Consider the following 112,269-nt stretch of genomic DNA (forward strand, 5'->3'; position numbering starts at 1 on the left):
CTATCAGGGCGTGAGCAAGCGCGCCGAGCATCGTGGCAGCACCACGAAGTGGCATGTGGCCATGAAGCGCGGCGCGCGCCGGGCGCTCGGCGACGATGAAACCGCTCAGGCCCGGGAAGCCTGCGAGCTCATCAAGGCGAAGATCCGTGCCTACGTCGAGCATCCGTTTCACGTCCTCAAGAACCGGTTCGGCCACCGCAAGGTGCGCTACCGCGGCATCGCGAAGAACGAGGCGCAGTTGTATGCGCTGTTCGGCCTGGCGAATCTGCTACTGGCTCGTCGACGATTGCCGGCCGTCCCAGGGGGAGGTGCGTGTTGAGACCGCAGAAAAGCGCTCCACATGAGCAATACGGCGGCATTTTGCCGGCGAGCAGCAACACAGGCCGCCTTGAACGGCCACCAATCGCGCCTTCTGGCGGCATTGGCCACGTCGAAATCGACGAAACCCGCATTAGTTCAGCGCTTCCTTAGTGGGCAGCCCATCAAGGTACGGCGAAACCCTTTTTAGGGCAGTGCTGGGATTCGTGGGCGGATACGTTTCAACGAGAGACACACCCGGAGTTTTTAGCAATCGGCTTGGTAGCAGAGCTATGAAAAGGGAGGCCTTGTCACCAGTTCTTGGATCGAACGCCACTTCGGCGTCTGTATCCAGTCGGTAAGAGACTAAATAGTCATTTTTATCGCGATCGAGCTGTCTGGCGTGAGGAAGCGAATCTAAATACGCTTCAATATCCGATCCTTTCATACTCGGTTTCCTCCTTGAAAATATAACGATAAAGCTCACGTGACGCTATGAAGCGTAGCGAAATAGCGGTCACGTGCAGCGCCTTGTTAGGCGCTAGTCGATAACGTTTTCGATGTTCGTCCAAAGCACAACCGCATTATCGCCCACATAAGCACGAACTTTGGCTTTCCCCGACCAAGTAGTATCTAAGACCGAGACCTGAATTCCGGACTTAGTGATGATGCACCCATGCTTCATCAAGTACTGCATTCCCCGCTTGTCTTTCTTCACTAATGCGGACGTAAATTGGTCGAATAAGCTTTCCGACACGCAGGCTGGATAGCCGCCCTTAAGTGTCTCCGCATTGGCAGATGACATCAACGCCCCGAAGAGAATAAGTGCTGACACCATTACTTTTAGCATGATCTTCCCCTTTGTTGTGAATGCCTAACGCCGAGCTTCAGCCGACGGCCGCGAGCGCAGCGAGTGGCCGGTCGGATGGAAGCACTGGTTGGACGTCACTTTTGGTCGGCCTTCAAAGCTGATTTGCAGAAGGGGCATATCTTTGCAGCTGGCAGAATGAACTCAGCACAATGCGGACATGGAACCCGCTGCGCCTCCAACTGTTGTTGTTTTTGAGCTGGCTTAGACCGATTGATTCCATCCGACACTTGCTTTGGGCCACGCCCCGCGACGGAATCGAAGGCCTTCAGAAAGAAGATGGCCAGACCAACCACAATTAGAAACCCGAGAAACTCCATTTATGACCTCCACATCATTGACGTCCAACAGTGATTAGATAGCGCGCACGGATATCCAATAAACGTGCGCGCACGATATTGCACTCTGCACGCTTGGGCCTTCCCATGTAACCCACTGATTTTATTTATCGTTAGTTTCCGCGCCGCCAGAGGCGCCGCAATATCGTGCTTGCAGTTTGCGTCCGCGCCGTTGGTACTGTATGTAGGCCCCGTATTCGACATGGGGGTGATGTCATACCCTCGGCGCGCGGCCCCGGCCGATGGACGAGTTCCGCCGGGCGGTTGCGGGTGAAGCGTTACGGCATCCGTAAAGAGGGGAGCTACTACTGCTACTGGATAGGAACAGTGATCGGGCTGCAAGCGCGGATATCCAGCGGCCGTATGCGCGCGACTGTTGGATGGCGATGCCACGATCGATCGGCGGAAAAATTGTGCTTTCAAAGGAAATGACACGCCCGAGCGTGAGAAGCGCCTGCGATATCGCGCGTACGGTGTGGCGTCCGGGAACTGGCCGCGGCGGGAGGATGTGTCCGTGAGCTTGCGGCAGGAGGGCATATTCCGCCGCTCGGACATTGAGCGTGCCCCGGTGTCCATACCCTCTCCCTCATTCCTTCGTATCCGTTCTGGGAATTAGCCTGCTACGGCGTGCAGGTAATTGTCCAGCCCTGCCGGTTATCGGCTTCCCCACCAGCGCGTGAGGTAGTGTCGCAGGGCGTCGGTGATTCCGGTCGATCCGGTTTCCGTGGCTTTGCCCCGCCCGGTTCCGATACCGCCGTTAGCGAAGTCTGCGGTGGTCAGTAACTCATTCGTGTTTTCATTCGCCCGCCAGTGGCCCGCGAATCCGTCGTCGTCCGCTACGGCGCGGCGGCCGAGTTCGCCGAGGCGTTCGACGAATTCGGCGAGGGGATAGGCGGCGTCGGAGAGGTTGCCGGTGTTCGTCAGGCGGATTTCGTGGAGGCGGAACGGCGGGCCGCCGTTGGCGGTACGGCAGGCGTCGAGCTCGAGGCTGAGGGTGGTGTTCTGCACGATCTCTTCCACCCGCTGGCGGATGGGACCATCGGATTCGGGGACGGTGTCGCCGTCCGGGGCGACGAGGCGCACGAGCACGATGTCGGTGCAGCCCTGGCGCAGCAGCGGCGTCAGGGGCGGATTGCGGGTGTAGTAGCCGTCCCAGTAGGCGCCGTCGCCGATGCGCACGGCGTCGAAGACCATGGGGTGTGCCATGGAGGCGAGCACGGCGCGGGCGGAGAGCGTGTGGGTGCGGTCGCGCCCGTCCGGCGTGTCAAGGAGGCGGCGGGTGCGGGGGTCGTTGCTGAACAGGTGCGCCAGCCCGGAGTGGACCTCGGTGGCGGCGACGGTGACGAAGGGGCGCCGGGCCGGCAGGGCCGCGGCGTCCGGGTCCTCCACCAGCGTGGGGGCCGCAGCGGCGGCGAGGTCGCGGATCATGTCCAGGGCGACGCCGCGGAAGTGGCTCATGGGCATGGCCTTGGGCACGCCCAGCGCCTCCAGGTGGCGGTGCAGGCCGATGAGCAGACCCAGGGCCTCGTCCGGGACGAAGCGCAGGGCGTGGTAGCGCTCGCGGAGGAGGTCCTCCATGCGGTTGAGCCGCCAGAAGGCGTCGAGGTAGGTATCCGGGGCGATGCCGTCATGGATGGCGCGGGCGAGCAGCGCGGCGTTGAGGGCGCCGCCGGAGGTGCCGGTGACGGCGTGTATGCGCCCGGGCGGGATGGGCCCCTCCGGCCGTATCAGGGCCGAGAGGACGCCGGCGGTGAACGCGGCGTAGGCCCCGCCGCCCTGGAGCGCCAGCCCGATGCGTCCATCCCCCATGACATCTCCCTATCGTCCTGCCCGCCCCACTGGTATCACATCCCCCGCAGGGGCGACAGCGCGGGATCAGCCCTGGACGATGCCCGCCTCCACCAGCCGGGCGATGGCGGCGTCGTCCAGGCCGAGCTCGTCGGCGAGCACGGCGCGGGTGTGCTCGCCGAGCTGCGGCGGTGCGGCGGCCGTGCGCGGCGGCGTGGCGCTCATGCGGATGGGGCAGCGCACGAGGTCCACGTGGCCGCCGGCCTCGTGGGGCACGCGGACCTGCATGCCGCGGTGGCGGACCTGGGGGTCGGCGAACACGGCGTCCATGGTGTTGATCGGCCCGCAGGGCACGCCCGCGGCCTGCAGCGCGCTCACCCACTCGGCGGTGGCGCCGCGGGCCAGGCGCTCGGCGATCACGGGCACCAGCTCGCCGCGGTGGGCGACCCGGGCGGTGTTGGTGGCGAAGGCCGGGTCGTCCGCGTAGCCCGCCAGCCCGGCGACGTCGCAGAAGCGGCGGAACTGGCCGTCATTGCCCACGGCGAGGACCATGTGCCCGTCCGCGGTGGCGAAGACCTGGTACGGCACGATGTTCGGGTGGGCGTTGCCGGCGCGCCGGGGGACGGTTTCGCCGACGAGGTAGTTGCTGGCCTGGTTGGCGAGCATGGAGACCTGCACGTCCAGCAGTGCCATGTCGATGTACTGGCCCTCGCCGGTGCGGTCGCGGTGGCGCAGCGCGGCGAGGATGGCGGTGCTGGCGTACACGCCGGTGAACAGGTCCGCCACGGCGACGCCGGTCTTCATGGGCTCGGCGCCGGGGCTGCCCTCGGGCTGGCCGGTGAGGCTCATCAGCCCGCCCATGGCCTGGATGAGCACGTCGTAGCCCGGGCGGCTGGCGTAGGGGCCGTCCTGGCCGAAGCCGGTGATCGAGCAGTAGACGATGCCCGGGCTGGTGGCCGCCAGGCTGTCGTAATCGAGCCCGTAGCGCGCCAGCCCGCCGACCTTGAAGTTCTCGATGACCACGTCCGAGCGGGCGGCGAGGTCGCGGACCAGCGCCTGGCCCTGCGGGTCCGCCAGGTCGACGGCGAGGGAGCGCTTGCCGCGGTTGGCGCAGAGGTAGTAGGCGGATTCGCGGGTGGGCGTGCCCGCGGCATCGGCGAGGAAGGGCGGGCCCCAGCCGCGGGTGTCGTCACCGGTGCCGGGGCGCTCGACCTTGATGACCTCCGCGCCCAGGTCCGCGAGCAGCTGGCCGCACCACGGGCCGGCGAGCACGCGGGAGAGGTCCAGCACGCGGATGCCGGTCAGTGCGCCTGTCACTTGCTCTGTCACCTGTTCACCCTCTTCGCTCCACGGGACCGGACCAGGGGATCGCGGGAGACTCGCCGCGACCGCGCCCGCCATGACCACCCGGGCACCGGGGACACGGCATCCGCCGTGCCACCGGCGCTCACCCGGTGAACGCCTGGATCCCCGTCTGCGCCCGGCCCAGGATCAGGGCGTGGACGTCGTGGGTGCCCTCGTAGGTGTTCACGGTCTCCAGGTTCGCCATGTGGCGCATCACATGGTACTCCTCGGAGATGCCGTTGCCGCCGTGCATGTCCCGCGACTGGCGGGCCACGTCCAGCGCCTTGCCGACGTTGTTGCGCTTGATCAGCGACACGCCCTCCGGCGCCCAGGTGCCCTCGTCCATCATCCGGCCGACACGCAGAGCGGCCTGCAGGCCCAGGGTAATCTCCGTCTGCATGTCGGCGAGCTTCTTCTGCACGAGCTGGGTCGCGGCCAGCGGCCGGCCGAACTGCCTGCGCTCCAGGGTGTACTCGCGGGCGGCGTGCCAGCAGAACTCCGCCGCGCCCATCGAGCCCCAGGCGATGCCGTAGCGCGCCTTGTTGAGACAGCCGAACGGCCCACCGAGGCCCTGGCCCTCCGGCAGCAGGTTCTCCTCGGGCACGAAGGCGTCGTCGAGCACGATCTCGCCGGTGATGGAGGCCCGCAGGCTCAGCTTGCCGTGGATGGCGGGGGTCTCGAAGCCGTCGGTGCCGCGCTCGACGATGAAGCCGCGGATCTTGCCGTCATGGGCCTCGGACTTCGCCCATACCACCGCGATGTCGGAGATCGGACTGTTGGTGATCCACATCTTCTGGCCGGTCAGCCGGTAGCCGCCGTCCACCGCCCGGGCCCGGGTCTTCATGCCGCCCGGGTCGGAGCCGTGGTCCGGCTCGGTGAGGCCGAAGCAGCCGACCATCTCGCCGGTGGCGAGCCGGGGCAGGTACTTCTGCTTCTGGGCCTCGCTGCCGTAGGCGTGGATCGGGTGCATCACCAGCGAGCTCTGCACGCTCATCGCCGAACGGTAGCCGGAGTCCACGCGCTCGACCTCGCGGGCGATGAGCCCGTAGGCCACGTGGCTGACGCCCGGACCGCCATACTCCTCCGGGACGGTCGGGCCCAGCAGGCCGAGCTCGCCCATCTCGGTGAGGATCTCCCGGTCGAAGCGCTCGTCGCGGTAGGCGCTGATCACGCGGGGCTGGAGCTGCTCCTGGCAGTACTCCCGCGCCGCCTCGCGGACCATGCGCTCTTCCTCGGTGAGCTGCTGGTCGAGCAGGAACGGATCGTCCCAGACAAACGCATTCATCGCTGTTCTCCTGCGGGTAGGCGTGCCGGTAGTGTGGCACCGGGCTGGTCATTTGAGAAAAATTGGTTACTACTGGTATCGATCACTTTTTGTTATCTCCGGTGGGTGACACACACATAGCCGGGTCGTGAAATACTTAGACATAAAATACTTCTCCGGGGTACCCTGTAGCGAACGAGTCAGGGAGGCACCGGAGACACCATGAAGGACGCGCCCGCCGACGACACCGATCCCCGTAACAAGAAGGTACTGCGGCTGTGGTTGCGGATGCTGCCGGCCGTCGGGCTGGTGGAGCAGCAGCTGCGCAGCCGCTTCCGCGAGCACTTCACCATCACCCTGCCGCAGTTCGACGTGCTCGCGGAGCTCGAGCGGGCGGATCGCCCCCAGACCATGTCGGAGCTCTCGCGGCTGCTGCTGGTTTCCAGCGGCAACGTCACCGGGCTGGTGGACCGCCTGGTGCGCAGCGGCTACGTCAACCGCCGCCCCTGCCCGGACGACCGGCGGGTGCAGTGGGTGGAGCTCAGCGACAAGGGGCGCGCGGAGTTCGACACCATGGCCCGGGCCCACGAGGCGTGGCTGGTGGAGCTGTTCGATGAGCTCTCCGATGCCGAGGTGGACGAGCTCAACCGCCTGATGGCGCGCATGAAGCTCGCGCTCAAGCACCGCCTCGACGTCGACGAGGTCGCCTGACGCCGACACGGTGAGGCGCTGGCGCGAGCAATCGCGAGCAGGCGCGGGAACCGACGTACGGTTCACCGCCCTATCCGAGAACGCGCATACTCCGACCTAGGGAAAGGGCGCATGCGCGGAATCCTTGCGGATTCCGGCCGGCGTAGCGGAGCGCCATGGAATGACCACCACACCGAACCCGGGCGTCTCCGGCCGCGGCGTCGCCTTATCGTATATCCGCTTTTTATCCGATAGTGCGACCGGCTACACCGTATTGCTGCTGCTGGGGCTCGCCGCGGCAACGGAAACCCCCGTTCTCGGGGTGGCCATCCCCGCCCTGCGATCCTGCCCTCCCATCGACGCGGAGGGCTCAGCCTCCACCTTCGGCTGCCTTAGCGCGGAGACCCTGGTGGGCCTTTATCTGCTCGCCTTTCTCCTGGCCACTCCCCTGGGGCTGACGCTCAACGCGGCCAGCTGGTTTCTGGTGGGCTGGCTGGAGAAGTAGTGGGCGGTCGGGTTCTCCTGGGGAAAACGCGCCAGTTTTCCGTTCGCCATGACGAACCACTCCTTCAATGTCGATCGGTGGCAGGAGATGCTGAAACTCGAGCGCAGTGACGTCTGGGCCACGGCCGAGAACCTGGAGAACGTGCTCATGGTCTTCTTCCCCGCGTTCCTTGCCTGCTATGAGCACGTCAATGGCATACGCCTGCTCACCCGCAACCTAGGCCTTATCTTCACCGTCGCGGCCGTCGTAGCGCTCTGTGGGGGTGAGTGCGTGGGGGCCGCCGTCTTCGCCGTAGCGGCCGGCAGCTCTCTCTCGCTGAATGCCATGATCGCGTTCCACTACAGCTGTGCCATTTTGAACGGCGCCTGTCTCATTTGCCTCGCCAATAATCCATATCTCGGATCCCATCTGGAGCGCGAATGTGGGGCCGAATCCCGCCTTCGCCTCATCGAGCGCACGCGCCTCGCCACGCCCCGTGGAGATGATCGCTAGCCCCAAGGAAGTTTGGCGTGGGTTCGTCACGGCGGGTCGGTCGGGCACGGCCACAGGCCGTGGGCGACGCCCCGAGCATTCCGGGCCAAGAACGTCGCACGCCCGCGGCGCGCGACCTACCCGAGCTGGACAGGTGGTTATCGCTGAATTGCGGCGCGCGCTTCGCGCTTGGCGATTCCCCGATCTCCCGTAGGTCGGCTGCGCCTGGCAGCCGACATTCCCCGTTCCAGCGCATCGGCCTCGACGCCTCAAGGGGGCGAGTCCACGTGATTACTGGAAAACCACACGGAAGCTTGGCGCAGGTGCGTCACAGGGGCAGACCACCCAGACTGGTGCCGCCGCAGACGTAGAGCGTCTGCCCGGTGATGAAGCCGTTCTCCGGCGCGGCCAGGAAGGCCACCGCCCGCGCCACGTCGGCCGGCTCCCCGAGCCGGCCGACGGGCACGCCCTCCGCCAGCCGCGTCTCGCGCTCGCTGCCCGCCGGCACCACGCCGTGGAACATGTCCGTGCTGCGCACCGGCCCCGGCGCGACCACGTTGACCGTGATCCCGTCCCCGGCGAGCTCCAGCGCCCAGGTCCGCGCCATGCCGATCATCCCGGCCTTGGTCGCGGAATAGCAGGTCCGCGTCTGCAACCCCTGCGCGGCCCGCGAGGACAGCAGCACCACGCGCCCGAAACCACGCTCGCGCATGGCCGGCAGGGCCGCCTGCACCAGGGTGATGGCGGCACCGAGGTGGAGGTGGGTCAGCGCGTCCAGGTCCTCGCCCGCGACCTCGTCCAGCAGCGCCGCGCGGATCACCCCGGCGTTGTGCACCACGGTGGTCACCGGATGGCGCGCCGCCACGTCCGCGGCGACCCGGGCCGTGGCCGCCGGGTCCATGAGGTCCACGGGAATGCTCTCCAGGCGCCCGTGATCGATATCGCTGGCGCGGCGGGCCAGCGACAGCACGCGGTAGCCGCGCTCCAGCAGGTCCTCGCAGATGGCCCGGCCGATGCCGGCGCTGCCGCCGGTCACGATGGCGACGGGTTCGCTCATTGGTCTGCCTCCCCCATTGCGGCGAGCTCGCGTTCGAGCGCCTTGGGCTCGTCACGCCACTTCGCCAGGATGTCCTCCGCCACCGGATCGGCGGCGCTCTCCTCCACGCCGGACGCCAGCGCCGTGACCACGCCGCGGGCGAGCCGCCCCGGCGGCGCCGCCGGCAGGGCGAGCCCGTCCGGGCCGCCGAACGGACCGGCGAACACGGTGAGCACGCGCACCCCGGCGGCATGGCCGCGGGCGCGCAGGCCCTCGGTGGCGGACAGGGCCGTCGCCTGGAGGGCCGATTCCAGGCCCATCGCCGGCAGGTGCGCCCGGGCGAACACGGAGACGAGCTGGACGACGGCGCCGCCGGCGGCGGCCAGTGGCTCGCGCAGTGCGTCGGCCAGCGCCAGCGGCACCGCCACCGCCCGCTCCATCGCCTCGCGGCCCGCCTCCCCGGGCAGCGCGGACAGCCCCGCCGCGCCGCCGGCCCCGAGCCCGGAGACCACGAGGGCGTCGACGGCCCCCGCCGCCGCACGCACCGCGACGGGGTCGTACGGATCGGCGACGGTAGCGTGCACCTCACCGGGCTCCGGCCCGGCCGCCCCGGGATCGGCGTCCAGCCGCACCACGGCGGCCGCGCCGGCGTCGCGCAGGGCGCGGCTGACGGCCCGGGCGAGGGACGGCGTCGCCGCGTACAGGGCAATGCGCCGCCCCGCCGGATCGAACGTGAATGCCTGCATGGCGCTCCGGACCTCCTCCGCTTCGTCGTTTCCCGTTGCCTGCGCGACCAGCACGCCCTCGCCGCCGCGGTCGAGCACGGCACGGACGTCCATCGTCTCCCCGGGCGCGGCCCGGCCGGCGAGGTAGGCCAGCGCCTGCGCGCCCTCGCCGAGGGAGACGGTGCCCAGGCGCAGCGGCAGCCGCGCGGCGAAGTACGGCTCGTTGCTGTGGTGCAGCCGGGTGACCGCGAGCAGCGTCCCGGCGCCGGCAACGGGCCGCCATGCCAGGGCCTCCGAGAGGCAGTGGCCGCAGACCTCCCGCGGCGGATACTGGATACGCCCGCAGTCGCCGCACACGGGCAGCTCCAGGCGCCCGCGCGCGGCCCCGGCGGTGAAGCGCCGGCCCAGCGGCCCGCGCTGGCGCGGCGGCAGTATGCTCATGGCCCGCCCTCCCCGAGGACGGCCGCGGCGGTGCACAGGCCACGGTCGTAGTTGATCATGCCGAAGCCGCTGACCAGCCCGTGGCGTGCGGCCTCGACCGGCGTGCCCGCGGCCTGACCGGTGAGCTGGCGCAGCGCCTCCACCAGGCCGATGTAGCCGCCGGCGGCGCCGGCCTGGCCCACGGAGAGCTGGCCGCCGCAGGTGTTGTGGGGGAAGTCGCCGCCGACGGTGAGGTCGTGGGCGCGCACGAACGCGGGGCCCTCGCCCTTGGCGCAGAAGCCGAGGTCCTCGATCTGCATCATCGAGATCACCGGGTAGTCGTCGTAGGTCTGGAGGAAGTCCATGTCCGCGGGCCCGATCCCGGCCTGGTCGTACAGGGCGTCGCGGTCGTAGAGCCAGCCGCCGCGGTACTGCACCGGGTCATCCGGGAAGGCGTTGTGGCGTTCGATCGCGCCGAGCACCCGCGCGTGGGGCAGGCCCAGGGCGCGGGCGCGCTCGGTGGACATCACCAGGAAGGCCTCCGCCCCCGCGCAGGGCATCACGCAGTCCAGCAGGTGGATGGGCTCGGCCACCGGGCGGGCGGCGAGGTAGTCGTCCAGGCTCATGGGCCGGCGCAGCAGGGCGTGGGGCACGGGACCGGCGTTGGCGCGCTGGCTCACCGCGATCCGCCCGAAGTCCTCCCGGCCCGCGCCGTAGGCGCGCATGTAGTGCTCGGCGATCAGCGCGAAGCTGGCATTGGGCCCGCCGGCGCCATGGGGATAGACGAAGTCACGGCTCATGCTGGAGAAGTTCTGCATCAGCCCGCGGAAGCTGCCGAAGTTGGCGGTGTCCCCGGCGAGGCAGGCGACCACGTCGGCGTCGCCGCACTGCACCGCCCTGGCCGCCCGGCGCAGGGCCACCACCCCGCAGGCCCCGCCGGTGGGGATGTGCTCCAGCCAGCGCGGCGACACGCCCGCGTACTGGGTGAAGCCCACCGCGGTATCCGGCGCCAGGGTAAAGCTCGAGACCGCCAGGCCGTCCACGGCCGCCTTGTCGAGGCCGCTGCGGGCCAGCAGCTCACGCAGCGCACCGGCGAGGAAGTACGCCGCCCCGTGGTGCGAACGTTTGGTGTAGCCCCAGCTCACCGGCACCGCCACGGCGACGCCGTCGTAGCCCGTGCTCATGCGCGCCTCCTCACCGCCGTTTCTTCAGGCCGCGGGTGTCCACGCAGCACGCCTGCCCCTGCAGCTCCCGCACCAGGGCCCGGAGCTCGCCGCGCTGGACCTTCTGGGTGGGCGTGAGCGGCAGCGCCTCGACGAAGGCGACGTACCCCGGCGCCTTGTAATAGGCCAGCTGCTCCAGGCAGTAGTCGACGATCGAGGCGGCGTGCGCCTCCCGCCGCTCCGCGGATACCGTCTCCGCGGGCACGACGCAGGCGATCACCTCGTCGCCGCGGATCTCGTCCGCCACCGCGCCCACCGCCACCTGGTGCACCAACGGGTGCTGCTGGAGCACGCTCTCCACCTCCACGGCGGAGATGTTCTCGCCGCTGCGGCGGATGACGTTCTTCTTGCGGTCGACGAAATGGAGCGAGCCGTCGGCACTGCGGCGGACCACGTCGCCGGTATGGAACCAGCCGCCGGCCCAGACCTCCGCCGTGGCCTCCGGGTTCTTGAGGTACTCGCGGAAGAAGCCGTGGGCCGGGTCATCGCCGGCGGCGCGCACCCAAAGCTCGCCGGGCTCGCCGTCGGGGACGTCGCCGCCGTCATCGCCGACCAGGCGCACTTCCACCGCGGGCTCCGGACGCCCGAAGCAGGACGTGCCCACGTGGCGGGGCTCGTGGTTGGCGATGACCGCCGCCCCGGGGCCGGTCTCGGTCATGGCCCAGGCCTCCAGCAGCGGGAACCCGAAACGCTCCTCGAACGCGGCATGGTGGCGCCGGTCCACCCCGGCGCCGAAGCCGAAACGCACGTGGTGATCGCGGTCCGCCTGCGAGGGTTCGGCGGCGAGGAGCATCGCCGGCATCACGCCCAGGTAGTGCACCACCGTGGCCCGGCTCTCGCGCACGCTCTCCCACCAGCTCCGCGGGTGGAAGCGGTCCAGCAGGATCAGGCAGCCCCCCGTGAGCACCATGGCCAGGGTGGAGAACGCCATGGCGTTCATGTGGTTCACCGGCAGCGGTGTCAGCATGCGCTCGCCCCCTTCCCGCAATGCGGCCAGGCCGCCGATGCCGGCGTACCACTCCCCCGCCCCGAGGAAGTACCGGTTCGGCAGCACGCAGCCCTTCGGCCGCCCCGTGGTCCCGGAGGTATAGAGCAGCGCGCACTCGCTGTCGCGGTCGAGCGCCGCGTCCACGGGCGGCCGCGGCGCCGGCGGCACCGCCTCGCCGGGGCTCATCACCGCGAGCCGGGTGCCGGCACGCTCCGCCGCGGCGCGGAGGTCGCCCGCACGCTCCGGCAGCGTCACCGCCAGCGCGATCTCGCTGTGCCCGCACAGGTACTCCAGCTCGGCGGCGCGCATCTCGGCGCTGATGGGCACCACGCTCACGCCGAGGCGGTTGAGCGCGAACCAGTGGGTGAGGAACGACGGCCGGTTCTCCAGCAGCAGCCCGGCGCGCAGCCCCGGGCCGTAGCCGGCGTCACGGAAGGCCCCGGCGAGGGCGTCGACCTCCGCCAGGACCGCCGCGTAGCGTCGCTCACCGGCGTCGATGCCGTAGATCGCCGCCGTCTCCGGCAGCACCTGGAGGCAGGGATGATCCGGGAACCGCGCCGCGGTGTCGCGGAACGCCTCCCAGACGGTATTGGCTCGGTTCACGGCGACCTCCGCCTATAGGTAGAGCTGGACGGCCGGGTGGTTGGCATCGCAGTTGAGCAGGTTGACCCGCTTCATGCGCATGCGCAGCTCCCCGCCGTCGGCGCTGAGGTGGTGATAGGCGGTGGCGGCGTAGCGCAGCACCTCGTCGCCCCGGGCCTCGGTGTAGTGGAAGTCCGTGCGCAGGACGTACTCGCCGGCCTCCGGGTCGCGGCGCTCGATGCGCGGCTGGGCGAGCAGGTGGTGGCCGCGCACCGTGGGCCGCAGCGAAAAGGCCCGCGGGCTGTTCATGCGGCCGATACGCACCTGCATGAGTAGCCGGTCGTCGTAGACCAGCGAGGTATGGTGCTCCGGGTCGGGCTGGTCGTGCTCCAGCGGGATCCAGTAGACCCCGTCCTCGGTGAACAGCGCCGACCACTCCTCGTAGCGCTTCTCGTCGAGCAGCCGTGCCTCGTGGTAGACGAAGTCCACGAGCGCCTCGTCGCTGGGTGTGTCGTGTTCGCTCATCGCCCTGCCCCCCTTCACTGGCCCCGGGACGCGCCGTCGGTCATGAACTTCCTCCAGGCGCGGAACTGGTTGCGCATGGAGATCTCGCTGGTGCCGTTATCCAGCCGCTCGGGCTCGTCGAGCTCCGCCGGGTCGAAGTCCCGGTGCAGGCTGATCCACTCGTTGCCGGAGGCGAGCAGCCCCGCCTGGATGGCCTCGTAGCAGTGGAGGTCGTCGTGCCCCACCACGGAGAACGGCGAGTTGATCAGCCGCGAGTAGGTCTGCGTGCGCTGCAGCAGCTCCTCCGGCGCGCCCTTTAGCCGGAAGGTCCAGCTCTCGATCAGGGTCCGGTTCGCGCTGATCGGCCGCGCGACGCGGATCGCCTGGATGGCGCACTTGGAGGTCATGGTCGGATACAGCACGGTGTTGTGCCGCACCGTGGTCAGGATCTCGCGGGCCCGCTCGGGGCCGTACGCGGCCTCCATCGCGCGGTCGTACTCGGGCAGCCCGGAGTAGTGTGAGTGGATGCTCACCTTCTCGCCGTCGTAGCTGTGGCCGTTGTCGAACACCCGCACGCCGCCGGCGTCGAAGAACTGGTAGTCGTTCACGAAGGGCAGCAGCTGCTGGATGATCATGGGCTTGGGCGCGTCCTCGGGCTGGTCCTTCCACAGCTCCCTGGCGGTACCCGCCGCGGACTCGTGCACGATCATCGGGTGCATGGTGTCGTTGAGGTTCTCGACGAACATCTTCCAGTTGCAGTCGTGCATGAACCGCAGGCAGCCGCCGGCGACCTCGATCTCGCCCTCCGGGGCCCGGTCGACCATGTTGTCCAGCGAGGTGATGACAGGGCCGAAGTACTCGTCGAAGTCCGGGCCCTCGTCGCTGATGCGCACGAAGATGAAGCCGCGGTAGTTGCGGACGTTATCGATGGTGACCAGGCCCTTGGCGGCCCGGCACTCGTTCAGCCGCGTGCCCTCGTAGCCCTTCTTGAACGGGATCGAGAGCAGCGAGCCGTCGGTCCTGAACGTCCAGGCGTGGTAGGGGCAGCGGAAGAACTTGCCGGTGTTGCCGCGCTCCTCGGGGGCGAGCTTCGCGCCCTTGTGCGCGCAGCGGTTCATCATCACCCGCACGCTGCCGTCGGTGTGGCGCACCGCCATCAGCGGCCGCCCGGCGATGGTGGCGGTGAAGTAGTCGCCCCGGTCGGGGATCTGGCTGTCGTGGCACAGGTAGTTCCAGGTCCGCGCGAAGAGGTAGTCCTGCTCCAGCTCGAAGAGCTCCTCGTCCAGGTACACGTCGCGGTGGACGCAGTCGTCGCCCACCAGCGACGCGATCGCTTCGGGGTTGTCGCGATACTTGCCCATTGCCTTCTCCTCCTCGTTCACAGATCCAGCACCAGCCGCTCGCCCCTGGCTCGGGAGATGCAGATCTGCATGACGCTGTTGCTCGCCTTCTCGTCGTCGCTCAGGTAGTGGTCCCGGTGGTCCACCTCGCCCTCGATGACCTCGGTGGAGCACACCCCGCACTCGCCGCGCTCGCAGTCGGACATCGGGTCCAGGCCCGCGGCCTCGGCCGCCTCGAGGATCGTCTGGTCGGCGGCCACCTGCAGGGTCACCCCGGAGGCACGGCACTCCACCTCGAAGGCGTGATCCCCGGCCTGCGGGGCGGCCGCGGTGAACAGCTCGAAGTGCACGTGCTCCGGCGGCCAGCCCCGGGCACGGGCGCCCGCGGTGAGCGCGTCGATCATGCCCCCGGGGCCGCAGACGTAGAGGTGGTCGGCCGGGCCGTAGCCCGCCAGCAGGGCGTCCAGGTCGAGGGCGGTGTCCGGCTCGTCGTCGGCGTGCACGCTCAGCCGCTCGCCGGCGAGGGCCCGGATCTCGTCGACGAAGACGAGCTGCCCGCGGCTGCGGCCGCTGTAGTGGAAGCGGTAGTCCCGGCCCGCGGCGGTCAGGGCCGCCGCCATGGACAGGATCGGCGTGACGCCGATGCCGCCGGCGATGAGCACGGCGCGCCCCCCGCCCTCGTGCAGCGGGAAATCGTTGACCGGCCCCTCGGCGGTGAGCCGGTCACCGGGCTGCAGGCGCTCGTGCATGTAGGCCGAGCCGCCGCGCCCGTCCGCCTCGCGCCGCACCGCGATGACGTAGCGCTCCGGCGCCGCCATCGCCGCCGCGTCGGCACGGGTGACGATCAGCGAGTACTGCCGCTGCCCGCTGCCGCCGTCCAGCGGCAGCTCGAAGCGCAGGTGGGCGCCGGGGGTGAACCCGGGCAGCGTCCCGCCGCCGGCACGCTGCAGCTCGATGCGCCGGATCTGCGGCGTGAGCCACTCGGCGGCACGGACTTCAAGTTCCAGCTTGGTCATGGCCTCTCTCCCTGCCCGCGAAAGGTCAGCGGCAATAAACATCCAAATGAATATATTCGGACGGTGGAACCCTCCCGGCTCCACCCGCCCCGCTACTCCGCGTTCAGCGCCTCGATCTGGTCGTGGAAATACGCCAGCGCCGCCTCGCCATCGACCCCACGCTCCGCCGCGGTCTCCACCCAGTCCGCGCGAACCGGCGCCAGGCGCTCGGCCAGCCGGTCGCGGGCGTCGCCGTCCAGCCGGACGAAACGCACGCCGGCGCCCCTGAGCGTCTCCCGCGCCTCGCGCGCCTTGCGGTCCCATACCCGGGCGAAGCGCCGCGCCATGGCCTCGCCGGAGAGCGCCTCGATGGCCTCGCGGTCCGCCTTGGAGATGGCGTTCCACTTGTCGCGGTTCATCACCAGGTACTGGCTGCTGTGGGCGAAGCCCCCGGGCACCGTGACCGCGGTGTCGACGTAGTCCTGCAGCCGGAAGCTGACGATGGAGTCGCTCTGGAAGAACGTGCCGTCGATCACGCCGCGGGAGAGCAGCTCGTAGCTCTGGGAGGCAGGCGCGGAGATCGGCGTCATACCCAGGCGCTGGGCGACCTCGCCGGTGGTCGCGCCGAGCACCCGGACCTTGCGCCCGGACAGATCGCCGACGCCGGCGACGTCGCCCCCGCGCAGGAAGATCTGCGCCGGGGTATTGGTCCACAGCGAGAGCAGCTTGACGCCCTCGTGCTCGTTGGCGGGCCGGAAGTAGCGCTGGTAGGTCCGCCAGTAGGCCACCGAGTTGGCCTCGGCGTCGTCGGCGAGCAGCGGCAGCTCCGCCATCCCGGTGAGCTTGAACCGCGCCGGCGTGTAGCCGTGCACGCCGAAGGCGAGGTCCGCGACGCCGTCGCGCACCAGGTCGAAGTGGGCCTCGGGCTTGGCCATCGCCTGCATGATCTCGACGGTCACGCGGCCGTCGGTGGCCTCGGCGACGTCCTCGGCCCAGGGCCGGATCATCTCCGTGACCACGTAGTGCTCCGGCGGCAGCCAGTTGGAGAAGCGCAGGGTCACGTTGCCCGCGGCGGCGGGCACGGCGGCGGCCAGCATCAGGGCGGCGGCGATCAGTCGGTTCAGCATGTTGTTCACTCCTTGCCCGCGCGGGGCTACATCATCGACGGCAGCCACAGGGTGATCGCGGGGATGAACGCGAGCACCAGCAGCCGGACGATGTCCATGAGCAGGAACGGCGTCACGCCGCGGAAGATCGTGCCCAGCCGGGTCTCCGGCAGCACGGTGTTGAGCACGAACACGTTGAGTCCGATGGGCGGGGTGATCAGGCTGATCTCGATGGCCACCACCACGACGATGCCGAACCAGATCGGATCGAAGCCGAGCCCCTGCACGATGGGGAAGAAGATCGGCACGGTGAGCAGCAGCATCGACAGGCTCTCCAGCACCGCCCCGAGCACCAGGTACAGGCCCAGTATGATGAGGATCACCGCCATCGGCGCGAGGTCCGCCGCGCTCACCCAGGCGGCGAGGTCGTCGGGCATCCCCGCGAGGTTGACGAAGTTGGAGAACACCACCGCGCCGATGAGGATCGCGAACATCATCGCCGTGGTGCGCGCGGTCTCCAGCAGCAGCCGGTAGAACGACGCCGGGGTCAGCGCCCGCCGCCACAGCGCCAGCACCAGCGCCCCGCTCGCGCCGATGCCGGCGGCCTCGGTGGCGGTGAACACGCCCAGGTAAATGCCGCCCATCACCAGCGCGAACAGCGAGAGCACGCCGCCGACGGCGCGCAGCGCACGCAGGCGCTCGCCGAACGCGAGCTTCGGGTACGGCTCGGTGGCGTCGCCGGTCCACCAGAAGTGCAGCCGCACCGCCGCCATGTAGCCGAGCACGCCGAGCAGCCCCGGCACCAGGCCGGCGATGAACAGCTTGCCGATGTTCTGCTGGGTGATGATCCCGTAGAGCACGAGGATCACGCTCGGGGGGATCAGCACGCCGAGGGTCCCGCCGGCGGCGATCACGCCGCTGGAGACCGCCTCGGAGTAGCCGTAGCGCCGCATCGACGGCATCGCCACCTTGGACATGGTCGCGGCGGTGGCGAGCGAGGAGCCGCACACCGAGCTGAAACCGCCGCAGGCGGCGACCGTGGCCATCGCCAGTCCGCCCTTGCGGTGGCCGAGCCAGGCGTTGCTGGCGGCGTAGAGGTCGTCGGCGAGCCGGGCATGCACGATGAGGTTGCCCATCAGCACGAACAGCGGCACCACCGTCAGGGTGTAGGACTTGCCGGTGTCGTAGCCCACCTGCCCGAGCAGGGACAGCGCCGGGTCCACGCCGAGGATGGCGGCGACCCCGACCACGCCCACCAGCATCATGGCGAAGGCGATGGGCAGGCCGAGCACGATCAGTCCGAGCACGGCGGCGAGCCCCGGGAGCCAGTATTCCATGCCGCGCCTCCTCAGCCGTCACCGGGGGCGCGCAGGCCCGTGGCGACGGCGAACGCGTTGCCCGCGAGGATCACCGCCGCCAGCCCCGTGAGCGCCGCCATGACCGCCGCCACCGGCCCCAGCGGGATGCCGAGGAACATGGTGGCGTCGCCGTAGGTGAACAGCCGCGCGGCGTGCGCGGCGAGCCGCCAGGCCAGCACGCCGGCGACCCCGGCGCCGACCAGGTGCACGACGCTCTCCTGCACCCGCCGTGCCGCCGGCCCCAGACGCTCGGTGAGCAGGGTCACGGAGACGTTGCCGCGCTCGAGACAGACCAGCGGCAGGCCCGCGTAGATCAGCAGCGCCATGGCCACCTCGCTGATCTCGAAGGCCCCGAGCAGCGGGGCATCGAAGAAGTAGCGCCCGACCACGTCCACGCTGGTCACCGCGAGCATGAGCACCAGCAGGCAGGCGGCGACGGCGCCGATGACGCCGCGCAACCCGCGCACGCCCCGGACGAGAGCGACGGCTGCCGGGGTCCGCATCACTCGGCCCCGGCGGCCTCGAGCTCGCGGTGCAGTGCGTCCAGGAACGCCTGCCCGTCGACCCCGTCCTCGGCGACCCGCTCGAGCACGCGCTCGCGCAGGCCGTCGGCCTGCTCGGCGATCGCCTCGATCATGGCGTCGTCGGCCTGCTCGATGCGCACGCCGGCGGCACGCAGGTCCTTGCGCCCCTGGCGGTCCGCCCGGTCCCAGGCCCGGCCGGCCAGGCGCGCGAGGTATTCGCCGGAGACACTGTCGATGGCGGCGCGCTCGTCATCGCTCAGGGACTGCCACTTCGCCTGGTTCATCACCACATAGAAGCTGACGGTGTAGAGCCCGCCGGGGACGACGGTGCCGTAGTCCACCGTGTCCTGGAGGTTGAAGAAGGTCACGCTCTCGTAGGGGAAGACGATGCCGTCGGCCACGCCCTGGGAGAGGAGCTCGTAGGACTGCGAGGAGGGCGCGTTGACCGGTACCACCCCGAGCTCCTCGCTGAGCTGGGCGGCCACGCCGCCGGGCACGCGCAGCTTCAGCCCGCTCAGGTCATCGAGGCTGTGCACCGGCCGCCGGCTGTTCCAGATATGCCCGGGCCCGTGGGTAAACAGGCCCAGCAGGTGGACGCCGCGGTGCTCGCCGGAATCCGCCATGGTCTCCTGGTAGGCGCGCCAGTAGGCCACCGACTTGACCTCGGCGGAGGGTGTCTGCAGCGGCAGCTCGGCGAGCTCGAAGACCGAGAAGCGCCCCGGCGTGTAGCCGTGCACGCTGAAGCCGACGTCCGCCAGGCCGTCGGCGACGAGGTCGTACTGCGCCGGCGGGGGGCCGAGCGGCGAGCTCATCACCTCCACCTGCACGCTGCCGCCGGTGGCCTTCTCCACCGCCTCACCCCAGGGCTTGAGCACGTCCGAGACCAGCAGGTGGCTCGGCGGCAGCCAGTTGGCGACGCGGAGCGTGGTCTGGGACAGCGCCAGCGGCGCCCAGGCAAGTAGCGCGATCGCGAGTAGTCCGGTCCAGCGCGTCATGATCGTGTCTCCTCCGTCATGGGCCGGGGTCACAGGGCCACGGTGTGTCTTTGATATTTATCAACCCTGTGGATTGAACCTAGCACAGGGTTAGATGCATTTGAATAGATTTGTAGATAAAAATTTAGTACATAAAAAATATACCGTTGGACCCGCCCCGTCGGGCCCACGACAATCGGCCGTGACGAACGCCCCGACACGCACAGACAGTGGAACCCTCAGACCATGCGAGAGCCGGTGCGCTACTTCACCGACGACTACCTCTCCTACCTGCTCGCCCGGGCGAGCACGCTCGTGAGCGAGCAGTTCCACGCCCGCGTGAGCGCGGCGGGGCTGCGCATCCCCGAGTGGCGCGTGCTCGCGACGCTCTACGACCGCGAGGCCATGACCATCGGCCACCTCGCCGAGATCACCCTGCTGACGCAGCCCACGCTCACGCGGGTGGTCGCGCGGCTGGAGGACTGCGGGCTGGTGCTCCGGCGCAACGAGCCGGAGGACCGGCGCATCACCCGGGTATCGATCACCCCGGCGGGGCGGGATAAGGTGCAGCCGCTGATCGAGCGGGCCAAGGCCCACGAGGCCCAGGTGCTCAGCGGCTACCCGGAGGCGGAGGTGGAGACGCTCAAGGCCGGCCTGCGCGAGATGATCGCGCGCCTGAGGGAGGGGCAGTAACGCCCCCGGGCGACGCCCGGGGGCACGGACATCAGGCCCCGACGCGCACGGGACGGGCCCGGGTGGTGGCCGCCTGCGGCGTCTCCCCGTCGTCGCCACCGTTCAGGGCGGCAACCGCGGCGGCAAGCTTCTCGCCCTGCTCGTCGGCCAGCGCCGCCTCGCGCAGGCGCCGGACCACCGCGGCGGGCTCCTCGTCGCCGTCATAGCCGTCGATGACGCCCATGATGGTGTTGAAGTTGCTCAGCCCGCGGGCGTGGGTGTCGCCATAGCCCTTGACCAGGCGCTGGCACCGGGCGATCTCCACCGCCAGCGCGTAGTCCGGAGCCACGGTCTGGTGGATGCGCCCGAGCCAGGCCTCGATACGCGCCATCTCCTCGCGGAAGCGCAGGGTCGAGCGCCGCCAGCGCCGCATCCGCGAGACGGTCCACAGGAGCATGAACCCCGACAGCGTCGCAGTGCGCACGTGCCGGCCCTTGCGGGTGAACGGCTCCAGCGGGCGCTGCAGGCGCGGCGAGTTCAGCAGCAGCCGGCCCAGCGGCGCGGGCAGGGTGTCGCAGATCTCCTCGATGCGCGGGTGCATGAACTCGGTGACGTAGACGAGCTGATCGTCGCCGGCGCGCACCTCCCGGCGAAAGCGCTCGAACCGGCTGGCCCGCGTCTTGAGGTCCGCCACCCGGATGGTGTCCTCGTAGGACATCCACAGCGCCAGGTACCGGGCCGCCTCGGTGGTGAGCAGGTAGTCCCGGGTCTCGCCGCCGTGGGCCTCGTCCAGCGCCAGCACCGCCTCCACGCGGTCGACGTAGTCCCGCGCGTAGGCCGGGTCCTGGTAGTCGGCGAGCCGGCGCATGCCCTCGACCACGTTGAAGTGGGCGACCTCGGGGAAGCGGCCGCGCACGCGCTCGAGCTGCTCGCGCAGCACGGGGTGCTGCGGGTCGGGCTCGGACGGCGCCGGGCCGCTGTGATCCGGCGCCTCGGGCTCGCCCTGGGCCCGTTCGAAGGCGTCGCCGAAGGCCGCCAGGCTCGCCTCCACGCCGATGCCCCCGCGGCGGATGGCCTCCTCGAACGCGGCCCGCTCGAAGGGCAGCCGCCCGGAGCCGGCCAGCGCCCCGAACAGCGTCGAGCTGATGACGCTGCCGTGGGACTCCGCCACCGCGGCCATGTCGAAGTAGATAAACGACTTCGCCGCCTGCTCCCCGGCCTCCAGGACCTTGCCGTCGTCGAGGATGCCATCGCCCATCGCGGTCTTCTCGCCGATGGCGTAGACGCGGTGGGTGGAGGCGATGAGCGTGGTGCGATCCGGGGTCACGATCCCGCGCTGTACCGCACGCCCGGCCTCCATGAACTCCGCGGCGATGACCACGTCCACGTCGCCGGGCATGGGCATGAGCGCCAGCACCGGGTCCCGGCCGGCCTTGCGGGCGGCGTGCTCGGGGAAGATCTCCACGTAGTACAGCGTCGCCCCGGTGCGCTGGGCGACGCCGGGCACGGAGGTGGTCTGGGCGAGGTAGCCCTGGGACTCGGCGAGGCTGACGATCCAGTCCGCCAGCACGCCGCCGCCCTGCCCGCCCATCGCCTGTATGGCGATGCTGATCGGTCTGATGGAACGGTCCACGAATGCCTCCTGTGCGCCGCTACATCGCGTAGCGTTCGATCCGCCGCGCCTCGCGGCGCTGGAAGAAACCGATCACCGCGTCGCGCACGCGCTTGGCGAACCGGTCCCAGGCGGTCGGGTTGTGGATGATCTCGGCCCGGTAGAACGACGGGCAGAGCACCGCGGCGTGCGCGACCTGCCCGCACAGCCCGCAGCCCACGCAGCTGTCCTCGACGTGGGCCACCGGGTCGCTGCGCAGCGGGTCCGGGTTGGGCTTGACCGACAGCGACGGACAGCCGGAGAGGCGGATGCAGGAGTGATCGCCGGTGCAGGTGTCACTATCCACGCCGAAGCGCTCGCGCACCACGCGCTTGCCGCCCTTGAGCAGGTTGCGGAATACCGGCTTCTCGCGGCGCTGGCGGTTGAGCATGCACTCGGACTCGGCGATCACCACCTTGGGCCCGGAGGACTCGGTCGTCAGCGCCTCGCGCAGGGTGTCGCGCATGGTGCCGACATCGTAGGTGTTGGTGATCCGCCGCACCCAGTTCACGCCGACGCCGCGCACCGCCTGCTCGATGGACTGTTTCGTGCTGCGGATCGGGTTCTCCGCCTTCGAGGAGAGGATGTCCTGGCCGCCGGTCGCCGCGGAGTAGCCGTTGTCCACGATCACCGTGACGTTGTCGCTCTGGTTGAACACCGCGTTGCCCACACTGCTCGCCAGGCCGTTGTGCCAGAACCCGCCGTCGCCGACGATGCTGATGCTGCGCCGCGCCCCCGGGGCGTTGAACGCCGCCGCGCCGGCACCGCCCAGACCGTAGCCCATGGTGGTGTTGCCGATGTTGAACGGCGGCAGGATCGAGAACAGGTGGCAGCCGATATCGCAGCTCACGTGGTGCTCGCCGAGCTCGCGCTCGACCAGCTTCATGGCGGTGAAGATCGGCCGCTCCGGGCAGCCGGTGCAGAAGCCCGGCGGGCGCGGCGGCACCACCTCGTCCAGCCCCTCCATGCCGGCGGCGGCGCTGGAGGCCGCGGCGCCGGGCAGGCGCGCGACGTCCGGGGCATGCTGTTCCAGGAACTGCCGGATGCCATCGGCGAGCACCGCGCCGGTGTACTCGCCGGCCTTGGGCAGCATGTCCTTGCCGTGGATGCGCGTCTGCAGGTCGGCGCGGCGGAGGATCGCGTGCAGGGCCTGCTCGATGTACTCCGGCTGGCCCTCCTCGATCATCAGCACCGCATCCTTGCCGGCGCAGAACGACTTCACCTCGTCGTCCACCAGCGGGTAGGTGACGTTGAGCACATACAGCGGGATGCGGGTATCGCCGAAGCTGTCCGCCAGCCCGAGGCGCTCCAGCGCGCGGATGACGCTGTTGTAGAGCCCGCCCTGGAGGATCAGGCCGATGTCGCCGCGCTCGCCCTCGAAGAACTCGTTGAGCCCGTGCTGCTGGATGAACGACACTGCCGCCGGCCAGCGGCGGTCGACCTTCTCGTGCTCGTGCAGGAAGCTCGAGGGCGGCAGCACGATGCGGCTCGGATCGCGCACCGGGTGCTCCATGGCGTCGCTGAGCGTGTACGCCGGGCGCACGTTGTCCTTGGCCTCGAAACGGCCGTGGACGTGGCAGGCGCGGATGCGCAGCTCCAGCATCACCGGCGTGTTGCTCGCCTCCGAGAGCTCGAACCCCTTCTCCACCGACTCGACGATGCTGCCCAGGTTGGGCCGCGGATCGAGGAGCCACATCTGCGACTTCATGGCGAAGGCGTGGGTACGCTCCTGCATGATGCTGGAGCCCTCGCCGTAGTCCTCGCCGACGATCACCAGCGAGCCGCCGGTGACGCCACCGGAGGCGAGCTGCGCGAGGGCATCGGAGGCGACGTTGGTGCCCACGGTGGACTTCCACGCCACCGCCCCGCGAATGGGATAGTTCACCGACGCGGCCAGGGTCGCCGCGGCGGTGGCCTCGGAGGCGGACGACTCGAAGTGGACGTCCAGCTCCTCGAGGATCTCGTTGGCGTCGGTGAGCACGTCCATCAGGTGGGAGATGGGCGCACCCTGGTAGCCGGCGACGTAACCGACCCCCGACTGCAGCAGCGCCTTGGTGACCGCGAGTATCCCCTCTCCGTGGAATTCCTCGCCGGCCCCCATGCGCAGCTTCTTGACTTCTTTCGCGAAAGAACGCTCCGCCATAGCTCTCTACTCCGTGCCCGCGGCGACCGCCAACGGCCGCCGCGGACGACAGCGGGTTCAGTCGCCGGTGACCAGGGCGACGACGCGGCAGGGGCTGCCCGAGCCGTCCTCGATCTTCAGCGGCGCGGCGATCACCACGGCCCCCGTGGGGGGCAGCCGGTCGAGGTTGGTGAGGCTCGCGAGCCCGAACTTGTTGGTGCCGTGCATGACGTTGTGGCAGGGGAACGGCGGGTCCATCTGCGGCGCCTGGCCGGCATCGGTGCCCACCGTCTCGGTGCCGAAGCCGAGCACGTCGCGCTCCTCGGCGAGGAACTTCACGACCTCGTGGCTGGGCCCGGGGGTATGGGCGCCGTCCTCGCGCATGTTGAGGAAGGCGTCCGGGTCGGTGCGCTCGGACCACTGCGTACGGAACAGCACCCAGTGGCCGGCGGGGATGCGTCCGTGCTCGCGCTCCCAGGCCTCGACATGCTCGCGGCCGAGCAGGAAGTCCTCGTCCGCGCTGGCGTAGGCGGTGCAGTCGATCACGCAGGCGGGGGCGATGAAATGCTGCGGATCGACGGTGTCGGTGGCGTTTTGCTCGAAGTCCTTGCCGGTGACCCAGTGGATCGGCGCATCGAAGTGGGTGCCGGTGTGCTCGCCGCAGGAGATGTTGTTCCAGTACCAGGCGGGACCGCGCTCGTCGTAGCGGGAGATCTCCTCCTTGCGGAAGGGCCAGCCCTGGTTGAACTGCTCCGGCAGCTGGAGCACCGGGGTGTCATTGGTCAGGGTGACGCTGAGATCGACGATGCGCACGTCGCCGCCGGCAATGGCGCCGGCAAGCTGGGTGACGAGGTTGCTGGACTGCATGATGCGCTCTCCTCCCGGATATGGCGTTTGGCGTTGGCGTGTTCTGAAGGGCCGGGAACGCCGGTAACTGTAGACGATTACCGCGGCGGCCCGGGACCGTGTCCGCTTATGTTGTTTACGTATAAAACATTTAACTGTCAGATATCAACCCGTCACGCGTACCGCTGCCGCTGGTATCATTGCGTGTCGATCCGCCGGCGTCCCGCCGCCGGCGGACGCAGTCGCGAACGAGGAGGAGCGAATGACACAGCCCGGCCGTGAGCACGGCGGCGCGACGCCGCTCGACGAGGCGACCATGCTGCCCCACAGCAAGCGCTCGCTGCGCGCGTGGCTGCACCTGATCAAGTGCTCCAAGCGCGTGGAGCAGGCCATCTCCGATCTCTTCCGCGACGATTTCGACAGCTCGCTGTCGCGCTTCGACGTGCTCGCGCACCTGGACTACGTCCACCCCGAGGCCCTGAGCACATCCGCGCTCGCCCAGCGGCTGCTCGCCTCCAAGGGCAACATCACCCGGCTGCTCGACCGCATGGAGGGCGACGGGCTGATCCATCGCCGCCCCTCCAGCCGCGACCGCCGGGTGAGCGACGTCTACCTCACCGACACCGGCACCCGGCTGTTCCATGCCATGGCCGACGCCCACGAGGCGTGGTCCGACGAGATCTTCGGCATCCTCAACGACGGCGAGCTCGACGAGCTCGTCGGCCTGCTCGACCGCGTGCGCCACCGCCTGGAGGCCCGCGGGGACCAGGACTGAGCCCCGGCGACACCGTCGTCGGCGCCGCCGGTACGACCGTACTCAGGCGGCCCGGCCCGCTCCCGGGCGCTCGGCCCCGGCACCGGAGTCGTCCGTGACCTCGTGGCTGCGCGGGCGCGTGCGCACCTGCAGGTCGGTGAGCTCCTCGCGGTCCTTCTCGGCCGTGCGGTAGGCCTGGAAACGGCCGGCACCGTAGACCCGGTGCCAGGCGACGTCCCGCTGCTGGTACCAGGCCCCGGCATGCAGGGTGAAGTACGGGTCGGAGAGGTGCGGCCGCGCCAGCGCGACCAGGTCCGCACGCTCCGCCATGAGGATGGTGTTCACCTGGTCGGCGGTGGTGATGTTGCCCACGGCCATGGTCGCGACGCCGCTCTCGTTGCGCACCTTGTCGGCGAACGGGGTCTGGAACATGCGCCCGTATACGGGCTTCTGGTCCGGCACCGTCTGCCCCGCGGAGACGTCGATGAGGTCGACCCCGGCGTCGCGGAAGGCCCGGGCGATGGCGCTCAGGTCGGCGTCCGAGAGGCCGCCCTCCTTCCAGTCGGTCGCCGAGATACGCACCGACATCGGCTTGTCCTGCGGCCAGACCGCGCGGACCGCCTCGAAGACCTCCAGGGGATAGCGCAGACGGTTCTCGATGCCGCCGCCGTACTCGTCGTCGCGGACGTTGGTCAGCGGCGAGAGGAAGCTCGCGAGCAGGTAGCCGTGGGCCATGTGGACCTCGAGCATGTCGAAGCCCGCCTCCTCGGCGAACCGCGCCGAGCGCACGAAGTCGTCCCGCACCCGGTCCATGTCGGCACGGCTCATCTCCACCGGCACTTGGCTCTCGCCCTCGAAATAGGGGATGGGCGAGGCGGAATAGACCGGCCAGTTGCCCTCCGGCAGGGGGTGGTCCATGCGCTCCCAGCCCACCTGGGTCGAGCCCTTGCGCCCGGCGTGACCGAGCTGCATGCAGATGCGCGTGTCCGACTGGGCGTGGACGAAATCCACGATCCGGCGGAAGGCGTCGCGCTGGGCCTCGTTCCACAGCCCGGTGCAGCCGGGGGTGATTCGGGCGTCCGGGGACACGCAGGTCATCTCCGTGTACATCAGCCCGGCGCCGCCGACGGCACGGCTGCCGTAGTGCACCAGGTGCCAGTCGTTGGGCACGCCCTCCTCGGCCATATACTGCGCCATCGGCGAGACCACCACGCGGTTGGGCACGGTCATACCGCGCAGGCGCAGCGGCGTGAACATCGGCGGCGTGCCGTCGGCGGCCTCGAAGCCGCGCTCGCGCTCGCGGCGCAGGAACCACGCGTTGCAGCGGTCGACGAAGGACTGGTCACGCAGCTGGAGGTTCTCGTAGGTCAGCTTCTTCGCCCGGGACATGAGCGCGAAGGCGAACGGCTCCGGGTCCATGCCCCAGTGCCGGTCGATGTTCTCGAACCAGGCGAGGGAGACGTCCGCGGCGTGCTGGGTGATCTCCACCTCGGTGCGGCGGCCCTCCTCGAAGTCCGCCAGGGCCGCGGCGACGTCGCCGGTGTGCGCCTTCACGGACTCGAACAGGGCGATGGCGCTCTCCATGGCGAGCTTGGTGCCCGAGCCGATGGAGTAGTGCGCGGTGTGCTGGGAGTCACCGAGCAGGACGATGTTGTCCTTGACCCAGCGTTCGTTGCGGATCATCGGGAACTGCCGCCAGATCGAGCGGTTGGCGATCAGCGGGTGGCCGTCGAGTTCCTGGTCGAAGACCTCCTCGAGCACCGGGATGAACTCGTCCTCGCCCATCCGGTCGAAACCCAGCCCCTGCCAGGTCTCCGGTGCCATCTCCACCACCCAGGTGCTGCGGCCCGGCTCGTACTGGTAGCAGTGGGCGACCACCACGCCGTACTCCGTCTCCTGGAAGAAGTACTTGAAGGCATCGAACTCGCGGCTCGAGCCCAGCCAGCAGAAGTAGTTCCGGCGCCAGTCGAAGCGCGGCCGGAACCAGTCGCGGTGATTCTCGCGGATGCGGCTGTTGATGCCGTCGGCGGCGACGATGATGTCGCTGTCGGCGAACTGTGACTCGTCCTCAACCTCGGTGTTGAAATGCATGGTCACGCCGAGCTCGCGGCAGCGCTGCTGGAGGATCTGCAGCAGGGTCAGCCGCGAGCAGCCGCAGAAGCCATTGCCGCCTGAAGTGAGCACGTGGCCCTGGTAGTGCACGTCCACGTCGCCCCAGTAGGCGAAGCTGCGGCGGATCGCCTCGTAGGAGGCGTTGTCGTAGTCGTCGAGGAATCCGAGGGTCTCGTCGGAGAACACCACGCCGAAGCCGAAGGTGCTGTCCGGCGCATTACGCTCGTAGACGCTGACCTCCCAGTCCGGCCACTGTTTCTTGGTCAGCAGCGCCATGTACAGCCCGCCCGGTCCGCCGCCGATGATGGTGATCTTCATCGCTCCTCCGCAGTCGTCGTTCTGTCTGCCCGATTGTCCGTATCCGGCCGCCAGCGGCCGTGGATAGAGGCAGTATAATCGCGTTATCTTACACGTCAACTTCTTACCTATAATGGATATGCCACAGTTCGATCATAGCTAAACATTTTATACTTGAATTAAATCGGGGCACCGCTTAGCCTGAGCGCACCAATACGGGGCATGCCGCCCCCGGGAGCGGAACGGATGCAGGAACTGATCACGTCACTGCCGGTCACCGGCGTCTGGTGCGACGCCACCGCGACGGTACACGGCTGGCGCTACCTGGAGGTGGTCAACCGCCTGATCGAGGACTGGTTCGAGCGGGTCGGGCATTCGTTTACCGACATGCACGTCAGCGCGGATACCGGCACCCCCACCACCCGGCTCACCCTCGACGTGGCCACGCCGGCACGGCTCGGCGAGACCCTGGAGGTGCGGCTGCGCCTGCTCCGGCTCGGCCGCAGCTCGCTGGGCTTCCGGGTTACCGGGACCTGTGACGGCGCGCCGCGGCTGGACGCCGAGGCCACGCTGGTGTGGGTGCACAACGAAAACGGCCGACTGGCCAGCCGCCCCATCCCGGAGGCGCTGCGCGGGCGCATGCGCACGTGGCTCGATGGATCCGGGGACAAGGAAACCGTACAACCGGGAGCCGAGGCATGAACGATAACGCCCCACGCCACGCCGTGATCACCGGCGGCGGCACCGGCATCGGTGCCGCCATCGCCCGGCGCCTCGCCGCCGAGGGTATGGACGTCACCCTGATGGGCCGCCGCGCCGATCCGCTGGAGGACACCGCCGCCCGCATCCCGGGGGCACGCGCGATCACGGCGGACGTCACCGATGCCGACGCCGTCGCCGCGGCGTTCACCGAGGCGCGCTCGGCACACGGCCCGGTGGACGTGCTGGTGAACAACGCCGGCGCCGCGCGCACCGCGCCGTTTCACCGGCTCTCTGCCGGGGACTGGCAGGCGATGCTCGACGTCAATCTCTCGGGGGTCTTCCACTGCATGCAGGCCGCCGTCGCCGACATGCGCGAGAGCGGCAGCGGGCGCGTGGTCAACATCGCCAGCACCGCCGCGCTCAAGGGCTACCCCTACGTGGCCGGCTACTGCGCCGCCAAGCACGGCGTCGTGGGGCTGACCCGGGCGGTGGCCCTGGAGCTCGCCCGCGAACGGATCACGGTCAACGCCGTGTGCCCCGGCTACACGGACACCGAGCTGGTGGCCAACGCCCTGGACACCATCACCGAGAAGACCGGGCGCTCCCGCGAGGAGGCGCTCCAGGAGTTCGTGAAGGTCAACCCGCAGCGGCGCCTCGTCCAGCCCGAGGAGGTCGCGGAGACGGTGGCCTGGCTGTGCCGCGCGAACGCCGCCGCGGTCACCGGCCAGGCGATCTCGGTCTCCGGCGGCGAGGTGATGTAGCCGCCGGCGCGCGCGCCGCGGAACCGCGGCCCCGACCCGGCGGAACGGACGACGCGAATCACAGGAGAGAACGAGCATGGACCCGAACACCTACCGCCCCGAGCACTTCCGCTGGGAGATGCGCGGCGAGACCGCGCTGGTCACCCTGGACCGGCCGGAGCGCAAGAACCCGCTGACCTTCGACTCCTACGCCGAGCTGCGCGACCTGTTCCGCTCGCTGGTGTACGTCGACGGGGTCAAGGCGGTCGTGATCCAGGGCGCCGGCGACAACTTCTGCTCCGGCGGCGACGTGCACGAGATCATCGGCCCGCTGACCGAGCGCGACATGAAAGGCCTGCTCGCCTTCACCCGCATGACCGGCGACCTGGTCAAGGCCATACGCGCCTGCCCGCAGCCGGTGATCGCCGCCATCGACGGCATCTGCGCCGGTGCCGGCGCGGCCATCGCCATGGCCGCGGACATCCGCTACGGCACCCCCCGGGCGAAGGTCGCCTACCTGTTCACCCGGGTGGGGCTCGCCGGCTGCGACATGGGCGCCTGCGCGATCCTGCCGCGCATCATCGGCCAGGGCCGCGCCTCGGAGCTGCTGTTCACCGGGCGCAGCATGCGCGCCGAGGAGGGCGAGCGCTGGGGCTTCTACAACCGCCTCTGCGAGCCCGAGACACTCGGCGACGACGCCCTCGCCATGGCGGAGCAGCTCGTGGCCGGGCCGAACTTCGCCCACGGCATCACCAAGACCATGCTCAACCAGGAGTGGAACATGGGACTGGACCAGGCCATCGAGTCGGAGGCCCAGGCCCAGGCGGTGTGCATGCAGACCGAGGACTTCCGCCGCGCCTACCGGGCCTTCGTCGCCCGTGAGCAGCCGGTGTTCGAGGGCGACTGACATGAGCGACCGCAGCTTCCTCGACTGGCCCTTCCTCGAGGCCCGGCACCGCGAGCACGCCGCGGACCTGGACGCCTGGGCGCGGGAGGCCGTGACCGGCCTGGACGAGTCGGACGTGGACGCCACCTGCCGCGAGCTCGTCCGCCGTCTCGGCGCCGGCGGCTGGCTCGCCCCCTGCGTGGCCCTGGACGCCGGCGACCGCCTGGACGTGCGCACCCTGTGCCTGACCCGCGAGACCCTCGCGCGGCACGACGGGCTCGCCGACTTCGCCTTCGCCATGCAGGGGCTCGGCACCGGTCCCATCTCGCTGTTCGGCACCCCGGAGCAGCGCGGGCGCTGGCTGCCGCCGGTGCGCGCCGGCGAGGCCGTCGCCGCGTTCGCCCTCTCCGAGCCGGAGGCGGGATCGGACGTCAGCGCCCTCGCCACCACGGCCCGGCGCGAGGGCGACGAGTACGTGCTCGACGGCACCAAGACGTGGATATCCAACGGCGGCATCGCCGACGTCTACACGGTGTTCGCCCGCACCGGCGAGGGTCCCGGTGCGAAGGGCCTCTCGGCGTTCGTCGTGCCCGCCGGTACCCCGGGCTTCTCGGTGCCCGGGCGTATCGAGCTGATGGCGCCGCACCCGCTCGGCACCCTGCGCTTCGAGGGCTGCCGCATCCCCGCCGCGAACCGGATCGGCGAGCCCGGCAAGGGCTTCCGCATCGCCATGGCCACTCTGGACGTGTTCCGGTCCACGGTGGGCGCGGCGGCCCTCGGCTTCGCCCGGCGCGCGCTGGACGAGGCCCTTGGCCACACCACCCGCCGCGAGCTCTTCGGCGCACCGCTCGCCGACATGCAGCTCACCCAGGCGAAGCTCGCGGACATGGCGCTGGACGTCGACGCCAGCGCGCTGCTGGTCTACCGCGCCGCCTGGGCGAAGGACTGCCACGCCGAGCGGGTCACCCGCGAGGCCTCGATGGCCAAGCTCCACGCCACCGAGCACGCCCAGCGGGTGATCGACGCGGCGGTGCAGATGCACGGCGGCCACGGCGTCACCTCCGGCGTGCCCGTGGAGCGGCTCTACCGCGACATCCGCGCGCTGCGGATCTACGAGGGTGCCTCGGAGATCCAGCAGCAGGTGATCGCCCGCCAGGTGCTCTCGGCCTTCCGCGACGGCGGGGGTAACGGGGCATGAGCACGCCGGTCCACCGCGCCACCCGCCAGGTGCGTTTCCAGCACTGCGACCCGGCGGGCATCGTGTTCTACCCCCGCTACTTCGAGCTCCTGGAGGAGATCGTGACCACCTGGCTCGCCTCGCTCACCGACGCCGGCAGCGAGGCCGCCCTGCTCGCTGCCCGCGGCGAAGCACCGAGGATCGAGCGGCTGGAGTGCCGGTTCTCCCGTCCGAGCCTGCTCGGCGAGCACATCGACTACACGCTCGAGGTGCGGGACGTCGACGCCGCCCGCGTGACCCTCGACTACCGCATCCAGCACGGCACGGAGGAGCGGGTCGCCGGCACGATCGTGCTGCGCTGGTACCGCTTCGCGCCCCGGCCCGAGGCCGCGGCGCTGCCGCCGACCCTGCGCACGCGGCTGGGCCCGCCGGCGCAACGAACCTGATCCAAGGAGAGTAACCGCTATGCAGACCGTCAATCCGGAAGGCTGGAAGCGCCCCAAGGGCTACTCCAACGGCACCACCGCCCGGGGCCGCATGGTCTTCACCGGCGGCCTGGTCGGCTGGGACGAGACCGAGAGCTTTCCCAGCAGCGACTTCATCGACCAGGTCCGCCAGGTGCTGAAGAACACCGTCGCCGTGCTCGGCGCCGCCGACGCCGGCCCGGAGCACGTCGTGCGCATGACCTGGTACATCACCGACAAGCACGAGTACCTGGCGCGGCTCAAGGAGATGGGTGAGGCCTACCGCGAGGTCATGGGCCGCACCTTCCCCGCCATGGCCATGGTGCAGGTCGCCGCCCTGATCGAGGACGACGCCAAGGTCGAGGTCGAGACCACCGCCGTGGTACCGGACTGAGCCGTCCCGCGGCGCGCCGCCGCGGGATGCGGCGGCGCGTCAACGAAAACACTTTGCATATAAAAAAGTAAAATCTAAACTTTTGTCCCGTAACGCGGCTGACCGCCGCTGACGGGACGGATAACGACAATGCGGCCGCCGGGCCGCCACCCCACGTGGAGACCACCGCCCACGTGCGGCCCCGGACGGCACGCGGACAAGGGGAGAGAGGAGCAATGACGCGCCCGCTGCGGGATACGTTCGCGGACGAGCACCTGCCGCCACCGTCGCAATGGCCGGTCCTCGACCTGTCGCACCCGGCCTATCACTTCCCGGACCGGCTCAACTGCGTGACCGAGCTGCTCGACCGCTGGATCGAGCGCGGCCATGGCGGGCACCGCTGCCTGCTCACGCCGGATGCCACCTGGTCCTATAACGACCTCCACGAGACGGTGAACCGCCTCGCCAACTACCTCGTCTCCGGGATGGGGATGGTGCCGGGCAACCGCGTACTGCTGCGCGCCCCCAACAATCCGATGATGGTGGCCGCCTACCTGGCGGTGATGAAGGCCGGAGGCATCGCCGTGGGCACCATGCCCATGCTGCGCGCCGGCGAGCTGGCGCCGATCGTGGAAAAGGCGCGGATCACTCACGCCCTGTGCGACATCCGCCTCGCCGACGAGCTGCGCGCCACTGCCGAGACCCACCCGGTGCTCGAGCACTGCGCCTTCTTCGGCGGCGGTCCCGGCACGCTGGACAATGCGCTAGAGGACCAGCCCACGACCTTCGAGGCGTGGGACAGTGCCGCCGACGAGACCTGCCTGATCGCGTTCACCTCGGGGACCACCGGCGCCCCCAAGGGCACCATGCACTTCCACCGGGACATGCTCGCGATCTGCGAGGGCTTCTCCCGGCAGATCCTGCGCCCCGATCCGGACGACCTGTTCACGGGCAGCCCGCCCATCGCCTTCACCTTCGGCCTCGGCGGGCTGGTGCTCTTTCCCCTGCACGCGGGCGCCGCCACCCTGCTGCTGGAGCGCGCCCCGCCCGCGGAACTGCTCGGCCACATCGAGCGCCATCGCGTGAGCGTGGTGTTCACCGCCCCCACGGCCTACCGCGCGATGGCCGCCGAGGCGGGACGCTTCGATCTCGCGAGCTGGCACAAGGGAGTGTCCGCCGGCGAGCACCTGCCCGCCGCGACCTGGCACGACGTCCACGAAAAGCTCGGGCTGCGGCTGATCGACGGCATCGGCGCCACCGAGATGCTGCACATCTTCATCTCCGCCCGCGAGGAGGACATCCGCCCCGGCAGCACCGGCCGGCCGGTGCCCGGCTACGAGGTCCGTATCCTCGACGACGACGGCAACGAGGCACCGGAGAACACCCCCGGACGCCTCGCCGTGCGCGGCCCCACGGGCTGCCGCTATCTCGACGACGAACGCCAGGCCCGCTACGTGCAGGACGGCTGGAACATCACCGGCGACACCTTCCGCCGCGACGCGGACGGCTACCTCTGGTACGTCGCCCGCTCCGATGACATGATCGTCTCCGCGGGCTACAACATCTCCGGGCCCGAGGTCGAGAACGCCCTGCTCTCCCACGAGGCCGTCGCCGAGTGCGCGGTGATCGGCGTGCCCGACGTGGACCGGGGACGGATCGTGAAGGCCTACGTGGTCCCCGCGGCGGGGGTGAGCGGCGACGACGAACTGGCGGCGGCGCTGCAGGCGCACGTCAAGGCCACCATCGCGCCGTACAAGTATCCGCGGGCGATCGGCTTCGTCGACGCCCTGCCCCGCACCGCCACCGGCAAGCTCCAGCGCTTCCGGCTGCGCGAGGCCGGGGAGGAGGCCGGCGGGGCCTGAGCGGTGCCGGCCCGGCGCATACAATCACAACACGAGCGAGGATAACGGCATGACACGGGGAACCTTCCGCCTGGCCGCTGCGGCGGCCGCACTGTGCACCGCCGTCGCGGGCGCTGCGAGTGCCGCGCCGGTGAAGATCGGCATGATCACCACGCTGTCCACCGGGGGCGGCTACCTCGGCGAGGACATCCGCAACGGCTTCCGCCTGGCGATGGAGCAGAACGACGGCAGGCTCGGCGGCGTCGACGTGGAGCTGATCGTCGAGGACGACGGCCGCAAGCCCGGCAACGCCCGCCAGATCGCCACCCGGCTGATCCAGAGCGAGGGCGTGAAAGTCATGACCGGCTCGGTGTTCTCCAACGTCGCCATGGCCACCATCCCCAAGATCGTGCGCGACGGGGTGATCTACATCTCCCCCAACGCCGGGCCGGCCAAGCTCGCCGGTCGGCTGTGCCACGAGAACTACTTCAACGCCGCCTACCAGAACGACAACTTCTACGAGGCGATGGGGCAGTACTTCACCGACGAGGGACTGGACAACGTCTACCTCCTCGCCCCCAACTACGCCGCCGGCAAGGACGCGCTCACCGGCTTCAAGCGCTACTACGAGGGTAACGTCGTCGGCGAGGTCTACACCCAGCTCGGCCAGACCGACTACGCCGCGGAGATCGCCGAGCTGCGCGACGCCGACCCGGACAACGTGTTCTTCTTCTATCCCGGCGGCATGGGCATCAACTTCATCAAGCAGTACGTCCAGGCGGGCCTCGACGAGTCCATCCCGCTGTACGGCCCGGGCTTCTCGGCGGACAACACCCTGGTCGACGCCGTCGGCGACGCCGCGCTCGGCATCGTCAACTCGGCGCACTGGAGCAAGGACCTGGACAACCCGGTCAACCGCCGCTTCGTCGCCGACTACACCGAGCGCTACGACCGCGAGCCGACCCTCTATGCCGCCCAGGGCTACGACACCGCCCGCCTGATCGGCAGCGCGCTGGCGGCCACCGGCGGCGACGTCTCCGACACCGCGGCGCTGCGCGAGGCGCTGGCGGCGGCGGACTTCGATTCCGTGCGCGGCGACTTCCGCTTCAACACCAACCACCACCCGATCCAGGACATCTACGTCCGCAAGGTGGTCCGCGAGGACGACGGCAACCTCACCAACCAGCTGGTGGCGAAGGTCTTCGACGACCACGAGGACGCCTACGCCGGCGAGTGCGCCCTGGGCCAGTGACGTAGCGCCGGGGCGGCGCCGGGGCATCCGCCCGCGGCGCCGCCCGCGCCCTTGATCTCTTCGGGAGCCGATCGGGATGCAGCTGCTGCTCGAACAGGTGCTGAACGGCCTGCAGTTCGGGGTCACCCTGCTGCTGATGGCCTCGGGCCTGACCCTGGTGTTCGGCATCATGCGGCTGATCAACCTCGCCCACGGGTCGCTGTTCATGGTGGGCGCCTACGTCGGCGCGACGGCGCTCGCCTACACCGGCAGCTTCCTCCTCGGCCTCGCTGCCGGGGTGGCGGCCGCCGCGCTCACCGGCATGGCCATGGAGGCACTGATCATCCGGCGGCTCTACCGCCGCGACCACCTCGACCAGGTGCTCGCCACCTTCGGGCTGATCCTGTTCTTCAACGAGCTGGTGCGCGTGGTCTGGGGGCGGCAGCCGCTCAGCATGGACACCCCGGCGTGGCTGTCGGGCCACGTGACGGTGCTGCCCGGCGTGCCCTATCCGTCGTTTCGGCTGGCGGTGATCGCCGTGGGCGTGGCGGTCATCGCCCTGCTCTACGTGCTGATCATGCGCACCCGCGTGGGCATGCGCATCCGCGCCGGTGCCAGCAACCGCGAGATGATCGCCGCCCTGGGGGTCAACATCCGGCTGCTCTACACCCTGGTGTTCGGCTTCGGCGCCTGCCTCGCCGGGCTCGCCGGGGTGATGGCCGCGCCCTTCCTGGCGGTGCAGTCCGGCATGGGCGAGGACATCCTCATCCTGACCTTCGTGGTGATCGTGATCGGCGGCATCGGCTCGATCCGCGGCGCGGTGGCCGGGGCGCTGCTGGTGGGCGTGGTCGACACCCTGGGCCGCGCCTACCTGCCCGACCTGTTCGCCCTGTGGCTGCCGCCGGCCTCCGCCGGGACGGTGGGCACGGCGCTGTCGTCCATGGCCATCTACGTACTCATGGCCGCGGTGCTCGCCATCCGCCCGCAGGGCCTGTTCGGGGGCGCCCATGACTAGCGCCCCGCTGCGCGCCCGACTCGCCACCGTCGTGCTCCTCGCCGGCCTCGCGCTGCTGCCGCCGGTGGCGGCGATGATCGGCGATCCGTACCTGGTGACGCTGGCCAACCGCGCGGTGATCTACGGCCTCGCCGCGATGGCGCTCGACCTGATCATGGGCTACGGCCGCCTGGTGAGCTTCGGCCACGCCGCGTTCTTCGGCCTCGGGGCCTACACCGTCGGCATCCTCAGCACCCACGTGATGCAGGGCATCCCCCTGGCGTTCGGCTGGAACGGGAGCAACGAAGCGCTGATCGCCTGGCCCCTCGCCATGGCGGTCAGCGCCGCCTACGCCGCCTTCGTGGGCGTGATCTCGCTGCGCACCTCCGGGGTGTACTTCATCATGATCACCCTGGCGTTCGCGCAGATGGTCTATTACCTGTTCGTCTCCCTGCCCGCTTACGGCGGCCAGGACGGGCTGTCGCTGTGGCTGCGCAACACCGCCGCCGGGGTCGCCCTCGACGACCGCACCGGCTTCTACTACCTCTGTCTGGGCGTGCTCGTGGCCGTGTGGGCGCTGCTCACCCGGATGGTGAACTCGCGCTTCGGCCGCGTCCTGCAGGGCTGCCGGGAGAACGAGCGGCGCATGCGCGCGCTGGGTTTCCGGCCCATGCCCTACCGGCTCACCGCCTTCGTCATCTCCGGTGCACTGACCGGCCTGGCGGGCGCACTGGTCGCCAACCACCAGGAATTCGTCAGCCCGGCGCTGATGACGTGGTCGCAGTCCGGGCAGTTCATGGTCATCGTCCTGCTCGGCGGACTCGCCAGCCTCGTCGGCCCGATCTACGGCGCCGTGGCGCTGCTGGTGCTCGAGGAGACGCTGGTGTCGGTGACCCAGCACTGGCAGCTGGTGCTCGGGCCGGTGCTGGTGCTGGCGGTGCTGTTCTTCCGCGGCGGCCTCTACGGTGCCCTGTCCGGACGGGGGGGACGGCAATGACTGAGGCACAGGCGGCGGCGGTCCCGACCTTCGAGGCGCGCGCGCTGTACAAGCGCTTCGGCGGCCTGCAGGCCACCGACGGCCTCTCGCTGGCGCTCGAGCGCGGGCGGGTGCACGCGCTGATCGGCCCCAACGGCGCCGGCAAGACCACCGCGCTGGCACAGCTCAGCGGCGAGCTGCGCCCGGACGAGGGCAGTATCCACCTCGACGGCCGCGACGTCACCGCGCTGGACATGCCGGCACGGGCCCGTCTCGGCATTGCCCGCTCGTTCCAGATCACCGCCGTGTTCGAGTCGTTCACGGTGCGGGAGAACGTCGCCCTCGCCGTGCAGTCCCGGGCCCGCCACCACTTCCACTTCTTCGGCAACGCCGCCCGGGACCGGCGGCTCACCGACACGGCGGACGCCGCGCTGGAGCAGGTGGGCCTCGCCGATGCCGGCGGACACCGCGTCGCCGCCCTCGCCCACGGCCAGAAGCGCCAGCTCGAGATCGCCATGGCGCTGGCCACCGAGCCGCAGGTCCTGCTGCTCGACGAGCCCATGGCCGGCATGGGCGCGGCGGAGAGCGAGGTCGTCGCCTCGCTGCTGGAGCGCCTGCGCGCGCGTTACGCGGTCCTGCTCATCGAGCACGACATGGACGTGGTCTTCCGCCTCGCCGACACCCTGAGCGTGCTGGTCGGCGGGCGGCTGATCGCCAGCGGCCCGCCCGGCGAGGTCCGCGACGACCCGGACGTGCAGGCCGCCTACCTGCAGGAGTCGTTCTGATGCTGGAGCTCGAGGGCGTCGAGAGCGCCTACGGCAGCAGCCGCGTCCTCTTCGGCGTGGACCTCACCGTCGGCGAGGGCGAGGTGGTGAGCCTGCTCGGGCGCAACGGCATGGGCAAGACCACCACCGTGCGTGCGATCACCGGGCTGACGCCGCCGCGGGCGGGCACGATCCGCTTCCGGGGCCGGCGCATCGACGGCCGCCCGGCCTACCGCATCGCCCGCGCCGGCATCGGCCTGGTCCCGGAGGGCCGGCAGATCTTCCCGAACCTCAGCGTGGAGGAGAACCTCGTGGCCGCCGCCCGCGGCCGCGGCTGGGACCTGGCGGCGGTCTACGGGCTGTTCCCGCGGCTCGCCGAACGGCGGGACAACCCGGGCACCCGGCTGTCCGGCGGCGAGCAGCAGATGCTCGCCATCGGCCGCGCGCTGATGACCAACCCGCGGCTGCTCATCCTCGACGAGGCCACCGAGGGCCTGGCCCCGGTGATACGCTCGGACATCTGGGCGTGCATCCGCCGGCTGCGCGAGCTGGGACAGTCGCTGCTGATCATCGACGCCGGCCTGGAGGCGCTGCTGGCGGTGTGCGACCGCCACTACATCATCGACCGCGGACGCATCGCCTGGCACGGCGACGGCGAGGCGTTCCGCGCCGAGGCCGGGGCGCTGCAGCGGCGCTACCTGAGCGTGTGAGAACCCCCTACCGCCGCGGAACGGGCATCGACGAGGCCATGAGCGATCACGAGTCACTGGAATACGAGTACAACCCGCGGGTGACGGTACCGGCGTTCGCCCGCTACTTCGAGCGCCTGCAGGCACTCTCCGAGGAGACCCGCAGGCGCCTGCCGGAGCGCATCGGGGACGTGGCCTACGGCGACGGGCCGCTGCAGACGATGGACTGCTTCCCCGCCGGGGCGGATGACGCGCCGGTGCATGCGTTCTTCCACGGCGGCTACTGGCGCAGCCAGGACAAGCGCGACTACGCCTTCGTCGCCCGGGACCTGGTGCCCCGCGGGGTCTCCGTGGTGGTGGTGAACTATGAGCTCTGCCCCGCGGTGAGCGTCGCCGGGATCAACGCGATGTGCGCGGACGCCGTCCGGTTCATCCACGACAACGCCGCCCGGCTGGGGCTCGGCAGCGGGCCCCTGACCGTATCCGGCCACTCCGCCGGCGGCCAGATCGTGGCCCGGCTGCTCGCCGGCCGCACCGCCGGGGAGACCCCTATCGCCGGCGCACTCGCGATCTCCGGGGTCTTCGACCTGGCGCCGCTGATCGCCACCAGCATCAACGACGCCCTGGGCCTGGACGAGGCCGCCGCCCGCGCCTGCTCGCCGCTGTACGAGCTCCCGCCGCCGGCGGACGTGCCCCTGCGCCTGGCGGTGGGGGGCGCCGAGACCGCTGCCTTCCACGAGCAGAGCGAAGCCTACCGGCGCCACGCGGGCATCGACGCGCCGGTGACCACGCCGCCCGGGCGCAATCACTTCGACGTGCTGGAGGCGCTGTTCCTGGCCGACGGCGAGGCCTTCGGCGTCACCGCCGGACTGGCCGGCGCGGGGGATCACTCTCCCTCGTAACGGCTCTCCCACTGGTAGGCGTGGCGGACGATGGTCTCCAGGTCGTCGAAGGCGGGCGTCCAGCCAAGCTCACGGCGCAGCCGGGTGCTGTCCGCCACCAGCGCCGGCGGGTCGCCGGCGCGGCGCGGCGCCTCCTCCACCTCGAACGGGGCACCGTGGACACGCCGCACCGTGTCCACCACCTCGCGCACGCTCGAGCCGTGGCCGTAGCCGCAGTTGTACACCCGTGAGTCACCACCGGCGGCGAGATGGTCGAGGAGCTGGACGTGGGCGCGGGCGAGGTCGACCACGTGGATGTAGTCGCGCACGCAGGTACCGTCCGGCGTGGCGTAGTCGGTGCCGAACACGGACAGCGACGGCCGCCGCCCGAGGGCGGTCTGGCACGCCACCTTGATCAGGTGGGTCGCCGCCGGCGTGGCCTGGCCGATGTGCCCGTCCGGGTGCGCGCCGGCGACGTTGAAGTAGCGCAGGATGCCGTAGCGCAGCGAGGACGCCGCGGCGGCGTCCATGAGCATGCGCTCGCTCATCATCTTGGAGGCACCGTAGGGATTGATCGGCGCGAGTGGCGTGTCCTCGCTGACGAGCTCGGTCTCCGGGATGCCGTAGACCGCCGCCGTCGAGGAGAACACGAACTGCGGCACCCCGGCGGCGGTGACCTCGGTGAGCAGCCCCAGGGTGTTGCCGGTGTTGTTCGCGTAATAGCGCAGGGGATCGGCGATGGACTCCGGCACCACGATGTGCGCGGCGAAGTGCATCACCGCGTCGAATCCCTCGCGCAGCACCGAGGCCAGGGTCTCGCGGTCGGCGAGATCGGCCACCACCAGGCTCGCCTCGCCCACCGCCCAGGCATGACCGGTGGAGAGGTTGTCGTAGACGACCACCTCGTGCCCCCCGGCCAGCAGCTCGTGGACGACGTGCGAGCCGATGTAGCCCGCCCCTCCGGTCACCAGAATGCGCATGCGCGGCTCCCTCTGCGTGGTGGATCGGGGCATGGCCCCGGACGATCAGACTACCCCCGAACCGGCCGCCGCGGCGAGCACCGGGCCGACGTTACCGGCCGGCCGGTGTCATGAACGGTCGCCGCACGTGCGCGACGTCTCCTCCACGGCGGCGCGGGCCGGGGCCGCGGTGACGATCGACGGCACGGCCGGGCGTCGTCAAGCGACCGGCTGTGTTATAGATTCCCGGGGGCCTGCCCGTACGCCGGAGCGCGGGTCCGCCGCATCGCCGGGCACGGCATGTCACGCAACGCCCGTTCCGGGGCGCGGAAACGGGCGAACCGTCACACCGGGAGATTTTCCATGATCCGTGATTTCCTCCGCGGCGTCAGCTACGTCCCCCGCGGCTTCGCCCTGCTCGGTGAGCCCGGCCTGCGGCGTTTCGTGGCCCTGCCCGTGATCATCAACGCGCTGATCTTCCTCGGCCTGTTCTGGCTCGGCGCGGAGTACTACGGGATGCTGCTGAACTACCTCCTGCCGGATACCGCTGCGCTCGGTGACGGCTGGATCGGCGACGTGCTGACGGTGTTCGTGGTGCTCCTGCGCTGGCTGCTGTGGCCGCTGTTCATCCTCGCCGCCGCGGTGGTGATGTTCTACACCTTCACTGCCGTGGCCAACCTCGTGGGCTCGCCGTTCAACGGCATGCTCGCCGCCCGGGTGGAGGCCCGGGCAACCGGGCGCATGCCCCCGGAGGTGAGCAGCGGCGGGCTGGTGGTGGAGACGGTCGGCGCCCTGGGCGACGAGCTGCGCAAGATCGCCCACTTCGCCCTGCTCGCCGTCCCCCTGCTGGTGCTGTTCTTCATCCCGGTGGTGAATATCCTCGCGCCACCGGCCTGGGCGGTCTTCGGCGCGTGGATGATGGCGCTGGAGTACTGCGACTACCCGCTGGGGAACCACGGCCTGGCGTTCGCCGATCAGCGCGCGCTGCTGCGCCGACGGCGGTGGCTACACCTCGGCCTCGGCGGTGCACTGCTGGCGATGACCCTGATCCCGGTGCTGAACCTGCTGGCGATGCCCACCGGCGTGATCGCCGCGACGCTGCTGCGCAGCGAGCTCGGCGAGTACGGCGACGCCCCCGCGGCTCAGCCGCCGGCGGCGAGGTAGCGCCGGATGCGCTCGACACCCTCGGCGAGGCGCTCCAGCCCGGTGGTGTAGGCAAAGCGCATGTGCCGCCCCGGGTGCGCGGACTCGAAGTCCAGCCCCGGGGTCGCGGCGACGCCGGCCTCCTCCAGCAGGGCCTGGGCCAGGGCCTCGCTGTCCGGGGCGACCGCGCTCACGTCCGCATAGAGGTAGAACGCCCCCGCCGGTTCCCCGGGGATCGCCAGCCCGAGCTCGCGCAGCGCCGGCAGCAGGAAGTCCCGCCGCTCCCGGAAGGCCTCGCGCCGGGCCTCGAAGATCTCCCGCGCCGCGGGGCTGAAGCAGGCCAGCGCGGCGTACTGCGCCGGCGTGGAGGCGTTGATGTAGAGGTTCTGGATGAGCTTCTCGGTGGCGGCCTCCAGCCCCTCCGGCACCACCAGCCAGCCGAGCCGCCAGCCGGTCATCCCGAAGTACTTCGAGAAGCTGTTGATCACCAGGGCCCGCGGCGCGTGCACCACCGCGCTGGCCGCCGCCGGGGTGTAGTGCAGGCCGTGGTAGATCTCGTCGACCATCAGCGCGATGCCGCGCGCGTCGGCGAGCGCCGCCAGGGCCTCCAGGGCGGGACCGTCGGCCATGGTGCCGGTGGGGTTGGACGGCGAGCCGATGAGGATGCCGGCGGTATCCGCGTCGACGTGATCGGCGGCGAGCGCGGCGGTGAGCTGGTAGTCCGTCGCCGCGGTCACCGGTACCGGCCTGGGTAGCGCATTGACCACTGCCGCGAAGTTGCGATTGCACGGATAGCCGGGCTCAGGCAGCAGCACCGTACGGCCGGGGTCGGCGATCAGCGCCATGGCCAGCGTCAGAGCCCCGCTCGCCCCGGGGGTGATGAAGATCCGCTCCGGGGCGACATCGGCGCCGTACTCCTCGGCGTAGTGCCGGGCAATGGCCTCGCGCAGCGGCGTGAGCCCCGCCGCCGGCAGGTAGCCGGTGTGCCCCTCGGCCAGCGCGCGCCGCCCGGCCTCGACCACCGGCTCGGCGGTGGTGAAGTCCGGCTCGCCAATCTCCATGTGGACGATGTCGTGACCCGCCGCCTCCAGCGCCCGGGCGCGGCGCAGCAGCTCCATGACATGAAACGGACGGACCTCGTCGATCCGCCCCGCGGGCGTGAAGGGCAGCGGCGTGTCGGTCACGGTACCTCCGGTGGGCGCGGGCTGGTCACCAGAGCGTACTAAGGCTCCTGGACGGTTTGCCAGCGCCCGGCCATCCCCCGCGGGCTGCGTGCACACGATCCGGCACGGCCCAGGTCAGGTAGAATCCGGGGACGACAGGGACACGGGCCACCGGGACGACGACCGCAGCGATGAGCACAGACGCCGACACCGGGCACTACGTCGGACGCTTCGCACCGAGCCCCACCGGGCCGCTGCATTTCGGCTCGCTGGTGGCCGCCGTGGCCAGCTACCTGGACGCCCGCCGCCACGACGGGCGCTGGGCGCTGCGCATCGACGACGTCGATCGGGCGCGCGCCGTCAACGGCACCGACACGGCAATCCGCCGCACCCTTGAGCGTCACGCCCTGCACTGGGATGGCCCGGTGGTCTACCAGAGCGCCCGCGACGACGCCTACGCCGACGCCCTGGACCGGCTGGTGGACACGGGCCTCGCCTTCCCCTGCGGCTGCACCCGGCGCGAGCTGCGGGCGGTGGCAACCCATGGCCCGGCGGGGATGATCTACCCCGGCACCTGCCGCGACGGCCTGCCCCCCGGCAAGAGTGCCCGGTCCTGGCGGCTGCGTGCCCCGGCCGCGCCGGTGCGCTTCGACGACCGCCGTCTCGGCCCGCAGCACGTGGACGTCGCCACGGAGATCGGGGACTTCGTCATCCGCCGCGGCGACGGCCTGTTCGCCTATCACCTGGCGATGGTCGTCGACGACGCCGCCCTCGGCGCCACGGACATCGTCCGCGGCGCCGACCTCCTGATCGCCACCGCGCCGCAGATGGCCCTGCGTGACGCCCTGGGGCTGCCGCGGCCGCGTCACCTGCACCTGCCCCTGGCGCTCAGCCCCGCGGGCGGGAAGCTCAGCAAGCACACCCACGCCCGAGCCGTGGACGACGCCACCCCGTCGGCGAATATCGCCGCGGTACTGGCCTTCCTCGGCCTGGCGCCGCCCGCCGACCTCGAGGGCGCACCGCCGGCGGCGCTGCTGGCCTGGGCCACCGGGCACTGGCGCATCGACACCCTCCCCGCCACCGACATCCCCGTGGAGGGACGCTGACGGCATCGCCCGGCCATCGCCGGTTGTGCTACTTTAGGTAACAAACAGCGGGGGCAACACCCCGATAGCCGCACGGATGCAGCGGGAGGAGAACCGATGGCCACGCACATCGACTATGGGCCCCATGCGCCCAGCCTGATCACGTTCGCGTTTACCCTGCTGGCCTTCGCCTCGCCGGCCAGCGACTGGTGGTCGGCGCTCGCACCACCGTGGTACGCGCCCTTCGCGCTCTGGGCGCTGGTGATCGTCGCCATCCGGCTCGGCGCCCGCCGCACGGCCCGCCATGAGGTTTGAGCTCGGCACGCTGTTCGCCTTCGCGATCGCGTACCTGCTGGTCCTCTTCCTGATCGCCTACGGCACGGAGCGGAACGCGCGGGCGCGGCGGCTGGCCGCACACCCGGCGGTCTACGTCCTCTCGCTGGGGGTCTACGCCACCACGTGGAGCTATTACGGCGCGGTGGGCTTCGCCGACCGCCAGGGGCTCGCGTTCGTCACCATCTACCTCGGCGTGGCCATGGCCATGGCACTGACGCCGGTGCTGCTGATGCCGCTGCTGCGGCTCACCCGGCACTGGCAGCTCACCTCGCTCGCGGACATCTTCGCCTTCCGCTTCAACAGCCAGGGCGCCGGCGTGCTCGCCACCGTGGTCATGCTCACCGGCAGCCTGCCCTATCTGGCGCTGCAGATCCGCGCGGTGGCGGAGTCCACGCAGGTGCTCAGCGGCGAGGCCTCCCCGGGCCCCATCGCGGTGGGCTTCTGCGTGATGGTCTCGGTGTTCGCGATCATCTTCGGCGCACGCCACGTCACCCCGCGGGAGAAGCACGCCGGGCTGGTCACGGCGATCGCCTTCGAGTCGCTGATCAAGCTGATCGCGCTGCTGGTGGTCGCGGTGGTGGCCGTGCACCTTGCCTTCGGCGGCTTCGGCGGCATCCAGGACTGGCTCGAGCGCAACCCGGAGCGGCTGGCCGCGTTCTACGCCCCGGTGCGCGAGCAGGCTTGGGGCGGGCTGCTGTTCATCGCCTTCGGCGCGGCCTTCCTGCTGCCGCGCCAGTTCCACATGATGTTCACCGAGAACGCCCGGCCCCAGGGGCTGATCACCGCGAGCTGGGGATTCCCGCTGTACCTGCTGGCGATGTCGTTCGCCGTGCCCCCGATCCTGTGGGCGGGCTACGCACTCGCCCCGGGGATCATCCCGGACTACTACGTCCTCGCCATGGCCATGGTCAGCGGCTCGCCGACGCTGGCGATGGTGGCCTACCTGGGCGGCATCTCCGCGGCGAGCGCGATGATCATCGTGACCACGCTCGCGCTCTCGTCGATGTGCCTCAACCACCTGGTCCTGCCGGTGTTCCGGCCGGACCCCCAGCGCAACCTCTACGAGGCCCTGCGCTGGGCACGGCGCATGCTGATCGCGGCGATCATCGCCGCCGGGTACCTCTTCTTCCTCGCGCTGGAACGCACGGAGGGGCTGGTCTCCTGGGGGCTGATCTCGTTCCTGGCGATGGTCCAGTTCGTGCCCGGCGTGGTCGGCGTGCTGGTATGGACACGCGCCACCCGGGTCGGCTTCATCGCCGGGCTGCTCACCGGCGGTGCGATCTGGGGCGGCACGGCACTGCTGCCCGCGCTCACCACCGTCAGCCCGGTGACCATCGTCGGCCTGGACATTGCCCGCACCCAGGGCGCGGACCACTTCGCGGCGGTGGCGTTCTGGTCGGTGGCCGCCAACGCCCTGGTGTTCGCCGCGGTCTCGCTGCTCACCCGCCAGAGCGACCGCGAATCCGAGGCCGCGGCGGCCTGCCGCGACGTGAGCACGGCGATCCCCCGCGGGGCGCTGGTGCTGGAGTCGCCGGCGCAGTTCGTCGAGCAGCTGACCTCGGTCACCGGCGCGGCGGCCGCCCGGGCCGAGGTCGCCAAGGCGCTGGCCGACCAGGGCCTGGACTGGAGCGAGACCCGCCCGGACCGGCTCCAGCAGCTGCGCGAGCAGATCGAACGCAACCTCTCCGGGATGATGGGCCCGATCCTCGCGCGCATGATCGTCGACGAGCGCCTGCGCGTGGACGCGGACACGCGCACGGCGCTGGCACAGAACGTGCGCCTCATCGAGGAGCGCCTGGAGCGTTCGCGCAACCGCTTCCGCGGCCTCGCCGCCGAGCTCGACGAGCTGCGCCGCTACCACCGCCAGATCCTCGAGGACCTGCCGCTGGGCGTGGTGGCGGTCACGCCCAACGACCGCATCGTGCGCTGGAACCCGGCGATGCAGTCGCTCACCGGCATGAACGCCGCGCGGGTGGTGGGCCGGCGCGTCAGTGAGCTCACCGAGCCCTGGGGCGGGCTGCTCACCGATTTCCTCGCCGCGGACGAGAACCACGCCCACAAGCGCGCCCTGCAGCTGCCCGCGGAGACGCGCTGGCTGTCGCTGCACCGGGCCTTCATCGGCGGCGCCCGCCGCGGCGAACCCGGCGACCGGCTGCTGCTCGTGGAGGACGTCACCGAGCTCCAGCGCCTGGAGGAGGAGCTGACCCACAGCGAACGCCTCGCCTCCATCGGCCGCCTCGCCGCGGGTGTCGCCCACGAGATCGGCAACCCGGTGACGGGCATCACCTGCCTGGCCCAGGAGCTGCGTGCCGGCGTCGAGGCGGACGAGTTGCCGGAATACGCGCAGGACATCCTCACCCAGGCCCAGCGCATCAACACCATCGTCCAGACCCTGGTGAGCTACGCCCACGCGGGCCACAACGAGGGCCACCAGCCGGTACCGGTGGACGTGGCCGCCGCCGTCGGGGAGGCGGAGCGGGTGGTGCGCCTGTCCAAGCGCGCGCGGCTGATGACCATGCGCTACCGCCTGGACGAGGGCCTGTGGGTGCGCGCGGACATGCAGCGGCTGGTGCAGGTGTTCGTGAACCTGTTCAACAACGCCGTGGACGCCTGCGGCGAGGGCGGCGAGATCCTGGTCACCGGGGTGCGCCGCCACGGCCGCGTGGAGATCCGGGTCATGGACAACGGCCCGGGCATCCCGGCGAATATCCGCGACAAGGTCCTGGAGCCGTTCTTCACCACCAAGCAGCCGGGCCGGGGCACCGGGCTCGGGCTGCCGCTGGTCTACAACATCATCCGCGAATACGACGGCGAGCTGCGGCTGCGCGAACGCTGGGGCCGGCGCCACGGCACGGTGGTCCTGATCGCGCTGCCGGCGATCGAGGAGTGAGGGAGGGAGACCCAATGCCACGCGTACTGGTGATCGAGGACGAGAAAGTCATCCGCAGCGCCATCCGGCGGCTGCTCACCCGTCACGGCATGAGCGTCACCGAGGCGGGATCGCTGGAGGAGGCGGAGGACAGCACCGCCCTCGCCGACCACGACATCATCCTCGCCGACCTCCGCCTGCCCGGCGCCGAGGGCATCGAGGCGGTGCGCCGGGCCGCGGAGGTGCCGGTGATCATCATGACCAGCTACGCCAGCGTGCGCTCGGCGGTGGAGGCGATGCGCGAGGGTGCGGTGGACTATATCGCCAAGCCCTTCGACAACGACGACCTGCTGCTCACCGTCGAGCGCGCGCTCAAGGAGACCCGGCTGGAGCGTCAGAACGAGGCCCTGCGCGCCGACGTCGCCGCGGAGTACCCGGTCTCGGGAATCGTGGGCGACTCGGAGGCGATGCAGGCGGTATTCCGCCGCATTGGCAAGGTCGCGCCCACGGACACGACGGTGCTGATCCTCGGCGAGTCCGGCACCGGCAAGGAGCTGGTCGCGCGGGCGCTGCACGAGCGCAGCACGCGCAAGGAGGCGGCGCTGGTGGCGGTCAATTGCGCGGCCATCCCCGAATCGCTGATCGAGGCCGAGCTGTTCGGCCACGAAAAGGGCGCATTCACCGGCGCGGAGGGACGCCGGCGCGGGCTGGTGGAGTCCGCCGACGGCGGTACGCTGTTCCTCGACGAGATCGGCGAGCTGCCGCTCGCCGCCCAGGCCCGGCTGCTGCGCGTCCTCCAGGAGGGCGAGATCCGCCGGGTCGGCTCGGATCGCTCCAGCCGCGTCGACATCCGCCTGGTGGCCGCCACCCACCGGGACCTGGAGGCGATGGTCGCCGATGGGACGTTCCGCGAGGACCTCTACTTCCGCATCCAGGTCATGGAGATCCGGCTGCCGCCGCTGCGCGAGCGCAGCGAGGACATCCCGGCACTCGCGCGCTTTCTCCTGGAGAAGGCCTGCCGGCGGCTCAACCGCCCGCCCATGCGCCTGAGCGACGATGCCCTCGGCGCGATCCGGAACTACCAGTGGCCCGGTAATGTCCGGGAACTGGAGAACGCCATCGAGCGTGCGGTCATACTGGCGGAGAGCACCGCGCTCACCGCCGATCTCCTGGGCCTGCCCGTCGGGGGCGGCGGCGACGCCGGTGCCTTTCCCGACATGTCGCTGGAGGGCTATTTCCGGGAGTTCGTGCTCCACCACCAGGACCACCTCACCGAGACCGAGATCGCGCGGCGCCTGGGGATCAGCCGCAAGGCGCTGTGGGAGCGACGCCAGCGCCTCGGAATCCCCCGGCCCGCCGCCTCTGGCGCCCGGACGGGGTAACGCGTTAGCGTTACGGGAGGTGACAAATCGTTACGAGTCGTAACGCCCGGCCGCGGCCCGGGCGGGCCGACACGCCCCCGAGCCGGGCGCGAATGCGGTACCCGACGGATGGGGTTTTCCGGAACGGAATTTGCTTCCATGCTGGAATCGAACAAGATCGAAGTCCCGGCGATACTATGGATCACGTCGCCCGGGACGTGCGCTAAAAAGCCACGACATCAGCCCTGAAGGGAGGAGAAGCAGGATGTCCGAGTCCAAGGTGTACCCCGTTCCCAAGGACGTTGCCGATAACGCGCTCATCAACCGCGAGCAGTACGAGCAGATGTACCGGCGCTCGCTGGAGGAGCCCGACGCGTTCTGGTCGGAGCAGGCCGAGCAGTTCCTGACCTGGTTCAAGCGCTGGGACAGCGTCAACACCAGCGACCTCGCCAAGGGCGAGATCCGCTGGTTCGAGGGCGGCAAGCTCAACGCGGCCTACAACTGCGTGGAACGCCACCTGGCCTCCCGCGGCGACCAGGTCGCCATCATCTGGGAGGGCGACGAGCCCGACCAGTCCCGCAAGATCACCTACCGCGAGCTCAACTCCGAGGTGAACCGCTTCGCCAACGCGCTGCGCGCACGCGGCGTGAACAAGGGCGACCGGGTGTGCATCTACATGCCCATGATCCCCGAGGCGGCGGTGGCCATGCTCGCCTGCGCGCGTATCGGCGCGATCCACTCGGTGGTCTTCGGCGGCTTCTCGCCCCACGCCCTGCGCGACCGCATCCTCGACTCGGACTGCCGCGTGGTGGTCACCGCCGACGAGGGCGTGCGCGGCGGCAAGCATGTGCCGCTCAAGGAGAACGTCGAGCGCGCCCTCGAGGAGTGCCCGGACGTCTCCACGGTGTTCATGGTCAAGCGCACCGGCGGCGACGTATCGTTCAAGGACGGCCGCGACGTCTGGTACCACGAGGCCATCGACGGCGCCTCCGAGGACTGCCCGGCGGAGGAGGTCGACGCCGAGGATCCGCTGTTCATCCTCTACACCTCCGGCTCCACCGGCAAGCCGAAGGGCGTACTGCACACCACCGGCGGCTATCTGCTGCAGGCGGCGATGACCCAGAAGTACGTCTTCGACTACCACGACGGCGAGATCTACTGGTGCACCGCCGACGTGGGCTGGGTCACCGGCCACAGCTACATCGTCTACGGCCCGCTCGCCAACGGCGCGACCACGCTGATGTTCGAGGGCGTGCCCACCTACCCGGACGCCGGGCGCATGTGGGACGTGGTCGACAAGCACAACGTCAACATCTTCTACACCGCGCCGACGGCCATCCGCGCGCTCATGGGTCAGGGCAACGAGTACGTCACCCGCCGCTCGCGCAAGAGCCTGCGCGTGCTCGGCACCGTGGGCGAGCCGATCAACCCGGAGGCCTGGGAGTGGTACTACCACACCGTGGGCGAGGACCGCTGCCGCATCGTCGACACCTGGTGGCAGACCGAGACCGGCGCGATCATGATCAGCCCGCTGCCCGGCGTCACCGACCTCAAGCCGGGCTCGGCGACGCTGCCGTTCTTCGGCATCGAGCCCCAGCTGGTGGACAACGACGGCAACGTCCAGGACGGCGCCACCGACGGCAACCTCTGCATCGCCCGCTCCTGGCCGAGCATGATGCGCACGATCTACGGCGATCACCAGCGCTTCATGAACACCTACCTCACCCACTACACCGGCAAATACTTCACCGGTGACGGGGCCCGCCGGGACGCGGACGGCTACTACTGGATCACCGGTCGCGTCGACGACGTCATCAACGTCTCCGGTCACCGCATGGGTACCGCCGAGGTGGAGAGCGCGCTGGTGCTCCACGACCAGGTCGCCGAGGCCGCCGTGGTCGGCTTCCCCCATGACGTCAAGGGTCAGGGCATCTACTGCTACGTGACCCTGGTCTCTGGTGCCGAGCCCACCGAGGCGCTCAAGAAGGAGCTCGTGCAGCTCGTGCGCAGCGAGATCGGTGCCATCGCCTCCCCGGACGTCATCCAGTGGGCGCCGGGGCTGCCCAAGACCCGTTCGGGCAAGATCATGCGCCGCATCCTGCGCAAGGTCGCGAGCAACGAGACCGACAGCCTGGGCGACACCAGCACACTGGCCGACCCCAGCGTGGTCGAAGAGCTCATCGAGCACCGGGCGCACAAGTAGACGCCCCGCAGACAGCCCCGGGCCCTGCGCCCGGGGCTGTTACCCCGGGAAACACCCCGGGTTACCTCCGGTAACACTCCCCCGCCGCTCACCCGCCAACCCCGTGCCGCATTCCCTGAATGGACGCGCATTTAGCGCGCACGCAGAACTGTGCACGCTTTTTGCAGAACACTGGGTACGGGTATGGGTGCCGGGACCGGCACACCCGGGGTCAACGCCTCCGCCCCCGCAGCGACGGGGTCACGGAGACGCTGAAGCAACAACGAGGAGGAGAACGATGTCGAACGATTCCGCTCGTAAGGAAGCGGCGGCGGCATACTGGAAAGAGAACGTCCGGTTGCTGCTCACGCTGCTCGTGATCTGGTTCATTGTCCCCTACATCTTCGGGATCCTGCTGGCTCCCCTGCTCAACAACATCCTGATCGGCGGCTACCCGCTCGGTTTCTGGATCGCCCAGCAGGGGTCGATCTATCTCTTCCTGATCCTGATCTTCACGTACGTCGTGAAGATGAACGCCCTGGATCGCAAATACGACGTCCACGAAGAATAACCAGGAGGAGAGACCGGACATGGATCTCACGACGCTGACCTATATCGTCGTCGGCTTCACCTTCGCGCTGTACATCGGTATCGCGATCTGGGCGCGGGCGGGAAGCACGAGCGAGTACTACACCGCCGGACGGGGCGTTAACCCCGTGGCCAACGGCATGGCCACCGCGGCGGACTGGATGTCCGCGGCCTCGTTCATCTCCATGGCGGGGCTGATCGCCTTCATGGGCTATGACGCCTCCGTCTACCTGCTCGGCTGGACCGGCGGCTACGTGCTGCTGGCGATGCTGCTGGCGCCGTACCTGCGCAAGTTCGGCAAGTTCACGGTGCCGGAGTTCATCGGCGACCGCTTCTACTCCAAGACCGCCCGCATCATCGCCGTGGTCTGCCTCATCGTGGCCTCGCTGACCTACGTCATCGGCCAGATGAAGGGCATCGGCGTGGCCTTCTCGCGGTTCCTGGAGACCGACTACGCCACCGGCCTGCTCATCGGCATGGCGATCGTGTTCTTCTACGCGGTCATCGGCGGCATGAAGGGCATCACCTACACGCAGATCGCGCAGTACGTGGTGCTCATCTTCGCCTACACCGTGCCCGCGGTGTTCATCTCCCTGCAGCTCACCGGCAACCCCCTGCCCCAGCTCGGCCTCGGCGGGTCGCTGGAGGTCGGCGGCGCCCAGGGCCAGCACCTGCTGAGCACACTGGACCAGATACTCGTCGACCTCGGGTTCGACCGGTACACGGCCATGCAGGAAGGCAACACCTTCAACATGATGATGCTGGCCATGTCGCTGATGATCGGCACCGCCGGTCTGCCCCACGTCATCGTGCGCTTCTTCACCGTCCCGCGGGTGCGTGATGCGCGTAAGTCCGCCGGCTGGGCGCTGGTGTTCATCGCCATCCTCTACACCACGGCCCCGGCGGTGGGTGCGATGTCCTACTACAACCTGATCAACACGGTGAAGGACGGCACGCCGACCCAGGTCGACGCCAGCCTGCCCTACGAGCAGCGGCCCCAGTGGTTCAAGAACTGGGAGCAGACCGGTCTGCTGAGCTGGGACGACAAGAACGGCGACGGGCGCATCCAGTACTACAACGCCGACAACCCGGCGTTCTCCAGCGAGGCCCAGCAGCTCGGCTGGGAGGGCAACGAGCTCACCGTCGACCGCGACATCATGGTCATGGCCAACCCGGAGATCGCCAAGCTGCCCAACTGGGTGATCGCGCTGGTGGTCGCCGGCGGCCTTGCCGCGGCACTGTCCACGGCGGCCGGCCTGCTCATGGCCATCTCCTCGGCGGTCTCCCACGACCTGATCAAGGGCGTGTTCAACCCGAAGATCAGCGAGAAGGGCGAGCTGCTCTCGGCACGGCTGTCCATGGCGGGTGCGGTGCTGGTGGCCGGTTACCTCGGCCTCAACCCACCGGGCTTCGCCGCCCAGGTGGTGGCACTGGCCTTCGGCCTCGCCGCCTCCTCGCTGTTCCCGGTGCTCATGCTCGGCATCTTCAACAAGCGCATGAACAGCGCCGGTGCCATGACGGGCATGATCGTGGGCCTGACCACCACGCTGGTGTACATCTTCACGTACAAGGGCTGGTTCTTCGTGCCGGGCACCAACATGCTGCCCAACACCGCGGAGTACTGGTTCCTGGGCATCCAGCCGGAGTCCTTCGGGGCGCTCGGCGCGCTGCTCAACGTGGTCGCGGCCGCGCTGGTCTCCCGTGTGACGGCCCCGCCGCCGGAGCACATCCAGCAGCTCGTCGAGGACGTCCGCGTCCCCCGCGGCGCGGGCGAGGCCACCGGCCACTGAGCCGCAGCCTCACGACGACACCGACGAAAGGGCCCTGCGGGGCCCTTTCTCTTTGTGGTGACCAAATAGGTGGAAGCTGCGGCCGTGCCCGATGCACTTCCCTGGCCGGCTCCCCGCAGGCGCCACTCTTCAACCCGACGACGGTCGATTGCCTTCGAGCGATCGCTTCACGGCATATTCGGCGGGGATGTCGGCTGCCGGGAGCAGCCGACCTACAGCAGAGGCTGAACCGCCGCGGTGGAATCCAACGGCACCCCGGGGCGATGTCGGAGACGGGAAGGCGCTGCCACGGGACGCCGGTGGCGCAGGGCCCTCCGGAACAGGCCCTAGAGCTGGAAGCGCACCGCGAGCCGACGCTGGATATCCCGGCCCTGCCGCAGGGCCTCGCGGAGCACGCGCTGGTCCAGCGGGTTGAGCTCCCCCGGCGCCACCCGGTTACTCAGCGCCTCCCCGGCCCGGGTCTGCGCCTGGTGGGCGCGCATGCGGATAAGCTGGAGGTAATCGAGGGCATGCCCCCACGCCTCCGCCTCGTCCGGCGTGCAGACCCCCGCCTCCGGCAGGGCCGCCAGCCGCGCGGCGGTACCCGTGGCCTCGATCCCCGACTCCAGCGCCAGCACCCGGGCGCCCTCGACGAACGGGAAGAGACCCCGCATCTTGATATCGAAGGTCGCGCCGTCGCGTCCCCGCTCGGTGGCGAAGGTCCGCAGCCAGCCCAGCGCCGGGCGATGAGTGAGCGCGTTACCCGCGAGCGAGCGCAGGAACAGGGTATTGTCCCGTACCTCGGCCAGGATGTGGCCACGCAGCTGCTCCACCGGCTGGACGTCGCCCCAGACCGTGCGCAGGTCGAAGTAGATGCTCGAGCGCAGGAGGTTCTCCGGTGTCGCCGAGGCGATCATCCGCGAGAACAGCCGCCGCCACTCCTGCAGACTCAGGCACAGCTCCGGGTTGCTGGCCATGATGTTGCCCTTGCACAGGTCGAAACCGCAGCGGTCCAGGGCCTCGTTGATCTCCCGGGCGAGCGGCAGCAGCGCCTCGCGGACCTCGTCCGCCGGACGGGCGCCGGGATCGAAGAGCATGCCGTTGTCCTGGTCGGTGTGCAGGGTCTGCTCGCCGCGGCCCTCGCTGCCGAAGGCCATCCAGGTGAACGGTGCGGCGGGCTCGCCGTGAGCGCCCACGCACAGCTCGATGACCCGTGCCACGGTACGGTCGTTGAGCAGGGTCAGTACTCGGGTGATCTGGTCCACCCCGGCACCGTGCCCGAGCAGGGCATCGATCAGCGGCGGGATGTCGGCGCGGACCGCGACGATGCCCGCGACGTCCACGGCGTTGTTGAGCGCGCGCATGACCTGCACGACGTTCACCCGCTGGCGCGCGAACAGGTCCCGCTCGGAGACCACTCCGACGATGCGCTCACCGTCCATCACCGGGATGTGCCGGATATGGTGCTGGGCCATGAGAATCACCGCCTCGAACGCCAGCGCATCCGCCGGGAGGGTCCGGGGATCGGCGCTCATCACCCCGTCAACCCGGGCCTCCAGCGAGCCGCCGTCGGCAACCACGCGGCGCAGGTCATGCAGGGTGAAGATCCCGAGAAGCCCGCCGCCGGCATTCACCACGAGGACGCTGCCCACCCCCTCGCGGTGCATGCGCGCGACCACGCGGCGCACATCCTCGTCCGCACCGGCGGTGACCGGGGTATGGGCACAGACACTGCGCAGGCTGACGTCCAGACTGGTGATCCGGGAGAGCTCGTCGCCGGCCTGGCGCCGGTTCTCCGCCTGGCCGCGAACCAGCAGCCCGGTGGCGCTGCGCCGGCAGAACGCGGCGAACTCCGGCACCGAGTCGATGCACTGCACGATCACCGCCGCCGGAACCCGGTAGAGGCGCACGGCCCCGGAGGCGCGATAGGTATGGGCCACCGCCCGGCGCTCGGTCACCGCCTCGATAGGGAAGGACTCGCCGACGAACAGGTCCGCCGGCTCGTCGTCGCCGGCCTCCAGGCTTACCCGTCCGGCGGCGATCACGAACAGCCCCTTCGGCGGTCCGTCCTCCGGGCCGAGCAGCGTCTCGCCGTCGGCGGCGTCACGGACGGCCGCCGTCTCGGCGACGAGCATCAGCAGGTCCGCCGGCAGGCTGTCGAACGGCGGCTGCCCCGCCAGGAAGTCTCGGCGTTCTTCCGGTCCCGGTACCACGGCGACCCCCTCTGTCTCCATCCCTGACGGTCCCCATCATCCCAGATGCAACGCCCCGGTGTCAGAATTCCGGCCCCGCGTGCCCGCCCGGCACCGTCCCGCCGGGGCCGATGGCCGCTCGTCCGCTTCCCACGCCGGCACGCGGGATACACCGCCGGACGGCCGCGGCAGGGCCCAGCGGCGTGCCGGGGGCGGAACACACGCCCACCCCGTTACAATAACCCCATGATCGCCTCCCCGCCCCCTGACGACGGGTTCCGGCCGGCCCCGTGGCTGCCCGGCGCCCATGCCCAGACGATATGGCCGGCGCTGTGCCGCCCTACTCCGCACGTGACACTCACCCGCCACCCGGTGACCCTGCCCGACGGCGCGGTCATACACACCTACTGGGGGCCGGAACGCCCGGGACCACTGGTACTCCTGCTCCACGGACTCGGCGGCGATGCCGGCGCCCCTTACTGTCGGGGACTCGTGCGCGCCCTCGCCGCCGCGGATTTCCAGGCGGTCGTCATCGAGGGTCGCGGCACCGGCGGCCAGCCCGGACGGCGTTTCTACCACGCCGGGGCCTGGCGGGACCCGGCCGCGGTACTGGCACGGCTGCCTGTCGCCGATCCGAGACGCACCGTTCATGCGGTCGGCATCTCCATAGGCGGCAGCATCCTGCTGAACTGGCTCGCCGCCACCGGCGAGGACTGCCCCCTGGCCTCGGCCGTCGCCGTGTCCACGCCTTTCGATCTCGCCGCCTGTGCCGCAAACATCGACCGCGGATTCGCCCGCGTCTACCAGGCCTACCTGCTCAACGGCCTGCGACGCCTGCTGCGCCGGCGCGCCCGCCACAACGGTGCACCGGTGCCCGCGCTCACCGGCATCCGCTCGCTGAGGGCGTTCGACGAGCGCATCACCGCGCCGCTGCACGGCTTCCGCAACGCCGCCGACTACTACCGGCGGGCCAGCACCGCCGGTCGGCTCGCGGCCGTGACCCGCCCCTGCCTGCTGATCCAGGCCGAGGACGACCCGTTCGTGCCGGCATCCACCATCCCCACGGCCTCCGCGCTGGGCCCGCGGACCCGGCTGGAGCGCCAGCCCCGGGGCGGTCATGTAGGATTCGTGAGCGGTCCGCACCCCCTCGCCGCGGACTACTGGCTGGAACGTCGAGTACCTCACTGGATCGCCGCAGCATCCGCCATTCTGTGACCCTGCCCACGAAACCCCCGTGATCGTGGCGGTCTTTGCCGCGTTTTACCCTCTTTAGACTGCGTCCCCGAGTCGGGGGGCTCACGGGCACTGGGGTATTCCCAGCACATGTCAGGCCACGACGGGCGTCACGCCCGCCGCAAGGGACTCATGTGTCCGCCCGTGCCTCCCGCGAAACCCAAATCCGTGTCGCCTGGAGGCATTCCCATGAGCCAATTCGGCCAGCGGACGCGCAGCGAGGGAAACCGCAGCGCCGGTCGTGAACGCCAGGGACGGACCCCGCTACGCATCGCCCTCGCCACCCTGCTGCTCGGCAGCACCCTGCCCGGGGCCGCCTCGGCCGCCGCCGTGCAGGCCGAGTACTGGTACGGGATCGACGGCGGTGGTTACATCTCCACCCTCGAACAGGACCCGCGATTCCCGGACCAGCCGGACGAGACCCGTGAGCTGGACCGACTGGACCTGCCGCGCAACGTCGCCGACAACTACGGCGCCCGCATGCGCGCCCTGCTGGTGGCCCCCTCCAGCGGCTACTACACGTTCTGGGTGGCCGGCGACGACCAGTCGCATCTGCTGCTCGGCACCGACGATACCGAGGCCAGCAGCCGCCTGATCGCCAGCGTCTCGTGGTGGACCCAGCCCGAGGAGTGGTACAAGTACGCCGCCCAGCGCTCCGAGCCCATCTACCTGAACGCCGGCCAGCGCTATTACATCGAGGCCCGCGTCAAGGAAGGCCAGGGCGGCGATCATCTGTCCGTGGCCTGGTCCGGTCCGGACTTCGACCGGCGCATGATCGGCACGAGCGCACTGGAACCGCTGGATGGCGGTGACACGGCGACCGACTCCGGCAGTGGCGACAGCTCCGGCACGTCGGACACATCGGGCGACACGGCCGGCGGCACCGACACCCCGCTCACCGTGGAGTACTGGGGCAACATCTCCGGTGGTCGTATCGGTAATCTGATCCAGGATCCCCGTTTCCCGGATGACCCGGACCGCAGCATCACCGTCGAGCGCCTGGACCTGCCACGCAACGTCGCCGACAACTATGGCGCCCGTGTTCGCGGGGTGCTCACCGCGCCGAAGACCGGCAACTACACTTTCTGGATCGCCGGCGACGACCAGTCCCGGCTGTACCTCGGCAGCGACGCGAGCGCCGCGAGCCGCGAGCTCATCGCCAGCGTCTCGTGGTGGAGCTATCCGGAGGAGTGGAACAAGTACGCGGCCCAGCGCTCCCAGCGTATCCACCTCGAGGCGGGCGAGCAGTACTACATCGAGGCCCAGCTGAAGGAGGGCCAGGGGGGCGACCACCTCTCCGTAGCCTGGTCCGGCCCCGGCTTCAAGCGCCGCATCATCGAGGCGGATGCCTTGAGCGGCTACAACGGCTCCGGCTCGTCGACGGACTCCGGCTCGTCGACGGACTCCGGCTCGTCGACGGACTCCGGCTCCACGACGGACTCCGGCTCCACGACGGACTCCGGCTCCACGACGGACTCCGGCTCCACGACGGATTCCGGCTCCACGACGGATTCGGGCTCCACGACGGATTCCGGCTCCACGACGGATTCGGGCTCCACGACGGATTCGGGCTCCACGACGGACTCGGGCTCGACGACCACCGTCGACACCGACCAGGACGGGATCACCAACGACCAGGACACGGACGACGACGGTGACGGTCTCCCCGACACCTGGGAGACGACCTACGGCCTCGATCCGCTGGATCCGTCCGACGCCGGCAGCGACGCCGACGGCGACGGCGCCACCGCCCTGGAGGAGTACACCGCCGGGACCGACCCGACGGATCCGGCCAGCGTGCCGGCGGCCCCGGCGATCGCCGTGCAGTGGAACGCCCCGTCCGAGCGCACCGACGGGACGTCGCTCGCGATGAGCGAGATCGACGGTTACCGCATCTACTGGGCCGAGAGCGGCCAGTCCCTGCAGGCCGGTGCCCGCATCGATGACGCCTACCAGACCGAGTACGTCATCGAGGGGCTCGAGAGCGGTACGACCTACCGCATCGCAGTGACCGCCATCGCCAGCGACGGCGGCGAAAGCGAGCGCTCCGAGACGGTCTCCGTCACCCCGTAACCCCCCTGCCCGCCCCCGGGCCGCCGCGGCGGCCCGGGGCATCCGGGCGCGAACCCGCCCCACAGACGGCCCCGGCCAATCCCATCACGCGTATTCCAGGCCGCCCCTCATGGCCTGCGCCGACCACCCACACGGCATGCATGGCCGTGCCCCCTTCCTGCACCCCTGACGTCGCGCCATACGGGCCACCGACCGGGTTTCGATGAAACAGGCAAGGTAGTAGTGTTCCCGGGGAAACCACCGCACGGGGACGAACCACCGATGAGCCTGGCAGGAAAGACCCTCTTCATCACCGGTGCCAGCCGTGGCGTGGGCAAGGCGATCGGCCTGCGCGCCGCCCGGGACGGCGCCAACGTCGTGATCGCGGCGAAGACCGCCGAGCCCCACCCGCGCCTGCCCGGCACCATCCATACCGCCGCCGAGGAGATCGAGGCCGCGGGCGGCCGTGCCCTGCCGGTGGTCACCGACATCCGCGACGAGGCCAGCGTGGAGGCCGCCGTGCGCCAGGCCGTCGAGCACTTCGGCGGCATCGACGTGCTCGTCAACAACGCCAGCGCCATCAACCTCTCAGGCAGCCTCGAGCTGCCCATGAAGCGCTACGACCTGATGCAGCAGGTCAACACCCGGGGCAGCTTCCTGTGCGCGCAGAAATGCCTGCCGCACCTGTTCGAGGCGGACAACCCCCACGTGCTCATGCTCTCGCCGCCGCTGGACATGCACCCGCGCTGGTTCCGCGACCACCCCGCCTACACCATCGCCAAGTACGGCATGAGCATGTGCGTGCTCGGCATGGCGGAGGAATTCCGCGAGCAGGGCGTGGCGTTCAACGCACTGTGGCCGCGGACCCTGCTCAAGACCGCCGCCGTGGACAACCTCCTCGGCGGCCCGGAGGTCTCCGGCCGGGGCCGCTACCCGAGCATCGTCGCGGACGCGGCATACACCATCGTGACGCGGCCGTCCCGGCAGTGCACCGGGCAGTTCTTCATCGACGAGACGGTGCTGCGCGAGGCCGGGGTCAGCGACTTCTCGCCCTACCGGGTGGACCCGGAGCGCGGCGAGGACGAGCTGCAGCTGGACCTGTTCGTGCGTCCGTGACGGCGCTCAGGCGGGCCGGCGCGCCACGCGCAGGGTGAGCGGCCAGCGCACCCGGCGCGGCTCCTCGCCCCAGAGCCCGTCGAGCTCGCGGGCGAGGCCGGCCATGGGCCCGGCGCCTGCGGCCTCGGCACGCTTCACGCCGGACCAGGTGGCGACGTAATCGAGGAAGGCGTCCCGGGTCCACGTCCGCTCCATCCCGAACGCCGGCGCGGCGAGCTCGGGCCAGGGCAGCGTCAGGCCCGGGTAGCCGGCAGCCACCCACCAGCGCTCCGGCGGCCAGTACGCGGCGAGGGTGTCGTCATGGAACCGGCGCACCACCGCATCGATCGCCGGCGCCACCGCGCACAGGGCGTAGCCCCAGACGGCGAGCACGCCGCCCGGGCGCAGCACCCACTCGACCTCGCGGAAGAACGCCGCGGTATCCAGCCAGTGAAGGCCCTGGGCGATGGTGACGGCATCCACGCAGGCGGCGGTCAGCGGCACGGCCTCGCCGCGGGCGACCACCGGCAGGACGGTCCCCACGGGCATGGCCGCGAGCTGGCGTTGCGAGAGGTCGGTGGCGATCACGGCCCCGAAATGACGCGCCAGCCCCGCCGACGCCTGGCCGCTGCCCGCCGCACAGTCCCAGGCCGCGTCCCGGCGCTGCGTCTGGTCGGCGAGCCAGTCGAACAGCCCGGCGGGATAGTCCGGGCGCGCGCGGGCATAGTCGCCGGCGTGGCCGCCGAAGTGGTCCCGGCGGTCAGCCATCGAGCCGGGCCTGCAGCCGCGCCGCGTCCACCACGGCGTGGCCGTCCTGGTCGTTGTTGAAGAACGTCCAGACCGCCCGCCCGGCATCGCGCTCGGCGGCCAGCCAGGACGCCCAGTCGTCCAGCTCGGCGTCGGTATAGCCGCCGCCCTCCCCGGCGCCACCATGCAGACGCAGGTACACGCGAGCGGCGGTCGCCACCCGCGGGTGGCCGGCCAGGGCGTCGTGCACGCACAGCGCGGCGTCGTGGCACCGGAGCACATCGAGGACCCCGCCCGTGAGCCAGCGCTCGTCCCGGAACTCCACCGCCCACGGCCACGCCGGGGCGGCGGCGAGGAAGGCGTCCAGGCGCTCCGGCACCGGCCGCCAGCGGGGCGGGAGCTGCAGCAGCACCCCGCCGAGCGCCCCGCCCAGGGCGTCCGCGACCTCGGCGAACCGGGGCAGACTCGCCTGCGGCTCGCGCAGGCGCTTGATGTGGCTGCCGTAGCGGCTGAACTTGAGCACGAAGCGGAAGCCCTCCGGCACCTGCTCCCGCCAGCCCGCCACGGTCTCCGGCTTCGGGAGGCTGTAGAAGGTCCCGTTGATCTCCACCGCGGGGAAACGCTCCGCGTAGTAGGCGAGCCGCCGGGTACGCGCCAGCCCCGGCGGGTAGAAACGTTCCCGCCAGTGGTCGTAATCGTAGCCCGAGGTGGCGATATGGACGTCCGCCGTGCTCATCGCAGCGCCGGCCCCCATTCGGGCTCGTGGCCGCGCCCGGACAGCCAGTCGAACAGCGCGGGCCCGGTGCCGTGGGGCCACGGGCGCACCCGCGCGGGCGCCAGGCAGCGGATCTCGGCGAGCTCCTCGCCGGCCGCGGGCTCGCCGGTGAGCGGCACGTGATAGGCGATGAGGAGCTGGTTGTTGCGGTAGTAGGGATACAGGCCGAGGAACCCCGCCGACGCCCCGGCGACGCACAGCTCCTCGTCGATCTCGCGCAGCACGCCCTCTTCGGGCGTTTCACCGGGCTCCAGGAAGCCCGTGACCAGCCCGAACCGTCCCTCGGGCCAGCCCCGGTTGCGCGCCAGCACCACCCGACCGTCCGGTGTCTCCGCGATCGCGGCCACCACCGGCACGGGGTTGTCCCAGAACACGAACGCACACCCCTCGCCGGGGCAGGCAAGACGCGGTATGCCGCCGAGCTCGCGGCGCACCAGATCCCCGCCGCACTGGGGACAGTACCGGCGTCGCTCCTCGCTCATGCCCGCATTGTAGGCGCCGCCGCCGCGGCATTGGAATCCGGCGGCGCCGGCAACATCGCCATGAAGGCCGTCAGCGCCGCCGAGCTCGCCGCCTCCGGCGGGGCCACGAACCGGGTGACCACCGAGGCCACGTCCTCGGGCAGCGTCAGACCATGGACGCCGTAGCCGGCCCCGCGCGCCGCGACCACCGTGGCCGGCAGCATGGCGAAGCCCATGCCCGCGGCCACGCAGCCGAGCATGGCATCGACGGTGCCGAACTCGAAGATCCGCGCCGCCGGCACCCCCTCACCGGCCAGGAAGAGCTCGATGCGCTGGCGGTAGCTGCAACCCTGGCGGAAGGCCATGAACGCGCTGCTCGCGAGACGCCCGGGATCGGGCAGGTGCGTCTGCGTCAGCGCAGCGGCGAGCACCAGTCGTTCGTGAAAGACCTCGCTCACCCGGTAGCCGGACAGCGGTACCTCTCCGGCAACGAATGCACCATCCAGCGCCCCGTCCGCAAGCCCGGCGAACAGCTCCGCCGTCGTGCCCGTGATCAGCTCCAGCGTCACCGCCGGATAGTGCTCGTGGAAGGCCGCCAGTAGCGGCGGCAGGCGGACCGCGGCCGTCGTCTCCATGGCACCGATACGCAGCGTACCGGCGGGCTCGCCCTCCCCCCGCACCTCGGCCACCGCCCCGTCGTGCAGCGCGAGCAGCCGCTCGGCATACCCGAGCAGCGACCGCCCCGCCGGCGTCAGACCGGCACCGCCGGCCCGGGTCAGCAGCCGCCGCCCGAGCTCGCCCTCGAGCTTCTTGACGTGGGCGGTGACATTGGACTGCACCGTGTGCGCCGACGCCGCCGCGGCGACGAAGCTGCCGGTGCGGGCGACGGCGACGAACAGGCGAAGCGAGCGGAGCTGCATGAGGGATCTCCGAAGCACTTCTATCAGTAAAAATGATAACAGAGAGATAAAACAATCACTTTATATCATTGACGGGAGCGATTACCGTGGTCGCCGGATCACGACGGGAGCCCCGCATGCGTCTGCCCACCGCCGGTCCCGGCCTCGCCGGGGCGGCCGCCACCTTCACCGGCATCGGTCTGGCGCGCTTCGCGTATACGCCGCTCATTCCCGCAATGGTGGACGCCGGGTGGTTCTCGGCCGCGCAGGCGGCGTACCTCGGCGCGGCCAACCTCCTCGGCTACCTGATCGGCGCGCTCACCGCCGACCGGCTCGCCTCGGCGCTCGGCGTCCCGCGTCTCGCCCGAGTGTCGATGGCGGGGCTGGTCGCGAGCTTCCTGCTGTGCGCGACCCCGGCGCCGTTTACCTGGTTCGCCCTGTGGCGCCTCATCTCCGGCATTACCGGGGCGGTGCTGATGATCGCCGGCGTGTCCGCCGCCATCGGGGCGGTCCCGGCGGCACGCCGTGCCCAGACCACCGCACGGGTGTTCACCGGCATCGGCGTCGGCGTTCTGCTCGCCGCCGTGGTGGTGCCCCTGCTGCTGCGCGCCGGGCTCGGCGCCGCCTGGCTCGCCCTCGGCGGCCTGGCGCTCGGCGCCTGCCTCCTGGCCTGGCCCGCGTGGGGCCGGCTGTCCGCGCCGGAAGGCGCGAGCGCGGGCAACGGCGGCGCGACGGGCCGGCTGCTCGCGCTCACCGGCACCACCCTCGCCGCCTACGCCCTGGACGCGGTGGGCTTCATCCCGCACACGGTCTTCTGGGTGGACTACCTGGCGCGCGGCCGCGAGCTGGGGATGGACGCCGCCAGCGCGCAGTGGGCCCTGTTCGGCCTCGGCGCCGTCGCCGGTCCGGCGCTGGCGAGCTTTGCGGCCCGGCACCTCGGCTGGCGCCGGGCGCTGGTGGGCGTGCTCGCGGCCAAGGCGGGGATCGTCGCCCTGCCACTGGCCGTGCCGGGCCCGGCGGTACTGGCGGCGAGCTCGCTGGTCATGGGGGCGCTCGTGCCCGGCACGGTGGCGGTGACCTCGGCGCGGATCGCCGAGCTGGCGGGCATCGCCGATCACCGGCGCGTATGGGGCTGGGCGACCATCGCCTTCGCCCTGCTCCAGGCCGGCGGGGGCTACGCGCTGGCAGCGGTGTTCGAGCGCACCGACAGCTACCTGGCGCTGTTCGCGATCTCCACGGCCGCGCTGCTCGCCGCCGTGGCCCTGGCCTGGTCCTCCCCCGCCGGCACCGGGCGCTGAGCGCCGGGCGCCGACGGCCCGAGCCGGCCGACCCCCGGCAGCACCAGTGCCGGCGGCCAGGGCGCGACACCGAGCTCCAGGCCGAGGACGTTGACCGTCAGCCCTTCCTCCGCGGCGATGCCCACGCCGGCGAGGCCGTAGAGCGAGAGCTGGTAGCCGCTGCCGCTGGGCACGCGGGCGAGCACGCCATCGGCGAGGTAGTCCTTGCCCAGGGCCGTGGGCGGCAGGGCCACCGACAGTCCGTCCACGTGCCGGATCACCCAGGCGGTGAACGTGTTGCTGTTGGGACCGGGCCAACTGCGGTAGGTGTGCGGGAAGGGATAGTCGTCCACCGCCGCGTCGATGTGCGGGATCAGTGCCGCCGCGCGCGGGCCGCGGATATCGGCAAGCAGACGCGGTGGCGCCCCGAACCAGGCGCGGTCCGGCTCGGCGGCACTGCGGTGGACCCGGCCGCCGCCCCAGCCGGTGACCTGATAGACGGTGTAGCGCCCGCCGCCGGCGGGCTTGGTGGCGATCCAGGTGTGCACGGCGAAGGCGCCGCGCCACTCGAAGGCGCGGGCGGCGTAGACCTGGACGATGGCCTCCGGGGCCGCCCCGGGCACGGGCGCAATGCCCGCGCTGGCACGGCTCGCTGTGCGCCAGTCGCCCTCGACGACGAAGCCCCCGCTGGCCCACATGACCGCCGGGCCGGTCACCATCAGGGCCAGCAGGGTGACGACGGCGAGGCGGCGGCGACGCCCGCTCATCCGGTTTCCCCCCGCCTCGGACGCCCCAGCCCCTCGCACCGGCGGCAGCGACACGCTAACCTGTCGATAAAGGTCACCATAGAGATGCCGGATCCCCGATTATGCCCACCACGTCGATCAACCGCGACCAGCTCCGAACACACCTGCGCCGCGCCGGTCTGCGCGCGACCCGGGCACGGCTCGATCTGGCGACGCTCATCTTCGGCGAGGGCGACCGCCACTTCACCGCTGAGGCACTGCACCGCGAGGCCGGCGACGCCGCCATCGACGTCTCCCTGGCGACGATCTACAACACCCTCAACCGGCTCGCCGCCGTCGGCCTGCTCCAGCGTATCGTCCTCGACAGCCGCCGGACCTACTTCGACACCAATACCCAGCCCCACCACCACCTCTTCGACGAGGACGCAGGCCGGCTCGAGGACGTCCCCGTGGGCGCGGTCGAGCTCAACGGCCTGCCCGACATCCCGGACGGTACCCACATCGAGAGTGTGGACATCGTCATCCGCGTGCGCCGCGACGAGGCGTAGCTGCCGGACATACCGCCCGTCTTTAGAATCATTCTATATTGTTGACGACGGCATGGGTGCTGCTATTACAGGGGATACGCTCCCGCAATGTACGGGAGCGCACTGAACTACCCGACAAGCCGCCCTATGGGAGGAGGTGTGTCATGACAGATCTCAAGGGCTCCAGGACGCACAAGAACCTCTGTGAAGCCTTCGCCGGCGAATCCATGGCGAACCGCCGTTACCTCTACTTCGCACAGAAGGCCGACGTGGAAGGCCATAACGACATCTCCGCGGTATTCCGCTCCACCGCCGAGGGCGAGACCGGCCACGCCCACGGCCACCTCGAGTTCCTCGAGGAGGTCGGCGACCCGGCCACCAACGAGCCCATTGGCGACACCGACGCCAACCTCCGCTCCGCGATCGCGGGGGAGACCTACGAGTACACGGATATGTATCCGGGAATGGCCCGGGATGCCCGCGACGAGGGCTTCGACGAGATCGCCGACTGGTTCGAGACCCTGGCCAAGGCCGAACGCTCCCACGCGGGGCGCTTCAAGAAGGCCCTCGAGGGGATGGAAGTGCTCTGAGACCGGCGGGCGGCCCGGACCGGGCCGCCCATCGCCCCCCGCACGCCAGGAGGAGAGAGCCATGAGCGAGGGCGGTCTCGGCGCACCCGTGCGCCATCGTATCGACTGGCAGGACCCGGATTTCTACGACCCGGAGAAGCTCGCCGCGGAGGAGCGACGGGTCTTCGACATCTGTCACAGCTGCCGGCGCTGCTTCAATCTGTGCAACGCGTTCCCGCGCCTGTTCGACCTCATCGACGAGTCCGAGACGATGGAGCTCGACAGCGTCCCGGACAGCGCGTTCCAGCAGGTCGCGGATGCGTGCACGCTCTGCGACATGTGCTTCATGACGAAGTGCCCGTACGTGCCGCCCCACGAGTTCGACGTGGACTTCCCCCACCTGATGCTGCGACACCGCGCGGTGGAACAGCACCAGGGCCGGCCCGGCTTCGCCGACCGGGCGCTCACCGAGACGGACCGCAACGGCCGCCTCGCCGGCAGGCTCGCGCCGCTGACCAACTGGGCGAACCGGCGCGACAACCACCTCACCCGGCCGGCCCTAGAGCGCATCGTCCACGTCCACCGGGACGCGGCACTGCCGGCATTCCATCGCGAGACCCTGCTCCGGCGCGCCGACCGGACCCCGGCAGTGAACCCCGCGGCCCCCGCCCACGGGCGGCGCGCGGTGCTCTATGCCACCTGCTTCGGCAACTACAACAACCCCGACATCGGCGAGGCCACCCGCGCCGTGCTCGCCCACAACGGGGTCGAGACCGGCGTGGCCTACCCTGGATGCTGCGGCATGCCCAAGCTGGAGCAGGGCGACCTGGAGGCGGTCGCCGCGGCGGCGACACGCACCGCGGACGCCTTACTGCCGTGGGTGGACGACGGCTACCGGGTGATCGCGCTGGTCCCCTCCTGCGCGCTGATGCTCAAGTTCGAGTGGCCGCTCATCGTCGACGACCCGCGGATCCAGCGGCTGGCGGAGAACACCATGGACGTCGCCGAGTACGTGGTCGACATCGCCCGCAACGAAGGCCTCGCGGACGGCCTTCAGCCCCTGGACGGCGGCGTCTCGCTGCACCTCGCCTGTCATGCCCGGGCCCAGAACATGGGCCCCAAGGCCGCGGACATGCTGCGGCTGATCCCGGACATCGACCTCGACGTCCAGGAACGCTGCTCCGGCCACGGCGGGGCATGGGGCGTGAAGAAAGAGAACTTCGAGGTGGCGATCAAGGTCGGCCGCCCCCTGGCACGGCGGATCTTCAAGTCCGGCAGGCAGCACCTCGCCTCCGAGTGTCCGCTGGCCGGCGCCCATATCGTTCAGGGCCTGGAGCGCCAGGCCGGCGACGGCGACGCGCCCCCGCACCAGTCATCGGTTCATCCCATCCAGCTGCTGGCGCAGGCCTACGGGCTCATGTAAACGCCGGCGGGAGGGCAGCGATCATGGCGAAACAGATTACCCGCGACGACATCCTGAGCATGGAGGCCTACGGCGCCATTCGCCGCGACAAGGCCCGCGAGATCTCCGCGGCCAAGCGCCACCGGCGTATGGGCATCGGCCCGGACGCGACGATCTACTTCGAGAACTACGACACCATGTGGCGCCAGATCCACGAGATGCTGTTCATCGAGCGCGGCGGCGAGGCCCAGATCGACGACGAGCTGGAGGCCTACAACCCGCTGATCCCCCAGGGGCGGGAGCTTGTGGCGACACTGATGTTCGAGATCCCCAACCGGGAACGCCGCCAGCAGGTGCTCGGCCGGCTGGGCGGCGTCGAGGAGACCGTCTACCTGCACCTGGGCGATGAGCGTATCGCCGCGCAGGCGGAGACCGACGTGGACCGGACCACCGCTGAGGGCAAGGCGTCGTCGGTGCACTTCCTGCACTTCCCGTTCACCGACGCCCAGGTCCGCCGCTTCTCCGACCCGGAGACCGACGTGGTGCTTGCGATCGAACACCCGAACTACGCACACACGGCAGGCATGCCCGCGGACGTGCGTGCCGCCCTTGCCGGGGACTTCGACTAGCTACCCGTCGGAGCCAGACCGCCCGGGCCGGGCTAGCCGCCGCGGATACGGGCCTCCACCGCCTCGGCGAGCCGGCGTTTGAGCTCGTCGCGGGCGGGTCCTGACTGGGCGTAGACGGTGTCCCGCCGCCCCACCTCCAGCGCCCGGACGTCGACGATATCCGGCTCGATGTAGATGTCGGGCTCACGATGGCGGCGTTTCTCCGCGATGATCGCGCTCTGCATGATCTGGAAGCTGTTGAGTACCGAATCGAGGAAGGACAGCGCCGCCTTCGGCGAGCGCTTGCCGGTGACGTTGATGGCCACGGTCAGGTCACAGTCGTCGACGAGCACGTCGTAAGGCAGCGGATTGACCGTACCGCCGTCGACCAGCAGCCGGCCGTCGATGCGTACCGGCGTGAACACCCCCGGCAGGGCCATGCTCGCCTGTACCGCCGGCAGTAGCGGCCCCGCATCCAGGACCACCTGCCCACGGCCCCAGAAGTCCGTGGCCACGACACTGAGCGGGATGTGGAGCTCCTCGAAGGTCTCGGGCATACGCTGGCCGTAGAGCGCATTCAGGAACGCCCGGCTGCTCACCAGTCCGCCCCGGCCGATGGCCGGGTCGAACAGCTCCAGCCAGCGCAGCAGCTTGCGCTCGAGGAGCAGCTCCCGCCAGGCATGGCTGTCCCGCACCGCGAGCTCGCCGGCGATGGCGTCGATCTCCGCCGCCGAGCGCCCCGAGGCGTAGAGCCCTGCGATCACCGCGCCGACGCTGGTCCCGGCGATGCGCGCCGGGCGCAGCCCGAGGGCCTCGAAGGCCTCGAGCATCAGGATATGGGCGAATCCATTGGCTCCCCCGGCCCCCAGGGCGAGACCGATACGCACTGGCACCTCCGCTGATCAACCGCCACACCGTGCCCCGCACTATCCGGCAGCGCGCGCCGGTGGGCAAGCGGGCCGGCCACCATCGGCGGCGATGCTCAGTGCCGGCGGCGCTCGGCGTCCTCGCGCCGGATATGGCGAAGGAAAAAGACCACGAAGAAACCGCCCATCCCGAGCATGAACAGGATCACAACGAGGCTGAGCCAGAAATCCGGTCGCCCGGACAGGAGATTCGTGAGTGCTTCCATGACCGTCGTCTTCCCGTTGGTTGTGATTGTCTGCAAGCCGATTTCGGGCCAGCTTGCTGCGGCCGGGCACGATTTATGTTGATTTGCGTCAACACCGGACACCGGGAGGCCTTCCCGCTTATTCCAGGTATGCCATGCTAATGCGGCGCTTCGGCATGCCGGCCGGCGACGGCGCCGGACGGGGTGCACATCCAGTAACCGCGGAATGAACGATGGCCGATCAACCTCTTCCGGGCGGGCAGCCCAACGAGCGTCGCACCGCCCCCACCATGGGCGGTCCCGGCACCGAGCAGACGACCACCGAGGTGCTGCGGGTAACCATTGACGACCTGCTGAGCGCCCGCCACCACTCGCCGGACTTCACCGCGATCCGCGCGGACTACCTGCGCGCCCGGCTTCAGGTGATGCAGCTGGTATTCGCGCTCGGCTTCCTTGCCTGGATCCCGCTGGACTTTCTGCTGCTTCACACCCGCGAGGCGCTGCTCATCGCCATCGCCCGCGGCAGCCTCGCGGCGGCCCTGTGCGCGCTCTGGCTCGCCGCCCGCCCGGTCCGCGGCAATTACCGGCGGATACTGGGACTGATCGCGGCGAGCGTGTTCGCCATTGCCGTGTTCTATGCCGTGGTCATGGGGCTGCATGGCAGCGGGCTGCGCACGGCGGCGGCCATCGGCGGCTACGAGGCACTGCCGTTCGTGCTCATCGGGCTTACGGCACTGTTCCCGGTGACCCTGGTGACCGGCGTGGGCCTGATCGCCATCACCCTGGGCATGCACCTGGTCGTCGAGCTCACGCGCGGGACGCTGACCAGCATCGCCACGCTCAACACCCTGTGGATGCTCGCCTTCGTCGCCGGAATCACCCTCTGGGTACAGGCCGGCCAGCTATGGATGCTGCTGCGCCTGTACCGCGAATCCACCCGTGATCCACTCACCGGCCTGATCAACCGCCGGGTGCTGACCCGCTCGCTGCAACGCCAGTGGTCCGGCGGCCGGCCGCGGCAGGGCTTCTCGCTGGTCATGCTCGACATCGACCGCTTCAAGCGCATCAACGACGACCACGGCCACCAGAGCGGCGACCGCGTGCTCCAGCACGTGGCCGAGGTCATGCGCCGCCAGCTGCGCCTGGGCGACCTCATCGGCCGCTACGGCGGCGAGGAGTTCCTCGCAATACTCCCGGGCGTTGGCAGCACGCAGGCCGTCGAGGTGGCGGAACGGCTGCGTCAGGCCATCGCCGGCACCACGGTCGAGGGCGTGGACGGCGCCACCATTTCCCTGCGCGCGAGCCTGGGCGTAACGGCCTACGAGCCGGGGGAGGCACTGGAGAACGCCCTCCAGCGTGTCGACGACGCCCTCTACCAGGCCAAGGAAACCGGCCGTGATCAGGTCATCCACCGCCAGAGCGAGGTGACGACCGCGGCCGGCGCCACCCCGGGCTACAGTGTCCCGTAGAGGAGATAATCGCCGCGCCTCGCGCAGGGATACCGCCATACCGGCTCCGGGAGCGGAAAAGCCCGGGGCGGAGGAATGACGGAAGAATTAAAGGGAAGGGTCCGGCCAAGGGGGGAAACCGGACCCTTCAACCCGGCGCCGGCCGTTGCCCGGCAACGATCCGCCGCCCTGGCGTCACCGGGGAAACCGGTGGAGCGGCCGCTTGGACCGGGGACGCGGGGGAGACGCCGCGCCGGCCCGGCACGCCCGGCGGGAACCCGGACGCGCCTTTACCGCTCACCGGGATAACTGGGGGACGCCGGGCGGGTTTTCAACCACCCGGATCAAATGCCGGCGCTCTCCGCCTCCGGATCCGCCAGCAGGAAGTGACAGCGGGCACTAGCGACCTCGCGGCGCTCGCCGGCCTCGTCGAGCTGCCAGGCCTGTACCGCCACGTTCGCCACCCGCCTGCCCTGGCGACGGACATCGCACGCCGCGCACAGGGTCTCCGGTCGCCCCGGACGCAGGTAGTCGATGGAGAAGTCCACGACCTTGGGCACCCGGCTCGCCTGCTGTGTCCACAGCAGGTGCAGTACCGCCGCGTTCTCCATGAACGCACCGATCACGCCGCCGTGAAGTGCCGGCAGGTGCGGGTTGCCGACGTTGCCCTCGCGGAAGGCCAGCCGGAACTCCAGTGCCCCGCCGGCCTCGCTGAAGCTGATCCCCAACAACCGGGCATAGGGGATAAGCGCGACCAGCGCATCCGGATCACCGCTGCGCCGGGCCTCGGCCACCCGCGCCATGAGGTCCTTCATGCCACCCCCTCCACCAGCGTGGGACCGTCGTCGGCGACGCGCATGAAGGTGCTCATGCTCATGGCGATGGGATCATCGACACCGGGCTGATAGACGCTGCAGCGCGCGAAGGCGATCTGCTCGGTGAGCTTGTAGCACTCGGCGTGGGCGTAGACGGCCTCTCCCGGTACCGCGGGGCGCATGTAGTCGATGCGCAGGTCCAGGGTGGCAACCGCGCGGGTGGCATTGAGCGCGGCGATGACCGCACCGCCGCTGGTCTGGTCCACCAGGGTGGTGATCACCCCGCCGTGGATAACGCCGGTGACGGGGTTGCCGACCATGGACTCCCGGTACGGCACCCGCGCGGTGAGCGTGCGCTCGCCCACCGCCACCGGCTCCATGCCCAGTACCGCGCTGTGGGGGATGGTCTCGAAAAAGCGCCTGGCAATCGCCAGGCGTGCGTCGCTGTCCTCGTCTGCCACCACTGCCGTCCTCGCTGCCTGTGAGGGGCCACGCCGCCTGACAGCCGGCGGGACCCGCGCTGTCACTCTACCCCCCGGGCACGCCGGCTGCCTATAGCACTGCCGGGCAGGGTCGTGGCGCACACGCCATGGCCCGGCGGCACGACGCGGCCGCGTTACCGCATCCCGCCGGCGCCCCGCGGGAAAGCCGGGCTAGACCAGCACCCAGGTCGCCAGGCCAAGGAAGCTCGCGAATCCCACGATGTCCGTCAGGGCGGTGAGCAGCATGCCCCCGCCCAGGGCGGGGTCGATACCCAGGCGCTCGAGCAGTAGCGGCACCGCCGTACCCGAGAAAGCAGCATTGCCGAGGTTGACCAGCACCGCCGCGGCGAACACCAGCGCCAGGGTGGGATCCCGGAACCAGCCGTAGACGGCGCCACCGAGCACCGTCGCAAGGGCTGCCCCCAGCACCGCCGCGACGCCGACCTCGTGGGCGAGCAGGCGCAGACCGTTGGCCCGGCCGACCTGGTCGAGGGCGATGCCCCGGGTCACCAGGGTGAGGGTCTGGATGCCCGCCACGCCGCCCATGCTCGCGACGATGGGCATGAGAATGGCGAGGGCGACACGCTGCTCGATGGTGGCCCCGAACAGACCGATCACCCAGGACGCCAGGAAAGCGTTGACCAGGTTCGCCCCCAGCCAGACCCCGCGCCGCGCGGCAGTGGCCAGCACCGGCGCGAACATGTCCTCGCTCTGGCCGAGGCCGGCGGACTGCATCAGCGATCGCTCGCCCTCGCGGCGGATCACGTCCACCACGTCGTCCACCGTGATGCGGCCGATGAGATGGCCGGTCCCGTCCACCACCGGTGCGGTGGTGAGATCGCGGTCCTCGAACAGCCGCGCCACCCGGCGCGCCGACGTGTCCGCGGGGATCGCGTCCAGGTCCCGGCGCATCAGCTCGGAGACCAGGGTGCCGCGGGGACCCGCCACCAGCTCGTCGAGGGGCAGCATGCCGCGGAAACGGTTGTGACGGTCTATCACGAACAGCGCGGTGATGTGCTCGGGCAACGCCCCGTCCTTTTTGCGCACCCGGCGGAGATAGCGTTGTGCGGTCTCCAGGGTGACATCCTCGCGCACCGCCAGGGCGTCCGCGTCCATGAGACCGCCGGCGGTGTCCTCGGGGTAGGAGAGCACGCGGCGCAGGCGCTCGCGGCGCTGCAGGTCCATGGTCCGGAGCAGCGCCCGGACCACCTTGCGCGGGAGCTTGTCGTAAAGATCGGCGAGCTCGTCGAGCTGGAGATGCTCGACATCCCGGGCAAGCTCGGCGGGGCGGGTGGCATCGATGAGCCGGTCGCGCACCTCGCGCCGCGCCTCGATGAGGACCTCGCCGCGCACCGTCGGAGCGGGGATGGCCTGCCAGACCGCGAGGCGGTCCTCCTTGGGCAGGGCCTCCAGGATATCGGCGATCTCTGCGGGGTGACGCGCCGCGGCGAGACCGGTGACGGCCTCCGTGTCACCGGCCTCGAGGGCCCGGGCGATCTCGCTCGTCCAGTCCTCGAGCTCCGCGGCGGTCTCGGCGCTCACTCGCCGTCCCCGTGGCGACCGGGCGCGGTCACTTAACGCCCATGGCCTCGCGGACCACCGGCAGGGCATCGCGCCCGCCGTCGGCGGTGGTCACGCCGTCGAGCCACTTCTCCAGCAGCTGCGGGCGCTTGCGCACGAACGCCTCGCCCGCCGGGCCGTAGTCCATGTCGTCGTTGAGCACGTAGTCGCCCATCAGGCTCTGGTCGTCGACGCTGACCTGGAACTGGCGAAGCAGCCGGGCGACGTTGGTGCAGCGCTCGGCGTAGCCGGACGTGGCGATGGTGTGCACGGTGGCGCCGCCCTGGTTCGGGCCGAAGTAGTCCTCGCCGCCATGGAGGAAGCGCATGTCGATGTTGCGCGTCATCGGGTGCGGCGCCCAGCCGAGATAGACCACCCACTTGTCGCGGCGCACGGAACGGCGCACCTGGGTGAGCATGCCCGCCTCGGAAGAGGCCATGAGCTCCCAGTCGCCGAGGCCGTAGGCGTCGTCCTCGATCATCTTGCGGATCAGCAGATTGCCGTCATTGCCCGCCTCGATGCCGTAGATCCGGCCGCCGAAGCGGTCACGGTACTCGTCGAGATCGGAGAAGCTCTTCACCCCCGCCTCGTAAACATAGGCCGGCACCGCCAGGGTGTACTTCGCACCGGACAGGTTGGTGGTGATCTTCTCGATCTTCCCGTCGTCGAGGTAGGGCTTGATCATCTTCTGCTGCGTGGGCAGCCACAGGCCAAGGAAGACGTCACGCTCGCCGCTGGCGACGGCCTGGAAAGCGATCGGCACGGACGCGGTGGTGAGCTCCACGTCATAGCCGAGCGCGGTGAGCACGTTCTTCACCAGGTGGGATTTCACGGACACACCAGTCCAGTTCACGTTCGCCATGCCGACACTGCGGCAGGACTGCGGTTCCGCCGCCTGGGCGGTGGAGAGGCCGAGCGTCGCGACGGCCGCCAGGGCCATCGTGAGAATACCGCGTTTCATCATTACTTCCCCCTTGGGGTTTGGTGACTCGTCGATTATGGCATCCAGCCCCGGATCGCGTACGCCGGGCCGCGCCCCCGGAGCCGGTAGCCGCGGCAGACGTTAATTGAACGTTCAATCAATATCAAGTAAGCTCCCCGGCCATCGACGACGAGACGGGAGGACGCCGCGATGCCCAAGCGCGGCATGGAGCCGATCCGGCAGCAGCAGTACATCGAGGCCACCCTCGCGGTGATCCACGAGTCGGGCCTGCAGGCGACCACCCTCGCCCGGGTGGCCCGGCGCGCCGGCACCTCGACCGGCCTCGTCGCCCACTACTTCGGCGACAAGACCGGGCTGCTGGAGGCCACCTTCCGTTACCTCGCCCGGCTGCTCGGGCGCGAGTACCGCGCCCGCCTCGCCGGCGCGGCCACGCCGCTGGAGCGGGCGCTGGCACTCATCGACACGAACTTCGCCGACAGCCAGGCGCGCCCGCAAGTGGTCAGTGGCTGGCTGTCGTTCTGGTCCCAGGTCAACCACCGCCCGGAGCTGGCACGGGTCCAGCGGGTGGTCGCCGCCCGGCTGCGGAGCAACCTGCTCCACGACCTCCGCCGGCTGGTGGCCTATCCGGACGCCGTGCACATCGCCACCGGGCTGCCGGTGATGATCGACGGGCTCTGGCTTCGCGCCACCCTCACCACCGGCGGCGTGAACTTCGCGGAGGCACGAGACCTGGCCCGGGACTACCTCATGACGCAACTGGCCGCACGCACACGGGAGCACAGCCATGACGCAACAGCCTGAGGCAAAACTGTGGATCGACGGCGCGGCCGTCGACGCCACCAGCGCCGAACAGTTCGACAACATCAACCCGGCCACCGGTGCGGTGCTCAACCACGTCGGCATCGCCGGCGGCGCGGACGTGGAGCGCGCGGTCGCGAGCGCCCGCGCCGGCCAGCGGCAGTGGGCCGCAATGACCGGCACCGAGCGCGGCCGCGTGCTCCAGCGCGCGTCGATGCTGCTGCGCGAGCACCGCGACGAGCTCGCACGACTGGAAAGCCTGGACGGCGGCAAGCCCATCGCCGAGACCCCGGAAGCGGACGTGGACTCCGGCGCCGACTGCCTGGAGTACTTCGCCGGCCAGGCGGCCTCGCTCACCGGCGACTACCAGGCCGTCGACGGTGGCTTCTACTACGCCCGCCCCGAGCCGCTGGGCGTATGCGCCGGCATCGGCGCCTGGAACTACCCGCTCCAGATCGCCTGCTGGAAGGCCGCGCCGGCACTCGCGGCGGGCAACGCCATGGTCTTCAAGCCGGCGGAGCTGACCCCGCTGTCCGCCTTCCGGGTCGCCCAGCTGTTCACCGAGGCGGGCCTGCCGGACGGCGTGTTCAACGTCATCCAGGGCGAGGCGGACACCGGCCGGGCCCTGGTCGCCCATCCGGGAGTCGCCAAGGTCTCGCTCACCGGCGAGGCGGGCACCGGCAAGGCCGTGATGCGCGACGCCGCCGCCGGGCTCAAGGCGGTGACCATGGAGCTCGGGGGCAAATCCCCGCTCATCGTCTTCGACGACGCCGACCTGGACAACGCCGTCTCCGGCGCCCTGCTCGGCAACTTCTACACCCAGGGCGAGATCTGCACCAACGGCACCCGGGTGTTCGTGCACGAGTCGGTGATGGACGACTTCCTCTCGCGGCTGCTCGAGCGCACCCGGCGGCTGCGCATCGGCGACCCGATGGACCCGGAGACCGACGTGGGCGCGATGATCAGCGCCGGCCACATGGAGCACGTGCTCGGCTACATCGAGCGCGGCCGCGCCGAGGGCGCAGAGCTGCTCGCCGGTGGCGGCCGGGCCACGGTGCCCGGCTGCGAGGGCGGCTACTACGTCGAGCCCACGGTGTTCGGCGGCTGCAGTGACGACATGACCATCGTGCGCGAGGAGATCTTCGGGCCGGTGATGTCGGTGCTCGCCTTCCGCGACGAGGCGGAGGTGATCGAGCGCGCCAACGCCACCGACTACGGCCTCGCCGGCGGGGTGTTCACCCGGGACATCACCCGCGGTCACCGCGTCGCCGCGGAGCTGGAAGCGGGCGTGGTGTGGGTGAACCACTACAACCTCACCCCCATCGAGATGCCCTTCGGCGGCGTCAAGCACTCCGGGCTCGGCCGCGAGAACAGCCGCCACGCGCTGGAGCACTACACCCGGCTGAAGAGCGTGTTCGTGGCCACCGCCGACGTGGAAGCTCCCTACTGAGCGCCGCCGCGAGCCCCCGGCGGGCGTGACCGCCCGCCGGGGGCCGAATCCAGCCCGACGAGAGAGGCACAGCATCCCATGGCCACCGAACGCTACGACTACGTCATTATCGGCGCGGGTTCCGCGGGGGCGGTGCTCGCCAACCGCCTCACCGAGGACCCCGCCACCTCGGTGCTGCTCATCGAGGCGGGTCCCATGGACCACAGCCTGTTCATCCAGATGCCCTCGGCGTTCGCGCACCCCCTCGCCAACGACCGCTACAACTGGTACTACCACACCGAGCCGGACCCCTGGATGGACAACCGCGCCATGTACTGCCCCCGCGGGCGTGTGCTCGGTGGCTCCTCGTCCATCAACGGTATGGCCTACGTGCGCGGCAACGCCGGCGACTACGAGGGCTGGGCCGAGGACTTCGACCTCCCCGGCTGGCGCTACCGCCACGCCCTCGCCTACTTCAAGAAGGCCGAGGACTTCGATCAGGGCGCCAACGCCTACCACGGCAGCGGCGGTCCCCTGCACGTCACCACCGGCAGCATGGAGAACCCGCTGTACGGCGCGTTCGTCGACGCGGGCGTGGCCGCGGGCTATGCCCACAACCCGGACACCAACGGCTACGCCCAGGAGGGGCTGGGGCCGATGTTCATGACCACCCGGGACGGGCGGCGCTGGTCCACCGCCAACGCCTACCTCCGCCCGGTCATGAACCGCGACAACCTCACCATCCACATCAACTGCCTCACCGAGCGGCTGCACATCACCGACGGCCGCGCCGTGGGCGTCGAGGTCTACCACCGCGGCGAGCGCCGCACCATCGAGGCGGACCGCGAGGTGCTGCTGTGCGCCGGCGCCATCAACAGCCCGCAGCTGCTCATGCTCTCCGGCATCGGCCCGGCGGAGCAGCTGCGCGAGCACGGCATCGAGGTGCGCCAGCACCTGCCCGGGGTGGGCGGGAACCTCCAGGATCACCTGGAGGTGTACGTGCAGTATGCCTGCACCCGCCCGATCACCCTCTACAGCGCCCTCAAGCCCTGGAATCAGGCGCTGATCGGGCTGGAGTGGCTGACCCGCCACACCGGTCTCGGCGCCACAAACCACTTCGAGTCCGGCGGCTTCATCCGCAGCGAGGCCGGGGTGAAGTACCCCAACCTCCAGTACCACTTCCTGCCCATGGCCATCAGCTACGACGGCAGCGCCACCGCGGACAGCCACGGCTTCCAGGCCCACGTCGGCCCCATGCGCCCCGAGAGCCGCGGCAGCGTGCGCCTGGCGAGCGCCGACCCGCGCGAGGCACCGCGTATCCGGTTCAACTACATGGCCACGGAGCGCGACCGCCGCGAGATGCGCGACGGCATCCGCCTGACCCGAGAGATCATGGCCCAGTCACCGCTCCAGCCCTACCGCGGCCGCGAGCTCGGCCCCGGCGACGACGTGCACACCGACGCGGAGATCGACGCATGGGTGCGCCAGAACGGCGAGAGCGCGTATCACCCGAGCGGCACCTGCCGCATGGGCCATGACGACGACGCCGTGGTGGACGGCGACGGCCGCGTCCACGGCATCGACGGCCTGCGCGTGATCGACGCCTCGATCATGCCGCGCATCGTCAGCGGCAACCTCAACGCGCCGACCATCATGATCGCCGAGCGCCTGGCGGATGCGGTGCGCGGGCGCGAGCCGCTGGCGGACGACCAGCCCTGGCACGTGCCGGAGAACTGGCAAGAGAACCAGCGCTGAGGCCGCGCGGATGGCCGTCCCCGTGCCGGGGGCGGTATCCTCCGGGGAAAAGGACAGCACGGGCACGGTCCGGTTGACGGACCGCGCCGATCCCGGAGGACCGACAGGGCATGCTGGAGACCGCCGAGCTCGGGCGGCGGGTCGACCGCCGCACCTACCACGCGGAACTCGACCCGCTGCGCCGTGAGCTGCTGGAGCTGCAGTGGCGGCTGCGGCACGCCGACTTCCCGCTGGTGCTGATCTTTGAGGGCGTGGACAACGCCGCCAAGGGTGAGCTGGTCAACACCCTCAGCGACTGGCTCGACACCCGGGCAGTCGATTTCGTCGCCTTCGGCCCCAAGACCGACGAGGAACGCGGCCGCCCGCGCTTCTGGCGCTACTGGCGGGCGCTGCCCGGGCGCGGGCGCACGGCGGTGTTCCACAGCTCCTGGTACACTGGCACGCTGATCGAGCGCACCCTCAACGAGCTGCCCGACGCCGACTTCGATCATCACATGCGCCGCATCGGCCGCTTCGAGACCCTGCTCACCCGCGAGGGTGCACTGGTGCTGAAGTTCTGGCTGCACATGTCGGCAGCCCGCCAGAAGGCCTACTTCCGGGAGCTCGCCAGGCGCCGGGACGGCCGCTGGCTGACCTCGCCGCTGGACCGGCGGCTCAACCGCCACCACGACCATCTCTGCCAGGCCGCCGAGCGCGCCATCCGGCTGACCGACCACGCGCGCTCGCCGTGGGCCGTGATCGAGGCCGAGGACCGGCGCTACCGCAACCTCGCCGTCGGCCGCCACATCCGCGATGCCCTCGCCGCCCGGCTGGATACGCCGCCGCCGGCGGCACCGGCACCCGCCGCCCCGGAAACGGCCACCGCCGCCGCGGACGAGGACACGGTGCTCGACTACCTCGACCCCGGCCACCACCACCTGGACAAGGCCACCTACAAACAGCGCAAGCGCGAGCTCACCCAGCAGCTCGCCGCCCTCACCTGGCGGGCCCATCACGAGGGGGTCTCCGTGGTGCTGGTCTTCGAGGGCTGGGACGCCGCGGGCAAGGGCGGCACCATCCGGCGGCTGCTCCGCGGCATCGACGTCCGCCTCGCCCGGGTCATCGAGATCGCCGCCCCCACCGACGAGGAACTCGACCACCCCTACCTGTGGCGCTTCTGGCGCCACCTGCCGCGGGACGGGTTCGTCACCCTCTACGACCGCAGCTGGTACGGCCGGGTCCTGGTCGAGCGCGTGGAGAACCTGACCCCGCGGGAGCGCTGGCGCGAGGCCTACCCGGAGATCAACGAGTTCGAGGACCAGCTCGTCGAGCACGGCAGCCTGGTCATGAAGTTCTGGCTGCACATCGACGCCGACGAGCAGCTCCGGCGTTTCGAGGCCCGGGCCAACACGCCGCACAAGCACTACAAGCTGACCGACGAGGACTGGCGTAATCGCGAGCGCCGCCCGGCGTACGAGCGCGCCGTCCACGAGATGGTCGCGCATACCTCCACCGCCGCGGCCCCCTGGCAGCTCATCCCCGCCAACGACAAGCGCTACGCCCGCGTCGAGGTCATGCAGCGGCTGGTGGATGCGCTGCACGCCCGCCTCGGCGGAGAGGGGCACAAATGAGCCTGTGGCAGCAGTTCACCGACGGCCAGAGCACCCTCGCGGGGCTGCTCCTGGCGGCCCTGCTCGGCGCGCTGATCGGCCTGCAGCGGGGCTGGCAGGGCCGCGAACTCGCCCCGGGCAAGCGTATCGCCGGCTTTCGCACCTACACCCTGGTGGGTCTGCTCGGCGGCTTCGCCGTGGTACTCGCCGACCCGCTCGGCCCCTGGCCCGGGGTGGCGCTGCTCGCCGCGGTGATGGCCGCCGCGCTGGTGGCCTTCCGCCTGCAGGTCCGGCACACCGAGGACTACAGCATCACCGGCCTGGTCGGCCTGATGCTCACCTTCTGCTTCGGCGCCCTGGCGGTCGCCGGCGAACCGGTGGCCGCCGCGGCCTCGGCGGTGGTCACCGCCTTCCTGCTCGACAACAAGCAGTCCATCCACGACCTCCTCCGCCACCTGGAGGCCCGCGAACTCGACGCCGCGCTCAAGCTGCTGCTGATCTCGGTGGTGATGCTGCCGCTGCTGCCCAACCACGGCTACGGCCCCGGCGGCGCGATCAACCCCTATGCGGTATGGTGGATGGTGGTGCTGATCGCGAGCATCTCCTTCGTCGGCTACTTCGCGATGCGCATCGGCGGCCCGGAACGGGGGACACTGTTCACCAGCCTGTTCGCCGGGCTGTCCTCCTCCACCGCGCTGACCCTGCACTTCTCGCGGCTGTCCCGGGACAACGCCGCACTCTCTCCCATGCTCGCCGCCGGCATTCTCATCGCCTGCGGCACCATGTTCCCGCGTATCCTGGTCATCTGCCTGGCGCTCAACCCGGCCCTGCTGCCCGCGCTGACCCCGCCGGTGCTGGTGATGATGGCCGCGCTCTACATCCCCGCGCTGGTGATCTGGCGCCGATACCACGGCCGCCGGGTGGAGGCACCACCAGTGCGCCAGAATCCGCTGGATCTGAAGACCGCGCTGTCCTTCGGCGCGCTGCTGCTGGTGATCCTGCTGCTCGGCGAATGGCTCGAGGAGGCGCTGGGCAGCGCCGGCATCTACCTGCTCGCCGCGAGCTCCGGCATCACCGACGTGGATGCCATCACCCTGTCGCTCACACGCATGGCGGAGAAGGGGCTCGCCACCCCCGTGGCGGTGGTGGGCATCGTCATCGCGGCCAGCGTCAACAGCGCGGTCAAGGCGGGTATGGCGGCAAGCATCGGCACCCGCGCGGTCGGCTGGCGTGTCGGCGCCGCCATGGGCGCGGCACTGGTGCTCGGCCTCGCCACCGCCGGCGCGCTGGCCCTCGCCTGATCCGCGGGCCCGTCACGGCCACGCCACTGGACAGCCCCCTCGCATGCCGGCACCGTTAGCGGATCGCATGCCCGGCCGCAGCCCGGCGACAGGAGAGCGTCATCGACCCGGACACCGCGTACCCCCCGGCACTGGAGACCGACACCGCCTCGCGGCGTGCGGCAGCCACCGGCGACTGGCGCATCGACACCATCGCGCCGATCGCCCGTGACCTGGAACGCCCGCGCGCCGGCGACAGCGGCTGGACACTGGAGCTCTCGGGCCTCGGCACCCTGGACACCGCCGGCGCGGTCTGCCTGGAGCGCCTGCGGCGCTCACTGGGCGGCGATACCCGCGTTACCGGCGCCAGCGCGGATCACCGCGCGCTGCTGGAACTGGTCACCGGGGAGGACAGCGAACCGCCGCCTCCGCCCCGTGAGGGGCGGCTGGCCCGGCTCGGCCGCCACGCGGTGGAACGCGGCGGCCGGGTCACCGGCTTCCTCGCCTTCACCGGCGAGCTCACCGTGGATGTCCTGCCCCGCCTGATCCGGCCCCACCGCCTGCGCTGGCGTGCGATCGTCGCCGGCATCGAGCAGGCCGGGCTGTACGCGCTGCCCATCGTCGGCCTGCTGGCCTTCCTCATGGGCGTGGTCATGACCTACCAGGGCGGCTCGGTGCTGCGCTCCTACGGGGCGAATGTCTTTCTGGTCGACCTCATCGGCATCACCATGCTGCGCGAGATGGGCCCACTGCTTGCCGCGATCATCGTCGCCGGACGTACCGGCTCGGCATACGCCGCGGAGATCGGCACCATGCAGATCACCGAGGAGGTCGACGCCCTGCGCACCCTCGGCATCACCCCCTACGAGATGCTGGTGCTGCCCCGGGTCGCCGCCCTGGCCGTGGCCATGCCGCTGCTGTCCGTGTGGGCGGACGCCATGGGCGTACTCGGCGGGATGATCGTGGCCAATGGCCTGTACGATGTCAGCTTCGCGACCTTCCTCGACCGCCTGCCCTACGCGGTGCCGGTACGCATGTTCTGGGCGGGCATCGGCAAGACGCCGGTATTCGCATTGCTCATCGCCATGGTCGGCTGCTATCACGGGCTGCGGGTACGCGGCAGCGCCGAGGAGGTGGGCCGCGCGACGACCATGGCCGTGGTTCAGTCCATTTTTCTGGTGATCATCGCCGATGCCGTGTTCTCCGTCGTCTTCCAGCAGTTCGGGATCTGACGTGGCCGCGCCGGTCATCGAGGCCCGCGACCTGGTCACCGAGATCGGCGGCCGCCGCATCCACGACGGGCTCGACCTGCGTATCGAGCGCGGCGAGCTCATGGCCATCGCCGGCAGCAGCGGCTCGGGCAAGACCGTGCTGATCCGCGCACTGACGCTGCTGCTGCCCATCGCCGGCGGCGAGATCCGGCTGTTCGATGCACCGGTGACGGGACTGAACCGGGCCGGCGAACGGCGCCTGCGCCGGCGCATGGCACTGATGTTCCAGCGCGGGGCGCTATTCACCGGGATGACGGTGCTGGAAAACGTGATGATGCCGCTGGCGGAGCACACCCGCCTGCCCCTGGGGCTGCGACGGGAGATCGCGCGGGTCAAGATCCGCCTGGCCGGCCTGGAACCCGACGCGGCCCACCGCTACCCTGGCGAGCTCTCCGGCGGCATGACCAAACGCGCGGCCCTCGCCCGGGCCCTGGCGCTGGACCCGGAGCTGCTGTTCCTCGACGAGCCCACCGCCGGGCTGGATCCGGTGAGCGCCGCCGCCTTCGATTCACTGATCCGCGAGCTCCGCGACCTGCTCGGCCTCACCGTGGTGGTGGTCACCCACGATGTGGACTCGCTGTGGGAGATCGCCGACAGTATTGCCTTCATCGGCGAGGGGCGGGTACTCGCCCGCGGCGACGCCGCCACCCTCGCCGAGTCCGACGAGCCCGCGGTGCGGGCCTATTTCTCCGGTACGCGCATGCGCCGCGGCAGGGAACGATCATGGGAAACCGCGTGAACTACACCCTGGTCGGGCTGTTCGTGGTCGGGCTCACCCTGGCCACGGTGGTCCTCGGGCTGTGGCTGGCCGACTCGCTGCAGACCGGCGAGACCCGGCGGTACTCGGTCTACCTCACCGATACCGCCTCCGGGCTCGGACGCGACTCGCCGGTGACCTACCGGGGCGTGGATGTCGGTCAGGTGCACGCCCTCGACATCGATCCCGAGCACCCGGAGCGGGTGCACGCCATCATCGCCCTGCGCTCGGACCTGCCGGTGCGCGAGGGGATCGCCGCCACGCTGAAGATGCGCGGGCTCACCGGCATCGCCTACCTCGACCTCGCCGGCGGCGATCCGGGCAACCCGCCGCTGGAGGCGGAGGCCGGGGAACGCTATCCCGTCATCCCCTATCACAAGTCCCTGCTCATGCGCCTGGACACGGCCGTCACCCAGGGCCTGGACACCCTCGACACCCTCAGCCAGCGGGTCGGGGAACTGCTCTCCCGGGACAACCGCGAGGCCGTGGACCGCAGCCTGGAGAACCTGGCGACGGTCTCCGAGCACCTCGCCGCCAACAGCGAGCGGCTCGACAGGATCATCGCCGACAGCGAGCGCCTGCTGGAGCGCGTCAACACCGGCGCCGAACGTATCGGCCCGGCCTTCGAGGCCGTGGAGGGCGCCGCCCACGCCATCCAGCGCACCGCCGAGTCGCTGTCACGCACCAGCGAGGAGATCGCCGAGCTCGGCAACACCGGCGAGAACGGCATGCGCCGGCTCAGCGAGACCACGCTGCCACGGGTGGATGCGCTGACCGGCGAGCTGCGCGAGCTCTCCCGGCGCATGGGCCGGCTCGTGGACAATCTCTCTGAAGACCCCCAGCAGGTCCTCTACGGCCGCCAGCGGCCCGAACCCGGCCCCGGTGAGGAGTAAAGCACATCATGCCCGCCACCCTGCGCACCGTCGCCGCCGCCTGCCTCGCCGCCCTCATGGTCTCGGGCTGTAGCGTGGTGCAGCGCCCGCAGACGCCGCCGCCCCGGACCCTCCAGCTGGTCGAGCCCGCGATGCTGGTGCCCGCGGAATCAGGTCCCCACGGCGTGCTGCTGGTCGAGCCCGCGGAGGCCCGGGCCGGCTACCGCGACACCGGCGTGGTCTACCGGGAGAAACCGCAGACCCTCGACTACTTCGCCACCGCCCGCTGGGCGGAGCCGCCGGCGGCACTGCTTGCCGACGCCGCCACCGACGCCCTCGCCGGCGCCGGCCTGTTCCACGCCGTGGTGGCCGGCCCCGCCAGCGTGAGCGCGGACTACCGCCTGCAGCTCGAGCTGCTGTACCTGGAGCAGGACTACCGCGACGGCATGCCCGGCAGTGCCCGCCTGGGCGTGCGTGCACGCCTGCTCGAGGGGGGACGAATCCTCGCGAGCCGGCAGTTCTCCGTGACCCGGATCGCGGAGGCGGCGGGACCGGTCCCCGCCGCGGAGGCCGCGGGCCGTGCCACCCGGGAATGGCTCACCCGGCTGACCCGGTTCGTCGCCGCCGCCCTGCCCGCCGCACGGGACGACACCGGCGGCTGAGCCGCCGCCACCGCCATCACCAGGGAGACGCCACCGTGTTCACGCCGCCACCGAGCAAGCTCCCGGACGTCGGGACCACCATCTTCGCCGTGATGTCCGCACGCGCCGCCGAGGCGGGCGCCATCAACCTCGCCCAGGGCTTCCCCGATTTCCCGCCCCCGCCGGGCCTGACCCATGCCATGGACGAGGCCATGCGCGACGGCCGCAACCAGTACGCGCCGCTCCACGGCCTGCCCGCCCTGCGCGAGGCAGTCGCCGAGCGTCTGGCCACCGCCCAGGGCGTGCGCCCGGACCCGGACCGGGAAATCACCGTGACCTCCGGCGCCACCGAGGCCCTGTTCGACGCGATCCAGGCGGTGGTCCGCCCCGGCGACGAGGTGGTGGTGCTCACCCCCGCCTACGACGCCTACGGTCCCGCGGTCACGCTGGCCGGCGGCCGGGTGGTGCCGGTCTCCCTGCGCCGCGACGATTTCCGGCCGGACATCGACGCGCTACGGGAGGCGATCAGCCCGCGTACCCGGCTGGTCATTCTCAACAGCCCCCACAATCCCACCGGCGCGGTCTGGCCCCGAACCGACCTGGAGGCAATCGCCGCGCTGCTGGCGGACGGCGACACCATGGTCCTGAGCGACGAGGTCTACGAGCACATCGCCTTCACCGACGAGGGCCACGTCAGCGCCCTCGGCGTACCGGGTCTCGCCGAACGGGCATTCGTGGTCTCCTCGTTCGGCAAGACCTACCACTGCACCGGCTGGAAGGTCGGCTACTGCATCGCCCCGCCGGCGCTCACCACGGAGTTCCGCAAGGTCCACCAGTTCGTGACCTTCGCCACCCATACCCCGAGCCAGGCGGCCTTCGCGGCCTACATGCAGGCGGCGCCTCACCACGCCGACGAGCTCGCGGCGTTCTACCGCGACAAGCGCGACCGGCTGCTCGGCTGGCTGGCGGACAGCCGCCTCGCCACGACTCCGGGGTCAGGCACGTATTTCCAGCTGGTCGACTACTCCGCGGTGAGCAACGAGCCGGACACGGATTTCTGCGAGCGGCTGATCCGCGACGCGGGGGTCGCGGCGATCCCGCTGTCGCCGTTCTACGCCGATCCGCCGTCGGACCTGCGCCAGGTGCGGCTGTGCTTCGCCAAGCAGGATGCCACCCTGGACATGGCCGGGGAGCGGCTATGCAGGCTCTGAGGGTCTCGCTGGTCCAGCCCGCCCTCGCCGACCGCGAGCCGGCGGCGAACCGGGCCACGCTGGAGCGGCTGACCGCCCCGCTCGCCGGGACCACGGACCTGGTCGTGCTACCGGAGATGTTTGCCACCGGCTTCACCATGAACCCGGAACGCGACGCCGAGCCCGCCGACGGCGACTCGCTGGCGTGGATGCGCGCGCAGGCCCGGCACCTCGGCGCGGTGGTCACCGGTAGCCTCGCGATCCGCGAGGGGACGCACTACTTCAACCGCCTGTACTGGGTCGGCCCGGACGGCGGCGTCCGCCACTACGACAAACGCCACGGCTTCCGCATGGCCGGCGAGCACGAGCACTACAGCCCGGGCCGGGAGCGGCTGATCGTCGAGCTCGGCGGCTGGCGGGTCTGCCCGCTGGTCTGCTACGACCTGCGCTTTCCGGTGTTCAGCCGCAACCGCGGCGACTACGACCTCCTTATTTACGTGGCCAACTGGCCGGCGGTGCGACGCACCAGCTGGCAGCGCCTGCTGCCCGCGCGGGCCATCGAGAACCTCGCACCGGTGATCGGCGTCAACCGCGTCGGTGCAGACGGCAACGGCCGGCACTATGCCGGCGAGAGCGTGGCCCTCGACTGGCTGGGCGAGCCGCTGGCGGACGCGGGCCGCGACGAGGAGGCCGTGACCAGCGCGACCCTCGACCCGGAGCGGCTGCAGCGCTTCCGCCGGCGCTTCCCGGCGCTGGACGACGCCGACCGGTTCATCCTCGACGACACGCCGCCGGGCTGAACCGGCGCCGACGGTGGCCGACGGTGGCCGCCGCAGGCGCCACGACGTACAATCGCCGCGACCTCGTCACGCAGGCTCCGCACCCTATGCCGCACGTCGTTGCAATGGCCGACAACGTCCAGCGCCTCGGCTTCTTCGCGCGCATGACTGACGGCCTGGACACGCTGGGCCTGACGCTGACCGTGATCGTCCCGCGCCCCGCGCTGGTCCGCGAGGGCCGGCGCCGCGGCATCGACGTCCGGCTCATCGGCCCGCGCGACGACGCAGCCACGGCATCGGAAGAGGCGCTGGAGCGGCGCACCGACACCCTGACACCCCGCCAGGCCGGCCGGCTGCACGCGGGCACCCGGCAGCTGCTGGCGCAGCTGCACCACGAACGCGGCATCGCCCTGCTGCTCGTCTGGAACGGCCGTCAGGTCGCCGGCCTCGCCGCAACCGGTTTCGCCCGGGAAGCCGATGTGCCGGTACTCTTCCTCCAGGCACCATGGCTGGCCGGCCGACTGATGGCCGACCCCTGCGGGACGCACCTTGCGAGCAGCATCCACGCCGCACCGGAGCGTCTCGACGCCTACCCGGTCAGCGAGCGGGCATACCTGCGCTGGCACGGGCTCTACCGCACCCGCCGCCGGGAAAGCGCGTCGGTCCCCGCCGGCTCCCCTACCCCACCGGCAGGCAGCCCCGGCCGCTGGCTCGACCGCCTGTACACGCGGCTCGGCGCATCGGCGGTGCCCGCGCCCCCGGCCCGCCGCCGCCAGCTACGCCAGCAGCGGGCCGTGAGCGCCCAGCTCAGCGCCCTGCGTGACCCGATGCCCGGACGCTACGCGCTGTACATCGCCCAGCCCGACGACGATCCCCTGGTCGCGCTGGACAGCCCGGTCAACGCCGCCACGGCGCTCGCCAATGCGCTGGAGCGCGCCCGCGCCCGCCACCTGCCGCTGGTGGTGCGCCTCGGCCACGATTTCCACGACCCGCGGCTCCTCGCCGGTATCATCGCCCGACTGCGTCAGTACCGGGATGTGTACCTGACCGCATCGGCGATCTATCCGCTGGTGGAATACGCCGAACGGGTCATCACCATCAACGACGTCGCCACGGTGCTCGACGCCCGGGTGCTCGAGCGCCCCCTCGACGTGCTGGGGGGCAGTCTGCTGGCGGCCCTGGATGAGGACCGCCTGGCACGGCTGATCCTCGGCTACACCGTGCCCGTGGACTTCTTCTCGCACCGCCCGGTCCCGCCGGAGGCGATCCGCGAGATGATCACCCGACTGCCCCCCGGACAACGCCCCGCGCTCGCCGGCGGGAGCGCAGCCGCGGCGCCGGAGGATGCAGTGATGACGCTCAGCCCCGGAATGGAGTCGAGATCGTGACCCTGGACGACGACCAGCGTGCCGCCTTCCGCGAGGCCGCCACCGGACTCAACGGCGTTGACGAGGCCGTCTACGAGGCCTTCGGGCGCGACCCGCTGCAGCCCGTCATCGGGCTCGGCCCCGCGGACGCCCCCGTGGGCTTTTTCGGACGCGATCCCGGCCGCGAGGAGATCCGTCACGGCATGCCCTTCATCGGCGGTGGCGGCCAGATGCTGCGGCGCGCCCTCTACGCCCATCACCACGGCACGGAGATGCCCGGCTTCGACGCCTCCGTCGAGGTGGGCCGGGGCTACTTCTGGGCCAACACCGTCCCGTACAAGCCGGTGGGCAACAAGGCCTGGTCGATGGCCGCGAAGCGGCGTTTCCATCCGCTCATGCGCTCCGTGCTCGTCCACGGCTGGCGGGGGCGGGAGCTCATCACCCTGGGACGCGAGGCGTTCCTGTGGTTCGGCATCGACCGGCCCCGCGGGGAACGCCGGTCGCTGGAGGCGTTCTGGCAGCGCCCGGACCGCTTCGAGGCCAGCTTCACCGTCACGCTGACGGCCCCGGACGGCACCGACGCGCTGGTGCGCCTGCATCCGCTGCCCCACCCGTCCCCGCTCAACGCGACCTGGTACCGCCATTTCCCGGGACTGCTCCATGCCCGTCTGGCGACCCTGCCGGCGCCGCGGACACCCGACACCCGGCCGGTGTGACGACCCCGCGACCGGGCCAGGTTCCCCGTGCCTTTCGGCCGCCCGAGGTGGTGCCAGCGGTGACCGGGTTCGTTAATATGTGGCGTTGACAATGCCGCCACGGCGTCACCCGCATGCGGACACCTCCCCGCGGCGGCCGGACCACAGCGAGACGGGAAAACGATGACCGAACTCAGCGACCTCTCCGACGAGCAGCTCCGCGGCCTGCACGAGGACACCCTCACGCGCTACCGTGCCTTCCGCGACCAGGGCCTGAAGCTGAACATGGCCCGCGGCAAGCCCGCACCCGAGCAGCTCGACCTGAGCAACGATCTTCTCGGCCTGCCCGGTGCCGGGCACTACACCGCGGCCGACGGCACCGACTGCCGCAACTACGGCGGCGGCCAGGGCCTGCCCGAGGCGCGGGCGCTGCTCGGCGAGATCGTCGGCGCGCCGCCGGAGAACACCGTGGTCGCGGACAACGCCAGCCTGGCGATGATGCACGACCACATCGTCTACAGCCTGCTCAAGGGCAACCCGGACAGCGCCGCGCCCTGGTGCCGGGAACCCCGGGTGCGTTTCCTCTGCCCCGTGCCGGGCTACGACCGTCACTTCGCGATCTGCGCGGAGTACGGCATCGAGATGATCAACGTGCCCATGCTCGAGGACGGCCCGGACATGGACCGCGTCGAGGCCCTGGTCGCCGAGGACCCGAGCATCAAGGGCATCTGGTGCGTGCCCAAGTACGCCAACCCCACCGGGGCGGTGTACTCGGACGAGGTGGTCGAGCGCATGGCGCGCATGCCCACGGCGGCCGCGGACTTCCGCATCTTCTGGGACAACGCCTACGCCGTACACCACCTCACCGGGGAGCGCGTGGAGATCGCCAACCTCATCGAGGCCTGCGGGACGGCCGGCAACCCGGACCGGGCGCTGGTGTTCGCCTCGACCTCCAAGATCACCTTCGCCGGCGCCGGGCTGGGCGTGTTCGCCAGCTCCGCGCGCAACGTCGAGTGGTACCTCGCCCGCGCCGGCAAACGCGCCATCGGCCCGGACAAGATCAACCAGCTCCGCCACCTGGCGAAGCTGCCCGACCTCCATGCCCTGCACCGGCTGATGGACGGCCACCGCGAGCTCATCGCGCCCAAGTTCGACGCCGTCCACGAGGCCTTCACCCGGGTGTTCGGCGACTACCGGGTGGCGACCTGGACACGCCCGCGGGGCGGCTACTTCATTAGTCTCGACACCCCGCAGGGATGCGCCGCGCGCACCGTGGAGCTGGCCCGCGAGGCCGGCGTGGTGATGACGCCCGCAGGCGCGACCTACCCCCACGGCCACGACCCGGAGGACCGCAACGTACGCGTGGCGCCGACCTTCCCCTCGCTCACGGAGGTCAAGCAGGCCGCGGAGGGGATCGCCGTCGCCACACTTCTCGCCGCCGTCGAGCGGCAAATCGCCCGCCGAAAGGCATAACAACAAACCGATACCGATGACCAAGGAGCCGGTATGAAAAAGGCCGTATTCATCGCAACCATGCTGGTCGCGAGCACCGCCAGTGCCTCGTGGCTGAGCAACATGTTCGGGGGGGACGAGGGCAAGGACCTCCTCGCCTACGTCCCGGCGGACAGTGACTACTACCTGGGCTACAGCGAGCCCTACGACGTGGCGGGGTATCTCTCGCACTGGCAGGGCGTGCTCAACCGGGCCAACGCCCGCGAGGAGCTGCCGAGCCCGGCGGAGGCCACGGAGGCCGGCGGCCCCGGCGCCGGCATGATCATGGCGTTGCTGGAGCAGACCTACCTCGACGCCGACGCCGAGACCCCCGGTGCCTCCATCGGGCTGGACGACGGCGGCGTCTCCGGCTTCTACGAGGTCGCCGGGCTGCCGGTGCTGCGCTACCGGCTCGACGACGTCGACACCTTCAAGGCAGCCCTGGACGCCGCCCAGAAACGCGCCGGCGTGACCCCGGCGGCCTCCACCGGCGAGAACGTCCGCCGCTACCCGTTCGCGGGCAAGGGCGACGCCACGCCGCCGGCCCTGCTGATCGCCGTGCGCGACGGCGACGCGGTATTCACGCTCGCAGTGGCCGGCATGGAGGATGCCCTGCCGAAGGCGCTGGGCGAGACCCTGCCCGGGGAGAGCATGGCCGACTCCGGGCGTCTGGAGAAGCTCGCCGAGACCTACGGCACCCTGCCCTGGGCCACCGGCTACATCGATCACCGCGCGCTCGCCAGTGCGGTCACCGGCACCGGCGACGGCGGCACCGCGGCACTGGTCAAGTCCATCGCCAGGGCCTACGGCGAGGAGCCGCCGGAGCTGGAAGCCGGCTGCGTGGCGGACATGAATGCGGTGGTGGATGTGTGGCCGCGCAGCGTGCTCGGTGTCTCCGAGCTCGACCCGGACACCGGTGCCGCACGCGTGCGCTGGGTGACCGACATCGCCGACGGCGACCTGCGCTCGACCCTGAAACGGTTGCGCGGCCATATCCCGTCGGCGGCGCAGGGCAGCCTCGCCAGCGCGGGACTCGGCCTGGACATCTCGTCGGTGGTGCCGGTCATGCAGACCCTGGCCAATCGCTTCAAGTCCACGCAGTGGCAGTGCCCGCAGATGCAGCAGCTCCAGCAGCAGGTCAACACCCAGCAGCTCTCCCAGATGGGCATGCTGACCGCGATGCTGGGCGACGTCCGCGGTGCGACGCTCACCCTGCTCGACGGCCCGGCGGAGAAGGGCCGGATCCCCACGGGTACCCTGGATATCGCCACCTCCCGGCCGGGGGCGCTGTGGCAGGTGATACAGGGGTTCATCGGCACCAACGTGCAGCCCGAGGTGGGCGGCGAACCGGTGAGCATCGACCATCCGATGGTGAGCGGCAAGGACGTTCGGGTCGCGCTGCGTGACGGCCGCTTTACGGTCCTCGCCGGCCAGGACGCCGCAGTGCCGGACTCCGGCGCGGACCTTGCGGCAAACGGCATTCTCGACCTGCGCTACAACCCCTCGGCGCTGAGCGGGGCGCTGATGAGCGACCTGGAGGCCGTGCCGGGTGACCAGGCGGAGATCGACGAGGTCCGCGATCAGCTCAAGGCGATGGACATCGACCAGGAGATCATGCTCGACATCACCGATCAGGGCCTGCTCCTGGACGTCGCCGCCACGCCCGGATCCGGGGACTCCTGATCCCCGTGCCGGAACGGCCGGCTACCGCGGGGCGCGGCAGGGACGCCGCGCTGCTGCTCGCCTGGCTCGCGGTGGTGGCGCTCGCCGCCGCCAGCGGCATCCTGACACCACCGGGCGAGTGGTACGCGGGCCTCGCCAAGCCACCGCTCACGCCGCCGGACTGGCTGTTCCCGGTGGCGTGGACGGTACTCTACGTAATGATGGCGGTCTCCGCCTGGCTGGTGAGCCGCCGGGTCATGCTGCCCGACGGCCTGACCGTGCTGCTGCCCTTTATCGCCCAGCTCGGGGCCAACGGACTGTGGTCGGTGATCTTCTTCGGCTGGCACCGCCCGGTCACCGCACTGCTCGATCTCGCCGTCCTCTGGCTGCTGATCGCGCTGTGCATCGCCCGCTTCCACCGGGTCTCGCGGCCCGCCGCCTGGCTGCTCGCACCCTACCTCGCGTGGGTGAGCTTCGCCGTCTACCTGAACACCGGCGTGATCCGGCTCAACTGAGCCGCACCCGCGTCCGGCGCCAGTGGGCGCCCCGCTCCAGGGACTGTACCGGCATGGCCAGCGGCCGTTCCGGCGGCAGTGCCGGCAACCGCCGCGCCGCACCGCGGCCCTCCGCCGCGAGCGTCGTGTCCAGCAGCCCCAGTACCGCCGGCGGGCGGCGCTCCTCCGGCGCTGCCCAGGTCCCGCTGCGGACCATCCATTCGCCCCAGTCGAGGCGGCTGGAGCACACCACGATCGGGGCGGCCAGCACCAGCCCCGCCACGATGGGTGTCAGCCACCAGAAAAAGCCGAGTGCCAGCCACGCCGTCACGCCGCCCCACAGCAGACCGCCGATGGTGGCCAGGGCGGTGCGCCGCGCCGCCTCGCGCCAGGCCACGGCACGGCCGTCACGGACCTGGGGGTCCCAGCCGGTGCGGCTGCCGCTGAGCACGGCGAGCACGAAGCCGGCATGGAAGACCATCATCACCGGCGCGATGAGCACGGAGAACACCGTCTCCGTCAGCGCGTTCCACGCCAGGCGCCAGCCACCGCCGAAGGCCCGGCGCTCGTCGGCGCGGAGGAGCGCCCGCAGCACGCCCAGCACCTTGGGCAGGAGCAGCAGGGCTACGGTGATCATGAGCAGCGAGGCGATCTCCGTGGTCTTGGCCACCGGCCAGTCCGGAAAGAGCTGGTAGCCGCGCCGGAAGAACTCGCCCTGATTGAGTGCCCGGGTGAGGGCGTCCACCGTGCTCAGCGCGAGCATGAACAGCCACAGCAGCGACGAGATATAGGCCGTCGCCCCCATGAGGAAGTGGACCCGGCTGAGCGGATGCAGCCCGTACGCGGCGAGCAGCCGCAGGTGCTGGAGGTTGCCCTGGGCCCAGCGGCGGTCACGCTTGGCAAAGTCGAGCAGGTTGCTCGGCACCTCCTCGTAGCTGCCCTCGATCTCGGGCAGGAGGTAGACGTGCCAGCCGCCACGCCGCATCAGCGCGGCCTCCACGAAGTCGTGGCTGAGGATATCCCCGCCCAGGGGCGGCCGCCCGGGCAGTGCCGGGAGGCCGCAGCAGTCGCTGAAGGCGCGCACGCGGATGATCGCGTTGTGGCCCCAGTAGTTGGCCGCATCCATCTGCCAGAAGCTCAGCCCCGTCGCCAGCATGGGGCTGTACAGCCGGGCGGCGAACTGCAGGAAACGCCCGAACGGCGTGCGCTGACGCACCGGGATCGGCACCGTCTGGATGATGCCCGCCGAGGGGTGGCGCCACATGGTCCGCGCCAGCGCCAGCAGCGCATCGCCGCTCATCACGCTGTCGGCATCGAGCACCACCATGAAGTCGTATCGCCCGCCCCAGCGCCGGCAGAAATCGGCGATGTTGCCCGCCTTGCGTCCCGCGTTGTCGTCCCGGCGCCGGTAGAACAGCCGGCCATCGGCGTCGAGGCGCTCCGCCAGCTCGGCGCAGCCGGCGGCCTCGGCCTCCGCGATGGCCTCGTCGCGGGTGTCGCTGAGCAGGTGGAAGTCAAAGCGCTCCCCCGCCCCGGTCGCCACCAGAGAGTGCCAGGTGGCTTCCAGCCCGGCCAGGACCCGGCCCGGATCCTCGTTGTAGACCGGCATCACCACCGCAACGCGGCCGGTGGGCCCCGAATCCGGTACCGGGCTGGCCGCGAGCGTCAGTGGATGGCGCCTTGCCAGCGACAGCACGAAGCCCGCCACGGCGCTCCAGAAGGCGGCCACGATCCAGGTGAACGTGACCGTGAACAGCGCCAGGATGCCCCACTCCAGGATGGTGGTGTCGTTGGCCCGCAGGATGCTGAACATCAGGAACACCCCGCCCGCCGCGCTGGAGAGCACCAGCAGCGCGAATACGGCACGGCGCAGGCCGGCCCCGGGGCAGTGCACCCGATCCGTCACCGGCGATGTCGATGCTTCAGGGGAGTGCATCGGGATCCCAGACATAGTTCCACGTCTCGCTGACGCGTTCGCCGCGCAGTTGCAGGAACAGCCTCAGGTCGGAGGGCTTCTCACCGTCCGGCGCGAGCCGGAAGCTCGCACGCCAGTGGCCGTCGGGCAGACGGTGGACGGTGACGTCCTGGGTGACCCCCGTGGACTGGCTGAGCTCCGCGGTTACCGGCTGCGAGCCGGCCAGGCCGTCGAGCTCACCGCCGGCGAAATCGACGATGAACTGGCGCAGGCTCTTCGGCGGCTTGTCCTTGGTACCGGGAATGGCCGCGTAGCCGATGCGGGTACGAACAGCGCGGGCCAGGTCATGCCCGGGGGGTGCACCTTCGAGGCTGCGCAGCTCGTAGCTCAGGGTCAGTGACTCCCCCGCCTCGAAGGGATCCTTCGGGCTCCAGAAGGCGACGATGTTGTCGTTGACCTCCTCGTCGGAGGGCAGCTCGACAAGGTGCACGGCACCCTCGCCCCAGCCCTCGCCGCGGGGCTCGACCCACATACCCGGCCGGCGGTGATAGTCCGCCTCGGCGTCCAGGTAGTGCTCGAAGTCGCGGTCTCGCTGAAGCAGCCCGAAGCCACGGGGATTGGTGTCCATCAGCGCGCTCTCGCGCAGCGCCCGCGGGTTGGTCAGCGGCCGCCAGATCCACTCGCCCCCGGCGGTGTGCATGGCCAGGCCGTCACTGTCGTGGACCTCGGGGCGGTAGTCATCGTGGCGGCGCACGCTGTTCTCGCCGTAGAAGAACATGCTCGTCAGCGGCGCGATGCCCAGGCGCTGGACGTCGTCCCGGGCAAACAGCCGGGCGGTCACCTCGACACGTGTGGACTCCCCGGGATGTATGCGGAACCGGTACGCCCCGGCCAGCGACGGGCTGTCCAGCAGGGCAAAGACGGTGACCGTGGTGGCGCCCTCCTGCGGGCGCACCAGCCAGAACGCCTTGAAACGGGGGAACTCCTCGCCGCTGGGCAGAGCCGTGTCGATGGCCAGTCCCCGCGCGGACATGCCGTAGCCTTCACCCCGGCCGAGGAAGCGGAAATAGGAGGCGCCCTGGAAGGCGATCACCTCGTCCGCGTAGTCCGGCCGGTTGAGCGGGAAATGCAGGCGGAAACCCGCATAACCGAGTCCCTGCGGGGGCTCGCCCTCGAAGATCTCTCCGCCGTCGTAGCGGAACAGGCCCGGGTCGAAGGGCAGCGTACGGACCTGACCGTTCTCCACCAGATGGATGGTTACCGGCTCGTTGTAGAGAAAGCCGGGATGGAATAGCTGGACCTCGAAGAGGCGTTCCCCCTTCCAGATCGCACGGTCCGGGCGGAAACGGATCTTGCGGTAGGCGTCGTAGTCCATCGACGCCAGCGACTCCGGCAGCGCCGTATCCGGCGCCTGGTAATCCTCGCCCGCGAGCGCGCGCGCCCGCTCGGTCACCCGCTCGAACACGCGGACATCGTCCCCGTCCTGAGCGGAGGCAACCGTGATGTGACCCGCAGCGGCGAGCACAACGGCGACAAGGGGGATCAGTGGCAGGCGGTTCCGTCGGCGCATGGGCACTCCTTCCAGCGTCTCTGCCGGAACGGCTGCCCGTGCGTTCACCCCGTCTCGCTCTCCAGGCGGGCAAGGCGCGCCAGCGCCTGTCCGCGATTGTCGCCGCACAGCTCGGGCGTCGCCGAGAACCGTTCGCACACGTCGGGCCGCTCGGGGCTGGCGAACAGCCCGCAGCGGTTATCCGCGCTCAGGTGCACGCAGCGTACGCCCGCCGGTTTGCCCTCAGGCATTCCGGGCAACGGCGAGGAGATGGACGGCGCGATGCAGCAGGCGCCGCAGCCGATCCGGCATTTCATGATTATCCGTCACCCTCTGCCCCGAAGAATGCGGCCACCGCCTGCCGGTGCTCAACCGAATTGAGCTGTTCGGCGAAAACTGCCGCCTCGCGATCGACCGCCTCGTGCAGCCGGGCCCGCCACTGCGGGCCTCGCAACAGGCTGCGCGTGGCCGCGACAGCGCCGGCGGGCGCTGTCGCGATGCGACGACACCACGCCCCGGCGACCGCCTCCAGTGCCGGCGGCTCGCACACCTGGGAGACCAGACCGAGGCGCTCCCCCTCCCGCGCGTCGAAGCGTTCGCCGAGGATAAGCAGCCGCGCAGCCCGCTGTGGCCCGACCAGCTCGGGCAGCAGCAGGGTGCTCCCGAACTCCGGCACCAGACCGAGTTGGACGAAAGGCATGGCAAAGGTGGCATCGGTGGCGGCGATCACCGCTTCACAATGCAACAGCAGCGTCGTCCCCAGGCCAACGGCATTGCCGCGGACCTCGGCAACCAGCGGCCTCGGGCAGTCCACCACCGCATGCAGGAAGCGGAACACGGGCTGCGTCTCCACCGCCTCACCGGCCTGCGCCAGCACCTGCAGGTCGTTGAGATCGTTGCCGGCGGTGAAGTCGGCGCCGTCGCCGCGCAGTCGGATCACGGACACCGCCGGGTCCTCGCCCGCCGCGGTGACCGCGTCGGTGAGCGCGGCGTACATCGGCTGCGTGAGCGCGTTGCGCTTGTCGGCGCGCATCAGCGTGATGATGCACACGCCGTCGTGCATCATCGTGTGGATACCGGTATCCGCCATCAGCTCTCCCTCCTCTCCTCGGCCGCCACCGCCTCGGCACGGCCACGCCACTCGCTGGCGTCGAACTCCAGCCCCTCACGCTCCCACGGCGGCACCGGCGTGAACACCTCCACGAGGAAGTCCACGAAGGTCCGTACCTTGCGTGAGAGATGGCGGCGGTGGGGATAGAGCACGTAGAACGCCGAGCTCTCGTGGGGGTACTCGGGCAGCACGGGCACCAGGCGCCCGGCGCGGATATCCGGCACCACCAGCCACGAGGACATGCGCGCCAGCCCGGCGCCGGACAGCGCCGCCTGGTAGAGGGCGTCGACGTTGTTGGCGCGGAAGTTGCCGGAGACGTGGAGCACCCGGCGCCCGCGTTCGGCGTCCTCGAATTCCCAGTCGTTGAACAGCTCCATCTCCGAGAGCGTCAGGCAGTTGTGCTCGAGGAGCTCCTCCGGGGTCCGGGGCACGCCGTGGCGTTCCAGGTAGGACGGGGCGGCACAGATGATGCGGCGGTTGACGCAGAGCTTGCGCGCGATGAGCGAGGGATCCTCCATCTGTTCGCGCCACTGGATCGCCACGTCGATGCCCTCCTCCACCAGGTCCACGTGGTGGTCGGTGAGCTCGAACTCCATGTTGATGTCCGGATAGCGCTCCAGGTACTGGTTGATCCGCGGCAGGATCTCCATGCGCCCGAAGGAGACCGTGGCCGCCACCCGCAACCGCCCCCGGGGGTTCTCGTTGAGGGCGGTTATGGCGTCCTCCGCCTCCTCGATCTCCTGGATGATCCGGGCACAACGCTCATAGTACGCCTGGCCGGCCTCGGTGAGGCTGATGCGCCGGGTGGTGCGGTTGAACAGCCGTGCCCCCAGGCGGTCCTCGAGGCGGCGTATCTGCTTGCTGACCGCCGAAGGCGTCAGATCCAGATCCCGGGCCGCCGCCGAGAAGCTGCCCTCCTCCACGGCCCGCGCGAAGATCATCATTTCGGCCGCCTTGTCCATGGGTGTTCCCCCGATTAGTGATTCCGGGTCACAAAGTTTTTGCCATTCGGCCGGATTGCGGCCGACAGCGGATGCGCTATTGTGCCATGCAACAAACGTTGGATGGCGCCTCACCGGATCGGCGGTTACATGAGACCGCGGGGTCCGGCCGGGAGCTTCCCGGCGACTATAGCAGCGGCACGGTACAGACACAGGGGTTTCGTCAAAAACACGGCCGATTCGTGCAACGACGGAACAGGTGATTGGCCTCGGCGACGGTCCAACGGATGCCCGGAACCAGAGAGAATACAGACAGAATTCACTTGTAAGCGCGTGGCCTGCCACGCAGGAGACCAGCAATGAACAGCAATGAGCCCATTGTTCACGAGGGACGTGTCGGGCTGCTCGAGATCGAGCCGGTGCTGCGCCGCAGCCGCCGGATGCGTAACGAGGCGATCGCCCGTTCGCTTCGGCGCTTCGCCCACGCGATCGGCAGCCACACGCGTCACCACGCCCACGAGATCGCCGGCCTCTTCCACACGCCGGCGGCCCGCTAGGGGCTTCCACCGGACGGAGCCACAGCCCAGGGCTCCGTCCCGCCCGGAACCCCGTTTCCGGGACACTGTCTCTCCTCCTCCTTGGCCGACCCCCGGGTCGGCTTTTTTTGCGCCGCCCCCGTTGCCCCGGTTTCACTCCCCCGGCCACACGGCAGGCCACGGCACCGGTCACACGCCGGACCGGCAGACGTTTCGCCGGCGCGGCATCCCGTGGAGCGAGCGGGCCTTGTGAGCGGGCCGTCAGGAGCAGGCCGCCACACGCACCGCCTCGTCGGCCGGCCGATCGCCCGCCAGGACCAACTCCAGCGCCTCCAGCCCGAAGCTCAGCACCACGGCGGCATGGCCGTCCGGCGCCAGGCCACCGGCCTCGATCTGCGCGGACGTCGCGCGCCCGCAGTACCCGACCGGTATCCAGCCCTCGGGGTCCCGGGCCTCTATGGCCATGCCCCCGTCCAGCGGCCCCGCCGCGGGCAGAAGGCGGTAACGACCGACCAGCCCGGTCGCAGACACGCATGCCCGCACGAGCCCGGCCAGGTCGTGGCTACCGCTGTCGGCGCTGAGACGGACCATCAGGAGCTGATGCCGACGGCGGCCCGCATCGGCACCCCGCGTCGGCACCACCGGCCCGGGGGTGACGAGCAGCCGGTCCGCCGGCGGATCCAGCGCCTGGGTGCGCAACAGCTCATCGAGCCCCCCGAGGAGGTCGGCCCGGGGCAGGCCTCGCCGATGCTCGCCAAAGCCGCCGATATGCCAGGGCGAGAGCCTCAGGAGCTGCCGCGGACAGCCGTGCGCCGCGGCGACCCCCTCGTGCAACCGTGCGATCAGTCCCTGGAGCGTGTCCTCACCCTGGGCGGGATCGGTGCGATCCCGCCCGGTGAGGAGCAGCTCCTCGCGCATTCGTTGTTCCTCGCCGCCCTGCATGACCCTGTATCTCCATCGTTCGGGCCCCCAAACGAAAACGCCCCCGGATCCTGGGATCCGGGGGCGTTTTCGGCGTGGAGGCTGTCTGGGCTGAATCGTCAGATAATGCACCGCCGTCCCGGATCATTGAACCCGGGCATAAACCAGTAAAAACCGAGACGGGCGATGGCTGCGATCAACGTGCTTACCTCTTGAACCTTGTCCCGACGGTACCACCGGCGGGGACCTACGGCAACACCGCCGAGACGAGCCAGAGCACGACCATGCCCGAGCCGAGCACCCACAGCGTGTTGCGGGTACGCCACGCAACCAGCGCCGCCACCAGTCCCGCGGCCACCCGGGCGGGCTCGAAGGGCGATTCGCCGCCGAGCAGGATACCGGGCACGACGAGCGCGGAGAGCACCGCCGCAGGCACATAACGCAGCGGCCGGCGCAGCCATCCCGGCATACCCCGATGCCCCACCGCCTGGATGAACGACAGCCTGAGGGCGAAAGTGCCGGCGCCACAGGCGAGGATGACCAGCCAGATGGTGGTATCGCTCATGCCGCCCCCTGGGCGCGCTCGGCGACAACACCGGCGATGATGCCGGCCAGCGCCCCGGTAACCATGCCGAGATTGAAGGGCATGCCATGGGCAAGCAGCGCGATCCCGCCGCCGGCCACGGCGGCGACGGCCATGGGCCGGTCATGGACGGTCGGCACCATCAGCGCCAGGAAGATCAGCGGCACGGCGAAGCCGAGCTGCCAGGCCGGCGGCACCGCTGCGCCGATAAGGATGCCCGCCGCCGTGGCAGTGAGCCAGACCACCCACAGCGGCAGCGCCGCGCCCAGGTAGAACCAGTGCCGGTTCTCCATCTCGGGATGACGGATGAAGCGCGTGATACACACCGCGTAGGCCTGGTCCGTGAGCAGATAGGCGAGGGGCGCCTTCCAGCGCGTGGGCAGGTACGCGAAATGCGGTGCCAGCGAAGCGCTGTACATGGCAAAGCGCAGGTTGATGATCAGCGCAGTGAGCACCACCACGCCGGCCCAGGCGCCGTCGCCGATAAGCTGTGCGGCGGCGAGCTGGGAGGCACCGGCGAAGATCACCAGCGACATGCCCATGCTGGCGGCCACGTCGAGCCCGGCCTCGCGCGCCGCAATACCCGCCATCACGCCGAACGGCAGCGCGCTCGCGCTGATCGGCGCCATGGCCACCAGGCCCGCATTGAAGGCATTGCTCCGCGTCATCGACACCCCTTATCCCCCGAATTCCGTCACCTCCGCCCGCCGGGGGCTGAGAGCGTGTCAGTGTATCGTTCGATCGGCCACATGCCACGCGCCCTCAGGGGCGCCGGGCATCGGCATCCCGGGTCTCCCCCCGCTGCACGCCACGTGGCCGCCATCGCCGGCCGGCGGCACAACGACGGGGGCGCCGTCTCCCGCGCATGCACGTCCCTGACGCGGCGGTGACCCCGGTGGCGGGCCGGTATTCCTGAACCGGGGCGGCAGTGTGGCCGTCGTGAACGCGCATTTTCGCCACATACGACCCGCTCGCCCATCCGGATCGGCTCGCTGCCCCACGTCCCCGCCCGAATCCGGCCCGGTCCCACAGGCCGCCAGTGTACTGTGTCAGAATGCACCCAGGTTGGCGACGGGACCGTAACGTGATTAACGCCGAGCTCTACCACCGTCTGCAGACGGTGCTGCGCGAGCGCGACCTGCGAGAGTTTCCCGCACCGCAGCGTCAGGGGGTCTTCCTGTTGCGCCTGATGATCGCGGTCGCCGAGGACGTCGCCCGCGGCCAGCTGACCCTGCGCGCGATGAGCCTGGTCTACACCACCCTGCTGTCGCTGGTGCCGCTGCTCGCGGTGAGCTTCTCGGTGCTCAAGGCGTTCGGCGTGCACAACCAGATCGAGCCCGCGCTGGCACGCTTCCTCACCCCGCTGGGTCCGCGCGGGGCGGAGATCACCGAGCAGATCGTCACCTTCGTGGAGAACATCCGCGTCGGTGTGCTCGGCGCCGTGGGTATGGCACTGCTGCTCTACACCGTGGTCGCGCTGATGCAGAAGATCGAGCAGGCCTTCAACGCCGCCTGGCGGGTCCAGCGACCGCGGCCGTTCACCCAGCGCTTCAGCGACTACCTCAGCGTGCTGCTCGTCGGCCCCGTGCTGGTGTTCTCCGCGCTGGGCATCACCGCCTCGTTCTTCAGCGCCGACTGGGTCCAGCGCCTGGCCGCCATTCAGCCCTTCGGTGTAGTGCTGGACGCGGTGGCGGCCCTGCTCCCCTATCTGCTCATCATCGCCGCGTTCGCCTTCATCTACCTGTTCGTGCCCAACACCCGGGTCCGCCCGACCGCGGCGCTGGTGGGCGCGCTGGTCGCCGGCGTGCTCTGGCAGAGCACCGGCTGGCTGTTCGCCTCCTTCGTCGCCGGCTCGACCCGCTATACCGCAATCTACTCGGCGTTTGCCGCACTCGTGATCTTCATGATCTGGCTCTACCTGAGCTGGTTGATCCTGCTCATGGGCGCGAGCATCGCCTACTACTACCAGTACCCAAGGCAGATGCTGCTCCACGGCGAGCCGGCGCCGCTGAGCCCGCGGCTGCGTGAACGGATCGCCCTCGCGATCATGGCCCGGGTTGCCACGGCGTTCTATGCACGCGCGCCGGCGCCGGGCGCGGAGGCCCTCGCTGAGGCGCTGCGCGTGCCCATGCACGCCGTCGGCGAGGGACTGGATGCGCTGGTCTCGACCGGCATGCTGTGCCCGCTCGAGGACCCGCACGGCCACACGGCCTACCTCCCGGGAACGCCGCCGGAGCGCACCACGCTGGCCGAGGTACTCGCCGCCGTGCGCCGCCACGGCGAACGCCCCGGCCTGGACCTGCACATGCTCCGGATCCCCGCCGCGGCACAGCGCGCCGCCGAGGCCTGGGACGCCTCGCTGGAGGACACGCTGAGCGGGGTCACGGTCAGGGATCTGACCCGGGAGGACATGGCATGACCCCGGCCCACGGCGGCGACGACCGGTTGATCCGGGATCTCCGGCTGCTGGAGGCCCTGGAGGCCCACGGCTCGATCAACGCCGCGGCGGAGGCGGCGGGCATGGGCTACCGCTCAGCCTGGAACCGCATCGAGCGTATCGCCAACCTGTCGACGGTACCGTTGCTGGAGCGCCGCACCGGCGGGCGCCGGGGCGGCGGCACCCGACTCACGCCGGCAGGGCAGCAGCTGCTGACGGCGTGGCGCCGGCTTGCCGAGGAGCAGGCGCGACTGGGTGAGGCCGGCGGGACGGTGGAGACAGACACCGAGGCACTCGCGTTGACCCGTCGGCTCGCCCTGCGCACCAGTGCCCGCAACCAGATCTTCGGCCGGGTGACGCGCATCCGCTCGGACGCCGTGGAGGTGGAGGTCTGCCTCACCCTGGCCGACGGCACCCAGGAGATCGCCTCGGTGATAACCGCGGAGAGCCTGCGCGAGCTGGGTATCCGCGAAGGCGACGGCGTCCACGCACTGATCAAGGCCTCCACGGTGATGATCGCCACCGACGTCACGGCGGTAAGCGCACGCAACCGCCTCTCCGGCCGAGTCGCACGCGTGGTTCCGGGCACGGTCAACGCGGAGGTGGTCATCGAGATCCCGGGCGGGCAGACCATCGCCGCCACCATCACCCGGGACAGCGTCGAACGCCTCGGCCTGGCACCCGGCGTGGCGGCCACGGCCCTGTTCAAGGCCTCGAGCGTGATCCTCGGTATCTGAGCCGGCGCTCAGACCAGCGCCACCGTCTTCGCCATCGCCCAGACCCGGCGGCCGGGCTCGATGCCCAGACGCTCCCGGGAGAGGCTGGATAACGACGCCAGCAGCCGTCCGCCGTCCGTGGCCACGGCCACCAGGCAGCGCCCTTCCGCCGGCTCGGCCGTCACGGTCTCCACGACCCCCTGGAAGCGGTTCAGCGCGCTGGTCGCCCCCGGCGACTCCAGCGCCAGGGTGACGTCGCTGGCGTGAATGCGCACCCGCACGGCACGCCCCTCCGGGACATGCTCTCCGGCCAGCCACACCGGTGTACTACCGCAGCGCAGCTCGCTCATGTGGTGACGGGCATCGTAGCCGACGCCCCGTGCCTCCAGCACCGCGCCGGCGTCCTCCCGCCGGGCCAGCGGCAAGTCCGGCCGCGCCAGCATCTCGGTGAGCCGTCCGCCGGCGGTGACACGACCACCGTCCATGAGCAGCAGGTGTCCGGCGAGACGCACGACCTCGTCGAGGTTGTGGGTGACCAGCAGTGTCGGCAGCCGGAGCTCGGCCACCGCACGCTCCAGCCACGGCAGGATCTCCCGGCGGTGCCCCTCGTCGACGGCGGAGAGCGGCTCGTCGAGGAGCAGTACCCGCGGCCGGGCCAGCAGGGTCCGGGCGATCGCGACGCGCTGGCGCTCGCCCCCGGACAGCTCGGCCGGTGCCCGGCGGAGCAGCGCACCGATGCCGAGCAGCTCGAGCAGCTCGTCGCGCTCCGCCGCCGTCGCGCCGCTGCGCCGCGCGGCATAGCGCAGGTTGCCGGCGACGCTGAGGTGGGCGAACAGCCGCGCGTCCTGGAAGACCAGCCCCACCCGCCTCGCCTCCACCGGGACCCAGATACCGTCGGCATCGTCGTGCACCACGTGCCCGTCCAGCACGATCCGCCCGCGGGGCCGCTCCAGCCCGGCGATGCAGCGCAGGAGCGTGGTCTTGCCGCAGCCGGAGGGACCGAACACGGCGGTAACACCATCGGCGGGCAACGTCTGGTCCACGGTGAGCCGGAAGCCCGGACGCTCCAGGGCGACGGACAGCGCGAGGCTCATGCGCCCACCCCCCGGAACCGCCGGTTGCCCCAGTAGACCGCGCATAGCAGCAGGAAGGCGAGCACCAGCAGCATTGCCGAGAGGACGTGCGCATGACCGTAGTCCAGCGCCTCGACGTGATCGTAGATGGCGATGGATACCACCTGGGTCCGCCCCGGTATGTTGCCGCCGATCATGAGCACGACCCCGAACTCGCCGACGGTATGGGCGAACCCCAGGGTGACAGCGGAGATGAAGCCGCGGGCGGCCAGCGGCACAGCCACGGTGAAGAAACGGTCCCGCCGGCCGGCCCCCAGGGTCGCGGCCGCCTCGAGTGGCCCGTGGCCCACGGCGGCGAAGCTGTTCTGCAGGGGCTGGACGACAAACGGCAGCGAGTAGACCACGGAGCCAACGACCAGGCCGGCGAAGGTGAACGCCAGCGGCGCGCCGCCCATGGCCACGAGTGCGCCGCCGACGGGCCCGTTCGGGCCAAGCAGCAGCAGGAGGTAGAAACCCAGCACCGTGGGCGGAAGCACCAGCGGCAACGCCACCGTGGCCTCGACCAGGGTGCGCCAGCGCGATCGGCTGTGCGCCAGCCACCAGGCCAGCGGCGTCCCCAGCACCAGCAGGATGACCACCGTTGTGGCAGCCAGCTGCAGCGTCAGCACCAATGCATTCAGATCACCGGGATTCAACACCCCTGCCCGCTCCCTGCCTGCACCGTCCGGATCACTCCGCCGCGGGACGGCGGTAGCCGTAACGCTCGATAATCGCCCCGGCCTCGGGGCCACGGACAAAGTCGATGAAATCGCGCACCGCCTGCCCGTCCTTCAGGACAACGGCCTGCTGGCGTATCGGCTCGTGCAGCGATTCCGGCACCACCCAGTGGCTACCGCTGACCTCGCCGTCCGGCCCGATCACCTGGGACAGGGCCACGAAGCCGACCGGGGCGTTGCCGCTGGCCACGAAGTGGTACGTCTGGGCAATGTTCTCACCCATGACCACCTTCGGCTGCAGCCGCTGCCACTGGTCAAGCGCCTCGAGCGTCTGCCGCGCGGCGAGCCCGTAGGGGGCGAGGCGCGGATTGGCGATCGCCAGCCGCCGGATGCCGTCGCCCTTCAGGGCCTCGCGGCCGTCGTCGAAGGCGTCCGTGTCCTTGCTCCAGAACACGATCCGGCCCTGGGCGTACGTGAAACGGCTTCCCTTTACGATGTGGCCGCCGGATTCCAGCTTGCGGGGCCGTTTGACGTCGGCGGCGAAGAACGCGTCGAAGGGCGCACCGTTCACGATCTGGGCGTAGTGCTTGCCGGTGGACCCGAATGCCAGGGTGACCTCGTTATCCGATGTCTTTTCATAACGCGACGCAATATCCTGCATCGCGTGGGTGAAGTTCGAGGCCACCGCGACGTGGATCTCCGCCGCCCCCGCCAATCCCGGAATCATTGCAAGGCAGGCGATCAGGACGGCGGCCAGACGTGTACGGGTGACAGGATCGGACATGACTCGATGCTCCCGGAAGGATGTATTCGCAATGCACCTTATTACATAACGAGTCTGCCCGGCAAGGCCGGGGCCGGACGTGCCGGCCCCGGCGGCTCAGAACGGCGGCTGCTCGATACCCGGCTGCGTCGCGACGAGCGAGGGCCGCGAGGCGATCACACCGAGCCAGCTCGGCAGTTCGCTGGCCATCCCCCGCCAGTCGAAGTCGGGCAGGCGGAAGTCGAGGAACTCCAGTGCCACTGCCACGGCGAGGCTGCCCATGTCGGGGCGGTCCACGACGGGCCGGACGACCCTGTCTAGCACGGCAACCCCGCGCACCAGGGCATCATGGCGACGCTGGATCACCGGATCACCGTCGTCACCGTCCCGGAAACGGCGATGGACGACGATCCCCACCGCCGAGTCGATCAGCCCCTGGGCCAGCCCCAGCTTGCGATGGACCTCCTCGACACGATCAAGGGGCATAAGGCGCGGCTCCGGGAAGCGGCGCTCCAGGTAGAGCGCGATGATCGCGCTCTCGGTGAGGCAGACACCCTCCTCATCCTCCAGCACCGGGACCCGCGAGAACGGCGAGACCGCCAGCAGCGCCTCCGGGCTCTCCCACGGGTTCACCCATACCGGGGTGACCCGCGAGTCCAGCTGCTTCTCCAGCAGCACCGTCCGCACCAGACGGGCGTAGGGCGAGGTGGGCGAGGTGTAGAGCTTCATGGGTGGGTCCTCCTCCGGCGGCGACGGCCGCGCCGCGCGCCTATTTCGTCCCGTACATGCGGTCCCCGGCGTCCCCCAGGCCGGGGACGATATAGGCCTTCTCATTGAGGCCTTCGTCGACCACTGCCGTGTAGACGGGGACGTCCGGATGGGTCTCCTGGAAAGTCGCCACCCCCTCCGGCGAGGCCACCAGACACAGGAAGCGGATGTCCCGGGCGCCGTCCTCCTTGATCCGGGATACCGCCGCGGCCGCCGAGTGACCGGTGGCGAGCATGGGATCGACGACCACGATGCGACGCTCATCGATGGCAGCGGGCATCTTGTAATAGTACTCCACCGGCTGGAGGGTCTTGTGATCGCGGTAGAGCCCGACGTGACCGACCCGTGCGGTGGGGATGAGTTCGAGCATTCCCTCCAGCAGGCCGTTGCCGGCACGCAGGATGGACACGAAGCAGAGCTTCTTGCCCTCGAGGGTCGGCGCCTCCGCCATGTGTGCCAGCGGCGTGTCCACCGATCGGGTGGTCAGCGGGAGGTCACGAGTAACCTCGTAGGCGAGCAGTGTCGAGAGCTCGCGGAGGACGTCGCGGAATTTCGCGGTGGAGGTGTCGCGGTCGCGCAGAACGGTGAGCTTGTGCTGCACCAGGGGATGATCGATGACGGTCACCGATGAGTGCATGGGTCGTTTTCCTCAGAAGGGCCGGTGTGGGCAACTGGGCGGCAAGGATAGCAAAGGGAGCGAAGGTGCGCCGATGCCGTCGTCCGCACAAAAAAACAGGGGCGCCGTTCGGGCGCCCCTGTCGGTGCTGGCTCGTCGGCCGCTGCCTCAGGGCAGCAGGTGAGCGACGGCGTCGCGCTCCTCGACGAGCTCCTGCTCGGTCGCCGCCATGCGCTCCCGGGAGAAGTCGTCGATGTCGAGCCCCTGGACGATGCTGTACTGACCGTTGCTCACACGGCAGGGGAAGGAGTAGATGATGCCTTCCGCAATGCCGTAGCTGCCGTCCGACGGGATCGCCATGCTGACCCAGTCGTCCTTCGGCGTACCGAGGGTCCAGTCGCGCATGTGGTCGATCGCCGCACTCGCCGCCGAGGCCGCACTCGACTGACCGCGCGCCTTGATGATCGCGGCGCCGCGCTGCTGCACCGTGGGGATGAACTCGTCCACCAGCCACTGCTGCTCGACCAGGTCCCGGGCAGGCTGGCCGGAGACGCTGGCGTGGTTGATGTCGGGATACTGGGTCGCCGAGTGATTGCCCCAGACCACCATGTTACGGATGTCGGTGGTGTGGCAGCCGGTGCGGTTGGCGAGCTGCGCCAGCGCACGATTGTGGTCCAGGCGCATCATCGCGGTAAAGCGGCCCGGATCGAGGTCCGGCGCGTTGCGCTGCGCGATGAGGGCGTTGGTGTTCGCCGGATTGCCGACCACGAGCACGCGCACGTCGCGGCTGGCAACGTCGTTCAGCGCCTTGCCCTGGGCCGAGAAGATGGAGGCATTCGCCTCGAGCAGGTCCTTGCGCTCCATGCCCGGGCCGCGCGGCTTGGCACCAACGAGCAGCGCATAGTCGGCGTCCTTGAACGCCTCCTCGCCCTTGTCGCTCATGGTGATGCCTGCGACCAACGGGAACGCGCAGTCCTCCAGCTCCATGGCGACGCCGTTGAGCGCATCGAGCGCCGGCGTGATCTCGAGCAACTGGAGGATGACCGGCTGATCCGGGCCGAGCATATCGCCGGCGGCGATACGGAACAGCAGGCTGTAGCCGATCTGCCCGGCGGCACCGGTCACCGCAACGCGTACAGGTGCTTTCATGGAGGATCTCCTAGATTGCCTGGGGAAATGAGGCCAACGGCGGGTACCGCCGTACGATCGGGCACGCATTGTATCAGATGCGCCGTACCCGCGCCCCTAGTCTCCCTTGCGGCCACCGCCGCCGGCCTCGCGCAACGCCTCCCAGAACGCGCGCTGGAAGGGCTCGAGCCCGGGGAATTCCGACTGCGACGAGGCCCGCAGCATGCTTGCCGGGTCGTACCCCTCCCAGCCCTCGTGCATGCGCTTGCGCACCGACTCCACCACCTCCTCGTGAAGGGGGGACACGTCGGGCAGGCCAAAGAAACGCCTGGCCTCCTCCGGCGTGAGGTCGATATCCACCTTGATCCGCATCCCCTGCCTCCTGCCGCTATTCCGCGGCGAACGTCACCGGGTCGCCCACGGCCAGCCCCAGCGCCGCGGCCGCGCTGCCCTGGTTGACCGCGATCTCCACCAATCCGAAGGCGTTCTCGTACCAGAACGCCTCGCCCACCTCGCGGTCCGAGAACGTCCGCGCCCGGGGCAGCGCCCGTCCCGCAAGAACCGGCGCCCTGCCCGGCGGAACGCTATCGGCGCGGCGCCCGGTCATCGCATTGCCGAAGCCGTCAATGTAGACCACCCGGTCCTCCCCGGCTGGTGCATCACGGTCGACCCAGTCGTCCACCGCCCGCACGCCGGCAGGGAAACGCCCTACCGCGAGGCTCGCTGCGGCGGGCGCGAACACGTCCCGCCCGTGAAAGCTCGGCGACGCACCGCCGACCGCCGGCAGCCGCCACGCCCGCGCGTCGTCCCCCCGTAGCAGCGGCGCCAGCAGGCCGTTGTCCGGGCCGACGTACCACCGGTCCGCGACCCGAGCCACCAGCGCCTCGCGGCTGCTCCCGACACCCGGGTCGACGACCGCCACGACAATGCAGCGCCGTGGCAGCCCGGGCGCGAGCGCATCCAGCAGGAGACCCGCCTCCCGCGGCCGGAAGCGAGGCGCGTCGTGCATCAGGTCGACGATCGGGGTCGCCGCGACCCGGCCCGCTATCACCCGGTGCAGCAGACCGACATAGGGGCCCTCCAGCCCGAAATCCGTATACAAAAGGATCATGGCCGTCACCCCCTGGCATTCGCCCATAAAAAAACCGGACGGCGCGATGCGCTCGTCCGGTCCGATCGGCCTGAACGGCCCACCGCCTTAGTCCTCGTCCGCCTCGTCGGCCTCCGCCTCGAGGTCAACGGGACGGTCCACCAGCTCGACGAGCGCCATGGGCGCATTGTCGCCGGGGCGGAAACCGGCCTTCAGCACCCGCAGGTAGCCACCGGGGCGCTGCTGGTAGCGCGGACCGAGCTCGCGGAAGAGCTTGTCCACCGCCTGCTTGTCGCGCAGCCGGGAGAACGCGAGACGACGATTCGCCACCGAGTCCTCCTTCGCGAGGGTGATCAGCGGTTCCGCCACCCCTCGAAGCTCCTTCGCCTTGGGCAGCGTGGTGCGGATCGCCTCGTGATGGAACAGCGAGGCCGCCATATTACGGAACATCGCGCGGCGATGGCTGCTGTTGCGATTGAACTTTCGTCCGGATTTACGATGACGCATGTCTGTCTTCCTTCAATCCTGCGGTGCTCAGCCGAGCGCGCGGTTCGCGTCGTCGAACCCGGCCGGCGGCCAGTTGTCCAGGCGCATGCCGAGCTGCAGCCCGTGCTGCGCGAGGACCTCCTTGATCTCGTTGAGCGACTTCTTGCCGAGGTTCGGGGTCTTGAGCAGCTCCACCTCGGTCTTCTGCACGAGATCCCCGACGTAGTGGATGCTCTCCGCCTTGAGGCAGTTCGCCGATCGCACCGTGAGCTCCAGGTCGTCGATCGGGCGCAGAAGCACCGGATCAACCTCCGGCTCCTCGCGCTCCGGCTCGGCGCTGTCCTCACCGCCCTCGAGGTCGACGAACACGGCCAGCTGATCGCGCAGCAGCCCCGCGGCGAAGCGCACGGCCTCCTCCGGCTCAAGCACGCCATTCGTCTCGATATCCATGACGAGCTTGTCCAGGTCGGTACGCTGCTCGACACGGGCGCTCTCGACGTTGTAAGCGACCCGCTGGACGGGGCTGTACGTCGCGTCGAGCTGCAGCCGGCCGATGGTGCGCTCCTCGTCGCGCTCCCGCGCCGTCGCCGGCTCGTAGCCGCGACCACGCTCGATCTTGATCGTCGCCTCGAACGACGTCTCCTTCGTCAGCGTCGCGATGACCAGATCCGGATTCTTGACCTCCACGTCGTGGGAGGCCTCGATGTCACCCGCAGTAACCGTGCCCGGACCGGTCTTCGAGAGCCGGAGCGTCGCCTCGTCGCGGGCATGGAGCCGCACGGCGAGCTTCTTGAGATTGAGCAGGACGTCCACGACGTCCTCGTGCACACCCTCGATCGCGGTGTACTCGTGGAGAACGCCCTCGATCTCCACCTCTGTCACCGCATACCCCGGCATGGACGACAGCAGCACCCGGCGCAACGCATTGCCCAGGGTGTGCCCGAAGCCGCGCTCCAGCGGTTCCAGCGCGACCTTCGCGCGCCGGTCGCTGAGCGTCTCGACGTCGACCACCCGCGGTTTGAGATAGTCCTTGAACTGACCCTGCATGAGGCTAGACCTCTCGCTTGTTCCGCCCGCCTCGGGACCTTACTTCGAGTACAACTCGATGATCAGATGCTCGTTGATCTCCTGAGAGAGGTCCGAGCGGTCCGGCACCTGTTTGAAGGTCCCGGTGCACTGATTCGTGTCGACATCGACCCACTGCGGGAATCCGGCCTGCTGCGCCATCTCCAGCGCCGCCTGCACCCGCACCTGCTTGCTGGCCTTCTCCTTGAGGGAGACCACATCGCCCGGTTTGACCTGGGCCGAGGCCACGTTGGTCACGCGGTCGTTGATCTTCACCGCGCGGTGCGCGACCAGCTGGCGCGCCTCCGCACGGGTCGAGCCGAAGCCCATCCGATAGACCACGTTGTCGAGCCGGCACTCCAGCAGCTGGAGCAGGTTTTCACCGGTGTTGCCCTTGCGCCGGTCCGCCTCGCGGTAGTACTTGCGGAACTGCTTCTCCAGCACGCCGTACATGCGGCGGACCTTCTGCTTCTCGCGAAGCTGCAGGCCGTAGTCGGACAGCCGCGTACGGCGCTGACCGTGCTGGCCGGGCGGCGTATCGAGCTTGCACTTGCTGTCGAGCGGACGCACGCCGCTCTTCAGCGACAGATCGGTGCCCTCGCGCCGGGCCAGCTTACATGTCGGTCCCGTGTACCTTGCCATGACCTTACCCCTTAGACGCGACGCTTCTTCGGCGGACGGCAACCATTGTGCGGAATGGGCGTCACGTCCGAGATGTTGGTGATTCGGTAGCCCGAGTTGTTCAGCGCGCGGACCGCCGACTCGCGCCCCGGACCGGGGCCCTTCACGCGGACCTCGAGGTTCTTCAGGCCATAGTCCTTCGCCGCCTCGCCGGCGCGCTCGGAGGCGACCTGCGCGGCGAAGGGCGTGCTCTTGCGGGAGCCGCGAAACCCGCTACCCCCGGCACTCGCCCACGCCAGCGCGTTGCCCTGCCGGTCGGTAATCGTGATGACTGTGTTGTTGAACGTCGCGTTCACGTGCGCGATACCGTCCACTACGGTGCGCTTGACGCGCTTACGTCCCCGGCTCGTCGCTTTCGCCATATTGACCGTCCTGAATCCTCAAGTCCTAAACTGCTGTGCGAACCCTACCGGGTCACCGGCCGACGGGGACCCTTGCGGGTACGCGCATTGGTACGCGTGCGCTGCCCCCGGACCGTGAGCCCCCGCCGGTGGCGGATGCCCCGGTAGCAACCCAGGTCCATGAGCCGTTTGATGTCCATCGCCACGCTGCGCCGCAGGTCGCCCTCGACAACATACTTGCCGACCTCCTGCCGCAGCGTCTCGAGCTCCTCGTCGGAGAGCTCGCGGATCCGGCGATCCACAGGGATCCCGGCCGCCTCGCAGATCGCCCGCGCCCGCGTGCGCCCGACGCCATAAATGGACGTCAGCGCGATCGACGCGTGCTTGTTCGCGGGAATGTTTACGCCAGCTATACGGGCCATGCAGTTACTCCCAATACCCCTTGCCCGCGGAAAGCCCGCTAGTATAGCGGGCAATCCACCGAGTGTTCAACTCATTACCGCCGCGGTCAGCCCTGGCGCTGCTTGTGCCGGCCGTCCGAGCAGATTACGCGAACCGTACCCCGCCGCTTGATCACCTTGCAGTTGCGGCAGATCTTCTTCACCGACGCGCGTACCTTCATGGTCTCTCTCCGCAAATCCTAGCCATCACCGCTCGACAAGCGGCAAACGGTACCAAAAACGAAACGCCCCCGCAGCCCGTCCGGGCCACGGGAGTCCGGAATCCGGCCCTAGCCCAGCAGCCCGCCGCCACCGCGACCATGGGCCTTGAGATTGGCCTTCTTCATCAGCGGCTCGTACTGGTGGGAGAGCAGGTGCGCCTGCACCTGGGACATAAAGTCCATCACTACCACC

113 protein-coding genes (1 of these 113 only partly in view) are annotated in these 112,269 nt (G+C 70.3%); 55 read left to right on the plus strand and 58 right to left on the minus strand.

Going from position 1 to position 112,269, the window contains the following annotated elements; all coding sequences use genetic code 11:
* Window positions 1-319: transposase (locus C516_RS19490; RefSeq protein WP_018718764.1), on the plus strand; the 319-nt coding region annotated here is incomplete at its 5' end.
* A 132-nt stretch (window positions 320-451) separates the two neighbouring features.
* Here the strand turns inward: C516_RS19490 and C516_RS21410 are convergent.
* The 6 genes from C516_RS21410 to C516_RS0112640 all read right to left on the minus strand — a co-directional run bounded on the left by C516_RS21410 (window position 452) and on the right by C516_RS0112640 (window position 5,920).
* Entirely contained in the window at window positions 452-745 is a 294-nt protein-coding gene (locus tag C516_RS21410; protein WP_156831234.1) for a hypothetical protein, read from the minus strand.
* 93 nt (window positions 746-838) lie between these two features.
* Window positions 839-1,147: a hypothetical protein gene (locus C516_RS21080; protein WP_156831235.1), complete on the minus strand. Its 309-nt coding sequence runs from the start codon at window positions 1,145-1,147 to the stop codon at window positions 839-841.
* Between the two features lie 95 nt (window positions 1,148-1,242).
* Window positions 1,243-1,485, minus strand: a complete 243-nt coding sequence (locus tag C516_RS21085; RefSeq protein WP_156831236.1) for a PhlB family protein — start codon at window positions 1,483-1,485, stop codon at window positions 1,243-1,245.
* A 672-nt stretch (window positions 1,486-2,157) separates the two neighbouring features.
* Window positions 2,158-3,312 (minus strand): patatin-like phospholipase family protein, encoded by a 1,155-nt coding sequence (locus C516_RS0112630; RefSeq protein ID WP_018718765.1) that lies wholly within the window; start codon window positions 3,310-3,312, stop codon window positions 2,158-2,160.
* A 66-nt stretch (window positions 3,313-3,378) separates the two neighbouring features.
* A complete protein-coding gene (locus tag C516_RS0112635; protein WP_018718766.1) occupies window positions 3,379-4,608 on the minus strand; it encodes a CaiB/BaiF CoA transferase family protein in 1,230 nt (409 codons plus the stop codon).
* A 130-nt stretch (window positions 4,609-4,738) separates the two neighbouring features.
* Window positions 4,739-5,920: an acyl-CoA dehydrogenase gene (locus C516_RS0112640; RefSeq protein ID WP_018718767.1), complete on the minus strand. Its 1,182-nt coding sequence runs from the start codon at window positions 5,918-5,920 to the stop codon at window positions 4,739-4,741.
* A gap of 201 nt (window positions 5,921-6,121) precedes the next feature.
* Here C516_RS0112640 and C516_RS0112645 point away from each other — a divergent pair, with 201 nt between their 5' ends.
* The 3 genes from C516_RS0112645 (at window position 6,122) to C516_RS0112655 (ending at window position 7,586) form a co-directional block, all read left to right on the plus strand.
* A complete protein-coding gene (locus C516_RS0112645) occupies window positions 6,122-6,610 on the plus strand; it encodes a MarR family winged helix-turn-helix transcriptional regulator (RefSeq protein ID WP_018718768.1) in 489 nt (162 codons plus the stop codon).
* 160 nt (window positions 6,611-6,770) lie between these two features.
* The gene (locus C516_RS0112650) at window positions 6,771-7,094 is read left to right on the plus strand and encodes a hypothetical protein (protein ID WP_018718769.1); all 324 of its coding nucleotides are present in this window, start codon (window positions 6,771-6,773) and stop codon (window positions 7,092-7,094) included.
* Between the two features lie 87 nt (window positions 7,095-7,181).
* Window positions 7,182-7,586: a hypothetical protein gene (locus C516_RS0112655; RefSeq protein WP_156831237.1), complete on the plus strand. Its 405-nt coding sequence runs from the start codon at window positions 7,182-7,184 to the stop codon at window positions 7,584-7,586.
* A gap of 307 nt (window positions 7,587-7,893) precedes the next feature.
* Here the strand turns inward: C516_RS0112655 and C516_RS0112660 are convergent, their stop codons facing one another.
* From C516_RS0112660 to C516_RS0112710, 11 genes are all read right to left on the minus strand, one after another.
* Window positions 7,894-8,622, minus strand: a complete 729-nt coding sequence (locus C516_RS0112660; protein ID WP_018718771.1) for an SDR family NAD(P)-dependent oxidoreductase — start codon at window positions 8,620-8,622, stop codon at window positions 7,894-7,896.
* Window positions 8,619-9,767 (minus strand): zinc ribbon domain-containing protein, encoded by a 1,149-nt coding sequence (locus tag C516_RS0112665; protein ID WP_018718772.1) that lies wholly within the window; start codon window positions 9,765-9,767, stop codon window positions 8,619-8,621. Before C516_RS0112665 ends, C516_RS0112660 begins: the two co-directional genes overlap by 4 nt.
* Window positions 9,764-10,930 carry a thiolase family protein gene (locus C516_RS0112670; protein WP_018718773.1) on the minus strand — a complete coding sequence of 389 codons (1,167 nt, stop codon included), beginning with the start codon at window positions 10,928-10,930 and terminating at the stop codon, window positions 9,764-9,766. Before C516_RS0112670 ends, C516_RS0112665 begins: the two co-directional genes overlap by 4 nt.
* A gap of 10 nt (window positions 10,931-10,940) precedes the next feature.
* Window positions 10,941-12,560 carry an AMP-binding protein gene (locus C516_RS0112675; protein ID WP_018718774.1) on the minus strand — a complete coding sequence of 540 codons (1,620 nt, stop codon included), beginning with the start codon at window positions 12,558-12,560 and terminating at the stop codon, window positions 10,941-10,943.
* Window positions 12,561-12,572: 12 nt separating this feature from the next.
* Window positions 12,573-13,064, minus strand: a complete 492-nt coding sequence (locus C516_RS0112680) for an aromatic-ring-hydroxylating dioxygenase subunit beta (protein WP_018718775.1) — start codon at window positions 13,062-13,064, stop codon at window positions 12,573-12,575.
* A gap of 14 nt (window positions 13,065-13,078) precedes the next feature.
* A complete protein-coding gene (locus C516_RS0112685; protein ID WP_018718776.1) occupies window positions 13,079-14,404 on the minus strand; it encodes an aromatic ring-hydroxylating dioxygenase subunit alpha in 1,326 nt (441 codons plus the stop codon).
* 17 nt (window positions 14,405-14,421) lie between these two features.
* Window positions 14,422-15,399, minus strand: a complete 978-nt coding sequence (locus tag C516_RS0112690; protein ID WP_018718777.1) for a PDR/VanB family oxidoreductase — start codon at window positions 15,397-15,399, stop codon at window positions 14,422-14,424.
* A 92-nt stretch (window positions 15,400-15,491) separates the two neighbouring features.
* A complete protein-coding gene (locus C516_RS0112695; RefSeq protein WP_018718778.1) occupies window positions 15,492-16,505 on the minus strand; it encodes a TRAP transporter substrate-binding protein in 1,014 nt (337 codons plus the stop codon).
* A 26-nt stretch (window positions 16,506-16,531) separates the two neighbouring features.
* A complete protein-coding gene (locus tag C516_RS0112700; RefSeq protein WP_018718779.1) occupies window positions 16,532-17,821 on the minus strand; it encodes a TRAP transporter large permease in 1,290 nt (429 codons plus the stop codon).
* Window positions 17,822-17,832: 11 nt separating this feature from the next.
* Window positions 17,833-18,345, minus strand: coding sequence for a TRAP transporter small permease (locus C516_RS19495; RefSeq protein WP_084594202.1), 513 nt, complete (start codon window positions 18,343-18,345; stop codon window positions 17,833-17,835).
* Window positions 18,345-19,361, minus strand: a complete 1,017-nt coding sequence (locus C516_RS0112710; protein WP_018718781.1) for a TRAP transporter substrate-binding protein — start codon at window positions 19,359-19,361, stop codon at window positions 18,345-18,347. Before C516_RS0112710 ends, C516_RS19495 begins: the two co-directional genes overlap by 1 nt.
* Window positions 19,362-19,586: 225 nt before the next feature.
* On the opposite strand from C516_RS0112710, the gene C516_RS0112715 reads away from it, so the two are divergent.
* Window positions 19,587-20,033 carry a MarR family winged helix-turn-helix transcriptional regulator gene (locus C516_RS0112715; protein ID WP_018718782.1) on the plus strand — a complete coding sequence of 149 codons (447 nt, stop codon included), beginning with the start codon at window positions 19,587-19,589 and terminating at the stop codon, window positions 20,031-20,033.
* A 31-nt stretch (window positions 20,034-20,064) separates the two neighbouring features.
* Here C516_RS0112715 and C516_RS0112720 read toward each other — a convergent pair whose 3' ends face one another.
* Genes C516_RS0112720 through C516_RS0112730 form a run of 3 tightly spaced genes read right to left on the minus strand, consistent with a single transcriptional unit; the run spans window position 20,065 to window position 24,652 of the window.
* Window positions 20,065-21,645 (minus strand): indolepyruvate oxidoreductase subunit beta family protein, encoded by a 1,581-nt coding sequence (locus C516_RS0112720; RefSeq protein ID WP_018718783.1) that lies wholly within the window; start codon window positions 21,643-21,645, stop codon window positions 20,065-20,067.
* A 19-nt stretch (window positions 21,646-21,664) separates the two neighbouring features.
* On the minus strand, window positions 21,665-23,806 hold the full coding sequence (locus C516_RS0112725; RefSeq protein ID WP_018718784.1) for a thiamine pyrophosphate-dependent enzyme: 2,142 nt from the start codon (window positions 23,804-23,806) through the stop codon (window positions 21,665-21,667).
* 57 nt (window positions 23,807-23,863) lie between these two features.
* A complete protein-coding gene (locus tag C516_RS0112730; RefSeq protein ID WP_018718785.1) occupies window positions 23,864-24,652 on the minus strand; it encodes a cyclase family protein in 789 nt (262 codons plus the stop codon).
* A 241-nt stretch (window positions 24,653-24,893) separates the two neighbouring features.
* On the opposite strand from C516_RS0112730, the gene C516_RS0112735 reads away from it, so the two are divergent.
* Window positions 24,894-25,406 (plus strand): MarR family winged helix-turn-helix transcriptional regulator, encoded by a 513-nt coding sequence (locus C516_RS0112735; protein ID WP_018718786.1) that lies wholly within the window; start codon window positions 24,894-24,896, stop codon window positions 25,404-25,406.
* 42 nt (window positions 25,407-25,448) lie between these two features.
* Here the strand turns inward: C516_RS0112735 and C516_RS0112740 are convergent, their stop codons facing one another.
* Complete coding sequence (locus C516_RS0112740) at window positions 25,449-27,815, minus strand: bifunctional salicylyl-CoA 5-hydroxylase/oxidoreductase (protein WP_018718787.1); 2,367 nt, start codon at window positions 27,813-27,815, stop codon at window positions 25,449-25,451.
* Window positions 27,816-28,040: 225 nt separating this feature from the next.
* Here C516_RS0112740 and C516_RS19500 point away from each other — a divergent pair, with 225 nt between their 5' ends.
* The 13 genes from C516_RS19500 (at window position 28,041) to C516_RS19510 (ending at window position 39,533) form a co-directional block, all read left to right on the plus strand.
* Complete coding sequence (locus C516_RS19500; RefSeq protein WP_018718788.1) at window positions 28,041-28,496, plus strand: acyl-CoA thioesterase; 456 nt, start codon at window positions 28,041-28,043, stop codon at window positions 28,494-28,496.
* Complete coding sequence (locus C516_RS0112750; protein ID WP_018718789.1) at window positions 28,493-29,257, plus strand: SDR family NAD(P)-dependent oxidoreductase; 765 nt, start codon at window positions 28,493-28,495, stop codon at window positions 29,255-29,257. Before C516_RS19500 ends, C516_RS0112750 begins: the two co-directional genes overlap by 4 nt.
* Before the next feature lie 76 nt (window positions 29,258-29,333).
* Window positions 29,334-30,143, plus strand: a complete 810-nt coding sequence (locus tag C516_RS0112755; protein ID WP_018718790.1) for an enoyl-CoA hydratase family protein — start codon at window positions 29,334-29,336, stop codon at window positions 30,141-30,143.
* A 1-nt stretch (window position 30,144) separates the two neighbouring features.
* The gene (locus tag C516_RS0112760; protein WP_018718791.1) at window positions 30,145-31,320 is read left to right on the plus strand and encodes an acyl-CoA dehydrogenase family protein; all 1,176 of its coding nucleotides are present in this window, start codon (window positions 30,145-30,147) and stop codon (window positions 31,318-31,320) included.
* The gene (locus tag C516_RS20585) at window positions 31,317-31,745 is read left to right on the plus strand and encodes an acyl-CoA thioesterase (RefSeq protein WP_018718792.1); all 429 of its coding nucleotides are present in this window, start codon (window positions 31,317-31,319) and stop codon (window positions 31,743-31,745) included. The genes C516_RS0112760 and C516_RS20585 overlap by 4 nt, the downstream gene beginning before the upstream one ends.
* 19 nt (window positions 31,746-31,764) lie before the next feature.
* Window positions 31,765-32,157 (plus strand): RidA family protein, encoded by a 393-nt coding sequence (locus tag C516_RS0112770; RefSeq protein WP_018718793.1) that lies wholly within the window; start codon window positions 31,765-31,767, stop codon window positions 32,155-32,157.
* Window positions 32,158-32,372: 215 nt separating this feature from the next.
* Entirely contained in the window at window positions 32,373-33,998 is a 1,626-nt protein-coding gene (locus C516_RS0112775; RefSeq protein ID WP_018718794.1) for an AMP-binding protein, read from the plus strand.
* A 49-nt stretch (window positions 33,999-34,047) separates the two neighbouring features.
* On the plus strand, window positions 34,048-35,229 hold the full coding sequence (locus C516_RS0112780; RefSeq protein ID WP_018718795.1) for an ABC transporter substrate-binding protein: 1,182 nt from the start codon (window positions 34,048-34,050) through the stop codon (window positions 35,227-35,229).
* A 76-nt stretch (window positions 35,230-35,305) separates the two neighbouring features.
* Complete coding sequence (locus C516_RS0112785) at window positions 35,306-36,223, plus strand: branched-chain amino acid ABC transporter permease (RefSeq protein WP_018718796.1); 918 nt, start codon at window positions 35,306-35,308, stop codon at window positions 36,221-36,223.
* Window positions 36,216-37,199 (plus strand): branched-chain amino acid ABC transporter permease, encoded by a 984-nt coding sequence (locus tag C516_RS0112790; RefSeq protein ID WP_018718797.1) that lies wholly within the window; start codon window positions 36,216-36,218, stop codon window positions 37,197-37,199. The genes C516_RS0112785 and C516_RS0112790 overlap by 8 nt, the downstream gene beginning before the upstream one ends.
* Window positions 37,196-37,963 (plus strand): ABC transporter ATP-binding protein, encoded by a 768-nt coding sequence (locus C516_RS0112795; RefSeq protein ID WP_018718798.1) that lies wholly within the window; start codon window positions 37,196-37,198, stop codon window positions 37,961-37,963. The genes C516_RS0112790 and C516_RS0112795 overlap by 4 nt, the downstream gene beginning before the upstream one ends.
* Window positions 37,963-38,652 (plus strand): ABC transporter ATP-binding protein, encoded by a 690-nt coding sequence (locus tag C516_RS0112800; protein ID WP_018718799.1) that lies wholly within the window; start codon window positions 37,963-37,965, stop codon window positions 38,650-38,652. Before C516_RS0112795 ends, C516_RS0112800 begins: the two co-directional genes overlap by 1 nt.
* Window positions 38,653-38,690: 38 nt before the next feature.
* The gene (locus tag C516_RS19510; protein WP_018718800.1) at window positions 38,691-39,533 is read left to right on the plus strand and encodes an alpha/beta hydrolase; all 843 of its coding nucleotides are present in this window, start codon (window positions 38,691-38,693) and stop codon (window positions 39,531-39,533) included.
* Here C516_RS19510 and galE read toward each other — a convergent pair.
* A complete protein-coding gene (gene galE, locus C516_RS0112810; protein ID WP_018718801.1) occupies window positions 39,518-40,492 on the minus strand; it encodes a UDP-glucose 4-epimerase GalE in 975 nt (324 codons plus the stop codon). The two genes, C516_RS19510 and galE, sit on opposite strands and share 16 nt — an antisense overlap.
* 342 nt (window positions 40,493-40,834) lie before the next feature.
* On the opposite strand from galE, the gene cysZ reads away from it, so the two are divergent.
* A complete protein-coding gene (cysZ, locus tag C516_RS19515; RefSeq protein WP_018718802.1) occupies window positions 40,835-41,635 on the plus strand; it encodes a sulfate transporter CysZ in 801 nt (266 codons plus the stop codon).
* Here the strand turns inward: cysZ and C516_RS0112820 are convergent.
* The gene (locus C516_RS0112820) at window positions 41,614-42,798 is read right to left on the minus strand and encodes a pyridoxal phosphate-dependent aminotransferase (protein ID WP_018718803.1); all 1,185 of its coding nucleotides are present in this window, start codon (window positions 42,796-42,798) and stop codon (window positions 41,614-41,616) included. The genes cysZ and C516_RS0112820 overlap by 22 nt on opposite strands.
* 170 nt (window positions 42,799-42,968) lie before the next feature.
* Here C516_RS0112820 and gluQRS point away from each other — a divergent pair, with 170 nt between their 5' ends.
* From gluQRS to C516_RS0112855, 7 genes are all read left to right on the plus strand, one after another.
* A complete protein-coding gene (gene gluQRS, locus C516_RS0112825; RefSeq protein WP_018718804.1) occupies window positions 42,969-43,883 on the plus strand; it encodes a tRNA glutamyl-Q(34) synthetase GluQRS in 915 nt (304 codons plus the stop codon).
* Between the two features lie 96 nt (window positions 43,884-43,979).
* Complete coding sequence (locus tag C516_RS19520; RefSeq protein WP_018718805.1) at window positions 43,980-44,177, plus strand: hypothetical protein; 198 nt, start codon at window positions 43,980-43,982, stop codon at window positions 44,175-44,177.
* Window positions 44,167-47,088: a sensor histidine kinase gene (locus tag C516_RS0112835; RefSeq protein WP_018718806.1), complete on the plus strand. Its 2,922-nt coding sequence runs from the start codon at window positions 44,167-44,169 to the stop codon at window positions 47,086-47,088. The genes C516_RS19520 and C516_RS0112835 overlap by 11 nt, the downstream gene beginning before the upstream one ends.
* 14 nt (window positions 47,089-47,102) lie before the next feature.
* Window positions 47,103-48,449: a sigma-54-dependent transcriptional regulator gene (locus tag C516_RS0112840; protein ID WP_018718807.1), complete on the plus strand. Its 1,347-nt coding sequence runs from the start codon at window positions 47,103-47,105 to the stop codon at window positions 48,447-48,449.
* 244 nt (window positions 48,450-48,693) lie between these two features.
* Window positions 48,694-50,631 (plus strand): acetate--CoA ligase, encoded by a 1,938-nt coding sequence (gene acs, locus C516_RS0112845; protein WP_018718808.1) that lies wholly within the window; start codon window positions 48,694-48,696, stop codon window positions 50,629-50,631.
* Between the two features lie 277 nt (window positions 50,632-50,908).
* The gene (locus tag C516_RS0112850; RefSeq protein ID WP_026321169.1) at window positions 50,909-51,181 is read left to right on the plus strand and encodes a DUF4212 domain-containing protein; all 273 of its coding nucleotides are present in this window, start codon (window positions 50,909-50,911) and stop codon (window positions 51,179-51,181) included.
* Between the two features lie 19 nt (window positions 51,182-51,200).
* The gene (locus C516_RS0112855) at window positions 51,201-52,988 is read left to right on the plus strand and encodes a sodium:solute symporter family protein (RefSeq protein WP_018718810.1); all 1,788 of its coding nucleotides are present in this window, start codon (window positions 51,201-51,203) and stop codon (window positions 52,986-52,988) included.
* 326 nt (window positions 52,989-53,314) lie between these two features.
* Here C516_RS0112855 and C516_RS0112860 read toward each other — a convergent pair whose 3' ends face one another.
* A complete protein-coding gene (locus C516_RS0112860) occupies window positions 53,315-55,201 on the minus strand; it encodes a DUF294 nucleotidyltransferase-like domain-containing protein (RefSeq protein ID WP_018718811.1) in 1,887 nt (628 codons plus the stop codon).
* 309 nt (window positions 55,202-55,510) lie between these two features.
* Between C516_RS0112860 and C516_RS0112865 the strand changes: the two genes are divergently transcribed.
* The 3 genes from C516_RS0112865 (at window position 55,511) to C516_RS0112875 (ending at window position 59,560) form a co-directional block, all read left to right on the plus strand.
* On the plus strand, window positions 55,511-56,374 hold the full coding sequence (locus C516_RS0112865) for a YheT family hydrolase (protein WP_245558775.1): 864 nt from the start codon (window positions 55,511-55,513) through the stop codon (window positions 56,372-56,374).
* A gap of 207 nt (window positions 56,375-56,581) precedes the next feature.
* The gene (locus C516_RS0112870) at window positions 56,582-58,465 is read left to right on the plus strand and encodes a PA14 domain-containing protein (protein ID WP_018718813.1); all 1,884 of its coding nucleotides are present in this window, start codon (window positions 56,582-56,584) and stop codon (window positions 58,463-58,465) included.
* 261 nt (window positions 58,466-58,726) lie between these two features.
* Window positions 58,727-59,560, plus strand: a complete 834-nt coding sequence (locus C516_RS0112875; protein WP_018718814.1) for an SDR family oxidoreductase — start codon at window positions 58,727-58,729, stop codon at window positions 59,558-59,560.
* A 6-nt stretch (window positions 59,561-59,566) separates the two neighbouring features.
* Here the strand turns inward: C516_RS0112875 and C516_RS0112880 are convergent, their stop codons facing one another.
* The 4 genes from C516_RS0112880 to C516_RS0112895 are packed head-to-tail and all read right to left on the minus strand — an operon-like array spanning window position 59,567 to window position 62,442.
* Window positions 59,567-60,307 (minus strand): class I SAM-dependent methyltransferase, encoded by a 741-nt coding sequence (locus tag C516_RS0112880; protein ID WP_018718815.1) that lies wholly within the window; start codon window positions 60,305-60,307, stop codon window positions 59,567-59,569.
* On the minus strand, window positions 60,300-61,022 hold the full coding sequence (locus C516_RS0112885; RefSeq protein ID WP_026321171.1) for a DUF72 domain-containing protein: 723 nt from the start codon (window positions 61,020-61,022) through the stop codon (window positions 60,300-60,302). Before C516_RS0112885 ends, C516_RS0112880 begins: the two co-directional genes overlap by 8 nt.
* Entirely contained in the window at window positions 61,019-61,543 is a 525-nt protein-coding gene (locus C516_RS0112890; protein WP_018718817.1) for an NUDIX domain-containing protein, read from the minus strand. The genes C516_RS0112885 and C516_RS0112890 overlap by 4 nt, the downstream gene beginning before the upstream one ends.
* Window positions 61,540-62,442 (minus strand): LysR substrate-binding domain-containing protein, encoded by a 903-nt coding sequence (locus C516_RS0112895; protein WP_018718818.1) that lies wholly within the window; start codon window positions 62,440-62,442, stop codon window positions 61,540-61,542. Before C516_RS0112895 ends, C516_RS0112890 begins: the two co-directional genes overlap by 4 nt.
* Window positions 62,443-62,558: 116 nt before the next feature.
* Between C516_RS0112895 and C516_RS0112900 the strand changes: the two genes are divergently transcribed.
* Window positions 62,559-63,719 carry a YbfB/YjiJ family MFS transporter gene (locus tag C516_RS0112900; protein ID WP_018718819.1) on the plus strand — a complete coding sequence of 387 codons (1,161 nt, stop codon included), beginning with the start codon at window positions 62,559-62,561 and terminating at the stop codon, window positions 63,717-63,719.
* On the opposite strand, the gene C516_RS0112905 is transcribed toward C516_RS0112900, so the two are convergent.
* The gene (locus C516_RS0112905; RefSeq protein ID WP_018718820.1) at window positions 63,632-64,465 is read right to left on the minus strand and encodes a DUF3750 domain-containing protein; all 834 of its coding nucleotides are present in this window, start codon (window positions 64,463-64,465) and stop codon (window positions 63,632-63,634) included. The two genes, C516_RS0112900 and C516_RS0112905, sit on opposite strands and share 88 nt — an antisense overlap.
* Window positions 64,466-64,566: 101 nt before the next feature.
* Between C516_RS0112905 and irrA the strand changes: the two genes are divergently transcribed.
* The 4 genes from irrA (at window position 64,567) to C516_RS0112925 (ending at window position 67,571) form a co-directional block, all read left to right on the plus strand.
* Entirely contained in the window at window positions 64,567-64,992 is a 426-nt protein-coding gene (gene irrA / locus C516_RS0112910) for an iron response transcriptional regulator IrrA (RefSeq protein ID WP_018718821.1), read from the plus strand.
* Window positions 64,993-65,135: 143 nt separating this feature from the next.
* Window positions 65,136-65,561, plus strand: coding sequence for a rubrerythrin family protein (locus tag C516_RS0112915; protein WP_018718822.1), 426 nt, complete (start codon window positions 65,136-65,138; stop codon window positions 65,559-65,561).
* Between the two features lie 61 nt (window positions 65,562-65,622).
* Window positions 65,623-66,963 (plus strand): heterodisulfide reductase-related iron-sulfur binding cluster, encoded by a 1,341-nt coding sequence (locus tag C516_RS0112920; RefSeq protein WP_018718823.1) that lies wholly within the window; start codon window positions 65,623-65,625, stop codon window positions 66,961-66,963.
* Between the two features lie 23 nt (window positions 66,964-66,986).
* Window positions 66,987-67,571 (plus strand): DUF3501 family protein, encoded by a 585-nt coding sequence (locus tag C516_RS0112925; RefSeq protein WP_018718824.1) that lies wholly within the window; start codon window positions 66,987-66,989, stop codon window positions 67,569-67,571.
* A 32-nt stretch (window positions 67,572-67,603) separates the two neighbouring features.
* On the opposite strand, the gene C516_RS0112930 is transcribed toward C516_RS0112925, so the two are convergent.
* Together C516_RS0112930 and C516_RS20880 are read right to left on the minus strand one after the other, a co-directional pair.
* Window positions 67,604-68,437, minus strand: coding sequence for a patatin-like phospholipase family protein (locus tag C516_RS0112930; protein WP_018718825.1), 834 nt, complete (start codon window positions 68,435-68,437; stop codon window positions 67,604-67,606).
* 95 nt (window positions 68,438-68,532) lie between these two features.
* Window positions 68,533-68,682 carry a DUF3149 domain-containing protein gene (locus C516_RS20880; RefSeq protein ID WP_018718826.1) on the minus strand — a complete coding sequence of 50 codons (150 nt, stop codon included), beginning with the start codon at window positions 68,680-68,682 and terminating at the stop codon, window positions 68,533-68,535.
* A gap of 212 nt (window positions 68,683-68,894) precedes the next feature.
* Here C516_RS20880 and C516_RS19525 point away from each other — a divergent pair, with 212 nt between their 5' ends.
* On the plus strand, window positions 68,895-70,130 hold the full coding sequence (locus C516_RS19525) for a GGDEF domain-containing protein (protein ID WP_051088236.1): 1,236 nt from the start codon (window positions 68,895-68,897) through the stop codon (window positions 70,128-70,130).
* 323 nt (window positions 70,131-70,453) lie between these two features.
* On the opposite strand, the gene C516_RS0112945 is transcribed toward C516_RS19525, so the two are convergent.
* From C516_RS0112945 to C516_RS0112960, 4 genes are all read right to left on the minus strand, one after another.
* Window positions 70,454-70,924 carry a PaaI family thioesterase gene (locus tag C516_RS0112945; protein ID WP_018718828.1) on the minus strand — a complete coding sequence of 157 codons (471 nt, stop codon included), beginning with the start codon at window positions 70,922-70,924 and terminating at the stop codon, window positions 70,454-70,456.
* Window positions 70,921-71,385, minus strand: a complete 465-nt coding sequence (locus tag C516_RS0112950; protein WP_245558777.1) for a PaaI family thioesterase — start codon at window positions 71,383-71,385, stop codon at window positions 70,921-70,923. The genes C516_RS0112945 and C516_RS0112950 overlap by 4 nt, the downstream gene beginning before the upstream one ends.
* A gap of 192 nt (window positions 71,386-71,577) precedes the next feature.
* Window positions 71,578-72,948 carry a magnesium transporter gene (gene mgtE, locus C516_RS0112955; RefSeq protein WP_018718830.1) on the minus strand — a complete coding sequence of 457 codons (1,371 nt, stop codon included), beginning with the start codon at window positions 72,946-72,948 and terminating at the stop codon, window positions 71,578-71,580.
* Window positions 72,949-72,976: 28 nt separating this feature from the next.
* Window positions 72,977-73,927: a glycine betaine ABC transporter substrate-binding protein gene (locus tag C516_RS0112960; RefSeq protein ID WP_018718831.1), complete on the minus strand. Its 951-nt coding sequence runs from the start codon at window positions 73,925-73,927 to the stop codon at window positions 72,977-72,979.
* Between the two features lie 171 nt (window positions 73,928-74,098).
* Here C516_RS0112960 and betI point away from each other — a divergent pair, with 171 nt between their 5' ends.
* The 16 genes from betI (at window position 74,099) to C516_RS0113040 (ending at window position 92,000) form a co-directional block, all read left to right on the plus strand.
* Window positions 74,099-74,710, plus strand: coding sequence for a choline-binding transcriptional repressor BetI (gene betI, locus C516_RS0112965; protein WP_018718832.1), 612 nt, complete (start codon window positions 74,099-74,101; stop codon window positions 74,708-74,710).
* Window positions 74,694-76,157 carry a betaine-aldehyde dehydrogenase gene (betB, locus tag C516_RS0112970; RefSeq protein WP_018718833.1) on the plus strand — a complete coding sequence of 488 codons (1,464 nt, stop codon included), beginning with the start codon at window positions 74,694-74,696 and terminating at the stop codon, window positions 76,155-76,157. The genes betI and betB overlap by 17 nt, the downstream gene beginning before the upstream one ends.
* A 78-nt stretch (window positions 76,158-76,235) precedes the next feature.
* Window positions 76,236-77,891 carry a choline dehydrogenase gene (betA, locus tag C516_RS0112975; RefSeq protein WP_018718834.1) on the plus strand — a complete coding sequence of 552 codons (1,656 nt, stop codon included), beginning with the start codon at window positions 76,236-76,238 and terminating at the stop codon, window positions 77,889-77,891.
* Window positions 77,892-78,001: 110 nt separating this feature from the next.
* On the plus strand, window positions 78,002-79,501 hold the full coding sequence (gene pap, locus C516_RS0112980; RefSeq protein ID WP_018718835.1) for a polyphosphate:AMP phosphotransferase: 1,500 nt from the start codon (window positions 78,002-78,004) through the stop codon (window positions 79,499-79,501).
* A complete protein-coding gene (locus C516_RS19530; protein WP_018718836.1) occupies window positions 79,498-80,781 on the plus strand; it encodes an MgtC/SapB family protein in 1,284 nt (427 codons plus the stop codon). Before pap ends, C516_RS19530 begins: the two co-directional genes overlap by 4 nt.
* 449 nt (window positions 80,782-81,230) lie before the next feature.
* A complete protein-coding gene (locus C516_RS0112990; RefSeq protein WP_018718838.1) occupies window positions 81,231-81,992 on the plus strand; it encodes an MlaE family ABC transporter permease in 762 nt (253 codons plus the stop codon).
* Between the two features lies 1 nt (window position 81,993).
* Window positions 81,994-82,770 (plus strand): ABC transporter ATP-binding protein, encoded by a 777-nt coding sequence (locus tag C516_RS0112995; RefSeq protein ID WP_018718839.1) that lies wholly within the window; start codon window positions 81,994-81,996, stop codon window positions 82,768-82,770.
* Window positions 82,755-83,681, plus strand: a complete 927-nt coding sequence (locus C516_RS0113000; RefSeq protein ID WP_018718840.1) for an MlaD family protein — start codon at window positions 82,755-82,757, stop codon at window positions 83,679-83,681. Before C516_RS0112995 ends, C516_RS0113000 begins: the two co-directional genes overlap by 16 nt.
* A gap of 8 nt (window positions 83,682-83,689) precedes the next feature.
* Window positions 83,690-84,322 (plus strand): ABC-type transport auxiliary lipoprotein family protein, encoded by a 633-nt coding sequence (locus C516_RS20590; RefSeq protein WP_018718841.1) that lies wholly within the window; start codon window positions 83,690-83,692, stop codon window positions 84,320-84,322.
* A 35-nt stretch (window positions 84,323-84,357) separates the two neighbouring features.
* The gene (locus C516_RS0113010) at window positions 84,358-85,512 is read left to right on the plus strand and encodes a methionine aminotransferase (RefSeq protein WP_018718842.1); all 1,155 of its coding nucleotides are present in this window, start codon (window positions 84,358-84,360) and stop codon (window positions 85,510-85,512) included.
* A complete protein-coding gene (locus tag C516_RS0113015; protein WP_018718843.1) occupies window positions 85,500-86,291 on the plus strand; it encodes an amidohydrolase in 792 nt (263 codons plus the stop codon). Before C516_RS0113010 ends, C516_RS0113015 begins: the two co-directional genes overlap by 13 nt.
* A 104-nt stretch (window positions 86,292-86,395) precedes the next feature.
* Window positions 86,396-87,658: a hypothetical protein gene (locus tag C516_RS0113020; protein WP_018718844.1), complete on the plus strand. Its 1,263-nt coding sequence runs from the start codon at window positions 86,396-86,398 to the stop codon at window positions 87,656-87,658.
* Window positions 87,655-88,353: a uracil-DNA glycosylase family protein gene (locus C516_RS0113025; protein WP_018718845.1), complete on the plus strand. Its 699-nt coding sequence runs from the start codon at window positions 87,655-87,657 to the stop codon at window positions 88,351-88,353. The genes C516_RS0113020 and C516_RS0113025 overlap by 4 nt, the downstream gene beginning before the upstream one ends.
* A gap of 162 nt (window positions 88,354-88,515) precedes the next feature.
* Complete coding sequence (locus C516_RS0113030; protein WP_018718846.1) at window positions 88,516-89,805, plus strand: aspartate aminotransferase type Ic; 1,290 nt, start codon at window positions 88,516-88,518, stop codon at window positions 89,803-89,805.
* 33 nt (window positions 89,806-89,838) lie between these two features.
* On the plus strand, window positions 89,839-91,506 hold the full coding sequence (locus tag C516_RS0113035) for a hypothetical protein (protein ID WP_018718847.1): 1,668 nt from the start codon (window positions 89,839-89,841) through the stop codon (window positions 91,504-91,506).
* A gap of 5 nt (window positions 91,507-91,511) precedes the next feature.
* Entirely contained in the window at window positions 91,512-92,000 is a 489-nt protein-coding gene (locus C516_RS0113040; protein WP_018718848.1) for a TspO/MBR family protein, read from the plus strand.
* On the opposite strand, the gene mdoH is transcribed toward C516_RS0113040, so the two are convergent.
* The 5 genes from mdoH to C516_RS0113065 are packed head-to-tail and all read right to left on the minus strand — an operon-like array spanning window position 91,993 to window position 97,516.
* Complete coding sequence (mdoH, locus tag C516_RS0113045; protein WP_051088238.1) at window positions 91,993-93,930, minus strand: glucans biosynthesis glucosyltransferase MdoH; 1,938 nt, start codon at window positions 93,928-93,930, stop codon at window positions 91,993-91,995. The genes C516_RS0113040 and mdoH overlap by 8 nt on opposite strands.
* Complete coding sequence (locus C516_RS0113050) at window positions 93,902-95,464, minus strand: OpgD/OpgG family glucan biosynthesis protein (protein WP_018718850.1); 1,563 nt, start codon at window positions 95,462-95,464, stop codon at window positions 93,902-93,904. The genes mdoH and C516_RS0113050 overlap by 29 nt, the downstream gene beginning before the upstream one ends.
* Window positions 95,465-95,508: 44 nt before the next feature.
* The gene (locus tag C516_RS0113055; RefSeq protein WP_018718851.1) at window positions 95,509-95,760 is read right to left on the minus strand and encodes a YkgJ family cysteine cluster protein; all 252 of its coding nucleotides are present in this window, start codon (window positions 95,758-95,760) and stop codon (window positions 95,509-95,511) included.
* Between the two features lie 2 nt (window positions 95,761-95,762).
* Window positions 95,763-96,533, minus strand: coding sequence for an enoyl-CoA hydratase-related protein (locus tag C516_RS0113060; RefSeq protein WP_018718852.1), 771 nt, complete (start codon window positions 96,531-96,533; stop codon window positions 95,763-95,765).
* The gene (locus C516_RS0113065; RefSeq protein WP_018718853.1) at window positions 96,533-97,516 is read right to left on the minus strand and encodes a LysR family transcriptional regulator; all 984 of its coding nucleotides are present in this window, start codon (window positions 97,514-97,516) and stop codon (window positions 96,533-96,535) included. Before C516_RS0113065 ends, C516_RS0113060 begins: the two co-directional genes overlap by 1 nt.
* Before the next feature lie 338 nt (window positions 97,517-97,854).
* On the opposite strand from C516_RS0113065, the gene C516_RS0113070 reads away from it, so the two are divergent.
* The gene (locus C516_RS0113070; protein WP_018718854.1) at window positions 97,855-98,052 is read left to right on the plus strand and encodes a hypothetical protein; all 198 of its coding nucleotides are present in this window, start codon (window positions 97,855-97,857) and stop codon (window positions 98,050-98,052) included.
* Between the two features lie 240 nt (window positions 98,053-98,292).
* Here C516_RS0113070 and C516_RS0113075 read toward each other — a convergent pair whose 3' ends face one another.
* The 3 genes from C516_RS0113075 to C516_RS0113085 form a co-directional block, all read right to left on the minus strand.
* Complete coding sequence (locus tag C516_RS0113075; protein WP_018718855.1) at window positions 98,293-98,949, minus strand: hypothetical protein; 657 nt, start codon at window positions 98,947-98,949, stop codon at window positions 98,293-98,295.
* Between the two features lie 250 nt (window positions 98,950-99,199).
* Window positions 99,200-99,517, minus strand: a complete 318-nt coding sequence (locus C516_RS0113080) for an AzlD domain-containing protein (RefSeq protein WP_018718856.1) — start codon at window positions 99,515-99,517, stop codon at window positions 99,200-99,202.
* Window positions 99,514-100,203: an AzlC family ABC transporter permease gene (locus C516_RS0113085; protein ID WP_018718857.1), complete on the minus strand. Its 690-nt coding sequence runs from the start codon at window positions 100,201-100,203 to the stop codon at window positions 99,514-99,516. Before C516_RS0113085 ends, C516_RS0113080 begins: the two co-directional genes overlap by 4 nt.
* Window positions 100,204-100,619: 416 nt before the next feature.
* On the opposite strand from C516_RS0113085, the gene C516_RS0113090 reads away from it, so the two are divergent.
* Both C516_RS0113090 and C516_RS19540 read left to right on the plus strand, forming a co-directional pair.
* On the plus strand, window positions 100,620-101,954 hold the full coding sequence (locus C516_RS0113090; RefSeq protein ID WP_018718858.1) for a YihY/virulence factor BrkB family protein: 1,335 nt from the start codon (window positions 100,620-100,622) through the stop codon (window positions 101,952-101,954).
* Window positions 101,951-102,709: a TOBE domain-containing protein gene (locus C516_RS19540; protein ID WP_018718859.1), complete on the plus strand. Its 759-nt coding sequence runs from the start codon at window positions 101,951-101,953 to the stop codon at window positions 102,707-102,709. Before C516_RS0113090 ends, C516_RS19540 begins: the two co-directional genes overlap by 4 nt.
* Before the next feature lie 8 nt (window positions 102,710-102,717).
* Here C516_RS19540 and modC read toward each other — a convergent pair whose 3' ends face one another.
* From modC to secY, 15 genes are all read right to left on the minus strand, one after another.
* Window positions 102,718-103,782, minus strand: a complete 1,065-nt coding sequence (gene modC / locus C516_RS0113100; RefSeq protein ID WP_018718860.1) for a molybdenum ABC transporter ATP-binding protein — start codon at window positions 103,780-103,782, stop codon at window positions 102,718-102,720.
* Window positions 103,779-104,429 carry a molybdate ABC transporter permease subunit gene (modB, locus tag C516_RS0113105; protein ID WP_342662978.1) on the minus strand — a complete coding sequence of 217 codons (651 nt, stop codon included), beginning with the start codon at window positions 104,427-104,429 and terminating at the stop codon, window positions 103,779-103,781. The genes modC and modB overlap by 4 nt, the downstream gene beginning before the upstream one ends.
* A gap of 61 nt (window positions 104,430-104,490) precedes the next feature.
* Window positions 104,491-105,261, minus strand: a complete 771-nt coding sequence (gene modA, locus C516_RS0113110) for a molybdate ABC transporter substrate-binding protein (RefSeq protein ID WP_018718862.1) — start codon at window positions 105,259-105,261, stop codon at window positions 104,491-104,493.
* 96 nt (window positions 105,262-105,357) lie between these two features.
* Window positions 105,358-105,969, minus strand: coding sequence for a glutathione S-transferase family protein (locus C516_RS0113115; RefSeq protein WP_018718863.1), 612 nt, complete (start codon window positions 105,967-105,969; stop codon window positions 105,358-105,360).
* 40 nt (window positions 105,970-106,009) lie between these two features.
* Complete coding sequence (gene upp, locus C516_RS0113120) at window positions 106,010-106,645, minus strand: uracil phosphoribosyltransferase (RefSeq protein ID WP_018718864.1); 636 nt, start codon at window positions 106,643-106,645, stop codon at window positions 106,010-106,012.
* 147 nt (window positions 106,646-106,792) lie between these two features.
* Window positions 106,793-107,773, minus strand: a complete 981-nt coding sequence (locus tag C516_RS0113125) for a malate dehydrogenase (protein WP_026321176.1) — start codon at window positions 107,771-107,773, stop codon at window positions 106,793-106,795.
* A 96-nt stretch (window positions 107,774-107,869) separates the two neighbouring features.
* The gene (locus C516_RS0113130; protein ID WP_018718866.1) at window positions 107,870-108,124 is read right to left on the minus strand and encodes a DUF6489 family protein; all 255 of its coding nucleotides are present in this window, start codon (window positions 108,122-108,124) and stop codon (window positions 107,870-107,872) included.
* Between the two features lie 16 nt (window positions 108,125-108,140).
* Window positions 108,141-108,863 (minus strand): SAM hydrolase/SAM-dependent halogenase family protein, encoded by a 723-nt coding sequence (locus tag C516_RS0113135; protein WP_040409563.1) that lies wholly within the window; start codon window positions 108,861-108,863, stop codon window positions 108,141-108,143.
* Window positions 108,864-108,950: 87 nt separating this feature from the next.
* Window positions 108,951-109,349, minus strand: a complete 399-nt coding sequence (gene rplQ, locus C516_RS0113140) for a 50S ribosomal protein L17 (protein WP_018718868.1) — start codon at window positions 109,347-109,349, stop codon at window positions 108,951-108,953.
* 27 nt (window positions 109,350-109,376) lie between these two features.
* Window positions 109,377-110,375, minus strand: coding sequence for a DNA-directed RNA polymerase subunit alpha (locus tag C516_RS0113145; RefSeq protein WP_018718869.1), 999 nt, complete (start codon window positions 110,373-110,375; stop codon window positions 109,377-109,379).
* A 39-nt stretch (window positions 110,376-110,414) separates the two neighbouring features.
* Window positions 110,415-111,035 (minus strand): 30S ribosomal protein S4, encoded by a 621-nt coding sequence (gene rpsD / locus C516_RS0113150; RefSeq protein ID WP_018718870.1) that lies wholly within the window; start codon window positions 111,033-111,035, stop codon window positions 110,415-110,417.
* 11 nt (window positions 111,036-111,046) lie between these two features.
* Window positions 111,047-111,436, minus strand: a complete 390-nt coding sequence (rpsK, locus tag C516_RS0113155) for a 30S ribosomal protein S11 (protein ID WP_018718871.1) — start codon at window positions 111,434-111,436, stop codon at window positions 111,047-111,049.
* 44 nt (window positions 111,437-111,480) lie between these two features.
* Window positions 111,481-111,837, minus strand: coding sequence for a 30S ribosomal protein S13 (gene rpsM, locus C516_RS0113160; protein ID WP_018718872.1), 357 nt, complete (start codon window positions 111,835-111,837; stop codon window positions 111,481-111,483).
* A gap of 86 nt (window positions 111,838-111,923) precedes the next feature.
* The gene (gene rpmJ / locus C516_RS0113165) at window positions 111,924-112,037 is read right to left on the minus strand and encodes a 50S ribosomal protein L36 (RefSeq protein WP_018718873.1); all 114 of its coding nucleotides are present in this window, start codon (window positions 112,035-112,037) and stop codon (window positions 111,924-111,926) included.
* Window positions 112,038-112,145: 108 nt separating this feature from the next.
* Window positions 112,146-112,269 carry the end of a preprotein translocase subunit SecY gene (gene secY / locus C516_RS0113170; RefSeq protein ID WP_018718874.1) on the minus strand. It continues 1,169 nt past the right edge of the window, so the window shows 124 of its 1,293 coding nt (coding positions 1,170-1,293); its start codon lies beyond the right edge, outside the window; its stop codon occupies window positions 112,146-112,148.

It is taken from the genome of Arhodomonas aquaeolei DSM 8974, from assembly GCF_000374645.1.
Taxonomy (GTDB): domain Bacteria; phylum Pseudomonadota; class Gammaproteobacteria; order Nitrococcales; family Nitrococcaceae; genus Arhodomonas; species Arhodomonas aquaeolei.

Coding starts and splice junctions, on each gene's coding strand:
- gluQRS (WP_018718804.1), top strand. CDS start 42,969: ATGAGCACAGACGCCGACACCGGGCACTACGTCGGACGCTTCGCACCG.
- upp (WP_018718864.1), bottom strand. CDS start 106,645: ATGCACTCATCGGTGACCGTCATCGATCATCCCCTGGTGCAGCACAAG.
- C516_RS0113055 (WP_018718851.1), bottom strand. CDS start 95,760: ATGAAATGCCGGATCGGCTGCGGCGCCTGCTGCATCGCGCCGTCCATC.
- C516_RS0112905 (WP_018718820.1), bottom strand. CDS start 64,465: ATGAGCGGGCGTCGCCGCCGCCTCGCCGTCGTCACCCTGCTGGCCCTG.
- pap (WP_018718835.1), top strand. CDS start 78,002: ATGCTGGAGACCGCCGAGCTCGGGCGGCGGGTCGACCGCCGCACCTAC.
- C516_RS0112835 (WP_018718806.1), top strand. CDS start 44,167: ATGAGGTTTGAGCTCGGCACGCTGTTCGCCTTCGCGATCGCGTACCTG.
- C516_RS0112885 (WP_026321171.1), bottom strand. CDS start 61,022: ATGAGCACGGCGGACGTCCATATCGCCACCTCGGGCTACGATTACGAC.
- C516_RS21085 (WP_156831236.1), bottom strand. CDS start 1,485: ATGGAGTTTCTCGGGTTTCTAATTGTGGTTGGTCTGGCCATCTTCTTT.
- C516_RS0112650 (WP_018718769.1), top strand. CDS start 6,771: ATGACCACCACACCGAACCCGGGCGTCTCCGGCCGCGGCGTCGCCTTA.
- C516_RS0112750 (WP_018718789.1), top strand. CDS start 28,493: ATGAACGATAACGCCCCACGCCACGCCGTGATCACCGGCGGCGGCACC.
- C516_RS0113125 (WP_026321176.1), bottom strand. CDS start 107,773: ATGAAAGCACCTGTACGCGTTGCGGTGACCGGTGCCGCCGGGCAGATC.
- C516_RS0113075 (WP_018718855.1), bottom strand. CDS start 98,949: ATGCGCGAGGAGCTGCTCCTCACCGGGCGGGATCGCACCGATCCCGCC.
- rpsD (WP_018718870.1), bottom strand. CDS start 111,035: ATGGCAAGGTACACGGGACCGACATGTAAGCTGGCCCGGCGCGAGGGC.
- C516_RS0112760 (WP_018718791.1), top strand. CDS start 30,145: ATGAGCGACCGCAGCTTCCTCGACTGGCCCTTCCTCGAGGCCCGGCAC.
- betI (WP_018718832.1), top strand. CDS start 74,099: ATGCCCAAGCGCGGCATGGAGCCGATCCGGCAGCAGCAGTACATCGAG.
- C516_RS20590 (WP_018718841.1), top strand. CDS start 83,690: ATGCCCGCCACCCTGCGCACCGTCGCCGCCGCCTGCCTCGCCGCCCTC.
- C516_RS0113030 (WP_018718846.1), top strand. CDS start 88,516: ATGACCGAACTCAGCGACCTCTCCGACGAGCAGCTCCGCGGCCTGCAC.
- C516_RS0113035 (WP_018718847.1), top strand. CDS start 89,839: ATGAAAAAGGCCGTATTCATCGCAACCATGCTGGTCGCGAGCACCGCC.
- C516_RS0113130 (WP_018718866.1), bottom strand. CDS start 108,124: ATGCGGATCAAGGTGGATATCGACCTCACGCCGGAGGAGGCCAGGCGT.
- C516_RS0113115 (WP_018718863.1), bottom strand. CDS start 105,969: ATGAAGCTCTACACCTCGCCCACCTCGCCCTACGCCCGTCTGGTGCGG.
- C516_RS19530 (WP_018718836.1), top strand. CDS start 79,498: ATGAGCCTGTGGCAGCAGTTCACCGACGGCCAGAGCACCCTCGCGGGG.
- C516_RS0112800 (WP_018718799.1), top strand. CDS start 37,963: ATGCTGGAGCTCGAGGGCGTCGAGAGCGCCTACGGCAGCAGCCGCGTC.
- C516_RS0112740 (WP_018718787.1), bottom strand. CDS start 27,815: ATGAAGATCACCATCATCGGCGGCGGACCGGGCGGGCTGTACATGGCG.
- C516_RS0112655 (WP_156831237.1), top strand. CDS start 7,182: ATGCTGAAACTCGAGCGCAGTGACGTCTGGGCCACGGCCGAGAACCTG.
- galE (WP_018718801.1), bottom strand. CDS start 40,492: ATGCGCATTCTGGTGACCGGAGGGGCGGGCTACATCGGCTCGCACGTC.
- C516_RS0112775 (WP_018718794.1), top strand. CDS start 32,373: ATGACGCGCCCGCTGCGGGATACGTTCGCGGACGAGCACCTGCCGCCA.
- betB (WP_018718833.1), top strand. CDS start 74,694: ATGACGCAACAGCCTGAGGCAAAACTGTGGATCGACGGCGCGGCCGTC.
- C516_RS0112660 (WP_018718771.1), bottom strand. CDS start 8,622: ATGAGCGAACCCGTCGCCATCGTGACCGGCGGCAGCGCCGGCATCGGC.
- C516_RS20880 (WP_018718826.1), bottom strand. CDS start 68,682: ATGGAAGCACTCACGAATCTCCTGTCCGGGCGACCGGATTTCTGGCTC.
- C516_RS0112770 (WP_018718793.1), top strand. CDS start 31,765: ATGCAGACCGTCAATCCGGAAGGCTGGAAGCGCCCCAAGGGCTACTCC.
- C516_RS21080 (WP_156831235.1), bottom strand. CDS start 1,147: ATGCTAAAAGTAATGGTGTCAGCACTTATTCTCTTCGGGGCGTTGATG.
- cysZ (WP_018718802.1), top strand. CDS start 40,835: ATGATCCGTGATTTCCTCCGCGGCGTCAGCTACGTCCCCCGCGGCTTC.
- C516_RS0112645 (WP_018718768.1), top strand. CDS start 6,122: ATGAAGGACGCGCCCGCCGACGACACCGATCCCCGTAACAAGAAGGTA.
- C516_RS0112735 (WP_018718786.1), top strand. CDS start 24,894: ATGACACAGCCCGGCCGTGAGCACGGCGGCGCGACGCCGCTCGACGAG.
- C516_RS0113145 (WP_018718869.1), bottom strand. CDS start 110,375: ATGCAGGGTCAGTTCAAGGACTATCTCAAACCGCGGGTGGTCGACGTC.
- C516_RS0112665 (WP_018718772.1), bottom strand. CDS start 9,767: ATGAGCATACTGCCGCCGCGCCAGCGCGGGCCGCTGGGCCGGCGCTTC.
- C516_RS0112880 (WP_018718815.1), bottom strand. CDS start 60,307: ATGGCTGACCGCCGGGACCACTTCGGCGGCCACGCCGGCGACTATGCC.
- C516_RS0113135 (WP_040409563.1), bottom strand. CDS start 108,863: ATGATCCTTTTGTATACGGATTTCGGGCTGGAGGGCCCCTATGTCGGT.
- C516_RS0112860 (WP_018718811.1), bottom strand. CDS start 55,201: ATGGAGACAGAGGGGGTCGCCGTGGTACCGGGACCGGAAGAACGCCGA.
- C516_RS0112780 (WP_018718795.1), top strand. CDS start 34,048: ATGACACGGGGAACCTTCCGCCTGGCCGCTGCGGCGGCCGCACTGTGC.
- C516_RS19510 (WP_018718800.1), top strand. CDS start 38,691: ATGAGCGATCACGAGTCACTGGAATACGAGTACAACCCGCGGGTGACG.
- C516_RS19500 (WP_018718788.1), top strand. CDS start 28,041: ATGCAGGAACTGATCACGTCACTGCCGGTCACCGGCGTCTGGTGCGAC.
- C516_RS0112690 (WP_018718777.1), bottom strand. CDS start 15,399: ATGACCAAGCTGGAACTTGAAGTCCGTGCCGCCGAGTGGCTCACGCCG.
- C516_RS0113000 (WP_018718840.1), top strand. CDS start 82,755: ATGGGAAACCGCGTGAACTACACCCTGGTCGGGCTGTTCGTGGTCGGG.
- C516_RS0113085 (WP_018718857.1), bottom strand. CDS start 100,203: ATGACGCGGAGCAATGCCTTCAATGCGGGCCTGGTGGCCATGGCGCCG.
- C516_RS0112755 (WP_018718790.1), top strand. CDS start 29,334: ATGGACCCGAACACCTACCGCCCCGAGCACTTCCGCTGGGAGATGCGC.
- C516_RS0112920 (WP_018718823.1), top strand. CDS start 65,623: ATGAGCGAGGGCGGTCTCGGCGCACCCGTGCGCCATCGTATCGACTGG.
- rpmJ (WP_018718873.1), bottom strand. CDS start 112,037: ATGAAGGTACGCGCGTCGGTGAAGAAGATCTGCCGCAACTGCAAGGTG.
- C516_RS0113050 (WP_018718850.1), bottom strand. CDS start 95,464: ATGCGCCGACGGAACCGCCTGCCACTGATCCCCCTTGTCGCCGTTGTG.
- C516_RS19520 (WP_018718805.1), top strand. CDS start 43,980: ATGGCCACGCACATCGACTATGGGCCCCATGCGCCCAGCCTGATCACG.
- rplQ (WP_018718868.1), bottom strand. CDS start 109,349: ATGCGTCATCGTAAATCCGGACGAAAGTTCAATCGCAACAGCAGCCAT.
- C516_RS0112685 (WP_018718776.1), bottom strand. CDS start 14,404: ATGGGCAAGTATCGCGACAACCCCGAAGCGATCGCGTCGCTGGTGGGC.
- C516_RS0112840 (WP_018718807.1), top strand. CDS start 47,103: ATGCCACGCGTACTGGTGATCGAGGACGAGAAAGTCATCCGCAGCGCC.
- C516_RS0112850 (WP_026321169.1), top strand. CDS start 50,909: ATGTCGAACGATTCCGCTCGTAAGGAAGCGGCGGCGGCATACTGGAAA.
- C516_RS0112925 (WP_018718824.1), top strand. CDS start 66,987: ATGGCGAAACAGATTACCCGCGACGACATCCTGAGCATGGAGGCCTAC.
- acs (WP_018718808.1), top strand. CDS start 48,694: ATGTCCGAGTCCAAGGTGTACCCCGTTCCCAAGGACGTTGCCGATAAC.
- C516_RS0112680 (WP_018718775.1), bottom strand. CDS start 13,064: ATGAGCGAACACGACACACCCAGCGACGAGGCGCTCGTGGACTTCGTC.
- mdoH (WP_051088238.1), bottom strand. CDS start 93,930: ATGTCTGGGATCCCGATGCACTCCCCTGAAGCATCGACATCGCCGGTG.
- modC (WP_018718860.1), bottom strand. CDS start 103,782: ATGAGCCTCGCGCTGTCCGTCGCCCTGGAGCGTCCGGGCTTCCGGCTC.
- irrA (WP_018718821.1), top strand. CDS start 64,567: ATGCCCACCACGTCGATCAACCGCGACCAGCTCCGAACACACCTGCGC.
- C516_RS0112855 (WP_018718810.1), top strand. CDS start 51,201: ATGGATCTCACGACGCTGACCTATATCGTCGTCGGCTTCACCTTCGCG.
- C516_RS0112700 (WP_018718779.1), bottom strand. CDS start 17,821: ATGGAATACTGGCTCCCGGGGCTCGCCGCCGTGCTCGGACTGATCGTG.
- rpsM (WP_018718872.1), bottom strand. CDS start 111,837: ATGGCCCGTATAGCTGGCGTAAACATTCCCGCGAACAAGCACGCGTCG.
- C516_RS0112725 (WP_018718784.1), bottom strand. CDS start 23,806: ATGGCGGAGCGTTCTTTCGCGAAAGAAGTCAAGAAGCTGCGCATGGGG.
- C516_RS0113080 (WP_018718856.1), bottom strand. CDS start 99,517: ATGAGCGATACCACCATCTGGCTGGTCATCCTCGCCTGTGGCGCCGGC.
- C516_RS19495 (WP_084594202.1), bottom strand. CDS start 18,345: ATGCGGACCCCGGCAGCCGTCGCTCTCGTCCGGGGCGTGCGCGGGTTG.
- C516_RS0113060 (WP_018718852.1), bottom strand. CDS start 96,533: ATGGCGGATACCGGTATCCACACGATGATGCACGACGGCGTGTGCATC.
- C516_RS0112900 (WP_018718819.1), top strand. CDS start 62,559: ATGCGTCTGCCCACCGCCGGTCCCGGCCTCGCCGGGGCGGCCGCCACC.
- C516_RS0113070 (WP_018718854.1), top strand. CDS start 97,855: ATGAACAGCAATGAGCCCATTGTTCACGAGGGACGTGTCGGGCTGCTC.
- C516_RS0112875 (WP_018718814.1), top strand. CDS start 58,727: ATGAGCCTGGCAGGAAAGACCCTCTTCATCACCGGTGCCAGCCGTGGC.
- C516_RS0112790 (WP_018718797.1), top strand. CDS start 36,216: ATGACTAGCGCCCCGCTGCGCGCCCGACTCGCCACCGTCGTGCTCCTC.
- C516_RS0113015 (WP_018718843.1), top strand. CDS start 85,500: ATGCAGGCTCTGAGGGTCTCGCTGGTCCAGCCCGCCCTCGCCGACCGC.
- C516_RS0112945 (WP_018718828.1), bottom strand. CDS start 70,924: ATGAAGGACCTCATGGCGCGGGTGGCCGAGGCCCGGCGCAGCGGTGAT.
- C516_RS0112670 (WP_018718773.1), bottom strand. CDS start 10,930: ATGAGCACGGGCTACGACGGCGTCGCCGTGGCGGTGCCGGTGAGCTGG.
- C516_RS0112795 (WP_018718798.1), top strand. CDS start 37,196: ATGACTGAGGCACAGGCGGCGGCGGTCCCGACCTTCGAGGCGCGCGCG.
- C516_RS0112730 (WP_018718785.1), bottom strand. CDS start 24,652: ATGCAGTCCAGCAACCTCGTCACCCAGCTTGCCGGCGCCATTGCCGGC.
- C516_RS0112915 (WP_018718822.1), top strand. CDS start 65,136: ATGACAGATCTCAAGGGCTCCAGGACGCACAAGAACCTCTGTGAAGCC.
- C516_RS0112630 (WP_018718765.1), bottom strand. CDS start 3,312: ATGGGGGATGGACGCATCGGGCTGGCGCTCCAGGGCGGCGGGGCCTAC.
- C516_RS0112715 (WP_018718782.1), top strand. CDS start 19,587: ATGCGAGAGCCGGTGCGCTACTTCACCGACGACTACCTCTCCTACCTG.
- C516_RS0112785 (WP_018718796.1), top strand. CDS start 35,306: ATGCAGCTGCTGCTCGAACAGGTGCTGAACGGCCTGCAGTTCGGGGTC.
- C516_RS0112870 (WP_018718813.1), top strand. CDS start 56,582: ATGAGCCAATTCGGCCAGCGGACGCGCAGCGAGGGAAACCGCAGCGCC.
- C516_RS0112640 (WP_018718767.1), bottom strand. CDS start 5,920: ATGAATGCGTTTGTCTGGGACGATCCGTTCCTGCTCGACCAGCAGCTC.
- rpsK (WP_018718871.1), bottom strand. CDS start 111,436: ATGGCGAAAGCGACGAGCCGGGGACGTAAGCGCGTCAAGCGCACCGTA.
- C516_RS0113065 (WP_018718853.1), bottom strand. CDS start 97,516: ATGGACAAGGCGGCCGAAATGATGATCTTCGCGCGGGCCGTGGAGGAG.
- C516_RS21410 (WP_156831234.1), bottom strand. CDS start 745: ATGAAAGGATCGGATATTGAAGCGTATTTAGATTCGCTTCCTCACGCC.
- C516_RS19525 (WP_051088236.1), top strand. CDS start 68,895: ATGGCCGATCAACCTCTTCCGGGCGGGCAGCCCAACGAGCGTCGCACC.
- C516_RS0112895 (WP_018718818.1), bottom strand. CDS start 62,442: ATGCAGCTCCGCTCGCTTCGCCTGTTCGTCGCCGTCGCCCGCACCGGC.
- C516_RS0112695 (WP_018718778.1), bottom strand. CDS start 16,505: ATGCTGAACCGACTGATCGCCGCCGCCCTGATGCTGGCCGCCGCCGTG.
- C516_RS0113020 (WP_018718844.1), top strand. CDS start 86,396: ATGGCCGACAACGTCCAGCGCCTCGGCTTCTTCGCGCGCATGACTGAC.
- modA (WP_018718862.1), bottom strand. CDS start 105,261: ATGTCCGATCCTGTCACCCGTACACGTCTGGCCGCCGTCCTGATCGCC.
- C516_RS20585 (WP_018718792.1), top strand. CDS start 31,317: ATGAGCACGCCGGTCCACCGCGCCACCCGCCAGGTGCGTTTCCAGCAC.
- C516_RS0112710 (WP_018718781.1), bottom strand. CDS start 19,361: ATGACGCGCTGGACCGGACTACTCGCGATCGCGCTACTTGCCTGGGCG.
- C516_RS19540 (WP_018718859.1), top strand. CDS start 101,951: ATGACCCCGGCCCACGGCGGCGACGACCGGTTGATCCGGGATCTCCGG.
- C516_RS0112890 (WP_018718817.1), bottom strand. CDS start 61,543: ATGAGCGAGGAGCGACGCCGGTACTGTCCCCAGTGCGGCGGGGATCTG.
- betA (WP_018718834.1), top strand. CDS start 76,236: ATGGCCACCGAACGCTACGACTACGTCATTATCGGCGCGGGTTCCGCG.
- C516_RS0112960 (WP_018718831.1), bottom strand. CDS start 73,927: ATGAAACGCGGTATTCTCACGATGGCCCTGGCGGCCGTCGCGACGCTC.